109 protein-coding genes and 1 riboswitch (1 of these 110 only partly in view) are annotated in these 115,343 nt (G+C 68.5%); of the genes, 43 read left to right on the top strand and 66 right to left on the bottom strand.

Translation table 11 applies throughout. The annotated features are described in order from the left end of the window. The 8 genes from dprA to OG300_RS02415 all read right to left on the bottom strand — a co-directional run. A protein-coding gene (dprA, locus tag OG300_RS02450) for a DNA-processing protein DprA (protein WP_405491668.1) crosses the window boundary here: on the bottom strand, positions 1-202 show its start. It extends 956 nt beyond the left edge of the window; 202 of the gene's 1,158 nt are visible here — the first part of the coding sequence; it begins with the start codon at positions 200-202; the stop codon falls past the left edge of the window. A gap of 115 nt (positions 203-317) precedes the next feature. Next, positions 318-1,826 carry a YifB family Mg chelatase-like AAA ATPase gene (locus tag OG300_RS02445; RefSeq protein ID WP_405491666.1) on the bottom strand — a complete coding sequence of 503 codons (1,509 nt, stop codon included), beginning with the start codon at positions 1,824-1,826 and terminating at the stop codon, positions 318-320. Position 1,827: 1 nt separating this feature from the next. After that, positions 1,828-2,184: a YraN family protein gene (locus tag OG300_RS02440; protein WP_405491664.1), complete on the bottom strand. Its 357-nt coding sequence runs from the start codon at positions 2,182-2,184 to the stop codon at positions 1,828-1,830. Positions 2,185-2,270: 86 nt separating this feature from the next. Beyond that, the gene (locus tag OG300_RS02435; RefSeq protein WP_019929973.1) at positions 2,271-2,576 is read right to left on the bottom strand and encodes a DUF2469 domain-containing protein; all 306 of its coding nucleotides are present in this window, start codon (positions 2,574-2,576) and stop codon (positions 2,271-2,273) included. Positions 2,577-2,619: 43 nt separating this feature from the next. After that, positions 2,620-3,378, bottom strand: a complete 759-nt coding sequence (locus OG300_RS02430; RefSeq protein WP_405491661.1) for a ribonuclease HII — start codon at positions 3,376-3,378, stop codon at positions 2,620-2,622. A 20-nt stretch (positions 3,379-3,398) separates the two neighbouring features. Continuing rightward, positions 3,399-4,214, bottom strand: coding sequence for a signal peptidase I (gene lepB, locus OG300_RS02425; protein ID WP_405491659.1), 816 nt, complete (start codon positions 4,212-4,214; stop codon positions 3,399-3,401). 95 nt (positions 4,215-4,309) lie between these two features. Next, positions 4,310-4,651 (bottom strand): 50S ribosomal protein L19, encoded by a 342-nt coding sequence (gene rplS, locus OG300_RS02420; protein WP_405491657.1) that lies wholly within the window; start codon positions 4,649-4,651, stop codon positions 4,310-4,312. Between the two features lie 192 nt (positions 4,652-4,843). Continuing rightward, positions 4,844-5,716, bottom strand: a complete 873-nt coding sequence (locus OG300_RS02415; RefSeq protein WP_405498444.1) for a hypothetical protein — start codon at positions 5,714-5,716, stop codon at positions 4,844-4,846. Between the two features lie 286 nt (positions 5,717-6,002). On the opposite strand from OG300_RS02415, the gene OG300_RS02410 reads away from it, so the two are divergent. Together OG300_RS02410 and OG300_RS02405 are read left to right on the top strand one after the other, a co-directional pair. Then, entirely contained in the window at positions 6,003-6,374 is a 372-nt protein-coding gene (locus OG300_RS02410; RefSeq protein ID WP_405491655.1) for a bleomycin resistance protein, read from the top strand. A gap of 248 nt (positions 6,375-6,622) precedes the next feature. Then, positions 6,623-7,843, top strand: coding sequence for a methyltransferase (locus tag OG300_RS02405; protein WP_405491653.1), 1,221 nt, complete (start codon positions 6,623-6,625; stop codon positions 7,841-7,843). A gap of 244 nt (positions 7,844-8,087) precedes the next feature. On the opposite strand, the gene OG300_RS02400 is transcribed toward OG300_RS02405, so the two are convergent. After that, positions 8,088-10,553 (bottom strand): Tex family protein, encoded by a 2,466-nt coding sequence (locus OG300_RS02400; protein WP_405491651.1) that lies wholly within the window; start codon positions 10,551-10,553, stop codon positions 8,088-8,090. Between the two features lie 121 nt (positions 10,554-10,674). Between OG300_RS02400 and OG300_RS02395 the strand changes: the two genes are divergently transcribed. After that, positions 10,675-11,904 (top strand): PQQ-binding-like beta-propeller repeat protein, encoded by a 1,230-nt coding sequence (locus OG300_RS02395; RefSeq protein ID WP_405491649.1) that lies wholly within the window; start codon positions 10,675-10,677, stop codon positions 11,902-11,904. A 25-nt stretch (positions 11,905-11,929) separates the two neighbouring features. Here OG300_RS02395 and OG300_RS02390 read toward each other — a convergent pair whose 3' ends face one another. The 14 genes from OG300_RS02390 to ftsY all read right to left on the bottom strand — a co-directional run bounded on the left by OG300_RS02390 (position 11,930) and on the right by ftsY (position 26,183). Then, the gene (locus OG300_RS02390; RefSeq protein ID WP_405491647.1) at positions 11,930-12,256 is read right to left on the bottom strand and encodes a DUF732 domain-containing protein; all 327 of its coding nucleotides are present in this window, start codon (positions 12,254-12,256) and stop codon (positions 11,930-11,932) included. Then, complete coding sequence (gene trmD / locus OG300_RS02385; RefSeq protein WP_405491645.1) at positions 12,240-12,941, bottom strand: tRNA (guanosine(37)-N1)-methyltransferase TrmD; 702 nt, start codon at positions 12,939-12,941, stop codon at positions 12,240-12,242. The genes OG300_RS02390 and trmD overlap by 17 nt, the downstream gene beginning before the upstream one ends. 3 nt (positions 12,942-12,944) lie before the next feature. Further along, entirely contained in the window at positions 12,945-13,481 is a 537-nt protein-coding gene (gene rimM / locus OG300_RS02380) for a ribosome maturation factor RimM (protein WP_405491643.1), read from the bottom strand. After that, positions 13,482-13,724 carry an RNA-binding protein gene (locus tag OG300_RS02375; RefSeq protein ID WP_405491641.1) on the bottom strand — a complete coding sequence of 81 codons (243 nt, stop codon included), beginning with the start codon at positions 13,722-13,724 and terminating at the stop codon, positions 13,482-13,484. It abuts the gene before it with no gap. Continuing rightward, entirely contained in the window at positions 13,724-14,161 is a 438-nt protein-coding gene (gene rpsP, locus OG300_RS02370) for a 30S ribosomal protein S16 (RefSeq protein ID WP_405491639.1), read from the bottom strand. Before rpsP ends, OG300_RS02375 begins: the two co-directional genes overlap by 1 nt. Positions 14,162-14,603: 442 nt before the next feature. Further along, positions 14,604-16,001 (bottom strand): hypothetical protein, encoded by a 1,398-nt coding sequence (locus OG300_RS02365; protein WP_405491637.1) that lies wholly within the window; start codon positions 15,999-16,001, stop codon positions 14,604-14,606. Between the two features lie 96 nt (positions 16,002-16,097). Further along, positions 16,098-17,198: an amidohydrolase family protein gene (locus OG300_RS02360; protein WP_405491635.1), complete on the bottom strand. Its 1,101-nt coding sequence runs from the start codon at positions 17,196-17,198 to the stop codon at positions 16,098-16,100. Positions 17,199-17,255: 57 nt separating this feature from the next. After that, positions 17,256-17,696, bottom strand: coding sequence for a hypothetical protein (locus OG300_RS02355; protein WP_405491633.1), 441 nt, complete (start codon positions 17,694-17,696; stop codon positions 17,256-17,258). A 295-nt stretch (positions 17,697-17,991) separates the two neighbouring features. Continuing rightward, positions 17,992-19,554, bottom strand: coding sequence for a signal recognition particle protein (ffh, locus tag OG300_RS02350; protein WP_405491631.1), 1,563 nt, complete (start codon positions 19,552-19,554; stop codon positions 17,992-17,994). 50 nt (positions 19,555-19,604) lie between these two features. Beyond that, positions 19,605-19,913 (bottom strand): hypothetical protein, encoded by a 309-nt coding sequence (locus OG300_RS02345; RefSeq protein WP_405491629.1) that lies wholly within the window; start codon positions 19,911-19,913, stop codon positions 19,605-19,607. 170 nt (positions 19,914-20,083) lie between these two features. Beyond that, on the bottom strand, positions 20,084-22,567 hold the full coding sequence (locus OG300_RS02340; protein ID WP_405491627.1) for a [protein-PII] uridylyltransferase: 2,484 nt from the start codon (positions 22,565-22,567) through the stop codon (positions 20,084-20,086). 94 nt (positions 22,568-22,661) lie between these two features. Then, positions 22,662-23,000 carry a P-II family nitrogen regulator gene (locus tag OG300_RS02335; RefSeq protein WP_405491625.1) on the bottom strand — a complete coding sequence of 113 codons (339 nt, stop codon included), beginning with the start codon at positions 22,998-23,000 and terminating at the stop codon, positions 22,662-22,664. Positions 23,001-23,005: 5 nt separating this feature from the next. After that, positions 23,006-24,352, bottom strand: coding sequence for an ammonium transporter (locus OG300_RS02330; protein ID WP_405498443.1), 1,347 nt, complete (start codon positions 24,350-24,352; stop codon positions 23,006-23,008). 262 nt (positions 24,353-24,614) lie between these two features. Next, positions 24,615-26,183 carry a signal recognition particle-docking protein FtsY gene (gene ftsY / locus OG300_RS02325; protein ID WP_405491623.1) on the bottom strand — a complete coding sequence of 523 codons (1,569 nt, stop codon included), beginning with the start codon at positions 26,181-26,183 and terminating at the stop codon, positions 24,615-24,617. A 234-nt stretch (positions 26,184-26,417) separates the two neighbouring features. Here ftsY and OG300_RS02320 point away from each other — a divergent pair, with 234 nt between their 5' ends. Then, complete coding sequence (locus OG300_RS02320; protein WP_405491621.1) at positions 26,418-26,807, top strand: DUF2237 family protein; 390 nt, start codon at positions 26,418-26,420, stop codon at positions 26,805-26,807. A 12-nt stretch (positions 26,808-26,819) separates the two neighbouring features. Here OG300_RS02320 and OG300_RS02315 read toward each other — a convergent pair whose 3' ends face one another. After that, entirely contained in the window at positions 26,820-27,926 is a 1,107-nt protein-coding gene (locus OG300_RS02315; RefSeq protein ID WP_405491619.1) for an FAD-dependent monooxygenase, read from the bottom strand. Between the two features lie 88 nt (positions 27,927-28,014). Between OG300_RS02315 and OG300_RS02310 the strand changes: the two genes are divergently transcribed. Next, positions 28,015-28,602 (top strand): TetR/AcrR family transcriptional regulator, encoded by a 588-nt coding sequence (locus tag OG300_RS02310; protein WP_405491617.1) that lies wholly within the window; start codon positions 28,015-28,017, stop codon positions 28,600-28,602. Between the two features lie 13 nt (positions 28,603-28,615). On the opposite strand, the gene OG300_RS02305 is transcribed toward OG300_RS02310, so the two are convergent. Then, positions 28,616-30,043, bottom strand: coding sequence for a hypothetical protein (locus OG300_RS02305; RefSeq protein WP_405491615.1), 1,428 nt, complete (start codon positions 30,041-30,043; stop codon positions 28,616-28,618). 182 nt (positions 30,044-30,225) lie between these two features. After that, positions 30,226-30,987, bottom strand: a complete 762-nt coding sequence (locus tag OG300_RS02300; RefSeq protein ID WP_405491613.1) for a TetR/AcrR family transcriptional regulator — start codon at positions 30,985-30,987, stop codon at positions 30,226-30,228. 285 nt (positions 30,988-31,272) lie between these two features. Between OG300_RS02300 and OG300_RS02295 the strand changes: the two genes are divergently transcribed. Next, on the top strand, positions 31,273-32,172 hold the full coding sequence (locus OG300_RS02295) for an NmrA family NAD(P)-binding protein (RefSeq protein WP_405491611.1): 900 nt from the start codon (positions 31,273-31,275) through the stop codon (positions 32,170-32,172). On the opposite strand, the gene OG300_RS02290 is transcribed toward OG300_RS02295, so the two are convergent. Further along, positions 32,169-33,347 (bottom strand): PucR family transcriptional regulator, encoded by a 1,179-nt coding sequence (locus OG300_RS02290; protein WP_405491609.1) that lies wholly within the window; start codon positions 33,345-33,347, stop codon positions 32,169-32,171. The two genes, OG300_RS02295 and OG300_RS02290, sit on opposite strands and share 4 nt — an antisense overlap. A 107-nt stretch (positions 33,348-33,454) precedes the next feature. Between OG300_RS02290 and OG300_RS02285 the strand changes: the two genes are divergently transcribed. Continuing rightward, positions 33,455-34,315: an alpha/beta hydrolase gene (locus OG300_RS02285; RefSeq protein ID WP_405491607.1), complete on the top strand. Its 861-nt coding sequence runs from the start codon at positions 33,455-33,457 to the stop codon at positions 34,313-34,315. On the opposite strand, the gene OG300_RS02280 is transcribed toward OG300_RS02285, so the two are convergent. From OG300_RS02280 to OG300_RS02270, 3 genes are all read right to left on the bottom strand, one after another. Continuing rightward, positions 34,294-34,938 (bottom strand): HAD family acid phosphatase, encoded by a 645-nt coding sequence (locus OG300_RS02280; RefSeq protein WP_405491605.1) that lies wholly within the window; start codon positions 34,936-34,938, stop codon positions 34,294-34,296. The two genes, OG300_RS02285 and OG300_RS02280, sit on opposite strands and share 22 nt — an antisense overlap. A gap of 159 nt (positions 34,939-35,097) precedes the next feature. Further along, entirely contained in the window at positions 35,098-38,745 is a 3,648-nt protein-coding gene (gene smc / locus OG300_RS02275; protein ID WP_405491603.1) for a chromosome segregation protein SMC, read from the bottom strand. Positions 38,746-38,819: 74 nt separating this feature from the next. After that, complete coding sequence (locus OG300_RS02270) at positions 38,820-39,272, bottom strand: DUF1707 domain-containing protein (protein WP_405491601.1); 453 nt, start codon at positions 39,270-39,272, stop codon at positions 38,820-38,822. Between the two features lie 173 nt (positions 39,273-39,445). Between OG300_RS02270 and OG300_RS02265 the strand changes: the two genes are divergently transcribed. Both OG300_RS02265 and OG300_RS02260 read left to right on the top strand, forming a co-directional pair. Then, positions 39,446-40,678, top strand: a complete 1,233-nt coding sequence (locus tag OG300_RS02265; RefSeq protein WP_405491599.1) for an acyl-CoA dehydrogenase family protein — start codon at positions 39,446-39,448, stop codon at positions 40,676-40,678. A 2-nt stretch (positions 40,679-40,680) separates the two neighbouring features. Continuing rightward, the gene (locus OG300_RS02260) at positions 40,681-41,805 is read left to right on the top strand and encodes an acyl-CoA dehydrogenase family protein (RefSeq protein ID WP_405498442.1); all 1,125 of its coding nucleotides are present in this window, start codon (positions 40,681-40,683) and stop codon (positions 41,803-41,805) included. Between the two features lie 119 nt (positions 41,806-41,924). On the opposite strand, the gene OG300_RS02255 is transcribed toward OG300_RS02260, so the two are convergent. Then, on the bottom strand, positions 41,925-42,104 hold the full coding sequence (locus OG300_RS02255; RefSeq protein ID WP_405491597.1) for a hypothetical protein: 180 nt from the start codon (positions 42,102-42,104) through the stop codon (positions 41,925-41,927). A 116-nt stretch (positions 42,105-42,220) separates the two neighbouring features. On the opposite strand from OG300_RS02255, the gene OG300_RS02250 reads away from it, so the two are divergent. After that, a complete protein-coding gene (locus OG300_RS02250) occupies positions 42,221-42,391 on the top strand; it encodes a hypothetical protein (RefSeq protein WP_405491595.1) in 171 nt (56 codons plus the stop codon). Here OG300_RS02250 and OG300_RS02245 read toward each other — a convergent pair. Next, positions 42,377-42,832, bottom strand: a complete 456-nt coding sequence (locus OG300_RS02245; RefSeq protein WP_405491593.1) for a nitroreductase family deazaflavin-dependent oxidoreductase — start codon at positions 42,830-42,832, stop codon at positions 42,377-42,379. The two genes, OG300_RS02250 and OG300_RS02245, sit on opposite strands and share 15 nt — an antisense overlap. Positions 42,833-42,899: 67 nt before the next feature. Between OG300_RS02245 and OG300_RS02240 the strand changes: the two genes are divergently transcribed. The 5 genes from OG300_RS02240 (at position 42,900) to OG300_RS02220 (ending at position 49,591) form a co-directional block, all read left to right on the top strand. Continuing rightward, entirely contained in the window at positions 42,900-43,685 is a 786-nt protein-coding gene (locus OG300_RS02240; protein ID WP_405491591.1) for a metallophosphoesterase, read from the top strand. A 196-nt stretch (positions 43,686-43,881) separates the two neighbouring features. After that, positions 43,882-44,325 (top strand): CBS domain-containing protein, encoded by a 444-nt coding sequence (locus OG300_RS02235; protein ID WP_405491589.1) that lies wholly within the window; start codon positions 43,882-43,884, stop codon positions 44,323-44,325. Positions 44,326-44,344: 19 nt separating this feature from the next. Further along, positions 44,345-45,634, top strand: coding sequence for an SLC13 family permease (locus OG300_RS02230; RefSeq protein WP_405491588.1), 1,290 nt, complete (start codon positions 44,345-44,347; stop codon positions 45,632-45,634). Between the two features lie 83 nt (positions 45,635-45,717). After that, on the top strand, positions 45,718-47,883 hold the full coding sequence (locus OG300_RS02225; RefSeq protein WP_405491586.1) for an acyltransferase family protein: 2,166 nt from the start codon (positions 45,718-45,720) through the stop codon (positions 47,881-47,883). A 169-nt stretch (positions 47,884-48,052) separates the two neighbouring features. Next, positions 48,053-49,591, top strand: a complete 1,539-nt coding sequence (locus OG300_RS02220) for a substrate-binding domain-containing protein (RefSeq protein ID WP_405491584.1) — start codon at positions 48,053-48,055, stop codon at positions 49,589-49,591. Positions 49,592-49,675: 84 nt separating this feature from the next. On the opposite strand, the gene OG300_RS02215 is transcribed toward OG300_RS02220, so the two are convergent. The 6 genes from OG300_RS02215 to OG300_RS02190 all read right to left on the bottom strand — a co-directional run bounded on the left by OG300_RS02215 (position 49,676) and on the right by OG300_RS02190 (position 57,968). Next, positions 49,676-50,599 (bottom strand): potassium-transporting ATPase subunit C, encoded by a 924-nt coding sequence (locus tag OG300_RS02215; RefSeq protein WP_405491582.1) that lies wholly within the window; start codon positions 50,597-50,599, stop codon positions 49,676-49,678. Then, a complete protein-coding gene (gene kdpB / locus OG300_RS02210) occupies positions 50,599-52,752 on the bottom strand; it encodes a potassium-transporting ATPase subunit KdpB (protein ID WP_405491580.1) in 2,154 nt (717 codons plus the stop codon). The genes OG300_RS02215 and kdpB overlap by 1 nt, the downstream gene beginning before the upstream one ends. Continuing rightward, a complete protein-coding gene (kdpA, locus tag OG300_RS02205) occupies positions 52,749-54,425 on the bottom strand; it encodes a potassium-transporting ATPase subunit KdpA (RefSeq protein ID WP_405491578.1) in 1,677 nt (558 codons plus the stop codon). Before kdpA ends, kdpB begins: the two co-directional genes overlap by 4 nt. Continuing rightward, positions 54,426-54,512, bottom strand: coding sequence for a K(+)-transporting ATPase subunit F (gene kdpF / locus OG300_RS02200; RefSeq protein ID WP_397003699.1), 87 nt, complete (start codon positions 54,510-54,512; stop codon positions 54,426-54,428). 379 nt (positions 54,513-54,891) lie between these two features. Then, complete coding sequence (locus OG300_RS02195; RefSeq protein WP_405491576.1) at positions 54,892-56,733, bottom strand: serine/threonine-protein kinase; 1,842 nt, start codon at positions 56,731-56,733, stop codon at positions 54,892-54,894. 71 nt (positions 56,734-56,804) lie between these two features. Continuing rightward, positions 56,805-57,968 carry an alpha/beta hydrolase family protein gene (locus tag OG300_RS02190; protein ID WP_405491574.1) on the bottom strand — a complete coding sequence of 388 codons (1,164 nt, stop codon included), beginning with the start codon at positions 57,966-57,968 and terminating at the stop codon, positions 56,805-56,807. 213 nt (positions 57,969-58,181) lie between these two features. Between OG300_RS02190 and OG300_RS02185 the strand changes: the two genes are divergently transcribed. Beyond that, positions 58,182-59,639: a DUF222 domain-containing protein gene (locus tag OG300_RS02185; protein WP_405491572.1), complete on the top strand. Its 1,458-nt coding sequence runs from the start codon at positions 58,182-58,184 to the stop codon at positions 59,637-59,639. Between the two features lie 252 nt (positions 59,640-59,891). Here OG300_RS02185 and OG300_RS02180 read toward each other — a convergent pair whose 3' ends face one another. Then, positions 59,892-60,950, bottom strand: coding sequence for a hypothetical protein (locus OG300_RS02180; protein ID WP_405491571.1), 1,059 nt, complete (start codon positions 60,948-60,950; stop codon positions 59,892-59,894). Positions 60,951-61,024: 74 nt separating this feature from the next. Beyond that, positions 61,025-61,441 carry a hypothetical protein gene (locus tag OG300_RS02175; protein WP_405491569.1) on the bottom strand — a complete coding sequence of 139 codons (417 nt, stop codon included), beginning with the start codon at positions 61,439-61,441 and terminating at the stop codon, positions 61,025-61,027. 202 nt (positions 61,442-61,643) lie between these two features. On the opposite strand from OG300_RS02175, the gene OG300_RS02170 reads away from it, so the two are divergent. The 3 genes from OG300_RS02170 to OG300_RS02160 are packed head-to-tail and all read left to right on the top strand — an operon-like array spanning position 61,644 to position 65,010. Further along, positions 61,644-61,796 (top strand): hypothetical protein, encoded by a 153-nt coding sequence (locus tag OG300_RS02170; protein WP_405491567.1) that lies wholly within the window; start codon positions 61,644-61,646, stop codon positions 61,794-61,796. Beyond that, positions 61,793-64,312, top strand: a complete 2,520-nt coding sequence (locus tag OG300_RS02165) for an ATP-binding protein (protein WP_405491565.1) — start codon at positions 61,793-61,795, stop codon at positions 64,310-64,312. The genes OG300_RS02170 and OG300_RS02165 overlap by 4 nt, the downstream gene beginning before the upstream one ends. Beyond that, positions 64,309-65,010, top strand: coding sequence for a response regulator (locus OG300_RS02160; RefSeq protein ID WP_405491563.1), 702 nt, complete (start codon positions 64,309-64,311; stop codon positions 65,008-65,010). The genes OG300_RS02165 and OG300_RS02160 overlap by 4 nt, the downstream gene beginning before the upstream one ends. Positions 65,011-65,088: 78 nt before the next feature. On the opposite strand, the gene OG300_RS02155 is transcribed toward OG300_RS02160, so the two are convergent. Both OG300_RS02155 and OG300_RS02150 read right to left on the bottom strand, forming a co-directional pair. Beyond that, positions 65,089-66,720, bottom strand: a complete 1,632-nt coding sequence (locus OG300_RS02155; RefSeq protein ID WP_405491561.1) for an alkaline phosphatase family protein — start codon at positions 66,718-66,720, stop codon at positions 65,089-65,091. 106 nt (positions 66,721-66,826) lie between these two features. Then, a complete protein-coding gene (locus tag OG300_RS02150; RefSeq protein ID WP_405491559.1) occupies positions 66,827-68,020 on the bottom strand; it encodes a cytochrome P450 in 1,194 nt (397 codons plus the stop codon). Between the two features lie 153 nt (positions 68,021-68,173). Here OG300_RS02150 and OG300_RS02145 point away from each other — a divergent pair, with 153 nt between their 5' ends. The 6 genes from OG300_RS02145 (at position 68,174) to OG300_RS02120 (ending at position 72,443) form a co-directional block, all read left to right on the top strand. Beyond that, complete coding sequence (locus tag OG300_RS02145; protein ID WP_405491557.1) at positions 68,174-68,833, top strand: HAD family hydrolase; 660 nt, start codon at positions 68,174-68,176, stop codon at positions 68,831-68,833. 70 nt (positions 68,834-68,903) lie between these two features. Further along, a complete protein-coding gene (locus OG300_RS02140; protein ID WP_405491555.1) occupies positions 68,904-69,368 on the top strand; it encodes an OsmC family protein in 465 nt (154 codons plus the stop codon). After that, positions 69,368-69,646, top strand: a complete 279-nt coding sequence (locus OG300_RS02135) for an acylphosphatase (RefSeq protein WP_405491553.1) — start codon at positions 69,368-69,370, stop codon at positions 69,644-69,646. Before OG300_RS02140 ends, OG300_RS02135 begins: the two co-directional genes overlap by 1 nt. A gap of 27 nt (positions 69,647-69,673) precedes the next feature. Continuing rightward, on the top strand, positions 69,674-70,792 hold the full coding sequence (locus tag OG300_RS02130; RefSeq protein ID WP_405491551.1) for a hypothetical protein: 1,119 nt from the start codon (positions 69,674-69,676) through the stop codon (positions 70,790-70,792). Next, positions 70,792-71,955, top strand: coding sequence for a glutathionylspermidine synthase family protein (locus OG300_RS02125; protein ID WP_405491549.1), 1,164 nt, complete (start codon positions 70,792-70,794; stop codon positions 71,953-71,955). Before OG300_RS02130 ends, OG300_RS02125 begins: the two co-directional genes overlap by 1 nt. Before the next feature lie 35 nt (positions 71,956-71,990). After that, on the top strand, positions 71,991-72,443 hold the full coding sequence (locus OG300_RS02120) for a DUF350 domain-containing protein (protein ID WP_405491547.1): 453 nt from the start codon (positions 71,991-71,993) through the stop codon (positions 72,441-72,443). Between the two features lie 16 nt (positions 72,444-72,459). Here OG300_RS02120 and OG300_RS02115 read toward each other — a convergent pair whose 3' ends face one another. The 6 genes from OG300_RS02115 to OG300_RS02090 form a co-directional block, all read right to left on the bottom strand. Further along, a complete protein-coding gene (locus OG300_RS02115; protein ID WP_405491545.1) occupies positions 72,460-73,041 on the bottom strand; it encodes a dihydrofolate reductase family protein in 582 nt (193 codons plus the stop codon). A gap of 96 nt (positions 73,042-73,137) precedes the next feature. Beyond that, positions 73,138-73,995, bottom strand: coding sequence for a bifunctional DNA-formamidopyrimidine glycosylase/DNA-(apurinic or apyrimidinic site) lyase (gene mutM / locus OG300_RS02110; protein WP_405491543.1), 858 nt, complete (start codon positions 73,993-73,995; stop codon positions 73,138-73,140). A gap of 6 nt (positions 73,996-74,001) precedes the next feature. Then, the gene (rnc, locus tag OG300_RS02105; RefSeq protein WP_405491541.1) at positions 74,002-74,775 is read right to left on the bottom strand and encodes a ribonuclease III; all 774 of its coding nucleotides are present in this window, start codon (positions 74,773-74,775) and stop codon (positions 74,002-74,004) included. A gap of 20 nt (positions 74,776-74,795) precedes the next feature. After that, positions 74,796-74,978, bottom strand: a complete 183-nt coding sequence (gene rpmF, locus OG300_RS02100) for a 50S ribosomal protein L32 (protein WP_033088742.1) — start codon at positions 74,976-74,978, stop codon at positions 74,796-74,798. A gap of 2 nt (positions 74,979-74,980) precedes the next feature. Continuing rightward, a complete protein-coding gene (locus OG300_RS02095; RefSeq protein ID WP_405491539.1) occupies positions 74,981-75,646 on the bottom strand; it encodes a YceD family protein in 666 nt (221 codons plus the stop codon). A 99-nt stretch (positions 75,647-75,745) separates the two neighbouring features. After that, positions 75,746-76,492: a DivIVA domain-containing protein gene (locus OG300_RS02090; RefSeq protein WP_405491537.1), complete on the bottom strand. Its 747-nt coding sequence runs from the start codon at positions 76,490-76,492 to the stop codon at positions 75,746-75,748. Between the two features lie 235 nt (positions 76,493-76,727). On the opposite strand from OG300_RS02090, the gene OG300_RS02085 reads away from it, so the two are divergent. Both OG300_RS02085 and OG300_RS02080 read left to right on the top strand, forming a co-directional pair. Then, positions 76,728-77,255, top strand: a complete 528-nt coding sequence (locus OG300_RS02085; protein ID WP_405491535.1) for a GtrA family protein — start codon at positions 76,728-76,730, stop codon at positions 77,253-77,255. Positions 77,256-77,548: 293 nt separating this feature from the next. After that, entirely contained in the window at positions 77,549-78,562 is a 1,014-nt protein-coding gene (locus tag OG300_RS02080) for a hypothetical protein (RefSeq protein ID WP_405491533.1), read from the top strand. 127 nt (positions 78,563-78,689) lie between these two features. Here the strand turns inward: OG300_RS02080 and coaD are convergent, their stop codons facing one another. The 6 genes from coaD to OG300_RS02050 form a co-directional block, all read right to left on the bottom strand. Then, the gene (coaD, locus tag OG300_RS02075) at positions 78,690-79,175 is read right to left on the bottom strand and encodes a pantetheine-phosphate adenylyltransferase (RefSeq protein ID WP_405491531.1); all 486 of its coding nucleotides are present in this window, start codon (positions 79,173-79,175) and stop codon (positions 78,690-78,692) included. 145 nt (positions 79,176-79,320) lie between these two features. Then, positions 79,321-80,331, bottom strand: coding sequence for an RNA polymerase subunit sigma-70 (locus OG300_RS02070; RefSeq protein ID WP_405491529.1), 1,011 nt, complete (start codon positions 80,329-80,331; stop codon positions 79,321-79,323). A 14-nt stretch (positions 80,332-80,345) separates the two neighbouring features. Then, positions 80,346-81,086, bottom strand: a complete 741-nt coding sequence (locus OG300_RS02065; RefSeq protein ID WP_405491527.1) for an SDR family oxidoreductase — start codon at positions 81,084-81,086, stop codon at positions 80,346-80,348. A gap of 98 nt (positions 81,087-81,184) precedes the next feature. After that, positions 81,185-81,748: a 16S rRNA (guanine(966)-N(2))-methyltransferase RsmD gene (rsmD, locus tag OG300_RS02060; protein ID WP_405491525.1), complete on the bottom strand. Its 564-nt coding sequence runs from the start codon at positions 81,746-81,748 to the stop codon at positions 81,185-81,187. Between the two features lie 31 nt (positions 81,749-81,779). Beyond that, positions 81,780-85,184 (bottom strand): pyruvate carboxylase, encoded by a 3,405-nt coding sequence (locus OG300_RS02055; RefSeq protein ID WP_405491523.1) that lies wholly within the window; start codon positions 85,182-85,184, stop codon positions 81,780-81,782. 376 nt (positions 85,185-85,560) lie between these two features. Beyond that, on the bottom strand, positions 85,561-86,664 hold the full coding sequence (locus OG300_RS02050; RefSeq protein WP_405491521.1) for an AraC family transcriptional regulator: 1,104 nt from the start codon (positions 86,662-86,664) through the stop codon (positions 85,561-85,563). Positions 86,665-86,699: 35 nt separating this feature from the next. Here OG300_RS02050 and OG300_RS02045 point away from each other — a divergent pair, with 35 nt between their 5' ends. Together OG300_RS02045 and metE are read left to right on the top strand one after the other, a co-directional pair. Next, positions 86,700-86,951, top strand: a complete 252-nt coding sequence (locus OG300_RS02045) for a nickel-binding protein (protein WP_405491519.1) — start codon at positions 86,700-86,702, stop codon at positions 86,949-86,951. A gap of 92 nt (positions 86,952-87,043) precedes the next feature. Next, positions 87,044-87,235, top strand: a riboswitch (cobalamin riboswitch). Positions 87,236-87,354: 119 nt separating this feature from the next. Further along, positions 87,355-89,616, top strand: a complete 2,262-nt coding sequence (gene metE / locus OG300_RS02040; RefSeq protein ID WP_405491517.1) for a 5-methyltetrahydropteroyltriglutamate--homocysteine S-methyltransferase — start codon at positions 87,355-87,357, stop codon at positions 89,614-89,616. Positions 89,617-89,660: 44 nt separating this feature from the next. Here the strand turns inward: metE and OG300_RS02035 are convergent, their stop codons facing one another. After that, the gene (locus tag OG300_RS02035; RefSeq protein WP_405491515.1) at positions 89,661-90,563 is read right to left on the bottom strand and encodes an IclR family transcriptional regulator; all 903 of its coding nucleotides are present in this window, start codon (positions 90,561-90,563) and stop codon (positions 89,661-89,663) included. A 128-nt stretch (positions 90,564-90,691) separates the two neighbouring features. On the opposite strand from OG300_RS02035, the gene OG300_RS02030 reads away from it, so the two are divergent. The 7 genes from OG300_RS02030 (at position 90,692) to OG300_RS02000 (ending at position 96,571) form a co-directional block, all read left to right on the top strand. Further along, positions 90,692-91,906, top strand: coding sequence for a DUF445 family protein (locus OG300_RS02030; RefSeq protein ID WP_405491513.1), 1,215 nt, complete (start codon positions 90,692-90,694; stop codon positions 91,904-91,906). A gap of 217 nt (positions 91,907-92,123) precedes the next feature. Beyond that, a complete protein-coding gene (locus OG300_RS02025) occupies positions 92,124-93,545 on the top strand; it encodes a short-chain fatty acyl-CoA regulator family protein (RefSeq protein WP_405491511.1) in 1,422 nt (473 codons plus the stop codon). 350 nt (positions 93,546-93,895) lie between these two features. Further along, entirely contained in the window at positions 93,896-94,255 is a 360-nt protein-coding gene (locus OG300_RS02020; protein ID WP_405491509.1) for a hypothetical protein, read from the top strand. Next, positions 94,245-95,102: a hypothetical protein gene (locus OG300_RS02015; protein ID WP_405491507.1), complete on the top strand. Its 858-nt coding sequence runs from the start codon at positions 94,245-94,247 to the stop codon at positions 95,100-95,102. The genes OG300_RS02020 and OG300_RS02015 overlap by 11 nt, the downstream gene beginning before the upstream one ends. A gap of 132 nt (positions 95,103-95,234) precedes the next feature. After that, complete coding sequence (locus tag OG300_RS02010) at positions 95,235-95,657, top strand: roadblock/LC7 domain-containing protein (RefSeq protein WP_405498878.1); 423 nt, start codon at positions 95,235-95,237, stop codon at positions 95,655-95,657. A gap of 23 nt (positions 95,658-95,680) precedes the next feature. Further along, positions 95,681-96,052 (top strand): hypothetical protein, encoded by a 372-nt coding sequence (locus tag OG300_RS02005; RefSeq protein ID WP_405491505.1) that lies wholly within the window; start codon positions 95,681-95,683, stop codon positions 96,050-96,052. Positions 96,053-96,334: 282 nt separating this feature from the next. Further along, positions 96,335-96,571 carry a hypothetical protein gene (locus tag OG300_RS02000; RefSeq protein WP_405491503.1) on the top strand — a complete coding sequence of 79 codons (237 nt, stop codon included), beginning with the start codon at positions 96,335-96,337 and terminating at the stop codon, positions 96,569-96,571. A 6-nt stretch (positions 96,572-96,577) separates the two neighbouring features. On the opposite strand, the gene recG is transcribed toward OG300_RS02000, so the two are convergent. Together recG and OG300_RS01990 are read right to left on the bottom strand one after the other, a co-directional pair. Further along, positions 96,578-98,848, bottom strand: coding sequence for an ATP-dependent DNA helicase RecG (recG, locus tag OG300_RS01995; RefSeq protein ID WP_405491501.1), 2,271 nt, complete (start codon positions 98,846-98,848; stop codon positions 96,578-96,580). Beyond that, the gene (locus OG300_RS01990; protein WP_405491499.1) at positions 98,849-100,693 is read right to left on the bottom strand and encodes a DAK2 domain-containing protein; all 1,845 of its coding nucleotides are present in this window, start codon (positions 100,691-100,693) and stop codon (positions 98,849-98,851) included. 241 nt (positions 100,694-100,934) lie between these two features. Here OG300_RS01990 and rpmB point away from each other — a divergent pair, with 241 nt between their 5' ends. Together rpmB and OG300_RS01980 are read left to right on the top strand one after the other, a co-directional pair. Next, positions 100,935-101,126 carry a 50S ribosomal protein L28 gene (gene rpmB / locus OG300_RS01985; RefSeq protein ID WP_405491497.1) on the top strand — a complete coding sequence of 64 codons (192 nt, stop codon included), beginning with the start codon at positions 100,935-100,937 and terminating at the stop codon, positions 101,124-101,126. 80 nt (positions 101,127-101,206) lie between these two features. After that, complete coding sequence (locus tag OG300_RS01980; protein ID WP_405491495.1) at positions 101,207-101,695, top strand: GNAT family N-acetyltransferase; 489 nt, start codon at positions 101,207-101,209, stop codon at positions 101,693-101,695. On the opposite strand, the gene OG300_RS01975 is transcribed toward OG300_RS01980, so the two are convergent. From OG300_RS01975 to OG300_RS01965, 3 genes are read right to left on the bottom strand one after another with little or no spacing between them, the layout of a single operon-like run. Continuing rightward, entirely contained in the window at positions 101,692-101,952 is a 261-nt protein-coding gene (locus OG300_RS01975; protein WP_405491493.1) for a hypothetical protein, read from the bottom strand. The genes OG300_RS01980 and OG300_RS01975 overlap by 4 nt on opposite strands. A 35-nt stretch (positions 101,953-101,987) precedes the next feature. Then, positions 101,988-102,665 (bottom strand): uracil-DNA glycosylase, encoded by a 678-nt coding sequence (locus OG300_RS01970; RefSeq protein WP_405491491.1) that lies wholly within the window; start codon positions 102,663-102,665, stop codon positions 101,988-101,990. 47 nt (positions 102,666-102,712) lie between these two features. Continuing rightward, positions 102,713-103,675: a thiamine-phosphate kinase gene (locus OG300_RS01965; RefSeq protein ID WP_405498877.1), complete on the bottom strand. Its 963-nt coding sequence runs from the start codon at positions 103,673-103,675 to the stop codon at positions 102,713-102,715. A 127-nt stretch (positions 103,676-103,802) separates the two neighbouring features. Between OG300_RS01965 and OG300_RS01960 the strand changes: the two genes are divergently transcribed. Then, positions 103,803-104,489, top strand: coding sequence for a DUF3515 domain-containing protein (locus tag OG300_RS01960; protein ID WP_405491489.1), 687 nt, complete (start codon positions 103,803-103,805; stop codon positions 104,487-104,489). A 21-nt stretch (positions 104,490-104,510) separates the two neighbouring features. Here OG300_RS01960 and OG300_RS01955 read toward each other — a convergent pair whose 3' ends face one another. The 3 genes from OG300_RS01955 to OG300_RS01945 form a co-directional block, all read right to left on the bottom strand. Further along, on the bottom strand, positions 104,511-104,810 hold the full coding sequence (locus tag OG300_RS01955; protein ID WP_405498876.1) for a DUF6191 domain-containing protein: 300 nt from the start codon (positions 104,808-104,810) through the stop codon (positions 104,511-104,513). Positions 104,811-104,939: 129 nt separating this feature from the next. Next, positions 104,940-106,037 carry a D-alanine--D-alanine ligase family protein gene (locus OG300_RS01950; protein WP_405491487.1) on the bottom strand — a complete coding sequence of 366 codons (1,098 nt, stop codon included), beginning with the start codon at positions 106,035-106,037 and terminating at the stop codon, positions 104,940-104,942. Positions 106,038-106,101: 64 nt separating this feature from the next. After that, positions 106,102-107,097, bottom strand: a complete 996-nt coding sequence (locus OG300_RS01945) for an NAD(P)H-dependent glycerol-3-phosphate dehydrogenase (protein WP_405491485.1) — start codon at positions 107,095-107,097, stop codon at positions 106,102-106,104. Between the two features lie 204 nt (positions 107,098-107,301). On the opposite strand from OG300_RS01945, the gene cofC reads away from it, so the two are divergent. From cofC to OG300_RS01930, 3 genes are all read left to right on the top strand, one after another. Next, positions 107,302-107,994 carry a 2-phospho-L-lactate guanylyltransferase gene (gene cofC / locus OG300_RS01940; protein ID WP_405491483.1) on the top strand — a complete coding sequence of 231 codons (693 nt, stop codon included), beginning with the start codon at positions 107,302-107,304 and terminating at the stop codon, positions 107,992-107,994. A 62-nt stretch (positions 107,995-108,056) separates the two neighbouring features. Continuing rightward, positions 108,057-110,261, top strand: a complete 2,205-nt coding sequence (locus OG300_RS01935; RefSeq protein ID WP_405491481.1) for an RNA degradosome polyphosphate kinase — start codon at positions 108,057-108,059, stop codon at positions 110,259-110,261. Beyond that, positions 110,258-111,232, top strand: coding sequence for an NUDIX domain-containing protein (locus OG300_RS01930; RefSeq protein ID WP_405491479.1), 975 nt, complete (start codon positions 110,258-110,260; stop codon positions 111,230-111,232). The genes OG300_RS01935 and OG300_RS01930 overlap by 4 nt, the downstream gene beginning before the upstream one ends. 312 nt (positions 111,233-111,544) lie before the next feature. Here the strand turns inward: OG300_RS01930 and OG300_RS01925 are convergent, their stop codons facing one another. The 3 genes from OG300_RS01925 to leuC form a co-directional block, all read right to left on the bottom strand. Further along, on the bottom strand, positions 111,545-112,189 hold the full coding sequence (locus tag OG300_RS01925; protein ID WP_405491477.1) for an HU family DNA-binding protein: 645 nt from the start codon (positions 112,187-112,189) through the stop codon (positions 111,545-111,547). Between the two features lie 156 nt (positions 112,190-112,345). Beyond that, the gene (leuD, locus tag OG300_RS01920; protein ID WP_405491475.1) at positions 112,346-112,954 is read right to left on the bottom strand and encodes a 3-isopropylmalate dehydratase small subunit; all 609 of its coding nucleotides are present in this window, start codon (positions 112,952-112,954) and stop codon (positions 112,346-112,348) included. Positions 112,955-113,012: 58 nt separating this feature from the next. Next, positions 113,013-114,437 carry a 3-isopropylmalate dehydratase large subunit gene (leuC, locus tag OG300_RS01915; RefSeq protein ID WP_405491473.1) on the bottom strand — a complete coding sequence of 475 codons (1,425 nt, stop codon included), beginning with the start codon at positions 114,435-114,437 and terminating at the stop codon, positions 113,013-113,015. Between the two features lie 114 nt (positions 114,438-114,551). On the opposite strand from leuC, the gene OG300_RS01910 reads away from it, so the two are divergent. After that, on the top strand, positions 114,552-115,253 hold the full coding sequence (locus tag OG300_RS01910) for an IclR family transcriptional regulator (protein WP_405491471.1): 702 nt from the start codon (positions 114,552-114,554) through the stop codon (positions 115,251-115,253). The last annotated feature ends 90 nt before the right edge of the window (positions 115,254-115,343 follow it).

Raw genomic sequence — 115,343 nt, 5'->3', positions numbered from 1 at the left:
GCCCACCCGCGCTCTCGATCCAAGCCAAATCCGCTTCGGCCCTGTCGATTCCCCGCCGAGCCTCCGTCGGCCCCTGCAACACCTCCGGCAGAGCGCACTCCCGCACCGCGCGGGCCGCCTCGATCACCCCCACCGTCTCGATCAACGCGGACAACGCCGCGCACGGCCCCGCTACCACCCGCGACAAATACACCCACGCCAACCGCCGCTCGTCCGCCTGCGCCGGTATCGCACCCCCAGCTACTGATCCACTCGCAGACACGCATTCGCTGACCATCGCTGTTCCCTCCCTTCGATCGACACGCACATCACCCCCACTACGCGCTGCCGCGCTGCCGGAAGCTCAAGGCCTGCAGGACATCCTGGGCCGAGGGGATTTCGCCGCCTCGTAGGTCGCAGACAGTCCAGGCCACCCTGATCGCGCGGTCCGCGCCTCTGGCCGACATGCGGCCGTGGGAGAGGGCGTTCTCGACCGGGGCGAGGGCCTCGCGCGGGAGGCGGAAGCGTTGACGAAGGACGTGGCCGGGGACTTCGACATTGGTCGACATACCAAGGCCTGCCCAGCGTTTCGCGGCGGCCGCGCGGGCGGCGGTGACTCGGGCGCGGACTGTTTCGCTGCTCTCGACCTCGTCGCCGCTGAAGGCTCCGGCGGCCTGGGCGTGCATCTGGACCGAGAGGTCGATGCGGTCGAGCAGGGGGCCGGAGAGTTTGCCGAGGTAGCGGCGGCGGGCCAAAGGCGCACAGATGCAGTCGATATCGCGGGCCGGGGCGCAGGGGCAGGGGTTGGCTGCCAGGACCAGTTGGAAGCGGGCCGGGTAGCGGGCTACGCCGTCGCGGCGGGCGATGCGAACCTCGCCCTCCTCCAACGGTGTTCGCAGACTCTCCAGGACTTTGCTTCCTATCTCGGCACATTCGTCGAGGAACAGCACGCCGCGGTGGGCGCAGCTGACCGCGCCCGGGCGGGCCGAACCGGAGCCGCCGCCGATCATCGAGGTGACCGAGGACGAGTGGTGCGGGGCGACGAAGGGCGGCGCGGTGATCAGCGGGGAGTCGTCGGACAGGGTGCCCGCGACCGAGTGGATGGCCGTGACCTCCAGGGACTCCTGTTCGCGCAGCGGGGGCAGCAGGCTCGGAAGGCGTTGCGCCAACATGGTTTTGCCGATGCCGGGTGGACCGGTGAGCAGCAGGTGGTGGCCGCCCGCCGCGGCCACCTCGAGCGCCCAGCGGGCCTCGTCCTGGCCGACCACCTCGCACAGGTCACCGATCGAGGGTGCCGCGGTGGGCTCGACGGGTTCCGGGACGGCCAGTTCGCCGCCGCCACGCAACCAGTCGACCAATTCGAGCAGGGACCCCGCACCGAGTACCCGGACCCCGTCCACCAGCCCGGCCTCGGCCAGCGCCGACGTGGGCACGATGACCGTGCGACGCCCCGCGGTGCGGGCGGCCAGTACCGCGGGCAGAATGCCGCGCACCCGGCGAATTCTCCCGTCCAGAGCCAGTTCCCCGAGCAGCACCGACTCCGAGAGCCGATTCGACGGGATCGCGCCCGCGGCGTCCAGTACGGCGCCGGCCAGGGCCAGGTCGTAAACGCTGCCGACCTTGGGCAGTGTCGCCGGGGACAGAGCCAGGACCACGCGCCCGTCCGGCCACTTCTCCCCGGTGTTCGTGACCGCGGCCCGAACACGGTCCCGAGACTCCTGCAGCGTGGTGTCCGGCCGACCCACCAGGTGCACCGACGGCAGACCCTGACCGATATCCGCCTCGATCTCGACCAGTTGCCCCTCCACGCCGCTCACGGCCACCGAATACGCGCGTCCCAGCGGCATGTCAGAACACCGCCTTGAGATGCCGGATATCCGGTTCCCGCCCGGGCAGCATCAGCACCGCGACCACGTCGAACCGGACCCGTTGCCAGCGACCGTGCTGCTCGCGCAGCCACAGTGTGGCCAGCAGGCGGATGCGCTGCTGTTTGGACCAGGTGACCGCCTCGGCGGGCGTGCCGAAGATCAGGCTGCGGCGGGTTTTGACCTCGACGAAGGCGGTGACGTCCCCGTCCCGGCCGATGACGTCGAGCTCGCCGTGGCGGCACCGCCAATTGCGGGCCACGATCTCCATACCGGCCGTCCGCAGGAATTGCGTGGCCAGTTCCTCCCCGAGCGCTCCGAGCGCCAGATGATCTGCCATCCAGCCAGCATGGCCGGGCCCGCGACGGACCCGGCCATGCCGAACTGGGAAAACTGCGAGCCTGTGGATAACGACCCGGCTGTGGATTACTCCGGAAGCCGCAGGTCGGTCTTCTCCAACTCCTCGATATTCACGTCTTTGAAGGTGATGACGCGAACGTGCTTCACGAAGCGGGCGGGCCGGTACATGTCCCAAACCCATGCATCCGACATCCGCACCTCGAAGTACACCTCACCGTCGGCGTTCTGCGGACGCAGCTCGACGGAATTGGCGAGGTAGAAGCGGCGCTCGGTCTCCACCACGTACGAGAATTGCCCGACGATGTCCTTGTACTCGCGGTACAGGGATAGTTCCATCTCGGTTTCGTACTTCTCGAGATCCTCGGCGCTCATCGGGTGGAACGTCCTCCTTGTCGCCCAACTGGGTGTAGAGACATCATCCCGCATACGCGGTGTCGGTAGCCACTCGGCCGGTCTCCCGGACGTTTCGCCAGGACCTACGGTGTTCACTGGTGATCCCGAGGCGGTTGAGCGCCTCGAGGTGTTCAGGAGTGTTGTACCCCTTGTGCGCGGCGAACCCATAGCCGGGGAATTGCTGATCCAGCTCGACCAGCATGCGATCGCGGGTCACCTTGGCCAGCACGCTGGCGGCCGCGATACAGGCCGCGGAGGCGTCCCCGCCGATGACCGGCAGCGACGGCACCGGAATGCCCGGCACCCGGAAACCGTCGGTGAGCACGTAGCCGGGCACCGGGTCCAGCCCGGCGATCGCGCGGCGCATGCCTTCGATATTGGCGACGTGGATGCCGATGGCGTCGATCTCCCAGGCCGGAATCACCACCACCTGCCAGGCCAGCGCCACCCGCTTGATGATCGGGAACAGCTCCTCGCGGACGTTCTCGGTGAGCTTCTTGGAGTCGTCGAGACCGGCCAGCGAGGTGTAGGCCTTGGGCGGCAGCAGGCAAGAGGCGACGACCAGCGGACCCGCGCAACAGCCGCGGCCCGCCTCGTCGACACCGGCGACCGGACCCAGTCCGCTGCGGATCAGCGCGGCTTCCAGCGTGCGTAGTCCACCGGCCGACCGCATCACCACGCGCGGCGGCCAGTCACCGCGGTCGATCCGCTGAATCTTCTTGCCGCCGCTCGTCTTCCGGCTCACTCCGGATGCGGCGGCGCCGCTCGCCATCTTCCCCACCGGTCGATTATCCGCGACTCTCAGTTGGTCTGGGGGTCCTGTGCCCGGACCGGACCGATCCGGCTCGGTGGCCAGATCTTGAACACGGCTTTGCCGCGCACGTCCTTCACTGGAACCGTGCCCTGGTACTCGTCTTTCATGTGATAGCGGGAGTCCGCGGATTCGGCGCGGTTGTCGCCCATCACCCACAGGTTGCCGTCCGGCACCTTGACCTCGGGGAAGGCCCGGCCCGCACCGAAGGGGATGTCGGGGTGCGCGGGATCGAACGGATTGTTGAACTTCACGTACGGCTCGTTGAGCGACTTCCAGTCGGAGCCGGGAGTGTTGTCCTTGACCATCACATTGCCCTGCGCGTCACAGCATTTCACCGACTGCCCGCCGGTGGCGACCACCCGCTTCACCAGATCGTTCTCGTCCGGCGGCACCAGTCCGAAGAAGGACAGGAAGTTCTGCACGCCGCGAACCACGGTGTTGGAGGAGCGAATCGACTTGTAGTGGCTGTTCCAGCTGGAGCTCGGGCCGACGAAGACCACCACGTCACCCGGCTTGGGATCACCGAAGTAGTAGCTCAGCTTCTCCACGTAGATGCGGTCCCCGGTGCAGCCGGTGCACCCGTGCAGGGTGGGTTCCATGGACTGCGAAGGGATTACGTACGGACGCCCGATGAAGGTCACCAGCAGCGCCACGATGAGCGCGGCGAAACCGACCAGGATCGGCAGCTCCTGCCAGAACGGGCGCTGCTTCTTCTTCGGCTTGGCCTCGGGGGTCTCCGGGGCTTCCGCCCGGTTGTCTTCGCCCGGTTCCGGCACAGTCACCGACTCGCTCTCGTCTGCCACCGCAACAGAGTAGCCCGGCACCGCGAAGAAGCATGCGGTGCCGGGCTACTCGGCGCTGTCGAGCCGGAAAGCGGCTCGGGGGCGGAGGTTCTACCTCAGCGCTTTTCCTTGATCTTGGCGGCCTTGCCGCGCAGATCGCGCAGGTAGTACAGCTTGGCGCGACGCACGTCACCGCGGGTCACGATCTCGATCTTGTCGAGGTTGGGGCTGTGCACCGGGAAGGTGCGCTCCACGCCGACACCGAAGGAGACCTTACGCACGGTGAAGGTCTCGCGGATGCCACCGTTCTGGCGGCGGATGACGACGCCCTTGAAGACCTGGACGCGCTCCTTGTTGCCTTCGATGACCTTCACGTGCACGTTGACCGTGTCACCCGGGCGGAAGTCCGGGACGTCACTGCGCAGCGACTTGGCATCGACGAAGTCGAGGGTGTTCATTTCCGTCCTTATTGTGTTTCGCGCGAACAGAGGAACCTGGCGGCTGGCCGTGAGGCGCTCGACCGGTTCGTGCTCCGGATAATTGGGCGGTGCCCGGACACGATGCTCACCGCAGCGAGCGTCCAAGGCAACCTGAGCATTGTGCCAGACGACGGGAACCGCTGGTTAATCGGGTCCCGGTAGTGGCCTCTCTCAGTCAGCGATCTTACGGCTACTCAACAGGGGATGCGAACCGGGCGGGGCGGGCGGGGCCGGGACCACGGTGCGGGCGAGCTCTTCCTCGGCGGCGCGGCGCACGTGGGCGACATCGGGCTTACCGGCGACCAGATCCTGCACGAAGATCTTGGCGCGGATCACCGGGCGGCGGTAGCGACGTTCCCGGCGCACCGCGCGGCGCATCAGGCCGGGGCGCGCGGAGTAGCGCCAGCGGGCCCAGGGTGCGCCCGGACGACTCAGCCGCAGGGCGCCGATGAGCAGCAGCGGCAGGAAGAACATGCCGAACAGACCGGTCCAAATCTTGCCCTTGGCAATGACAATCGCGGCCAGCACCAGATTCACGGCCACGAACATCAGGGTGAACAGGCGTTCCGGCACATTCGGGTCCGCCTTGAAATCCCGGAAGTCCTGAATGTCCAACAGCCACAAGGGATGAAAACCCAACAGCAGCAGACCCGACACCGCGACCGCGACGAACACCGCGTCCACCGAGGTGCGACCCTGCTCCTCCCAGTACACGTCGCGCAGGTAGTAGATGAGCGCGAACTCGTCGAGCACCAGCGCCGCGCCGACACCGAAAACCGCTGCGCAGGCACTGATCACGCCGACGGTGCTCTGATACAGCGTCACCAGGCCGACTCCGGAACCCAGTACCAGCACGACCCCGAACACCATGTGGTGAATGTGGACATCACCGGCCCGGACGTTGCCCGGCCACCAGCGCACCTGTTTGCGGATGAGCCGCACGCTGATCCGGATCAGGATGAAGCCGACGATGAAGCCGAGTAGCAGACAGGCCAGCGGCAACCGGCCGTGCGCCACCACGACATCCTCCCACCACCGCCGCACATGCATACCCGTGTCGTCTCCTGCCGCTGCCTCGCCTGATGCCAACCGCCACGCTACCCGCGCCGCCGACGGGTACGTCCGAATCACCGTGTCGACCGCGGTAGTGGAGCAAACGTCCAGAAAACTCGAATCCGGCTCGACGGAGAGCACGTCGGGGTCGGCAGTGGCCGAACTCACCGGCACGGGAGGTTCTCGGCCGCTTCACGTTTCGAGAACGGCGGGCTGTCGGTGGGTCGCGCTATGGTCCGATACGCCAGGCCATACCCGCCCACGAACGGGAGTTCGCATGTCGGAAGCCATCGTGTTCGAGACCGTCTCGCCGGTCATTCCGGTGCTCGACCTGGACGCGGCACTGGACCGCTATCGGCTGCTGGGATTTCAGGCGCACGCCTACGGCGGTGCCGACCGGTACGGGTTCGCCGATCGCGGTGGGATCTCCCTGCATCTCACCGAGTGGGCCGAACACGATCCGAAGCGCACGGCGGCCGCCATCTATCTGTACGTCTCCGATGCCGACGCGCTGCACGCCGAGTGGTCGGCGGTCGGCCTACCCGGTCGCCTCACGCCGCCGGTCGACACCGATTACGGGCTGCGCGAATTCGCCTATGTGGATCCGGAGGGGACCCTGCATCGGGTCGGATCCCCGATCCCCGAGTAGGGCACTGTCCGATTCGCCCGGCCGGTCGGATAGGTTGGAGTGGTGACGACACCCATGCACGCAGCGGTCGTTCGCTGACCGCAGGTCTGCCGTAAGTTCGGCCGCCTTCCTCGCGGTTGTCACGCTTTTCCAGCAGTCCTGTCGTGCCTCACCGCGGCCGGTGTACGAATCTTCACGCGCTGCCGATCCCCGAGCGCTGCTCGTCGCCGGTTGCTCGCACGTTCCTGGGCAGATCAAGGAACGCCCTCATGACCAATGCATTGTCGCCGGAGAATTCCGGTGCGTCAGTTGAACCATCCGCTACCGCAACGGAACTCGTCACCAACCGGCCGACGGCGGCGGTACCGGCCGCGCCCGTGGTCCGGTGGACCGAGGACGGGCAGGCGCAGAGCGCGGCATGGCGTTCGGAGAACGGGTCGCCGGCGCCTGCCGAGGTCACGCTGGTGGACGACCGGCTCACCGCGGATGCGGCGTATCGACTCGCCGCCGCCGGTACCGCGATGCTGTGGCGTGGCGACTTCCACAACTCCCGCCAGCTGCTGCAGGCGCTCGGCCGCCGGGTGGACGGCGAACGACGAGCCCGATGCGCGCCCACGCCCGCCGCGGAATTCCTGGCCGACCGGCGTCGCCAGGCCCACCGCGCGGCCATGCTCGGACGGCTACTGGTGCGGCTGGAACCGGGGTGGACGCTGTCGTCGCTGCGCGCACCGGACGTGCGTCGAGCCTGCGATCAGGCCTACGGTGCGCCTGCCAGCACGGCGACGCTGGTGTCACTGCGCGAATTGCTCGGTGTGCTGGGCGCATCCGAGTGGCGGCGCAAGGGGGTGGACATTCCCGCGCTCGGCGCGCGCATCCACCCGCACTACGGCGTGTTCTCCCCGGTACGCGGCGAATACGTCGATCTGGTTGCCGCCGCGCCACTTCCGTCGCACCGGCTGGCCTTCGATATCGGCACCGGCACCGGCGTGCTGGCCGCGGTGCTGGCGCAGCGCGGCGTGCAGTCGATTGTCGCGACCGACCAGGACCCGCGCGCATTGGCCTGCGCCCGAGCCAATCTCGATCGACTCGGCCACGGCGACCGAGTCGAATTGATCCGCACCGACCTCTACCCGCCCGGCCGCGCCCCGCTGGTCGTCTGCAACCCGCCCTGGCTGCCCGCCAAGCCGCAATCCCCCCTCGACCACGCCGTCTACGATCCCGGCAGCCGCATGCTGCGCGCCTTCCTGGACCGCCTCGGCAAGCATCTCACCGCCGAAGGCGAAGCCTGGCTGATCATTTCGGACCTGGCCGAACGCCTGGGCCTGCGCCCCGACGGCTATCTACCGACCGCGTTCGAAGCCTCGGGCCTGCGCGTCATCGACCGCCTCGACACCCGCCCACGCCATCCCCGCGCGGCCGATCAGGACGACCCGCTGCACGCGGCCAGGGCAGGCGAGATCACCTCGCTCTGGCGGCTGACCCGCAACTGACGAAAACCACACGGCACCGCGCCGATCCGTGGCAGGCTCCCGTCCTTCGCCGTGAACGGCCGTGCGGTGCACGCGAATTCCTCTCGAACCGGACAGAACTCGCAGCGCGGCAACCGGACAGGTGGAGAAGCTGCTTTGGAGGACTGATGGCGGTGCCGTCGGCCGATTTCGCGGACAGGCATCGGCGCAGACGAAACGGCCGGGCTTCGGGAGGTTGTCCCGGAGCCCGGCCGTTGCTCAGGTGCTACTTGCCGAAGCCCGCGCGGCGGAGGGCATCGGCCATGCTGCCGCTGGGGGTGGACTGGGGGCGGTTGCCGCCACCCTGACCGCCCTGACGCTGGCCGCCACCCTGACCACCCTGGCCGCCTTGGCGATTGCCGCCGCCTTGGCCGCCCTGACGCTGGCCGCCGCCCTGTCCACCCTGACGGTTGCCGCCGCCCTGGGCGCCTTGACGCTGGCCGCCGCCCTGGTTGTTACGGGGGCCGCGGTCGCCGCGTTCGGGTTTGGCGGTGCCGGGCTCGTCGTCGAGGCGGAGGGTGAGGCCGATGCGCTGGCGCGGGATGTCGACCTCGAGGACCTTGACCTTGACGACGTCGCCGGACTTCACGACCTCGCGCGGATCCTTGACGAAGTTGTGCGACAGGGCCGAGACGTGGACCAGGCCGTCCTGGTGGACACCGACATCGACGAAGGCGCCGAAGGCGGCGACATTGGTGACGACGCCCTCGAGGACCATGCCGGGCTTCAGGTCGGCGACCTTCTCGATGCCGGCGGCGAATTCGGCGGTCTTGAATTCGGGGCGCGGGTCGAGGCCGGGCTTCTCCAGTTCGGAGATGATGTCGGACACGGTCGGCACACCGAACTTCTCGTCGGTGAAGTCGGCGGGACGCAACGAACGCAGCACCGTGGTGTTGCCGATGAGTTCGTGCACGCCACGACCACTGGCGTCGAGGATGCGGCGGACCACCGGGTAGGCCTCCGGGTGCACCGACGAGGTGTCGAGGGGGTCTTCGCCGCCGCGGATGCGCAGGAAGCCCGCGCACTGTTCGAAAGCCTTGGGGCCCAGGCGCGGAACATCCTTGAGTCCGGTGCGGCTGCGGAACGGGCCGTTGGCGTCGCGGTGCGCCACAATGCTTTCCGCCACCGAACCGGTAATACCGGACACGCGGGACAGCAGCGGCACCGAGGCGGTGTTGACGTCGACACCGACCGCGTTCACCGCGTCCTCGACCACCGCGCCCAGCGAACGGGCGAGCAGGGTTTCGGAGATGTCGTGCTGGTACTGGCCGACACCGATCGACTTCGGGTCGATCTTCACCAGCTCGGCCAGCGGGTCCTGCAGGCGGCGGGCGATGGAGACCGCGCCGCGCAGCGACACGTCCATATCGGGCAGTTCGGCCGAGGCGTACGCCGAGGCCGAGTACACCGAAGCGCCCGCCTCGGAGACCACGATCTTGGTGGGCTTGTTCTCCGGGATGCGCGAGATCAGTTCGGCGGCAAGGGCATCGGTCTCACGTGAGGCGGTGCCGTTGCCGATGGCGATGAGCTCCACATTGAACCGCGCGACCAGTGCGCCCAGCACGGCCACCGACTTCTCGGTCTGGCCCTGCGGCTTGTGCGGGTAGATCACCTCGGTGGCCACGCACTTGCCGGTCGAATCCACCACGGCCACCTTGACGCCGGTGCGGTAGCCCGGGTCCAGGCCCATGGTGGTGCGGGTGCCGGCGGGCGCGGCCAGCAGCAGGTCGCGCAGGTTGGCGGCGAACACGTCGACGGCGTCGCGTTCGGCGGACTGCCGCAACCGCATTCGGGTATCGATGCCCATGCTGACCTGCAGCTTGGTCCGCCACGCCCACCGCACGGTGTCCAGCAGCCAGGTGTCGGCGGCCCGGCCCTGCGCGGCGATGTCGAACTTGCGGGCGATGCGGCCCTCGTAGATCGAGCGCTCGCCGTCGGCGAGTTCCTCGGTGTCGGATTCGAGGTGCAGGGTCAGCACCTCTTCCTTCTCACCGCGCAGCAGCGCCAGGATCCGGTGCGAGGGCAGCTTGCTGAACGGCTCGGAGAATTCGAAGTAGTCGGCGAACTTCGCGCCCGCCTCCTCCTTGCCCGCGCGCACGGTCGAGGTGACCTGGCCACGCTCCCACATCAGTTCGCGCAGTTCACCGACCAGGTCGGCGTCCTCGGCGAAACGTTCGACCAGGATCGAGCGGGCGCCGTCGAGCTGTTCGGCGTCGTACTGGGCGGGATCGGTGGTGGGGTCGGCCATCAGCGCGTCGGCCACCGGCTCGTGCCCGGCCTCCCGCGCGATCTGCGCCTTGGTGCGCCGCTTGGGCTTGTAGGGCAGGTAGATGTCCTCGAGGCGGGCCTTGGTGTCGGCGAGCATCAGCTGCGCGTGCAGCGGCTCGTCCAATTTGCCCTGACCACGGATGGATTCGATGATCGAGCCCCGGCGCTCGTCGAGTTCGCGCAGGTAGTGCAGGCGCTCGTCGAGCGTGCGTAGCTGGGCGTCGTCGAGCCCGCCGGTCACCTCCTTGCGGTAGCGCGCGACGAACGGCACGGTGGATCCGGCGTCCAGCAGATCGACGGCGGCGCGCACCTGCTCCTCGCGCACCCCCAGTTCGTCGGCGATGCGTCGGCCGACGCTGGCGAGGCGGATGGCGCTCACGGCGCCCTGGGAGTCGGTGTTGACGGTTTCGGAGGCTGTCGTCACGCCCGCTGACACTACAGTCGCCGCCCGGCGGGCGACGCAAGGCCCAGACACGTTTCGGTCACCGGAGGGTCACCGGCGAGCCGGGATCCCCGGTAGCAGAGCGTGGTGGGAGGATCGCCCGGTGCCGAACCAGACTCTGCGCGAACGCCTTCCACGAGCCGCGTTCACGATCGCCACCCGGACCGCGCTGGCCGCGACGATGCTGGTGGGAGCGGTGGGGTGCGGTTCGCACGGCTCGGATTCGGACAGCGGCGGTCGCAGCGTGGCCGATCTGGATCTGGGCGCGGTGCGGACTTTGCGGCTGGATGCGAACGACACTGTCGGCGTTACCTCCACCGGCGTGTACACCGTGGCCGACGGGAAGATCTACGGCATCGATTACCGATCCGGGTTGAAAAGCTGGCAGATCCAGCCGCCAACGGCACCGGTCGACAAGGACCGGATCCAGGTGCTGGACTCCGGCAAGGTGCTACTGGCCGGGTGGCAGGGCACTGCGGGACTGACGGCCTACGACGCCGAGACCGGGGTGCAGCTGTTCTGGTCCACACCGAACGACGAGTGGGCCGTAGCCGACGACGCCACCGGACAATTCGTGCATACGGATCCGCGCACCGGGCAGCAGAGCTGGACCGTGGATCCGGCCACCGTCGGTTGCGCGACACCGCTGTCGAAAGACTCTCCGGCCCTGTTCGATTCGGATGTCGCGACCCTCGCGGCGGGACCGGGCGTCGACATATTCCGTTGTCCCGCACCGGGTGGCCGGTATCGCATCGGCGGACTCGATCGCGCCTCCGGTAAGGCCGTCTGGCAGCGGGAGGTTCCGGACGAGCGCAGCTTCCTGCGTGCCACGGGGCGGATCGGCCTGGTGGTGTCGGACGGCTCCGTCGAGACCGTCGACACGTCGAACGGGAAGTCGCTCGGCAGCCGTGAACCGGCCTCGGACAAGGAGTTCCACATTCCGCAGCCGGACGGTTCGGCGCTCACCCTCGACAGTTACGTGTTCTCCGAGGACAAGGAGATGCGGCTCACCGAACCCGGTGGCGCGACGCGCTGGACGGTGCCGCTCGACGCCACGAAGGAACAGATCCAGCCGCTCACGGTCAGCGGCGGCAATGCCATTTTCGCCCTGATGCAGGAGCGCTCGGACGCGAAGAAGACCTGGCTGCTCGCCTACGATCCGAAGAACGGCAAGCGCACGGTGGTGATCGGACCCGGGCCGACCGCGGCGGGTGAAAAGCCCACTCTCACCATGGGTTTGGAGGTCGCGGGGACTCGCGTGTACGACGGCCCCTGGGGTGTCCTGGTCGCCGGACCGGGCAATACCTACGCCACCATTCCTGCCACACGGTAAGTGCCACAGGCCGATCGGGCGCGGATCAGCCGAAATCCCTTTGCGAGGCCTTGAATTCGGGGCAGTAGACCTCGACGGCCGCACGCAGCAATGTCTCCTGGTAGCCCCACTGATCGGTCGGCACCACCGGGATTCCGGCCCGCAGGCGGGCGCAGATGTCCTTGCCCTCGGCGATCAAATGCCGTCCGTCATCGGTGTTCTCGTAGCCGGGCGTCGCGACCGTCCGATCGCCGAGTTGGCTGAGGAAGTCGCCGTCGAGGTTGTTGGCCAGGGCCACACCGCCACCGAACACGGCGGCGAACAGGCCCAGTCCGATGCCGACCGCACCGGCGAAGCTACCGAATCGTCTCATCGTGTTCCTTCGGCAGCAGGTCGGGGCGGCGGGCACGGGTGCGTTCCAGGGACTGCTCGTGCCGCCAGGCCGCGATCTTGGCGTGGTTGCCCGACAGCAGGATGTCGGGGACCTCGAGGTCACGCCAGCTCACCGGGCGGGTGTAGGACGGGCCTTCCAGGAGGCCGTCGGAGAACGAATCCTGTTCGTGCGACTGCTGATTGCCGAGCACGCCGGGAATCAGGCGCACGAACGCCTCGGTCATCACGAGGACCGCGGCCTCACCGCCGATCAGCACGTAGTCGCCGATGCTGACCTCTTCCACCCGCACCCGGCGGGCAGCGTCGTCGAAGACCCGCTGATCGATGCCCTCGTAGCGGCCACACGCGAACACCACATGCTTTTCGCGCGACCAGCGTTCGGCCGTGGCCTGCGTGAACGGGATACCGGCCGGGGTGGGCACCACCAGCAGGGCGTCGTCCGGGCACACCGCGTCGAGGGCGTCGCCCCACACGGTGGGTTTCATGACCATGCCGGGACCGCCGCCATAAGGGGTGTCGTCGACCGCCTTGTGGACGTCGTGGGTCCAGCCGCGCAGGTCGTGCACGTCCACCGCGAGCAGCCCCTTGTCGATGGCCTTGCCCAGCAGGGCGGCACGCATCGGCTCGAGGTACTCGGGGAAGATCGTGATCACGTCGATGCGCATGGGCTACTCCGGGTCCAGCAGACCCTCGGGCGGATCGATGACGATCAGCCGGTCGGCGACGGACACGGTCGGGACCATGCTGAGCACGAACGGGACCAGGATTTCGCGACCCGCGGGCGGGAACGCCTCCCCGGCCTTGATCGAAAGCAGTTCTCCCGCAGCCGAATGCAGTACTTCCTTGACCGTGCCGACAGCGGTGCCGTCGGCGAGCTGGACCGAAAGTCCTTCCAGCTCATGGTCGTAATACGAATCGGGATCCTCCGAGGGCGGCAGATCCGCGGTGTCGACCAGAAACAGCATGCCGCGCAACGCATCCGCGGCGTCACGATCGAGGATGCCGTCCAGACGCAGCAGCAGTCGGCCCGAGTGCTCCCGGGCCGACTCCACTACGTACTGCTGCGTCTGCTTCGCCTTCGGGAGGCGGCCGGTGACGGCCTCCCCCGGCGCGAAACGCAGTTCCGGCTCGTCGGTACGGACATCTACGACGAGTTCGCCGCGCACACCGTGCGACTTGGCGACCCGACCGACGACCAGTTCCATCTATGCGTCCGTGTCGACCACGTCGACGCGAATACCCTTACCGCCGATACCCGCGACGAGGGTGCGCAGTGCGGTGGCCGTACGGCCACCACGACCGATCACCTTGCCCAGATCGTCGGGGTGCACGTGCACCTCGACGGTCCGGCCACGTCGGCTGGTGATCAGCTCGACGTGGACGTCATCGGGATTGGCGACGATGCCGCGCACGAGGTGCTCGACGGCATCGGCGACAACGGCGGTCATTACTCGGCAGCCTCGGTGGTGGCCTCGGCCTCGGCGGCCTCTTCCTTCTTGGCGGCCTTCTTCTTCGGGGTGACAGCCTCGGCGGTGGGCTCGCTGTCGGCCGCGGCCAGGGCGGCGTTGAACAGGTCCAGCTTGGAGGTCTTGGGGGCCTTGACCTTCAGGGTGCCCTCGGCGCCCGGCAGACCCTTGAACTTCTGCCAGTCGCCGGTGATCTCCAGCAGACGCTGCACCGACTCGGTCGGCTGCGCGCCGACGCTCAGCCAGTACTGGGCGCGCTCGGAATCGATCTGGATGAGCGAGGGCTCTTCCTTCGGCTGGTAGATGCCGATGGACTCGATGGCGCGGCCGTCGCGGCGGGTACGGGCGTCGGCGATGACGACGCGGTACTGCGCGTTGCGGATCTTGCCCAGACGGGTCAGCTTGATACGAACAGCCATGAGCTGATGGTGCCTTTCATGTGGTCACGGTCGCAATTCAGCGACCCACGCGGGGTGGGCCCGGTTTTGCGTAAAGTGCGGTGACCGCCGCGCGGTACGTAACCGGAGACGGGCTGACACTGTCCTCGACGAGGACGATCGTCCATTCTGCCAGACCGGTTCGCGCAGCTGAAATCGCCCCGGGCCGGACATGAGAACGGCCCACCGGCGGACCGGTGGGCCGTGGACGCGCTCGCGGACTACTGCGGCGGGGCCGGGGTGGTGCTCCCGGAGGTCAGCAGCTTCACGATCAGTCCGGCGATCACTCCGATAGCCAGGGTCTCGATGGAACCCACGGGCATCTCCTCATCAGGTTGGGTGGAACAAACGTGTGAAGTGTGACCGATTCACTTACGGTGTGTGACCGGAATCGCAAGACTCGATGTCCAGTGAGTGCGGGCGGTCAACGCCGACGCAGGCAGACGGTCAGGCCGAGTCCCGTGACGCCCGGGGTGTAGGTGAGACTCGCGCGGGTGTCCGACGGGCACACGTTGTCGTTCGAATCATGGCGATCCGACACCTGATACGTGGCCGCGGGACTACCGCAGTCGACGCGGCTGATATCCAGCGCCGAACCGGTGTGCTTGTTGTTGTCCATCGCGCAGTCACCGACCATCGCGTAGCGGGCGTCACCGTTGTCGGCGGGACCCATGCACAGCAGCAGAACCAGATCGGTCTTGTCGCCACCCGAGGTGAAGGTGGCGTTGGCGCCCACCAGGTTCGGGCATTCCGGATGCGCGGGCTTGCCGTAGACGGTGCGCACCGACAGCACCCGCCCATCGGCCGTCGGGTCGGTGCAGGCGACCCGCTTCATCACCTGCTTCCCACCGCAGTCACCGACCTGCGCGGTCGACATGGACTTCGAGTCGGTCGAATTGGCGCACACCACGATCGCCCGCCCACCGAGCGACGACTGCGCGAACGCCATCCGGGCATCGGGCAGGTTCTTGCAGGCCTGATCGGTGACCGGGATCGTGCCGTGCAACTCGGTGCCGATCACCTTCACCGGCGCGGGCGTGAAGTCGCAGTCCACCCGGGTGATGCTGTCACCCGCACCCTTCACGTCGGCGCAGTCGCCCGGCAGCAGCTGACCCGGGTCGGTGAGGTTGAAACGCGTCGGCTGCAGGCACAGCACCAGATCCGGGTGGCTGTCGGGAATCACCGCGCGGGTGGCGCGATCGTACTTCGCGCAGGCCGACTCCACCGGCGCGACGACCTTCTCCCGGGCTGCTACCTGGTACTGGCCCAAGCCCTCGGTGCACGCGAATTCGACCGGCTTGGTGGTGATTTCGATGCTCACGCATTGGCCGACGGGGAAGGCGATCGGATCCGGGCGGGTGATCGCGTACCCGAACAACGTTGCGCCAGCGGCGATCACCGTCACCATCGCCACGATGAGCCAGGTCAGCCAGTGCCGATACCAGGGCAGCTGGGCGGGCGGCGGGCCGAACGGGCCACCGGGGAACGGTTGGCCGAGGGCAGGCCCCGGCGGGAATCCCGGTGCGCCGGTGGCGAATCCCGGATCGGCGGGCGGGGCTCCCCAGCCACCGGGTGCGACGGGGAATCCGGCCGGTGCGACCGGCCGCGGATCCAGGGCCATCGCGTCCGGCACGGCCGCCACCGGTGCGGCCCATGCGGAGGTCGGCTCCGGCGCGACGGCCGTCGGGTCCAGCCCGGCGGCGACCGTTTCCGGCACCTCCGATTCGGTGGGAACAGTTGCTTTTTCCTGTTCCGGCGGGTCGGCGGGAGCCGCAGCCGGTGGGACCGGCGCGAAGGTCGGGTCGGATGGCTGGTCGTGCATGGTGTCCCCCACCGGTTTACGCGGCTGGCTTCTCCGCGGGCGCGGAGGGGACGAGCATAGAACCCGGCAATTCAGGCGTGGCGGTGACGGATTCGGCTACCGATTCACGGTCGCCGTGCCGCGGCCGCCGTACGGGTGGCCGCGCAGAACTACCCAGGCCGGGGTGCTCAGCAGGTTCAGGTCGGCGCGGGGGTCGCCGGGGTAGACGACGAAGTCGGCGGGTGCGCCCGCGCAGATGCCCGGGTGGCCGAGCCAGGTGCGGGCGCGCCAGGACGCCGCGCCGAGGGCTTCGTGCGGGGTGAGGCGGGCCTGGGTGAGGGCGATGATCTCGTCGGCGATGCGGCCGTGGCGGATGGAGCCGCCCGCGTCGGTGCCGGTGTAGACGGGGACACCGGCCTCGTGCGCCTTGGCGACGGTGTCGCGGGAGCGGCGGTGCAGGTCGCGCATGTGGGCGGCGTAGGTCGGGAATCTGCCTGCGCCGTCGGCGATTTCGGGGAAGGTGTCGATATTGATGAGGGTGGGGACCAGCGCGGTGCCGTTGGCGGCCATGACTGCGATGGTGTCGTCGGTGAGGCCGGTGCCGTGTTCGATGCAGTCGATGCCCGCGCCGAGCAGGCCGGGCAGCGCGTCCTCGCCGAAGACGTGCGCGGTGACGCGGGCGCCCTCGCGGTGGGCGCCGTCGATGGCTTCCTTCAGGACGGTGTCGGACCACAGTGGTCGCAGGTCGCCGACCTCGCGGTCGATCCAGTCGCCGACCAGCTTCACCCAGCCGTCGCCGCGACGCGCCTGCTCGACGACCATGGCGGGCAGTTCCGACTCGTCCTCGAGGTCGATGCCGAGGTCGCGGATATAGCGTTTGGGTCGCGCGATGTGCCGCCCCGCGCGGATGATGCGCGGCAGATCGTCGCGGTCGTCGGCGAAGCGGGTGTCGATGGGTGATCCGGCGTCGCGGACGAGCAGCACCCCCGCGTCCCGCTCGGTCTCGGCCTGCGCCAGCGCCCCGGCCCGATCCTCGTGCCCGCCACCGAATTTGATCCCCACATGACAGTGGGCGTCAACGAGCCCGGGCACGATCCACCCGCCCTCGTGCACGGTCCGCGCCTCCGCGATCGGCTCATCGGTGATGACCCCGTCCCGCACCCACAGGTCGCGAACCTCGCCCTCGGGCAACACCACTCCACGGAAATGCAGACGCACACCGACTCCTCACCTCGCGGGCCCCACGCCCATCGCGCACCACTATCGCACCCACCGCTACAGCACCCAGAAGTACCACTCGATGAACGGCCCCTGCAGCGGCCAGGTATTCACGATGATCTTCCCCAACCCCATCCCCACCCACAGATCCGTGGTCACCGTCTCCCCCGGCCCTTCACCGGCATGCACGTAGACGACCCGCCCGTTCCCACCCGCCGACCCCACCCACTGCATCTGCACGTTGTTCCCACAAGGCCCCCGCTGATACCCCAGCGGCGTCACATGCGCCAGCACATGCCCGGGCGCCCCCGCCGCCCCCTCCACACTCACCGCGATCGCCCCCGTACAGAAATTCGCATCCCCGAACGTGAACAGAGTGGTCCCGAACGGCGCGAACTGCGGCAATGAATCCGCCCGCGCTCCACCAACTCCCCCCACCGTGAGCCCGAGGACCCCCACCAGCACCGCCAACCCCGCCGAAATCCGCCGCACAAACATCGTGGATGTCCTTCCCGCGCGCAGAAATACGCGGCCGCACACCCGCTTCCGGCCGCAGCGGCCCGGGCAACCCCCGACGACATCGCACCGGTGCGCAGCGGGAGTCGTTCCACCATCCAGGATATCGAACGGGGCCACCCAACGGTGAGCGTCCGACCACACCATAAACAATGCCGACCGCTCGGATCCCCTTGCGGGACTCAGCATTCCGCGTCACCAGAACGGACACCGCCTGCCCGCCACCACAAAGCGCGAGGGCCGGAAGCGGATTCGCTTCCGGCCCTCGCGGAGTGGATCAGTTCTTCGGGAAGTTCAGTTTCGAGAGGTCGAAACCTTCCAGGCCCGGGGGGAGTTCGTTGAGGCCCGCGGGGAGGTTGGAGATGTCGGGCATGCCAGCGGGGAGGCCGGGCATGCCGGGGAAGCCGCCGCGGAGCTTGGGCGGGGTGGGGCCGCGGCCGCCCTTCTTGCCTTTCTTGCCACCCTTTTTGGTGTTCTTGCCGCCGCGGCCGCTGCCGGGCATGCCGAACTGGCGGCTCATGGCGCCCATCATCTTCTTGGCTTCGAAGAAGCGGTCGACGAGCTGGTTGACGTCGGAGACGCCGACGCCGGAGCCGTTGGCGATGCGCAGGCGGCGGGAGGCGTTGATGATCTTGGGGTTGGCGCGCTCGGCGGGGGTCATGCCGCGGATGATGGCCTGGACGCGGTCGAGTTGTTTGTCGTCGACCTGCGCGAGAACGTCTTTCATCTGACCGGCGCCGGGGAGCATGCCGAGCAGGTTGCCGATCGGGCCCATCTTGCGGATGGCGAGCATCTGCTCGAGGAAGTCCTCGAGGGTGAGTTCGCCAGAGCCGATCTTGCGGGCGGCTTCCTCGGCCTGCTTGGCGTCGTAGACCTGTTCGGCCTGCTCGATCAGGGTGAGCAGGTCGCCCATGCCGAGGATGCGGGAGGCCATCCGGTCGGGGTGGAAGACGTCGAAGTCTTCGAGCTTCTCACCGGTGGAGGCGAAAAGGATGGGCTGGCCGGTGATCTCACGCACCGACAGCGCCGCGCCACCGCGGGCGTCACCGTCGAGCTTGGTGAGCACGACACCGGTGAAGCCGACGCCGTCGCGGAACGCCTCGGCGGTGGTGACCGCGTCCTGACCGATCATGGCGTCGAGGACGAAGAGGATCTCGTCGGGGTTGACCGCGTCGCGGATGCCCGCGGCCTGCGACATCAGTTCGGCGTCGATGCCCAGGCGGCCCGCGGTGTCGACGATGACGACGTCGTACTGCTTCTGCTTGGCCTCTTCGATACCGGCGCGCGCGACATCGACCGGATCGGACGCGGAGACGCCGAGCGGGTTGTCGCCACCGCCGATGGAGGTGCCGGGATGCGGGGCGAAGGTGGGCACGCCCGCGCGCTCACCGACCACCTGCAGCTGGGTGACGGCGCCGGGCCGCTGCAGGTCACAGGCGACGAGCAGGGGCGTATGCCCTTGGCTCTTCAGCCATTTGGCGAGCTTGCCGGCCAGGGTGGTCTTACCGGCGCCCTGCAGACCGGCCAGCATGATGACCGTCGGCGGGTTCTTGGCGTACACCAGCCGCCGGGTCTCGCCGCCGAGGATATTGATCAGTTCCTCGTTGACGATCTTGACGATCTGCTGGGCCGGGTTCAGCGCGGCGGAGACCTCGGAGCCCTTGGCGCGCTCCTTGATCTTGGCGATGAAGCCGCGCACCACCGGCAGTGCGACGTCGGCCTCGAGCAGTGCGAGACGGATCTCGCGGGCCGTGGAATCGATATCGGCGGGCGAGAGTCGTCCCTTGCCGCGCAGATCCTTGAGGGCACCGGCCAACCGGTCGGAAAGGGATTCGAACACCGATGCTCCTGTATCTCGAGGGACGTCACTCGAGATACCAGGGTAGTGCCCTATTCGAGGGAGCGCGGGCGCGGGCCGGGCCGCCGCAGATCGTGCTTCTCGGTGGCGACCATGCCGACAGCCTCGCGGGCGGTCAGGCCGAGGGCCAGCGCGAGCCCGTCGAGCATCACCCATTCGGCCTCGCTGGGATCGCGGCCGGTGACGCTGGAGGCGATGGTCATGGCGGTCACCGCCTGCTGACCGGAGAGGGTGCGGCCCGGAAGCCAGGAGACGACCCAGCGGTCGCCGCCGACGCAGCGGGCGATGTGCGCGGTCGAATCGCTGGTCATCATCGACGCGGAAACGACTTCGATTGCCACCGACCTGCCTCCCTCATGCTCGCGAGCGCCGGTGTCGTAGCTCGACACCTGAACGCGAATACTAGGGTGTGATGCCGGTCACGGATCAGAATTGCAGCAAATTGCCTGCAACATTCTGATTAACTGGCAAACATGCGGTTTGCCAGTTAATTCCAGTTCCTGGCGACCGATCAGAAAACGGTGGTAGATCCTATTTCATTGTCCGATTCAGGCGATTTCTTGGGTTGTTGCTGCGGCACCACGGCCAGCACCGCCGCCTCGATTTCCGCACGCCGCTGCGGCGTGTCGGAGGCCCCCAAATCCAGGAAGAACGAATCGATGACGGCCGAACCCAGCGTCACCACCTTCGCCCAGCTGACATTCGCGCCCGATTCCGCCAGCGCCGCCGCCAAACGACTCAACAGTCCGATCCGGTCCTCGGCCCGCAATTCCAGCAGCACCCGTCCCGGCTCCGCGGTCTCGAACCAGAACACCCGCGGCTGCGCCTGCGCGAACGGACTGGGCTGGGTGCCGCCCGCGTCGCGCTCCTTGCGCGCCAGCACCGACACCAGATCCAGATCACCGTTGATGGCGCGGATCAGTTCCTGACGCAGCAGACCCGGATCCGGCGGATCACCGAAGCGCGGCGCGACCACGAAGGTGTCGATGGCCGAGGAGCCCACACTGGTCAGTTCCGCCGACAGCACCCGCAGCGAGTGCACGGCCAGCACCCCCGCCGCGTCCGAGAGCAGACCCGGGGTGTCGGGCGCGACCACGGTCACGATGTGGTGGTAGCGGCCCTCGCCGGGACGCAGATCCACGTGCACGCCACCGGATTCCGCGCGGCGACGCAGTTCGTCGGGGATGGGTACCGGCTCGGGCAGCGGCTCCCCCGCCATCGCGGTGCGACAGTTGCGGACCAGCTCGCCGATCAGCGAGGCCTTCCATTCGTTCCACACACCGGGCCCGGTGGCCAGCGAATCGGCCTCGGCCAGCGCGTGCAGCAGTTCGAGCAGATGCGGGTCGCCGTCGAGGGCCTCGATCACCATCTTCACGGTGTCGGGGTCGGTGATGTCGCGGCGGGTTGCGGTATCGGGCAGCAGCAGATGCTGACGCACCATCGCCGAGAGCGTCGCGACATCGGAGGGCCACAACCCGAGTCGCCGTCCGATGGATCCGGCCAGTTCCGCGCCGACCACGCTGTGGTCCTCGGCGCGCCCCTTGCCGATGTCGTGCAGCAGCGCGCCCAGCAGCAGCAGGTCCGGGCGGTTGACCCGGGTGGCCAGTGCGCTGGCCTGGGCGACCGTCTCCATCAGGTGGCGGTCCACGGTCCAGGTGTGCATGGCGTCGCGCGGCGGCAGATCGCGCACCACGCCCCATTCGGGAAAGAGCCTGCCCCACAAGCCCGTTCGATCGAGAGCCTCGACCGCGTCGACGGCGCCGCGACCTGAACCCAGCAACGACAGCAGATCGTTGACGGCTTCCTTGGGCCACGGCTCGCGTAGCTCGGGCGCGTCCTCACCGAGCCGGTTGAGCGTGGTCGCGGACATCGGCAGTCCGGTCTGTGCGGAGGCCGCCGCGACGCGCAGGATCAAACCTGGATCGCGTTGCGGGCGGGCATCGCGCGCCAGCACCACCTCACCGGAGTGCTCGACCACCCCCTCATCGAGAGGTCGGCGCACCGGTACGCGGCGCAGGCGTGCGAGCCCGCGCCGCGGCAACGCGTTGGCGGCGGTTCGCAGCCCCACATCGGTGGAGTAGCTGACGGTCCGGGCCGCATCACTGAGGGTGCGGGCCAGATCGAAGCGGTCTCCGATGCGCAGGGCGGCCCCGATCTCGTCGGCATCCTGCGCGCGCAGCTGGTCGCGGGCGCGACCGGCGACGCCGTGCAGTTCGGTGCGCACATCCAGCAGACGGCGATGCGCCTGCTGCAACCCGCCGCCGGGCACATCCGGACCGAGCCCCGGCATGGCGTCGGTCAGTTGTGCGATGGCGAGCGCGTCGAGCAGCTGGATGTCGCGCAGTCCGCCGCGGCCGTTCTTGAGATCGGGTTCGGCACGGTGGGCGATTTCCCCACTGCGGCGCCAGCGGGTCTGGGTCTGCTCGATCAAAAGGTCGAAGCGGGAACGGATTCCGGCACGCCAGTCCCGTCGGACACCGCTGATCAGCAGATTGCTCAGGCCTTCGTCGCCGACGATGTGCCGGGCCTCGAGCATGCCGAGGGCCGCGGTGAGATCGTCGGCGGCGACGCGCAACGCCTGCGGGACGGTGCGCACGCTGTGGTCGAGTTTGATGTGGGCGTCCCAGATCGGGTACCAGAGCTGATCGGCGACTTCGGCGACCCGCGCGGGGTCGATGCCGTCGTAGAGCAGCACCAGGTCCAGATCCGAGTAGGGCAGCATCTCGCGGCGGCCGAGACCGCCGACGGCGACGATGGCCAGTCCGCTGTCGGCGGTGATGCCGACCTCGTGGCCCTTGGTGGTCAACCACAGTTCGTAGAGGTCCACCAGTGCTTCACGCAGTGCCTCGCAGTCGAGCCGGCCGTTGCCGGTGTGCTCGGCGAGCAGTTGGTCGCGGGCCCGGACCAGATCCGAAGCACCGTTGGAAACCTTGTCGGCTCCGGCCTTCTCGTCGCGTCCCTGCTGGATCCCCACAAACCCACCGCCTGTCTGCATTCAGTTCGTCATGTCATTGCGAAACGGGGAGGCCCCGGCTCTCGCCGGTTGGACACCGACGGGAGGCCGGGGCCGCCGCTCGTGCTGTATTCGATTACAGAGCGTCGGAGCCGCGTTCGCCGGTACGCACCCGGATGATCGCGTCGACCGGGGTCACCCAGACCTTGCCGTCACCGATCTTGCCGGTGCGGGCCGCCTCGACGATGACCTCGACGACCTTGTCGACGGAGGCGTCGTCCACGACCACCTCGACCCGAACCTTCGGGACGAAGTCGACGGAGTACTCGGCGCCGCGGTAGACCTCGGTGTGGCCCTTCTGGCGGCCGTAACCCTGGACTTCGCTGACGGTCATGCCGAGCACGCCCGCCTGCTCCAGTCCGGTCTTGACGTCCTCCAGCGTGAACGGTTTGACGATCGCAGTTACCAGTTTCATGTGCGTCATGCCTCCTTGACGGCGGTGGTACGTGCCGTGCCACCCACAGCAGCGAAATCGTATGCCGATTCGGCGTGGTCCGACTCGTCCATGCCCTGGAACTCTTCATCCTCGGTCGCGCGCAGGCCGATGGTGTACTTGATGGCGAGCGCGATGATCAGGGTCATGATGAACGAGAAGGCAAGCACCACACCGGCTCCCACGGCCTGACGCCACAGCTGGTTGAAGCCGCCGCCGTAGAGCAGACCCTGGACACCGGCCGGGGCCTCCTTGGTGGCCACGAGGCCGACCATCAGGGTGCCGATGATACCGCCGACGAGGTGGACGCCGACCACGTCGAGCGAGTCGTCGAAGCCGAACTTGAACTTCAGGCCGACCGCCAGGGCGCAGGCCACACCGGCGACCACACCGATGGCCAGCGCGCCGAGCACGTTCACCGAGGAGCAGGACGGGGTGATGGCGACCAGACCGGCGACCAGACCCGAGGCGGCACCCAGCGAGGTGGCGTGGCCGTCACGGAGCTTCTCGACGAGCAGCCAGCCGAGCATCGCGGAGCAGGTGGCGAAGGTGGTGGTCAGGAAGGTGGAACCCGCGGTGCCGTTGGAGGACAGCGCCGAACCGGCGTTGAAGCCGAACCAGCCGAACCACAGCAGACCGGCGCCCAGCATGACGAAGGGCAGGTTGTGCGGACGCATGGGGGTCTTGGGCCAGCCCTTGCGCTTGCCGAGGACGAGGCACAGCGCCAGACCGGCCGCACCGGCGTTGATGTGGACCGCGGTACCACCGGCGAAGTCGATCACGTGCAGCTTGTTCGCGATCCAGCCACCCTGGTGGATGATGTTGCCGCTGGAGTCGGTGGCGTTGAAGTCGAACACCCAGTGCGCGACGGGGAAGTAGACGAGGGTCGCCCAAACCGCGGCGAACAGTGCCCAGGCGCCGAACTTGAGGCGGTCGGCGACCGCGCCCGAGATCAGGGCGACGGTGATGATCGCGAACATCAGCTGGAAGGCGACGAACACGGTCATCGGAATGGCCGTATTGCCGGCCAGCGGAATTCCGATCGCGTCGGCGGCCTGAATGCCCTTGGACGCGTCCGCGGCCACCGCGGCCTTGGCGTCCGCGCCGATCAGGCCCTTGAGCCCGAAGAACTGGGTCGGATCTCCGATCACGCCGAATTTGTTGTTGCCGAACGCCGTCGAGAATCCGAAGATCGCCCATAGGACGCCAACGATTCCCATTGCGCTGACGCTCATCATGATCATGTTCAGTACGTTCTTGCTACGGACCATGCCGCCGTAGAAGAACGCGAGCCCAGGGGTCATCAACAGCACTAATGCCGAGCTCGCGAGCATCCATGCCGTGTCGCCGGTGTTCGGCAGATCAACGATCGGGTACGCCACCTTTTTGTCCTCCTCATCTACGGCCCCGCAGCAACCTGCGAATAAGCCTGCAATGAGATTGGTGAGTTGGTGTTTCCTCCGTGATCCTGCGGCGTTTCGCGTAGGTGAACGGATGAGATTGCACTGTTGCGGTCAGGTTTCCTGACCCGCGCAGTTGTTACCGACATGTTGTGAGGATGATGTTGAAACGGGTATCGGCGCAGTTCAGGTGGGGTCAGCCGAGGAGGGCGTCGACGAAGGCTCCGGGCTCGAAGGGGGCGAGATCATCCGCACCCTCTCCCAAACCGACCAGTTTGACCGGTACGCCGAGCTCGTGCTGAACCTGGAATACGATGCCGCCCTTGGCAGTTCCGTCCAATTTGGTCAGCGCCACGCCCGTGATGGCGACCACCTCGGCGAAGACCCGGGCCTGCACCAGCCCGTTCTGACCCACCGTCGAATCCAGCACCAGGATGACCTCGTCGACCTTCGCCTGCTTCTCGACGACCCGCTTGACCTTGCCCAGCTCGTCCATCAGACCGGTCTTGGTGTGCAGGCGGCCCGCGGTGTCGATGAGCACCACGTCCACGCCGCGCTCGATACCGGCCGAGACCGCGTCGAACGCGACGGCGGCGGGGTCCGCCCCCTCCTTGCCGCGCACGGTGTCCGCACCGACCCGCTCACCCCAGGTCTGCAACTGATCGGCGGCCGCGGCACGGAAGGTGTCGGCGGCGCCGAGCAGCACCCGGCGGCCGTCGGCGACCAGAACACGCGCCAATTTGCCGGTGGTGGTGGTCTTTCCGGTGCCGTTGACGCCCACCACCAGCAGGATCGAGGGGTGATCGGCGTGCGGCAGGGCGCGGATCGAGCGATCCAGTTCCGGGCGCAGCGCCTCGACGAGCACCTCGCGCAGCACGGCGCGCGCGTCGGCGGCGGTGCGCACGCTGCGGGTGGCCATCTCCTGGCGCAGCCGCTCCACGATGGTCGCGGTGACGGCGGTGCCGAGGTCGGCCATCACGAGGGTGTCCTCGATCTCCTCCCAGGAGTCCTCGTCCAGGTCGCCGCCGCCGAGCAGGCCGAGCAGCGATTTGCCGACCGCGTTCTGCGAGCGGGACAGGCGGCCGCGCAGGCGCTCGAGACGGCCCGAGGTGGGCTCGATCTCGGCGATGGCGGCCTCGGAAACCCCGGCGGGCGCGGCGGTTTCGGGCGCGGTGGTCTCCGGCGCGGCGGTGCGCGCGGCGACGGCGGCCTCCGCGGCGGCGGCGATCTCGGCCGCGGCGACCGCGGCTTCGGCGGCCTCCTCCTCGGCGGCGTCGGACGCCTGCACCTCGGTGGCGGACTCCTCCACCACGGAAGTCTCGGCGGCCGTGCCGGATTCGTCCGGCTCGACCGCCGCCTCGGTGGCTTCGGCTGCGGCGGGCTCGTTTTCGGGTGTGACGACCTCGCTGTCCACCTCGGGTGCGAGTTCGGGCCCCTGGACGGGGTCGGGTAGCCGGACATCGTGGATGGCGCGCTTGGGGGCGTCGCGCGGGATGGCGGCGTCGTCGCCGACGTGGGGCTGGCCCTCGTCGTCGGTGCGTTCGACGCGGACGGGTTCGGGCGCCGGTTTGGCGCCGCCCTGGCTGAAGCTGAATCCGCTCGACGCCTGGTATCCGCCGGACCGGTCGGTCACCTCCTTGGTCTCGGTGACCGGTGCGGTCAGCGAGACGCGGCGGCGCTTGTTCAGGGCGTATCCGGCAACCAGGGCCACGAGCAGCACGGCCGCGATCGCGGCGATCAGGATCCATACTTCTGAGGTCGTCACGCCCCCATCCTTTCAGAGGCATCGGTATTGCCCGATTCACACACCGGCCCCGACGTCGGGCACGGTGTCGTCGGTCACCTGGCTGCGTCATTTATCACAGCGTTCGGCGGCGTTCCCGCAGACACGCCGGGGCGCGGGTCGTGAAGTCCGATAACAACCGACCGGTCTCCATGAGAACGTGCCACAGTGCGGAAGGAGCGGCGAATGCGACACCGAGACAATAGGATCGGCGCTGTGACCGATCGTAATGTGCTTGGGGGACCGCTGGAGGAGTGTGGCACCGATCCTCTCACCGGCTTCTACCGGGACGGATGCTGCAGCACCGGTCCCGAGGATCTCGGTAGCCACACCGTCTGCACGGTGGTGACCGCAGAATTTCTGGAGCACCAGAAGTCGATCGGAAACGACCTGCTCACCCCGCGCCCGGAGAACAACTTCCCGGGTCTGCAACCGGGTGACCGCTGGTGTGTGGTGGCGGTGCGCTGGCTGCACGCCCACGAGGACGGGGTGGCCGCGCCGGTGATACTGGCCGCGACACACGAGAACGCCCTCGAGGTCGTTCCGATGGAGACGCTCCGCAAATACGCCGTCGACGTCCCGAACGACGTCAGCGACCTGCTCTGATCCGGAATCCACTCAGATCCGCGGGGCCAGTGACACCGCGAGATCCCGCAGCCGGATACCGGGCCGGGAGGCCGGAACCAGCAGCGCCCCGGCGACGCGAAATCCGCGTTGCTTGGGCGCGACCAGCCGACGGTGCCGCTGCTCGTAGCGGGTGAGCGCACCGCGCGGATCCCCCGGCGCACCGGCCAGTTCCTCGGCCAGGGTGCGCGCGCCCGCGATGGCCAGGCTGGAGCCGTCGCCGAACAGCGACAGGCTGGATCCGGCGTCGCCGAGCAGGGTGACGCGGCCGCGCGACCAGGTCGGCATGCGGACCTGACTGACGGCGTCGAAGTACAGGTCCGGTGCGGTGCGCACCTGGTCGAGTACGTCGGCGAAGGTTCCGGCCCGGCCCGCGTAGGCGGTCAGCACCAACCGCCGGTGCTGTTCCATGTCGCGGTAGTCGTAGTCCGGCACCCGCTTGCCACGGAAGATGAAGGCGGCCAGGGGTTTCCCGCCCGCCGGATGCACCGACAGCGACAATCCGGGCGAGTTGTACATGACCACCTCGTCGGCCGCGCCGTGCGCGCGCTCGACCGGCAGGGTCGCCACGTAGAAGCCCCGGTGTCGCACGAAGTCCCGTTCCGGGCCGAAGGCCAGTCGGCGCACGGCCGAGTGCAGGCCGTCCGCGCCGACCACGTAGTCGAAGTGCGCGGGTGCGCCCTGTTCGAAGGTGACGCCGACGCGATCGCCGTCGGGTTCGAGGCCGGTGATGCTGTCGCCCCAGCGGATTTCGGCGCGTTCGCGGGCCGCGCGCAGCAGGGTGGCGGCCAGTTCGGCGCGGGAGAGTTCGAATTCGCCGCTGTCGCGCCCGCCGCCGGTGCGGACGCCCGCGCGGGTGCGTCCCTGCGCGTCGACGAACGCGAGCCGGTCGACCCGGGTTGCGGCGGTGCGCAATTCGGCGGCGATGCCCATCGCCTCGACCACGTCGAGGGCGGGTCCGCGCACGTCGACCGGGTTGCCGCTGGAGCGCTGCCCGGTGGCGCGCTCGACGACGGTGACCCGGAAGCCGCTGCGGCCGAGCCAGTAGGCGAGGGTCGAGCCGCCGACGCCGGCTCCGGAGATGAGGACCGAGGTGGTCATGGTGTGCCTCCCGAGAAGATAAGCGGATGAAATTCGTCCGCTTACCCGAATGCTACGCTAACCGGAAGAAATTCGTCCACTCAGTGAGGTGAGGGAGACGGCCGAGAACTTGCGCGCGGACGCCCGCAGCAACCGGGAGGAGATCCTGCGCGCCGCCCTGGAGGTGTTCTGCGAACGCGGCACCGGCGTGGCCATGAAGGACATCGCCGACCGGGCGGGCGTTGGCGTCGGCACGCTCTATCGCCGCTTCCCGGATCGCGACGCCCTGCTCGTCGCGACGGCGCAGAACCACATGCAGCGCATCACCGATCTGGTGGCGACCGCCGCGCGAGAAGAACCGACCGCCTGGCTCGGGCTGTCCCGGGTGCTCTACGAATGCGCCGAAATGCGGCTGGGGGCACAGGCTTCGGCCATCGAGCCCGCCGCGCACGAGCTGGTGCGCGCCGATGCCTGGGTCACCGAGACCCGCGACGCGCTGATCGGGCACCTGCGCCGCCTGACCGAGCGCGCGCACGCGGACGGCGAACTGCGTGCCGAGGTGGGCCTGGCGGATATCGAGGTGCTGATGACGGTGCAGATCTATCCGCGCGACAGCGAGACCTACACCGAGGCGGTGCGCCGCGTGATGGGTTTCGTACTGGACGGCCTACGCACGCACGGTGATTCGACGACCTAGGCCGTCACGCGATTCAGGAGGCGATGCGGTCGAGGTCCGAGCGCAGGTCGTCGGCGATGAGTCTGGCGGCGGCGTGCTGCCAGTCGCGCATGGTGCGCCGCGGCACCTGGTCGGTGAACCAGGTGAGGGCCCGCCGGGATTGCGGGTCCAGGCGGGCGCGCCGGGTGCGGCCACTGTAGGGGCGCAGGCCGACGACGTAGCTGTAGTAGGCGGCGTTGTAGAGCTGCCATTCCTCGCCGGTGTCGAATCCCGTTTCGGCGCGGGGTTTCAGCCGGGTGATGCTCTCCGCGAGCAGGGCTTTGAGTGCGGTGGCCCGGTCGAGCGGGGTGAGGGTGCCACCGCGGGCCGCGAGCCGGGCGTCGACGACGGGCAGGTCGAGCAGTGGGCTGGAGACCAGCCGACCCAGATCGGCGTAGTTGCCGAGGGCGCGGCGAGTGAGCCGGGCCAGATCGTCCTCGTCGAGGTCGGTGATCCGGGTCGCGCAATCGCGGCGGTAGGCGGTGTCGTCCTCGGGCACACCCGTTTCGGTGTCGGGTGCGGATTCGGTGGTTTCGCGCGGCTGGGATTCGATGGCATTGCGCGGCAGTGATTCGGTGGCGCTGCGCAATTCGGCGCGGCGGCGGCGCAGCGGGGTGGCGAGGGTGAGGCGGTCGACTCCGGCCTGAAACGGCACATTGAGCGCCTGCAACGCGATCGCGGTGGCGATCGCCGCGTACAGCAGGGCGACCGAGGCGGTCCGCTCCCCCGTCAGCAGGATCGCGACGGCGGCCTGCCCGCCGAATACGACGGTGGTGAGCACCGCGGCGATGAGGGCGCGAAACATGTCCGGCCGCAGCGCTTCTCCCTCGTCGAAGGCGTCGAGGATGGCGATGCCCGCACCGAGCAGCCCGCCCGGGATCGCCAGGCCCGACAGCATGGCGGTGCTCGGCAGCACGTTGAGTCCGAGCAGGATCAGCGCCACGGCGAGCCCGAGCAGCAGGGAGCCGACGGTGATCAGGGTCGCCGCGGACTGCCGGGCGTCCTCACACCAGTCGGCGTGCCGTCCGAGTACGCCGAGCATGGCGCCGAGCAGGGCGAGCAGGGTCACCGCGCCGAGAACGTAACCGGCGGGCAGGAATCCACCGGCGGCGGGCATGGCGAGCAGCGCGCACAGCGGTAGCAGGGCGACGCGCCACCAGTGGTCGATGCGCGCCACGTAGGGGCCGGGCAGCAGCCGCACGAAGACGCCGCTCCAGGCCAGCACCGGCAGGCACACCAGCACGATGCGCACGCCGTCGAACCAGGGGGCGGTGCCCGCGAGCCGGTCGGCGACCACGGCCCCCGCGTACGCCAGCAGTGCGACTCCGGCTCTGCGTAACACCGCCTTCCGTGGATCGCGCGCCAGCAGATACAAACCGAGCCACCAGGCGACACCGAACGCCACGGCCGAAACCCATACCACGCAGGGAGCGTACTTCCCCGGCACTGGGCTGCGGGTCGCTACAAAGACACTGTATATATGTCTTTACCAGGACTTTTCGCCCTCCGGGCGGGCTCGTCACACCTTCGCATCCGTTCGGCCACATCAAGGTCACGATGTGAGGCAACGGATTTCGCCAGAAGATAGCCGAACTACCCTGCGGCTCAGCCGACTTGCGCGGCGCGACGGCGGCGATGCGCCTTCTGACGACAGGCCGCCGAACAGTAGCGGGCCGGACGACCGGTACCGGTGGCGTGAATCGGGGCAGCGCACATCGGGCAATACGCGGCGGCGGTTTCGTTACGGAAGCCTGTTTCGTCACCGCGCCGGTCGGCGTTCGGAGTTTTCGTCACGCCGGGTCGCGGGGGCCGGACCCGCAGGGTCTCCAGGATCAGCGCTGTGGGACGGGACAATTCGGCGCCTTCGGCGAGTCGCTGTACCGCGATGCACCCGGTGTAGAGCGCCATCAGGTCCGACAGCGCGAGGTCATCGCGGACCGCGCCCTGCCGCTGCGCCGCCATGAGCAGTCCGGACAGCGCCACCCGTAGCCGCTCCCCCGCGTCCCGGATCAATTCCCGAGGCCAGCCGTCGCTGGTGAGCATGTCGCACAGCGCCTGATTGCGGCACGAGGACAGGATCAGTTCGGTGCAGAACGCGAAGAACGCGCTGCCCGGATCCGTGGTGTCGCGCAGCCGCAGGGCGACGGCCGTGAGCCGGTCCATCCGCTGCTGCATGACCGCTTCCAGCAGTGCGGTTTTGGTGGGAAAGTGCCGGTAGACGGTCCCCGCGCCGACACCCGCACGCCGCGCCACCTCCGCGAGGGAGACCGATGCGCCACGTTCGGACAATGCGCGATCGGCAGCGGCGAGAACCAGCGCCCGATTGCGCCGCGCGTCCGCACGCAGCACCGACGCGGGCGCCGGCAACACCTCAGCCTCGGTCGATACCGATACCGGCGCGCGCGACGCCGACGCGCGCCCGCGTAGCTCCGACGTACGCTCGGCCACCACCGACCCGGGGGCCGCTGACCCCGCGGCGGATCGGGGCGGGGCGACGGGGCGCGCCGGAGGGGGCGGGGTGCGGGTTCCGGTGAACGCGGGCATTTCGTTACGCACGTCCTTTCCGACTGTGGCGCAGTGCGATCCGCGCGGCCTACCGTCCCGGATACGGGTCGATCCACCCGAATACTACCGAGGAAAGCCGAGGGGAACATGTCTGTTCAGCACGATCTCGTCCTGGTCACCGGGGCGACCGGTAAGCAGGGCGGCGCCACGGCACGCCGATTGCTGGCCGCCGGACGGCCGGTGCGAATCCTGGTGCGCGACGCCGATTCTCCCGCCGCGCGTGAACTCGCCGCAGCGGGAGCGCAATTGGCGGTCGGGGATTTCGACGAGCCCGACACCCTGCCCGCCGCGCTGGCGGGAGCCGGTGCGGCACTGCTGGTTCCGCCCGCGGCGATGGGCCCGCAGGGTTGGGACGACGAGCTCGAGGTGCGTCGCGGTTCCGACTTCATCGCGGCGGCCCGCGCGGCCGGGGTCGGGCACGTGGTGTTCACCGGTGTCGGGGCGTTCGACGACGACGAGGAGTCGCTCGCGCGTGGGAAGCGCCTGATCGAGGAGGTGTTGCGCACCAGCGGACTGCGCTGGACCGTGCTGCGCCCGGCGCGCTTCATGGAGAACTACTTCATGCAGAACTATCCCGTGGATGGGATCACCGGTGACACCAACCGCCACATGTTCCCGCCGGATCGCCCGTTGCAGGTGATCGCGGTCGACGATGTCGCGGCCTTCGCGGTCCGGGCCTTCGCGGATCCGGATCGCTACCACGGTCGAATCCTGGAGTTGGCGGGCGACGATCTCACGCCGACTGCCGCCGCGGCGTTGATCAGCGCGCATCTCGGTCGGCCGATCCACTACGAGGAGATCTCCGAGGAGGAGGTCACCAGAACCCTCGGTCCGAAGATCGGTCTGCTCCGGCGGCGCGCCCGCACCGCCCGTGGCTGGCATGCCGACATCGAGGCACTGCGCGTGATCCACCCGGAGCTGCGCACTCTCGACACCTGGCTGACGGAATCCGGTGCGGCCCGGCTGAAGTCGCTGCTGGACGGTTAGCCCGGGGGCAGTGCGCGCAGTGCCGCACCGAGTTCGAGGATGCTCGCCGGGTCGTTCAGGGAGCGGCCGGTGAGTTCTTCGATGCGGCGCAGGCGGTAGCGGACGGAGTTGGGGTGCAGGAACAGGCGGCGGCCGGTGTCGGCGGCGGAACCGCCTGCGGCGTACCAGGTTCGGAGGGTGTCGAGCAGGCGGTGGCGTTCCTCGTGGGGCAGGGCGAGAAGCGCACCGAGGTGGACTCGGACCAGACGGTCGGCTTCGACTGGGGCGGCGGCGATGACCATGGCGAGGGGGTCGTCGTCGAAGCGGGCGACGCCGGAGCGACGCGGGCCGAGGCCGGTCAGGGCGAGGCGGGCGAAGCGCAGCGCCTGCGGGGTTTCGGGCAGGGCGTCGTAGGGCGGGCTGATGCCGACGCGGGCGCGGTGTCCGCGCAGTGCGGTGAGGGCGCTGGCCTCACCGGTTTCGGGGAGGGCCAGCACGCCGATCTGCTGGTCGGGCAGCAGTCGCCAGGCCGAGGTGATGTGGCGGGCGCGCAGCGCGGTTTCGATGCCGGGCAGGGCTTCCCGGCCGGGGGCGGGGACGTCGGCGGCGACCACGACGTAGGGGCCGGTGGGTGGCAGGCCGAGGATGCGGGTGGCCTCGCCGAGGGTGGCGGGGTCGGCGATGACGCCGGTGAACAGCGCCTCGACCAGTACGGAGCGTTCGTGTTCGCGTTGCAGCAGCAGTTCGGCGCTCTGCTCGCGGTAGGCGCCCGCGACCGCGACGGAGTAGTCACCGGCCAGCGCCCACACCTCGGCGGCGAGTGCGACCAGGGCGGCGTCGGTGACGGCGGGGTGCCGCCGGGCCTCGGCGACGAGTTCCGACCACAGGAATTCGAAGCCGATCCGGAAGGCGTGCAACGTTTCCGCGAGTGGCACGCCCTGTCGTGCGCGCAACCGCCCGGTCTCCTTGGGCGGTTCCGGGTCGATGGGAGCGGAGGTGGTGAAGTGCCGCACCATCAGCGTGAGGTTGCGGGTGCAGGAGGTGCGGATGGACTCGAAGGGCACCTGGGCTTCGTTGCGGTAGCTCTCGAGTTCGACCTGAAACCGCTGGGCCAGCCGCACTCCGAGATCGTCGATGCGGGCGAGCAGGGTGTCGGCCACCTCGACGATCTCCGCGGACGGTGTCGGACGCTGCATCACCGGAGCTTAATCGTGGTCTGTTTGTCGCCGAGGACAATCGGCCCGGTTCACCTGCTGTCCGTCCGGCCATGGCCGCCGGGCCGCGCCGCCTCGACAATGGGTCGATGTTCTCCTTCACCAGCGCCGACGGCGTCGTGATCCAGGTGCGCGGCTGGCTGCCCGAGCAGGGCGCCCCGCGCGGCATCGTGCAGATCGCGCACGGCATGGGCGAGTACGCAGCCCGCTACGACCATGTGGCACAACGGCTTACCGCCCAGGGCTTCGCCGTGTACGCGGACGATCATCGCGGCCACGGGCACAGCATGACCGGCACGCCGGGCGATCTCGGCGCCGACGGCTGGAATCTGCTCGTGGCCGATCTGGTGACGCTGACCGGCCTACTGCGGCAACGGCATCCGGAGCTGCCACTGGTGTTGTTCGGGCACAGTCTCGGTTCGTTCGCCGTGCAGCACTACATTCTCGACCATTCGGCGCTGGTCGACGATGTGGTGTTGTGCGGGACGACAGCGGTGGACGGGCTGTTCGCGAATATCGCGGCGGCGGACGGTGATCTGCTCGCCCTGTTCAATGCCCGCTTCCAGCCGACCCGCACCGATTCGGACTGGCTGAGCCGCGACGAGGCGCAGGTGGATGCCTATGTCGCGCATCCGTGGTGCGGCTTCGAGATCGACGCGACGAGTATGGCGCAGCTGGCCGAGGTGGCGAGTACGCGGCTGGCGCACCCGGTGACGGTGCCGACGGAGCTGCCGATCTATGTGATGGTCGGTGATCAGGATCCGCTCAATGACGGTCTGCGCCTGAGTGATCTGCTGGTGGACCGCTATCGCGAGGCCGGGCTCACGGATGTCACCTATCGGGTGTATCCGGGAGCCCGGCACGAGATTCTCAACGAGATCGATCGCACGCGGGTCGAGGACGACCTACTGGCCTGGATTACCAGGGATCAGTTCAGCGCGCCGTTGTAGTCGGGGAGCTTGAAGGTCTGCAGGGCGTAGCCGCCGGACAGATCCGAATCGCTGTTACCGATATTGGCGACGATGGTGTAGCCCTGGCCCTGGATCGAGGCGCGGGTCGCGGTCTTGTAGGACGCGAGCGCCGCGGCACCGCTGGATCCGGTGGTGGGTCCGGCGCCGTAGACGCCGTCGACCGGGTAGCCGACCGCGAGCAGGTTGGCCTGGCTGTAGACATTGAGCAGCGAGGGGCGGCCGGTCACGTAGAACACGGACGCGCCCTGGCTCTTCGCGTACTGCGCGACCGCCAGGATGGCGGGGATGGCCGGGATGATCGGCTGCGGGTTGTAGCTGGTCTCGAGCACCGTGTTGTCGATGTCGAAGACGATGGCCGGCTTGGTGGCGCCGGGGATGGCGGTGGTCAGGTAGGTCTGGGCCGCCGCCGCGATGGGCGCGATATCGGCGAGCCACTGGGCCTGGCTGGGCTTGCTGCCGCCCGAGCCGGAACCGCCTGAGCCAGAGGCAGATCCGGTGCCTCCGGACAGTGAGGAGGAGCCGGAGTCGGCGAGGGCGGCCGGCACGGGCAGGGCGAGGCCGACGGCGACTCCGGCGGCCAGGACAACGAGGGAACGTCTCATGACCCCGGGACCGTAGTGGCACCACAGTGCGACGCGCACGCGTTTCACTCTGCTGGACTCGAGAATTCCCGCTCACCGGGACAGTCCCCGGCCCGAGTGGATCCGCCCCGGTCACCCGGGCAGAATATCCGGATCGGTCCCGGTCGGGCGGGGCCGTGGCTACTGCGTCGCTCCCACCAGATTCTCCCCGCGCATGCGTTGCGAGATCACTTGGGTGATGCCGTCTCCGCGCATGCTGACGCCGTAGAGGGCGTCCGCGATCTCCATGGTCGGCTTCTGGTGGGTGATGACGATCAGCTGGCTCTTCTCGCGCAGTTGCTCGAACAGTCCGATGAGGCGGCGCAGGTTGGTGTCGTCGAGGGCGGCCTCGACCTCGTCCATCACGTAGAACGGCGAGGGGCGGGCGCGGAAGATCGAGACCAGGAAAGCGACTGCGGCCAGGGACTTCTCGCCACCGGACAGCAGTGAGAGCCGCTTGACCTTCTTGCCCGGCGGGCGGGCTTCGACTTCGACGCCGGTGCTGAGCATGTCGCCGGGGTTGGTGAGCAGCAGGCGGCCTTCGCCGCCGGGGAACAGTCGCCCGAACACGCCGGTGAATTCGCGTTCCACGTCCTCGTAGGCCTCGGTGAACACCTGCAGGATGCGGGCGTCGACCTCGGCGACCACGTCCATCAGGTCCTGGCGCGCCTTCTTGACGTCCTCGTGCTGGGTGTTGAGGAAGGTGTAGCGCTCCTCGAGGGCCGCGAACTCTTCCAGCGCAAGGGGATTCACCTTGCCGAGGGTGGTGAGGTCCTTCTCGGCGCGTTTGGCGCGGCGCTCCTGGGTGGCGCGGTCGTAGGGCATGGGCTGCGGTTCGGTGACGGCTTCGCCGCGTTCGCGCGCCTGCTCGTACTCCATCAGCTCCAGCGCGGAGGGCGGCATCGGGACGTCGGGGCCGTATTCGGCGATGAGGTCCTCGAGGCTGACGCCGAACTGTTCGGAGATGGTGGTCTCGACCTGTTCGATGCGCAGCGCGGCCTGGGCGCGGGCCACCTCGTCGCGGTGCACGGTGTCGGTGAGCTGCGAGAGGGTGGTGGTGAGGGCGCGGGCGCGCTCCTTGGTCTGTTCCACCTGTGCCGCGAATTCGCCACGGCGGCGCACGAGTTCGTCGCGGCGGGCGGCGGCCTGGATCACGACCTGCTCGAGTTCCACGGCGATCTTGTCCGCGGAGTCGGCGACGACGGCGGCCACGGCGGCGGCCTGACGGCGGGCGGCGTGCGCGCGTTCGGCGCGGGCCCGGTTCTCGCGTTCGGCGCGGGCGGCGCGGCGCAGCGAATCCGCCTTGCCGCGTACCGATTCCGCGCGTTCCTCGGCGGTGCGCACGGCCAGCCGGGCCTCGACCTCCATGGAGCGGGATTCGGCAAGCGCGGCGGCGGCCTCCTCGCGGGCGTAACCGGCGGTCTCGGTGCCCGCGGCCTCCGGATCCATGTCGGCCTGTTCGTTTTCGGCGTTGCGCAGCCGATCCTCGAGTTCGGCGAGCTTGGCGAGGGTGTCCTCGCGGCCGGTCTCGGCATCGGCGCGCTGGGCCAGCACCCGGTCGCTCTCGCGCTGTGCGGTGCGCGCGGACTGGCCGAGCCGCCCGAGCCGGTCGTAGATGGCGACCAGGGCCTGGTCGGATTCGTGCAGGGCGAGCAGCGAGTGGTCGACGGAGTCCTTGCGGTCGGTCTGTTCGGCGAGCGCGCCGGACAGTGCCGCCTCGAGTTGCTCGGCCTGCCGCTGCCAGGAGGCGAGTTCGGTGATGGCGGCGTCGATTTCGGCCTGCACCTCGAGCTGGCTGGGCACCCGATCGGAGCCGCCGAGCACCCAGCCGGTGCCGGTGAGATCGCCGTCGCGGGTCACCACGCGCAGTTCCGGTCGGGCGGCGATGACCTGCGCCGCGGCGGCCAGATCGTCCACGACCGCGATACCGGTGCTCAGCGCGCCGATGGCGGCACGCAGGTGCGCCGGGCAGTCGAGCACCTCGGCCAGCCAGCGCGCACCGGCCGGTAGTCGCGAATCACCCTGCCCGGCAGCGGAATTAGCCGAGCCCGTCATATCACCGACGACGCCGTCGGCGCCCGGGGTGGTGAAAACCAGTGCGGCACGGCCACCGTCGGCGACTTTCAGCGCGTGCACGGCGGCGTGCGCGCTGGGCCCGGTGTCGGCGGCGACGGCGTCGGCGAGCGGTCCGAGGGCCGCCGCGACCGCCGCCTGGTAGCCGCCGTGCACCCGCAGCAGTCCCGAGAGCGGTCCGAGCAGTCCGTCGGCGCGGTTCTCCAGCAGCCAGGCCGCACCGTCCTTGCGGCGCAGGCCCATGTTCAGCGCTTCGATGCGCGCACCGAGCGAGGCCACCCGTTTACCGGCCTCGCGGTCCTTCTCGCGCAGTTCGGTGACCCGCTGATCGGCCAGCGCCAAGGCTTGCGCGGCGTGCTCGTACTGGGTGTCGAGGCCTTCCTCGCCCGCGTTGAGTTCGTCCAATTCGCTTTGGACGGACTCGAATTCGGCGTTGGCCTCCTCGCCGCGGCGACGGGCCTCGGTGATGGCGGTGGACATGCGGGCGATCTCGCCGTCCACCGATTGCGCGCGGGAGCGCAGGGTGTCGACCTGGCCGGAGAGCCGGGCCAGTCCTTCGCGCCGGTCGGCGATGGCGCGCACGGCGGCCAGGTGGGCCTGTTCGGCGGCCTTGGCGGCCTGTTCGCGTTCGTAGAGCTGGTCGCGGGCGGCTTCGAGGGTTTCGGTGGCCATCTCGACGGCGGCGAGCAGTTCGGCCTCTTCGAGTTCGACTCGCCCGGCTTCGCGCTCGAGCTGTTCGGGATCGCGGCCCTCGCCGGTCGGTTGCTCGATGGTGAGATTGCGGGCCCGATCGCGCGCGATCCGGATAGTGGCATTGACACGTTCGGTCAAAGCGGACAGCTGGAACCAGGTCTGGGCGGCGGCCTCGGCGCTCGGGGTCAGCCGCGAGAGCTCGAATTCCTGCTGCGCCAGTGCGGCATTGGCGGCATCCATCTCGGCCTGCACGGTGACCTGCTGCTCGCGCGCGTAGGCCTCCTTGCTCTGCTGGCTCTCGAGTTCGCGGCGGCGGCTCACCAGATCGTCGGCGGCCAGCCGCAATCGGGAATCTCGCAGTTCGGACTGCACGGTGGCGGCGCGGCGGGCCACCTCGGCCTGGCGACCCAGCGGTTTGAGCTGACGGCGCAGTTCGGTGGTGAGGTCGGCGAGCCGCGCCAGGTTGGCCTGCATGGCGTCGAGCTTGCGGACCGCCTTCTCCTTGCGGCGACGGTGCTTGAGCACGCCCGCCGCCTCTTCGATGAAGGCGCGGCGGTCCTCGGGCCGGGATTCCAGGATCGCCGAGAGCCGACCCTGACCGACGATGACGTGCATTTCGCGGCCGATACCGGAGTCGCTCAACAACTCCTGCACATCCATCAGGCGGCAGGTGTTGCCGTTGATCTCGTATTCGCCCGCGCCGTCGCGGAACATGCGCCGGGTGATGGACACCTCGGAGTAGTCGATGGGCAGCACGCCGTCGGTGTTGTCGATGGTCAGCGTGACCTCGGCCCGGCCCAGCGGCGCGCGGCCCGTGGTGCCGGCGAAGATGACGTCCTCCATCTTGCCGCCCCGCAGCGCCTTCGCGCCCTGCTCACCCATGACCCAGGTGAGGGCGTCGACCACGTTCGACTTGCCGGACCCGTTGGGGCCGACCACGCAGGTGATCCCCGGCTCGAATCGCAATGTCGTCGCGGACGCGAAGGACTTGAAGCCCTTCAGCGTCAGACTCTTCAGGTGCACAGCGGCTCAGCGTACCCGGAACCTGCTGATTGCTCCGAGTATGCCGGACATCGCGTCTCACCCGGCCGGGTTTGCTACCGCGGGCGGGCGTGCCGCCAGGCGGTGGATTCCCAGCCCATGACGATCCGGAAGACCAGCACCGCACCCCAGGGTCCGATCACCCAGATCGGCCAGGGATAGACGAATTCGCCCGCGGCCAGCGAGATCACGGCCCAGATGGCGAGGTTGAGCAGGCTCACGGCAAGCCAGGCGCCGCCCTCGATGCGCTGCCAGATCGGCAGTCGCGCCGCCGGGTTGCGCTGCGCGGCACTGGCCTTCGTCAGTTTCGCGGCACTGGTCTTGGACAGTTTCGGCAGGTCTCCGAGCACCAGCGGGAGGTCTTCGCGGATCGGCGTCGTGTAGACGCGGGTGAGTCGCTCGTTGTATTCGGTGAGGTCGAGGCGGCCGTCGGTGAGGTGGCGGCCGAGCAGGTCGGCGATCTCGGCGCGCTCGGCGTCGGAGGCGCGGGTGCCGGTGGTGATGTCCATGTCGAGCCCTTTCGGCCGATCATTTCCAGTACGTTCCACAATGGAACATGAACACAGGATATTCCTCCACAATGGAATGTCAAGAGCTGGAAGTGAGGGCAGGTGCCAGCACATTTGCCAGCAGGCCGGACGCGATGAGATGGTTAGGGCCAGTTCTCGGACAAGGAGTCATCGTGGACCTCGACTGGTCGCCTGCCGATCTGGCATTTCGTGATGAAGTGCGCGGCTTCCTCGACGAAAAGTTAACCGACGATCTGCGGCGGGCGGGACGGCTGGCGACCAGCGTCTACCCCGATCACGAGGCCAGCATGCAGTGGCAGCACATCCTGCACGCGCGCGGCTGGGCCGCCCCCGCGTGGCCGGTGAAGTTCGGTGGCTGCGACTGGAGCCTCACCCAGCACTACATCTTCGGCCGCGAATGCACCCTCGCCGGCGCACCGAACCTGTCCCCCATGGGAATTCGGATGGTCTCGCACGCCATCATGGCGTTCGGCACCCCGCAGCAGCACGAGTTCTTCCTGCCGCGCATCCTCACCGGCGAGGTGTTCTTCTGCCAGGGCTACTCCGAGCCGGAAGCGGGCTCCGACCTGGCGTCGCTGTCCATGGCCGCGGTCGCCGACGGCGAGGACCTGGTGGTGACCGGTTCCAAGATCTGGACCACGCACGCCACCGAGGCCAACTGGATCTTCGCGCTGGTGCGCACCTCGAAGCTGGAGCGCAAACAGCAGGGCATCACCTTCGTGCTGATCGATATGCGCACGCCCGGCATCGAGATCCGCCCGCTGGTGATGACCTCGGGCGAACAGGTGCAGAACCAGGTGTTCTTCGATCAGGTGCGGGTGCCGAAGGCGAATGTGCTGGGCCGCATCGACGACGGCTGGACGGTCGCCAAGTTCCTGCTCAACTTCGAGCGCGGCGGCGGCGCGGCGGCCCCGGCCCTGCAGGTGATGGCCGAGGAGCTGGCGCAGGCCGCCGCGACCCAGGTGGCCCCGAACGGCGGTGCGCTGATCGATGATCCGGCCTTCGCCGCCAAACTGGCCGATGCCCGGCTGCGCGCGGATGTGCTCGAGATCCTCGAATACCGCACCCTGGCACTGGTTTCCAGCGGCAAGGACCCGGGTCCGGCCGCCTCCACCATCAAGATCCTCGGCACCGAGCTGAGCCAGGTGCTCACCGAGCTCGCCCTGGAGGCCGCCGGTCCGCGCGGTCGCGCCTATCAGCCGCACGCCGCCATGCCCGGTGGCCCGATCGCCGATTTCACCGCGCCCGCGGACGGTTTCGTCGCGGGCGAGGAGTGGCAGGCGGTCGCGCCGCTGCGGTATTTCAACGACCGCGCCGGTTCGATCTACGCCGGCTCCAACGAGATTCAGCGCAACATCATCGCCAAAGCCACGCTGGGACTGTGACCATGGACTTCTCTTTCACCGCCGAACAAGAACTGCTCCGCGACACGGTCACGGACTTCCTGGCCGCGCGCCACGATCTCGACGGCAGCCGGGCGGCCGCCCGGTTCGGCGCGGGTCGTCAGCCCGAGCTGTGGCGGGCGCTGGCCGACGAGGTCGGGATTCTGGGTGCGAGCCTGCCGGAGTCGGTGGGCGGCATCGGCGGCGGGCCCGTCGAGACGATGATCATCGCGGAGGCGCTGGGCGCGGCCCTGGTGCTGGAACCGTATGTCGACACCGTGGTGGTCGGCGGCGGCCTGCTGCGCCGCGCCGCCGGCAAGCGCGCCGAGGACCTGCTGTCCGGGATCGCCGCCGGGGAGGTGATCATCGGATTCGCAGCGCTGGAACCGCGTTCCGGCTACGACTACACCGCGATCGCCACCACCGCCGTCCGCGACGGCGACGACTGGGTGCTGTCCGGCGACAAGACCGTGGTGACCGCCGCGCCGGTGGCCACCCACCTGCTGGTGACCGCGGTCGTCGACGGTGAAACCGCCGTCTTCGCGGTCGACTTCGAGGCGGCGAACCCGCCCGCCGGACTCACCGTGCGCCCGTACCGCACCATCGACGAACGCCAGGCCGCCGACCTGGCCTTCGACCAGGTCCGGCTGCCCGCCGACGCCCTGCTGCTCACCGACGCCGACGCGGCGGTCGCCGCCACCCTCGACGAGGCCATCGCCGCGGTCTGCGCGGAAGCGGTCGGGGCCATGCGCAAGGTGGTCGCCGACACCGTGGCCTACAGCAAGCAGCGCCAGCAGTTCGGTGTCCCCATCGCCAGCTTCCAGGCCCTGCAGCACCGCATGGTCGACATGCTGCTGGAGCTCGAACAGGCCGTGGCCGCAACCTATCTGGTCACCCTGAAACTCGATGCCGCGCCCGCCGACCGGGCGCGCGCCGCCTCTGCCGCCAAGGCCACCATCGGTCGCGCGGCCCGCCGCATCGGCCAGGAGTCGGTGCAGTTGCACGGTGCGATGGGCATGACCGAGGAACTGCCGATCGGTCATTTCTTCAAGCGGCTCACCGCGGTCCAGTACGAGTACGGCACCACCGACCAGCACATCGCCCGCTACGCCGCGCTCACCCGCCCGTAGCGGTTCCCGCACCTCGGCTCAGGGGTGATCCGGTGCGGTGAACGGGTTCCGGCGGATCCGCGTGTCGGCTCCGCCGGAACTCGGCGCGCCGCAATCGCTTCCCGGCGCGCCGCAATCCCTCAGCGTCGATGTCGTCCACTCGCGACCGCGGGTGTTCGATCGCCGTACCGCACCAGACCGGGGTTGGACGCGGCCACGTCACGCGCCGATTTCCGCACGGCCAGCACGATTACCAGCGTCAATGCGGGCCCTGTGACAAAACACAGCACACCGAGCGCGATCAGTACGACAGTTCCCACGACCGGATTATTGTCCCCCGCGCAGCAATTCGCACAATTTCAGCAACCTGTTCCAGAACTCGGATTCCCGCCACCGACGCCGCCGCGGCCGGCACCCCACCGGGTTAGCCTCGGACGTGCGAACTCTCGAACGCGCGGGCCTGCACCGCCCACCCGTCCTCACCCTCACGGTCTTCATCGCCACCACGATCATGACCGTGGTCCAGTCGCTGCGACCGGGCACACCTCAGCAACTCGAACGCACCCTCGCCGGACTGCCGCAACAGAGCGCCTCACGGGCGCAGTGAAAGCTCCACCAGCGGAACGTCATCGATGCTGCCGCCGATCGCGGCCTCGATGATGCCGCTGAGTTCGCGGTAGGCGGCCGGGTGGGCGATCTGGTATCCGGCCAGCACCATGTGGGCCTGTTCCGGCGGGAGGACGCGGGCGCGGGCCGGGACCCGGTAGTGGAAGCCGAGGGTGATGCGGCAGTTCGGGTCGGCGCGCAGGTTGCGGTACCACTGTGCGCCCGTGCCGAATCCGGAGGCGACGATCACCGTGGCCGGGTCGGGGCGGTCGACCGTTTCCAGGGCGACGAAACGACGCTGGCCGGTTTTGCGGCCGTGGTGTTCGAGGAGTAGCAGGCGGCTGCCGAACAGGAAGCCCAGGCGCGCGCGGAACAGGGCGATGGGGGCTCGGACGAACCATCTGGTGCGCAGTAGTCGGGCGGCGATCTGCGCGGTGCTCATGTATCCAGCGTAGGCGCGGGTGCGGGCGGACCGAAGGGGCCGGAGCGTAAAGATGGGGGCGTAAAAGATGATTGACACGGCCGGGGCGCTGTGGCTGGCTTGCGGTATGCCCAGCGGTGAACGAACCGGCGTGCTCCGGATCGCGGCGGTCGCCGACCTGCACATGCGGGAGTCGATGCGCGGTGAATTCCGGCCTGCCTTCCGGAAACTCGACGAGCACGCCGACATCCTGCTGCTGGCAGGCGATCTCACCAACGGCGGCACCCTGCGCGAGACCGAACTGCTGTGCGCGGAGATCGCCGACCTCCCGGTGCCGGTCGTGGCGGTGCTCGGCAATCACGACCACGACCGCCGCCTGGGTTACCGAATCTCGGTGCGGCTCAGGGAACTCGGCGTGCACATGCTGGACGGGGAGGCGATCACGCTGCCGCTCAATGGAATCCGGCTCGGCATCGCCGGGGTGATGGGCGGCAGTGGCGGATTCCCCGGCCACCCCGGCAATCCCGAGGAGGGCAGCGTCGAGCACCGCGCCCGTTTCCGGCGCGGCCCCGTGGATGCCGCCCGGTTGCGCGCGAGCCTGGACTCCCTCGACGCCGACATCGGTGTCGCCCTCACACATTTCGCACCCGTGGTCGACACCCTGGTGGGCGAGCCCCCGAAGATCTACCCCGGTCTCGGCTGTCACGAACTCGCCGAGGCGATCGACGACGGCGGCGCGGTCCTGGCCGTGCACGGGCATGCCCACGGCGGCACCGAATGCGGCCGCACCCCACGCGGTGTCGAGGTCCGCAATGTCTCCTTCTCGGTGATCAAGGCGCCCTACCGGGTGTACCGGGTCACGGCTCCGCAGTAGCTCCTTTACCTCGCCGCCACGCAATCCGGACCGCCCCTTACGGTTTTCGGACGCCCGGCGCCGGACAGTCGCGGCAGGGCTCGGCGTTTCGTCCACCAAACCCGCTGTTACCTGCAGGTTTCACTCCCCCGACGCGATTCGATATTGACGTAGTCTGCACACGTGAATCGTCGGCCGACCGTCGTATCCTGCACGTATGCATGCCGCTCAGATGGCCGAGGAATACCCGGTGATCGACTTGGACTCCGACGCGATCGACGCGGCGAGGCTGCTGGCCGAACATCGGCTGCCGGGGATCCTGGTGACCGACGCGAACGGCGCGCCGCATTCGGTGCTGCCCGCCTCGCAGGTGGTGCTGTTCATCGTGCCCAAGTACGTGCAGGACGATCCGTCGCTGGCGGGGGTGCTCAACGAGTCCATGTGCGGTCAGGTGGTGAAGCGGTTGCGCGGCAAGAAGGTCCGCGACGTGATCCCGGAGCGGCTCACCAGGATTCCGGCGGCGAAGGCCGACGACAATATCGTCGAGGTGGCGGCGTTGATGGCGCGGTACAAGTCGCCGCTGGTGGCCGTGCAGGACGGGAAGCGGCTGCTCGGTGTGATCACCGCGTCGCGGCTGCTGGAAGTGGCGCTGGCCTGTTGAATCCGCCGGGGCGGCGGACATGACGGCCGTCGCCATCGGGGTCTTCGTGATCGCCTACGCGCTGATCGCGTCGGAGAAGGTCAACAAGACCGCCGCCGCGCTCGGCGGAGCGGGAGTGGTGGCCGCCCTCGGCATCGTCGACTCCGACGACGTCTTCTACTCGCACGCGACCGGCATCGACTGGAACGTCGTGTTCCTGCTGCTGGGCATGATGATCATCGTCGGCGTGCTGCGCCAGACCGGCGTCTTCGAATACCTGGCCATCTGGGCGGCCAAGCGCGCCAAGGGTTCCGCGCTGCGGGTGATGATCCTGCTGGTGCTGATCACCGCCACCGGTTCGGGCTTCCTCGACAATGTCACCACGGTGCTGCTGATCGCCCCGGTGACGCTGCTGGTGTGCGAGCGCCTGGAGGTGGGGCCGGAGCCGTTCCTGATCGCGGAGGTGCTGGCCTCCAATATCGGCGGCGCGGGCACCCTGATCGGTGATCCGCCCAACATCATCATCGGCAGCCGGGCGGGCCTGTCGTTCAACGATTTCGTGCTCAACACCACCCCGATCGTGCTGATCGCCCTACTGGTCTTCACGCTGCTGCTGCCCCGGCTGTTCCGCGGCAGCTTCGATGTCGATCCGGAGCGGGCCGCCGACATCTTGGCCCTCGACGAGCGCGAGGCGATCCGCGATCCGCGCCTGCTGGTGAAATGCGCGATCGTGCTGGCCGCGGTATTCGCGGGATTCCTCGGCCACGGCGTCTTCCACCTGGAACCGTCGGTGGTGGCATTGCTGGGCGCGGGTGCGCTGGTGCTGATTTCCGGTCTGCCGCAACGCGATTACCTGTCGTCGGTGGAATGGGAGACGCTGCTTTTCTTCGTCGGACTGTTCGTGATGATCGGCGCGCTGGTGAAAACCGGGGTGATCGCGCACCTGGCGAAATCCGCGACCGAACTCACCGGCGGAAACGCCCTGACAGCAACCATGCTGATACTGGTGGTGTCGGCCGTGCTGTCGGGTGTCATCGACAACATCCCGTACGTGGCGACCATGAGCCCACTGGTGGCCGAACTGGTGGAGCACGTCGACCATCCGGCGCAGGCGGACGCGCTGTGGTGGGCGCTGGCACTGGGCGCGGATTTCGGTGGCAATCTCACAGCAGTCGGGGCCAGCGCGAATGTGGTGATGCTCGGGATCGCCCGGCGCTCGGATCATCCGATCTCGTTCTGGGATTTCACCAGCAAGGGCATCGTGGTGACGGCGGTGACCGTGGCGGTGGCCGCACCCTATCTGTGGCTGCGATATTTCGCATTCGCCTGACCTGCAACAAAGGCCACATTACGGACAACTTCTGTGTGGCGATTGGGAATTTCACCGACTGCTGTTCAACAATGGCAGCCGCCATGTCCATATCCAGTACCGATCAGCCGACCGCACCGGGCAGCGACCGCGAGGACGCCCCCGGCGCTCCCGCCAGCCCCGGTTCCTACCGGCTGGATCTGGACGGACTACGCGGGGTGGCTATCGCGCTGGTGGTCGCCTTCCACATCTGGGCGGGCCGGGTCTCCGGCGGCGTCGACGTCTTCCTGGTGCTGTCCGGGTTCTTCTTCGCCGGAATGCTGCTGCGCCGCGCCGACTCCGGTGCGGTGGGCGTGCTGACCACCGTGCGCCGCACGCTGCGGCGACTGCTGCCCGCCATGATCGTGGTGCTGGCCGCGGTGGTGGTGGCCGCGGTCGTGCTGCTGCCGCACACCCGCTGGTCGGATATCGCGGGCCAGACGCTGGCTTCGCTGTTCTACTACCAGAACTGGTATCTGGCGCTGTCGTGGTCGGACTATCTGGCCGCCGACCCGTCGGTGAGCCCCTTGCAGCACCTGTGGTCGATGTCGGTGCAGGGTCAGCTGTATCTGGCGCTGCTGCTGAGCATCGCGGGCGCGGCCTGGCTGCTGCGCCGGGCGATGGACGCGGGCGCGTGGAAGCTGGCGCTCACCCGGCCGTGGCTGCGGCGCGCGGGCCAGGACGGCGTGCTGCGCATGGTGGTCGCGGTGCTGTTCGCGGGCGTCGCGATCGCCTCGTTCTGGTATGCGGCCGTGGGTGTTTCGACGCAGCAGGGCTGGAACTACTACGACACCTTCGCCCGCGCGTGGGAGCCGCTGGCGGGTGCGCTGCTGGCCATCGCGGCCCCGCTGGTGCGGTTGCCGCGCCTGCTGCGGGAGCTGCTGGCCTGGGCCGGGATCGCGGCCATCGTATGCTGCGGCTGGCTGGTGGTCGGTTCGCTGGTGTTCCCGGGTCCGTACGCACTGATTCCGGTGCTGGCCACCGCCGCCCTGATTCTGGCGGGCGCGGGCCGCGACACCGCCGATCAGCCGCTGGTCAACCGGCTGCTGGCGAGCGCGCCCATGGTCGGCCTGGGCGGTTTCGCCTACGCGCTCTACCTGTGGCACTGGCCGATGCTCATCTTCTACCTGGGTGAACTGCATCAGCGCCGGGCCGGTCTGATCGGTGGCGGGGTGATCATCGCGCTGTCGATGGTGCTGGCCTACGCCACCCATCACCTGGTCGAGGAGCCGCTGCGCATCCGGTCCAAACCCGCCGTTCCGGCTCGCACGACCTCGAATTCACGCCTGCCGATGATCGCGGGCGTGGTGGTCTCCACCGTCGGCGTGCTGGTGGTGGCCTCGACGCTGACCTGGCAGTGGAGCAACAGCGCCAAGGCGCACGCGGTCGGCGAACTGGATCCGACCAAGTACCCCGGCGCCGCGGCCCTCACCGATCACGCGCTGGTGCCGCGCGCGCCCATGCGGCCCACCACCGAGGAAGCGCCCGCGGATATCGCCTATCCGACCCGCGACGGCTGCATCTCCGACTTCGACACCCGCGCCGTGATCACCTGCACCTACGGCGACCACAACGCCCATCACACGGTGGCCGTGGTCGGCAATTCCCATGCCGAACACTGGATTCCGGCGCTGCAGATCCTCGGTGAGCAGTACCGCTTCCGGGTGGTGGTGTACCTGAAGATGGGCTGCCCGCTCACCGTCGCCGACGACCCGGTCTACAAGGGCCAGCAGAACCCGGACTGCCGCGACTGGTCCTCGGAGGTGATCGACCGGCTCGGCAACGAGCACCCGGATTTCGTGTTCACCACCGCCACCCGCCCCGCCGACAACGGCGGCGACGAGACCCCGCAGGACTACGTGGACGTCTGGTCGGCGCTGTCCAAGCGCGGCCTGGACGTGATCGGCATCCGCGACACTCCGTGGCTGCGCCGCAACGGCATTCGCTATCGCGCGATCGATTGCCTGGCCAGCGGCGGCAATCGGGAATCCTGCGGCATCAAGCGCACCGACGCCCTGTCGCCGGTGGATCCGGCCGCCGCCCCCGCCGCCACCTTCCCGGACCTGCACCTGATCGATCTCAACGACGCGGTCTGCGAACCCGCCGTCTGCCCGGTGGTGGTCGGCAATATCCTCGTCTACCACGACGAACATCATTTGACCGCAAGCTATTCGCGCTCGCTGGCCCCGGAGCTGGGCAGGCAGTTGCGGCCCATCCTGGGCTGGTGGTGATCCGACCATTTCCGCACTGGCAGCCGTTCCCCTGCGCGACAACTGATTTCGCTGCGGTTGGGGTAACTTACCGGGGACGCCCATAGCCCGGCCACCTCCAGTTCCGCCGGCCCGGCGACGGGGGTGCGGGGCTCGCCACTACCGGCATGAGGCGCGGAGAGGCGGATCAGTGAAGGGCTTTCCCCTCGACATCGTGCTTGCCGTGATCGGCATCGCGGTGCCGATCGTGGCGTTCGTCTGGGAATTCGTGCTCGTCGGGCGCAAACGCCTCGGCTACCGGGTACAGATGGACACCCCCGTCACGGGTGAGATCGAGTCGGTGTTTCCCGGGGTGTTGCCCCAATTGCGGCCGGAGGGTGAGGGTTCCGCGACGGACCTGCAGGACCTGTCGGTGGTGCTGATCCGCATCGAGAACAACGGCGTCACCGATATCGACACCCGCGACTACGCCTCGCCGGAATCCGACCCGGTCGGGATGCACATCCACTTCCCGCACCGCCGCATCATCGGCATGGCGGTCACCGAACTGTCCGACGACGCCCTGGGCGACAGCCTGAAACCGGGCACCGGCATCGCGCGGCGCGAGGACGAGCAGCATCGGGTCGGGATCATCGATCTGCCCAAGGTGCCGATGGATCAGGGCGACCACTACAAGATCCTCGCCATCCTGCAGCGCACCGCCGGGGCGGGCGAATATCCGACGCCGGTGGTGCGGGCCAAGCTCAAGGGCGGGCGGGTGGCGGAGTCCCGCAGCCGCAACCGCCCGTCGCCGAAACTGTTGGCGCTCATCGGTTTTCTGGTCGCGGTGATCGCGGTGCAGTTCGCGGTGAACCTCGACAGCGGCAAGTCGAGCACCGACGCCGCCGACTGTCTCGCCGGAAAGCTCACCCTGGTCGGCTCCACCGCGTTCGAGCCGGCCATCCGCGATGCCGCGGCCGCCTATGCCGCGCACTGCTCGACCGCGCAGTTCACCTTCGAATTCGATGGCACCGACCGGGGTTCGAGCCGCGTCGACGAGGACGGCAAGAACAATCCGGGCCTGCTCACCATCAGCGACGGCCCCAAGAACGTCGGCTACCCCAGCCTGGTCCCCCGCACCCTGGCGCTGTCGCTGTTCACCCTGGTCGTCAATCCCGGTGTGGGCCTGCACGATCTGAGCATCCAGCAGATCCGCGACCTGTTCGCGGGCCACGTCGACAACTGGCAGTTGCTCGGCGGCCCGGATCTGCCGGTGCGGGTGGTCGACCGCCCCTTGGGTTCCGGGACCCGCGAGACGTTCCGGGCCCGGGTGCTCGGTGACGACCAGCCCCCTGCGCCCGCCGCCACCGGCTGCCGCACCATCGCGGCCACCAACCCGCCCGGCCCGGCCTTCTGCGAGGCTCCGGTCACCGCGGACATGCTGAGAACCGTTGCGGACCTGCCGGGTTCGATCGGCTACAGCGAGAACTCGGACGCCACAAAGGCTTCCGGCGTCAAGACCGTGACCATCGACGGTCACAGCGCCACCCGTGATCAGGTGCTCGATCACAGTTATCCGTTCTGGAACGTCGAATACGCCTACAGCAACGGCGAATTGCCCGCCGATTCGCTGGCGGCGGCATTCCTGCGGTTCCTGACCTCCGGGACCGGGCGTGATGTACTGCGGTCGCACGGCAACACACCCTGCGGTGAGCTGCCGAATCCGACCACCTGCACACCGGAGAAGTAGGCCCGGAAAAGGCCGAGGGCCCGGCCGCTCTCGTGAGCGCCGTGTAGCTCTCAGAGAGAGGGCCGGACCCAGGTATCGAACCGACTAGCCCTTGAACGGGTACTCACTGTCCAAGTCGTAGTTCAGTTCGACGACATTGACCGTCTTCTCGCCCATGAAGCCGAGAGCGCGGCCGCTGGTGTGCGCGTCCACCAGGCTCTTCAGCTGATCCTGGCTGATGTTGCGGGCCTTGGCGACCCGCGCCACCTGGATGGCCGCGTAGTCCGGCGAGATCTGCGGATCCAGCCCCGAGGCCGAGGCGGTCACCGCGTCCGACGGCACCGGGGTGTCGACGGCGGCGTCGCCGCGGATCGGCACGATCTGGCCCGCCGAGTAGTCCTCGCCGCGCTTGGCGCACTCCACCGTCACGCCCTTGTAGGCCTGCTGGAACGGCTTGGTGGTGCCGTCGGTGGCGCACGCCTCGTTGACCGAGACCACCTTGGTCGGGTTCGGCACCTGTCCGTGCGAGTCACGCGGGCCGAAGACCGCGAGCACCGAGCCGACACCGCCGGAAGTGCAGAACGGGCGACTGCCGTCCACGCCTTCCAGGGTTCCGACCGCCTGGCTGCGCGAGCACACCGTGCTGAGCAGGCTCAGCTTGTCCTTCTTCGGGTCGCTGGCATCCAGGCTGTCCACCACCGATTCCGGGCCCATATTGCCGAACGCGGTGTTGGTCGGGTCGTAGCCGTCGGGGATGCTGCCGTCGGTCGGGGCCGAGTTCGACGGCCGCGTCTGGAAGTACTGCACCAGCGCGTCGCCCTTGCCGTCGGTGAACGCCTGACCGATCAGGCTGGAGCCGACCAGCTTGCCGTCCTTCTCGATCAGCGACCCGTTCGCCTTGTCCTTGAGTCCGGGCAGCTGCGAGATACCGAGAACCACTGCCGGATAGATGATTCCGGTGATCACCGTGAGCACCAGCAGCGCGCGCAGCGCCGCCACGTGCTGGCGGATCCAGCTAGACATACGCATCAGGACATCCCGGGGAAGAATTGAATGATCAGGTCGATGAGCTTGATCCCGATGAACGGCGCGATGATGCCACCCAGGCCGTAGATGTAGAGATTGCGGCTCAACAGTTTCGACGCGCTCGACGGCCGGTAGTTCACGCCGCGCAACGCCAGCGGGATCAGGCCGACGATGACGAGTGCGTTGAAGATGACCGCCGACAGGATCGCCGACTGCGGCGAATGCAGCCGCATGATGTTGAGGACGTCCAGGCCCGGGAACAGCACCACGAACATCGCGGGAATGATCGCGAAGTACTTGGCGATGTCGTTGGCGATCGAGAACGTGGTGAGCGCGCCACGGGTGATCAGCAACTGCTTGCCGATCTCGACGATCTCGATCAGCTTGGTCGGGTCGGAGTCCAGGTCGACCATGTTGCCCGCCTCTTTGGCGGCGGACGTTCCGGTGTTCATGGCGACGCCCACGTCGGCCTGCGCGAGCGCGGGCGCGTCGTTGGTGCCGTCACCGGTCATGGCGACCATGCGGCCACCGGCCTGTTCCTTCTTGATCAGCGCCAGCTTGTCCTCGGGAGTCGCCTCGGCGAGGAAGTCGTCGACACCGGCCTCGTCGGCGATCGCCTTGGCGGTCAACGGATTGTCGCCGGTGATCATGACGGTGCGGATGCCCATCTTGCGCATCTCGTCGAAGCGTTCCCGCATGCCGGACTTGACGACGTCCTTGAGATGGATGACGCCGACCAGCGTGGCCTTGCCGTCCTTGACCTCCGCGACCACCAGCGGGGTGCCGCCGGAGGCCGAGATGCCGTCGACGGTCGCGCCGACCTCGGCCGGCACCGCACCACCTTGGGCGCGAACCCATTCGGTGACGGCGCTGGCCGCGCCCTTGCGCAACTGGTGCCCACCGGCCAGGTCGACGCCCGACATGCGGGTCTGGGCGGTGAACTCCACCCAGGTCGCGCCGGTGAGCTCGCCGGGGGTGCGCTCGCGCTTGTTGTACGCGGTCTTGGCGTACACCACGATGGAGCGGCCCTCGGGGGTCTCGTCCGCGAGGCTGGAAAGCTGTGCGGCGTCGGCCATTTCGTCGGCGGTGACACCGGGCATCGGCACGAAGTCCGAGGCCTGACGGTTGCCCAGGGTGATGGTGCCGGTCTTGTCGAGCAGCAGCGTGTTCACGTCACCGGCGGCCTCCACGGCACGACCGGACATGGCCAGCACATTGCGCTGCACCAGGCGGTCCATGCCCGCGATGCCGATGGCCGACAGCAGCGCGCCGATGGTGGTCGGGATCAGACACACCAGCAGCGACACCATGACGATGCCGGTGACACCGTTCATGTCGAGGGCCAGATTGTCCGGCACGCCAGGGTTGTTCACCTTCGAGAAGATGGCCAGCGGCTGCAAGGTCGCCACCGCGAACACGAAGATGATGGTGAGCGCGGCCAGCAGGATATTGAGCGCGATCTCGTTGGGCGTCTTCTGCCGCGACGCGCCCTCGACGAGCGCGATCATCTTGTCGATGAACGAGCCGCCGGGCTCCTGGGTGATCTTGACGACCACCCGGTCCGACAGCACCGTGGTGCCGCCGGTGACCGCGGAACGGTCACCGCCGGACTCGCGGATCACCGGGGCGGATTCGCCGGTGATGGCCGACTCGTCCACCGAGGCAATGCCTTCCACGACGTCGCCGTCGCCCGGGATGACCTGACCGGCTTCGACGACCACGAAGTCGCCGCGCTGCAGCTCGGGAGCCGCCACGCTCTCCTCGACCGCCTGCGCGCCGGGTGACCAGTTGACCAGTCGGCGAGCGACGGTGTCGGTCTTGGCTTTTCGCAGCGCGTCCGCCTGCGCCTTGCCGCGCCCCTCGGCGACGGCCTCGGCGAGGTTGGCGAAAACGACTGTCAGCCACAGCCATACGACGATGGCCCAGGCGAAGAAGGACGGATCGACGATCGCGAGGATGGTGGACCAGACCGCGCCGATCTCGACGATCAGCATCACCGGATTGCGCCACATGACTCGCGGATCCAGCTTGCGCACCGCGTCCGGCAGGGCCTTCAGCAGCATCTTCGGGTCGAACAGTCCGGCGGCGGGTCCGCCGCGTCCGGTCTTGGCCGCCGCGTCGGTCACCGGCGCGGAATCGAGGGTGGGAGTGCTCATGAGTGGATTCCTTCAGCGAGCGGGCCGAGCGCCAGCATGGGCAGGAAGGTGAGCGCGACCAGGATGATCGTCACCCCCGCCACCATGCCGACGAACTGCGGCCGATGCGTCGGCAGCGTGCCTTCGGAGGCGGGCGTGAAGCCTTGCGACGCCAGCGATCCGGCCAGTGCCAGCACGAAGATCAAGGGCAGGAAGCGGCCGAACACCATGGCGAGGCCGAGCGCGGTGTTCCACCACGGCGTATTGCCCGACAGACCGGCGAACGCCGAACCGTTGTTGTTGGCCGCGGAAGTGAAGGCGTACAACACTTCCGAGAGTCCGTGTGCTCCCGAGTTGGCCATGCCCGCTCGTTCGCCGGGCAGTGCCATGGCGATGGCGGTGCCGGTCAGCACGATCAGCGGCGTCACCAGGAAGTACGCGGCGGCGAGCTTGATCTCCTTCGGAGTGATCTTCTTGCCCAGGTATTCCGGGGTGCGACCGACCATCAGACCGGCGATGAACACCGTGATCACGGCCAGGATCAACATGCCGTAGAGGCCCGATCCGGTGCCACCGGGCGCGACCTCGCCGAGCTGCATGTTGAACATGCTCATCATGCCGCCGAGGCTGGTGTACGAATCGTGCGCCGAGTCCACCGCACCCGTCGAGGTGAGCGTGGTGGCGGTGGCGAAGGTCGCCGAATTCGATACGCCGAAGCGGGTTTCCACGCCCTCCATGGACGCGCCGATGGCGCTGGGCACGGTGCCGTGGTGCTGCAACTGGAAGAGGTTCATCAGCGTGACGCTCAGCAGCGCCAGGGTCGCCATGACCGCGGCGATGGCCGCGCCCTGCTTCTTGGAGCCGACCATGCGCCCGAAGGTGCGCGGCAGCGAGAAGCTGATCACCAGCAGCAGGAAGATCTCCAACCAGTTGGTCCAGGCGGTCGGGTTCTCGAACGGGTGCGCGGAGTTCACGTTGTAGAAGCCGCCGCCGTTGGTGCCGAGCAGCTTGATGACTTCCTGGCTGGCCACGGGTCCACCCGGCAGGGTTTGTGAACCGGTGTTGCCGACGGTCGCCGCGACCTGGTCGTAGACGTGCAGGTTCTGGATGACGCCGCCCGCGATGAGCACGATGGCGAAAACGACGGACAGCGGCAACAGGATTCGGATGGTTCCCCTCACCAGATCCACCCAGAAGTTGCCGAGTTCGCCGGTATGGCGACGGGCGAACCCGCGCACCAGGGCGATCGCCACCGAGATACCCACGGCCGCCGAGACGAAGTTCTGCACGCTCAGGCCGACGGCCTGCACCACATGACCCATCGTCGATTCACCGGCATAGTTCTGCCAGTTGGTGTTGGTGACGAAGCTGATGGCGGTGTTCCACGCCAGATCCGCGGTCATCTTGGTGCCCGGATCGTGCAGATGCCACGGCAGTTTGCCCTGGATCAGCTGCAGGAAGAACAGGAAGAAGACGCTGACGGCCGAGAAGGCCAGCACGCTGCGCGCGTACACGGCCCAGGTCATCTCGACCCCGGGCTGGACACCGATCAGGCGGTAGATGCCCTTCTCGGCCCGAGAATGCTTCTCGCTGCTGTAAACCCGGTACATGTAATCCCCGAGCGGGATGTGCACCGCGGCCAGCGCGATCACCAGGGATACGACGAAAAGGATCCCCGCGACAGTCGTGCTCACTTAGAACCTCTCCGGATACAGCAGCGCGGCCACCAGATAGACGGCGATGCCGATGGCCAGGACCAGACCGACAATGTTCTGAGTCACAGCCGTTCCACCCCGCGTTGGATCAAGCCGAGCAGGGCGAAGATCGCCACTGTCAGCACCGTGAACACCACGACGGACATCTCTCGAAACCTCTCTCTAACGTGCCGCGTCCCGAGACGCGCCGGAGTGAGTCAAGCGCCCGACCAGGAGCCGAGCGAGGTCCTTTACGCCTTCTTAGCGTTCCAGAGGGGTGCGTTGACGCTCCGCTTACAGGGTCGCGTGGCGTGGCGCACAGATGTCGTCAGGATTTTCGGCATGAAGCGTCAAGGATCCGTCAGGACCTGGGGGTTCGAGGGTCCGACGAGAGCGCGGCGGGGCCGGGAACGCCGCCGGGGCGCTCCGTGAATACGGAACGCCCCGGAATCGGTATGCGAGTTGGCTAGCGCGGGTGGGCTTCCAGCACGGTGCCGTCCGCGCTCGCCGCGAGATAGCCGCCGCCGTAGTCATCGGTCTCGTAGACCAGCAGGGTCGGCTTGTTGTCGTTGAAGGTCCACGCGGGCTGCACGATGATGTAGCGCAGCGTGGGATTGGGGACGCCGAGCTGCGCGTGCGCCGCCGTCAGCAGCGCGGGAATGGCATCCCAGTTGAAGGTGTCCAGGTCGATGGTCGGGTCGGTGAGCTTGCCGCCCGCCCCCTCCCGGCTGGCCGAACCGTTCTGGTAGGCGAAGTTGTCGTACAGGGTGGGTTGATTCGCCACCGCCGCACTGGTTTTCACGGACGTCGGGTAGATCGTGGTCTCCAGGAACTGCTTGCCACCGGTGAACTTCTGCAATGCCGCGATGGCCTTGCGTACACCCGCCGGGGTCAGCAGGTCTTCCACCGGACCCTGCGGCGTCGTGGCCGCGCCCGTACGGATGGTCACTCCGGGACCGATGGTGACGCCCGGCCCGAAGTTCACCGTGGGCTGCACCTGGCCCGACGGCTGCGCCGAAGTCCCTTGGCTTCCAGAAGAATTCGGCCACAACGCGACCGCCGCGACCACGGCCGCGACTGCCGCCACGGCAACACCGGCCAGGATCCACGGCCGGGCGCCACTACCCTCCGGCTTGCCGACGGGCATCGAGTACGGCGGTGGAATCTGTTGGTGCGCACCGGAACCCCGACCGTCCTGCGGGAATCCCAGCGGCTGCGAGAGGGTGTTGTGCGAGCCCGTGGACGTCGGATATCGCAGCGGACCGGACTGCCCGCCGGAATTCGAGTGCGGACCGGACTGCCCGCCGCCCGGGTGAAACGCGGCAGGCGAACCGGGGTAGGAGTTCCCGTCGTTCCCGCCGTAGGGCCCCGACTGTCCGCCGGTCCCCGACCAGAACGCCTGCTGCCCGGTGGGTGGCGGCGTAAACGGTTGTGGCGTAGTCGCATTCGAGTTCCGGTATACCGGCCCGTCGGCCATCGGATAGTCGCCGGTCGCCTCCGCCTGCGCCAGCATCCGATCCAGCTGATCCGGCGGCGGCCGATGTCCCGGATTCGGCACCAGCAGCGCCTGGATCACCGGTGTCAGCGCCCCCGCCCGCTCCGGCGCGGGCACCGCCCCCATCAGCACGGCGGCCAGCGTGGCGACATCGGTATCCCGCCGCATCGGCTGATACCCCTCGACGGCGGCGAACAGCACCAGCCCGAGCGACCACAGATCCGACGCCGGATTCCCCTCGTGCCCCTGCAACCGTTCCGGTGCGACGTAGGGCAGCGACCCGACCACGCTCCCCGTCGACGTGAGCCCCGTGAGGTCGTTGACCGCCGCGATCCCGAAGTCGGTGAGCACCGGCGAACCATCCTGCCGCAGCAGCACATTGGCCGGTTTCACATCCCGATGCAGCACCCCCACCGCATGCGCCGCCCGCAAAGCGGCAAGTATCCCCCGCCCCACCCGAGCCGCCTGATCCGGCGGCATCGCCCCTTCCCCCAGCCGATCCGCCAGCGACCCGCCCGCCACCAACTCCATCACGATCCACGGATGCTTCTCGGCAGGCGTATCCACAATGTGGTGAATGGCCACCACATTCGGATGCCCGATCCGAGCCAGCGCCCGAGCCTCCCGCAGCACCCGCTCCCGATGCACCTCCGGCGCCACCCGAGCATCCTCGGAGTCGGCCCGCACCTCTTTCAGCGCCACCTCCCGATGCAACGCCACGTCATACGCCCGCCACACCGTGCCCATGCCGCCACTACCGAGAGGTTCGATCAACTCGAAACGCCCGTCGACCATCGCCCGCCCGGAATTCACGCCGTCAGCTTAGGGTCCCCACACCCCGAGCGCGACACGCCTCCCGGGAATCGCGTTCCGAGAGCGCGGAGTCACGGGTGCGGGAGCATTTCCGGCTGGGCGAGATGCGCCAGGGTTTCGGCGGGGTTCGAATCGCCGCGGCCGAAGACGGCATCGAAATAGGCCAGTAGGCAGGCGCGTTGGAGGTCGATCGAGCGGGTGGGGTCCATCGAGCCGATCGCGGCGTTCTGGACGGCTGTGTTCACCAGGCCCGCGGTAGCCAGTTGGGGCACGATCACTTGTTCGTCGGTGAAGGACATGTGGCGGGTGCCTGCGATGCGGAAGGGCAGTTTCAATCCGGAGTTGTGTGGCCAGGACGATTCCCAGCCTGGGTTTCCGAACCACGGGGAGGTGTCGGCGGCGAGCATGAGGAGGGGGCGGTCGAGGCCGTCGGTGGCTACCGAGCCGAGAATCGGGCCGTCCAGGTCGACTGCGGCCGCGATCCTCGGGTCGTCGTGCATGGTTTGGGCGGCGGTGGTGCCGCCCAGGGAATGGCCGAACATGCCGACCTTCGTCAGGTCCAGGTCGTCGGCCAGTTGGGGTGGGAGGGCCGCGGTCGCGTCGGTGGAATGTCGGGCGGCGGCGGTGAGCTGATCGAGGACGAATCGTGCATCGGCCACTCGGATCGGCAACAGCTGGTCGCCCAGGACGTTCAGTGGCGAATCCAATGGCACCACGGTGTTTTCGGTGCGCCCATCCGGGAATTGCACCGAGAACGCCTCGTGCGTGTGGTTGATGGCGACCACGATGTAGCCGTGGCTGGCGAGATCCTCGGCCTGGGCGGTGTTCAAGCCGGTGGTGTCGTCCAAGCCCGGCGAATTCAGCAGGATCGGAAACCGGTCGCCGCCACTTCGCGCCCTCGCGTCGGTGCGGCCATGACTGGGCGCGAGAGCCCAACTGCCGGCGGGTACACCGCTCTGCGCGAGGCCGTAGGCCTGTTCCGCCAGGCCACCCGGTGGCATCCACGGTGCCATCGGCGAGGTGTCGGCCTCGTCGGCCGGATACCAGACCTGCACCATCAGTTCGCGTCGTCGGCTCGGATCCCATGGATCGGCTCGATTGCCGTCGGTGAGATGCAATTCGGTGACGCCGACCGGAGCGGGTCCGGTCGGAGCGGGCAAGGTGATCGTGACAACCGCATCGGTGGGGGCGTCGGGACTTGCCGCCGCCACACCCACGACAGCTGTGGCCGTCATCGACACCGCGGCGACAGTCAGGACATGCCGCCGAAAACCCTTGTGTTCCAAAATAATTCCCCCGAGTCGAGATGAGCCTCAGCTGGCCACCATACAAGATCTGAAACAGGGACGGTCCACTGATCGCGTGGTTTGGGGCCGGATATTCTGAAATAGGTTGCATCACAATATAATTCGGTCGAATTGATGGATTGATCGGCGTAGAATTGAGGGATGACTCGGGGAGGGGAAATATGCGAAGCGGCTGCCGCAATCCATGCGGCAGCCCTCTCCGATGAAGTGGACTTCCTGGCCGAAGACAACCTCGACCCGATGTCGGATTCCGAGATCGTGAAGCTGTTGCAAGAGATGGAATCCTGCACGCGCCGGATGGCCGCGGTGCAGCATCGGGTGCTCCATCAGATCGAAATACGCGGCATCCCGGCGCAATCCGGGTTGAAGTCGATGCCACGGTTCCTGGAACACACGCTGCACCTCGGTGCCGCCGACGCACGCGCACGCTGCCGGGCCGCGACCCTGCTCGGCATGCGCGAAGTGTCCGGACAGATGCTGCCACCGTGGCTGCCGTGGACCGCGGCCGCCCAATCGGTCGGACTGGTTTCCGCGGAGCACGCGCGAGTGATCGGACGGATCATGGACCGCCTGCCGGTGAAACTCGATGTCGAACAACGCGAAACCGTCGAATTCCAACTCGCCGAATTCGCCACCAACACCACTCCGGATGATCTGCCGAAAATCGGTGACCGAATCTTGGCTTACCTCGACCCCGACGGCAGCCTCACCGACGACGAAGACCGCCAACGCGGGCGCGGCGTCACGCTGGGCAAGCGGCGCGTCGATGGGCTGTCGCCGCTCAGCGGTGAAATCACTACGACACTGCGCGAACTGCTCGAACCCGTTCTGGCCAAACTCGCCCGCCCCGGCATGTGCAACCCCGCCGACCCCGAAAGCCCCTGGGCTCCCGAGCACGTCGACCGCGATGTCCTCGACGCCGCCGCAAACCGTGACCGCCGCTCGACGGCGCAACGCAATCACGATGCGCTGGTGGCATTCCTGCGCCCGGAACGCGGCCCCGCCAACCTCGGCGACCATCGCGGATTGCCGGTCTCCACGATCCTCACGATGAGCCTGGCCGAGGTCGAGGCCCGTGCCGGTGTCGCGACCACTGCATCCGGTGGGAGTGTGCCCCTCTCGGAAGCGTTGCGGTTGGCGGAGAAGTCGACGCCGTTTCTGGCGATCTTCGACCACAACGGCATGCCCCTGCACCTGGGCAAGGTGCACCGCCTGGCCAACCCGGCACAACGCCTGGCGTTGATCGCCGCCGAACGTGGCTGCACCCGTCCCGGTTGCAACGCACCTGCGACTTTGGCTGCGGTGCATCACATCACCGACTGGTCCAAGGGCGGCCCGACCGACATCGAGAATCTGACTTTGGCATGCGATGCCTGCCACGCCCTGGTCAACGACACCCCCAACGGCTGGAAAACCGTTGTCATGCCCCCGGATTCACCCCATGCCGGGCGAACCGGTTGGATCGCGCCACCACCGTTGGATCCGACCGGTATCCCGCAGGTCAACACCCGACATCACGTGGGTGAGTTGGCCGTGGCCACCCTCGCCGACCTGCGCACCCACCACGCTCGCCGACGTACGAGACCGCCCCGCGAATAGCGTTCGGGGACCTGCGGAACAAGCCTGCTCGCGACCTGTCAATGATGGGCTTGCGCACGCGCAGCGCTCGCTCACCTGCGTCGGAAGGTCGGCCTAGGCCCCTATTGCGTTCAGGGTGAGAGACGGTGGCGGGAACGTACCGGCTCGAGCTCGCGCGGCACTCATCGCACTGATGTCGGTGCGCGGGGACTTCCCTCCAATCACGTTCGGAGGTGTGGAAGAGGCTGCGGCGCTGGCGGAGAGGGCGGTTGGTTACTGCTGGTCCGGGTGTGGGGCCGGTAGTCCGAGGGCGGTCAGTAGTCGAGCGCAATCGGGTGTGCCGATGGTCAGGTACGGACCCGTGAAAGTGGGCGTCGCCGACCAGTGCATGCGGTCCGGTAGCTCGATCAGCAATGGATTCAGCGGTGGCACAGTGAGTTCGATCGCGGGGACGTGCACCGTGCTCGATGCGGACTGTGCACCGACGCGGGCGGCGCGGCTACCGCGGCGGTAGCGGGGTCGGCCTCGGGCGAGGCAGCGGCGGGAGGGGGCGTAGACGAGGGCTTCGCCTGCGCTGAACTCCAGCAGGTACTTCGGTCCGGGGTGTCTCGCGCTCAATACTGTTGTCTCGATGGCCAATACGATCAGGATGGCGATGGCACCGGCGATAGCGATCGGCAGGCCGGCCGTCGGATGCCTTGCCAGCATGGCCAGTTCAGCTGTGCAGGCGACGAGGAAGCCGCCCACGAAGAGGGTCGGGATCAGTACCAGCCCTTGCGAGATCGAGGTACCGCCGGAGGCGTACAGCTCGATCGGGCGGGGCGGGGTCGGCACTCCCCGGTGCAGGACGGCCACGAGGCGATCGAAATCCGCGGCGGACAGGGTGATGTGCACGCTGGTTGCCGCGGGGCCGCCGACGCCCGGCGGTGCCGCGTCACGGCCCCGGGCGCCGATTCGCACACTGCGATAGCGGGTTCGGATGTGCAGCACGCCGCCGATGGTCGTGCCGACACCCCGCTGCCACCACCGGCCCGGCGGCGGTCCACCGACCCGCGAAGCGGTACCGAAACGTCCGAGCTCGACCCCGGACCCATTGAGCCGCACCGTAATCGGACGACTGTCGAGGTATTTCGACAGCGGAACAGTGGCCACCGCGACCGCCAGCCCGAACACCATGATCGAGAGAACGCGGGTGTCGTGGCGGCCGCTGGGGTGCAGCACCCGCACCAGCCCCATCTCACCGCCGTAGAACACCGCGATCACAGCGACCCAGCACATCCACGCCCACCACGGCCGCGCCGTGCCACGGAACTCGACACCTGCGTCCTGCATGTCACGACACCTCACCTGCCGACCCGGCCCTCGTGGATCAGCGACTTTCACGCTCAGGGTAGCCGGGGCCGCACTCACGCACCCGGGTGAGCGATGGCGGCTCGGAGGAAAGCCAGCAGTGGCCTCAGATCCGATATCGCGTCGTTCGCGAATTCCGGATCAGCGATGCCGATATCGCGGGCCACATCCTTGCCGCTGACTCCCGCACGAGCGACCAGCTCCTCGGAGACCCGCTTCGGCAGCAGCAGGAAATTCCGATCGGGCTGATCGATGGTCCACGCGACCGTTCCCTCGTAGCCCTCGACCGTGTCACGAAGCCACTCGAGGAACCCCTCGGGCTCGATCTCGAAGCGCCAGACAATTTGCGGAGGCGTTCGCCGCGTACCGCCATCGTCGTACCCGACGTCGATCCCGAACCATTCGATGTCTCCGATCAGTGCGAATATCCGCAATGCTTCCGACGAGACTGCAACGGGCTCGGGCACGGTCATTGATACCACCGGATTCGCGGCCCCCGCCATGCACGGACCTGCCACCCCTGCACGGATGCCGTCAACATCGCGCCCCCACCCCGTAAAGAAAGTGTTAGGGCCGGTCGGCTGACCAGCGAGGGAGGTAAAAAGTGGAATGTTCGGCCGAGCCCGCAGACTGCTCGGCCGGGCTCGTGTTTCGCGGACTTGTTAGGAGAAGAGCGTGCCGCAGATCGCGGTCACCCTGATGGTGATCTTCGGGTTCGTCGCCTGTGCGCTGCTGTTGCGGGTGCTGTCCCATGCCGAGGCTGATCGGGAGCGTGTCCGCACGTCGAACCAGGGCTTGCGCGCGCCGCGCGCAATGATGGACGAGTGAAACGCGGCCAACTACGGATCTATCTGGGTGCTGCCCCCGGCGTGGGGAAGACCTTTTCGATGCTCTCCGAAGCGCATCGGCGGATCGAGCGTGGGCGCGATGTGGTGGCCGCGGTGGTGGAGACGCACGGGCGGTCCAAGACGGCGGAGATGCTGGGCGGGATCGAGCGGATTCCGCCCCGGATGATCGAGTATCGGGGCACCAGCATGCCTGAACTCGATGTGGAGGCGGTGCTGCGGCGGCGGCCGTCCGTCGTCCTCGTGGATGAGTTGGCGCACACCAATATTCCGGGCAGCAAGCACGAGAAGCGCTGGCAGGATGTGCAGGAACTGCTGGACGCGGGGATCGACGTGGTCTCCACCGTCAACGTGCAGCACCTGGAGAGCCTCAACGACGTGGTCGAGCAGATCACCGGGATCGTGCAGCGGGAAACGGTGCCGGACTGGGTGGTTCGCTCCGCCGATCAGGTCGAGCTCGTCGACATCACGCCGGAAGCGTTGCGGCGCAGGCTCTCTCACGGCAACGTGTACGCGGCCGAGAAGGTGGATGCCGCGCTGCGCAACTACTTCCGACCCGGAAACCTCACGGCGCTGCGGGAATTGGCCCTGCTGTGGCTGGCCGACCAGGTCGACGCCGCGCTCGCCAAATACCGCGAGGACCACAAGATCACCGCGACCTGGGAGGCCAGGGAACGCGTGGTCGTGGCCGTCACCGGCGGCCCCGAATCCGAGACCATCGTGCGCCGCGCCAGCCGCATCGCCGCCAAGTCCAGCGCCGAGCTGATCGTGCTGCACGTGGTGCGCGGCGACGGCCTGGCGGGAGTTTCGGCGCAGCGACTCGCCCGGCTGCGAGATCTGGCCACGGGGCTGGATGCCAGCCTGCACACCGTCACCGGCGAGGACGTGCCGACGGCGCTGCTGGACTTCGCACGGCAGGTCAACGCCACCCAGCTGGTGCTCGGCACCTCGCGCCGCTCACGCTGGGCGCGCATGGTCGATGAGGGCATCGGCGCCACCGTCGTGCAGGATTCGGGCAAAATCGACGTCCATATGGTGACCCACGAGGAATCCAACAGCGGCGGCGGACTGCGCTGGTCCTCGCTGACCCGCCGGGAACGCAAACTCGGATCGTGGTCGGCGGCGATCGCGGTGCCGTCGGCGATCTGCGCGATCATCTACTTCTGGCTCGACCGCCTGCTCGACCTCAGCGGCGAGAGTTCGCTGTTCTTCATCGGCGTGATCGCGGTGGCACTGCTCGGCGGTCCGGCACCGGCGGCGGCCTCGGCGCTGCTGTCGGGGATCCTGCTGAACTGGTTCTTCACCCAGCCCCGCTACAGCCTCACCATCGCGCAGCTCGACAACTTCCTCACCATCGTGGTGCTGCTGGTGGTGGCGGTCGCGGTGGCGGCACTGGTCGACGTGGCGGCCAAGCGAACCCGCGAGGCGCGCAAGGCTTCTCGCCAGGCCGAGCTGCTGACCCTGTTCGCGGGCGCGGTACTGCACGGCGCGGATCTGCCGGATCTGCTGGAGAAGGCCCGGGAAACCTACAACCAGGACTCGGTCAGCCTGGTCACCGACGACGAGGTCATCGCGTCGGTGGGTGACAAGCCGCCGACCAAGGTCAGCGACGCCGAAACCGCTTTGGAGGCAGGCGATGACATGCACTGGCTGCTGCTGCGAGGGCGTCCCGTGACCGCGGCGGACCGACTCGTACTCGGCGCGGTCGCCAATCAGGCCGCGGGACTGGTGCATCAGACCCAGCTGCAGGCCGAAGCCAGTGCGGCACAGGCGGTCATGGAGGCCGACAAACTGCGCCGGGCACTGCTCTCGGCCGTCAGCCACGACCTGCGCACCCCGCTGGCCGCGGCCAAGGCGGCGGTGTCGAGCCTGCGCAGCGACGACGTGGAGTTCTCCCCCGAGGACACCGCCGAATTGCTGGAAACCATCGAGGAATCCGTCGATCAGCTGACCGCACTGGTCGGCAACCTGCTCGACTCCTCGCGCCTGGCCGTCGGCGTCATCAAACCGCAGATGCGCAAGGTCTACCTCGACGAGGTGGTGCACCACGCGCTGATGGGCATGGGCACCCGCGGCCTGCGCCGCGCCGCCATGGACCGGGTCAAGGTCGAGGTCGGAACCGTCGCGGTGCGCGCCGACTCCGGTCTGCTGGAGCGCGTGCTGGCCAACCTCATCGACAACGCGGTGCGCTACTCCCCCGACGACTCGAGTGTCCGGGTGGCGGCCGAGAATACGGGTGAGCGGGTCGCCATCACGGTGGTCGACTCGGGACCGGGCGTTCCGACCGGCCTGGAAGATCAACTGTTCGAGCCGTTCCAGCGGCTCGGAGACCGCGACAACTCCACCGGCGTCGGCCTCGGCCTGTCGGTGGTGCGCGGATTCGTCGACGCCATGGGCGGCACCGTCCACGCGGAGCCCACCCCCGGCGGCGGCCTGACCATGGTGATCGATCTGCCCTCCGGTGCGACTCCGGTGGTCACGACAGAGGAGAACAGGTGACGAACGCGGCGCCGGCGCCGACCAAAGTCCTGGTGGTCGATGACGAACCACAGATCCTGCGCGCCCTGCGCATCAATCTGTCGGTGCGCGGCTACGAGGTGACGACGGCGGCCAACGGTGCGGCCGCCCTGCGCGCGGCCGCCGAGAAACACCCCGACGTGGTCGTCCTCGACCTCGGCCTGCCCGATATGGACGGCATCGAAGTCCTTGCGGGCCTGCGCGGCTGGTCGACCGCACCGGTCATCGTGCTCTCGGCGCGCACCGACTCCTCCGACAAGGTGGAGGCCCTCGACGCGGGCGCGGACGACTACGTCACCAAGCCCTTCGGCATGGACGAACTCCTCGCCCGCCTGCGCGCCGCGGTGCGCCGCTCCGCCAACACCGCCGACACCGCCGAACCGGTGATCGAAACCTCGTCCTTCACAGTCGATCTCGCCGCCAAGAAGGTCACCCGGCACGGCCGCGACATCCACCTCACCCCCACCGAATGGGGTGTGCTGGAGATGCTGGTCCGCAATCGCGGCAAGCTGGTCGGTCGCCGCGAACTGCTGCGCGAGGTGTGGGGCCCGTCCTACGCGACCGAAACCCATTACCTGCGTGTGTATCTCGCCCAGTTGCGCCGCAAACTCGAGGACGATCCGTCGCAGCCCAAACACTTGCTCACCGAAGCCGGGATGGGCTACCGCTTCCAGGCCTAGAAAAGTGATCAGGGAGCTCTCACCACGGGAAATCGGACAGTATTTCCCAGGGAGAGCTCCCTGATCTTCGAAGGACCCCTACAGGCTCGGCAGGGCCGCGGTGTGTTCGAAGGTCACCGCGTCGAGCTTGCCGGGATCCAGGCCCAGGCGGGTCAGGATGGTGGGAGCGACCTCGGTCAGCGAGACCTGGTCGGCGACATCGTGTTTGGCGATCCCCGAACCCACGACCAGCAACGGCACGTGGCGATCATCGGGGCTGGTGCCGCCGTGCTCGGCGATCTTGGACTTGCCCGCCGTGTACACGGTGCCGTTGGTGCCCGCGAACAGGTCCGGCACCCGGGCGTCATCGGCGGTGGTGTCGAAGTACTTCACCGCGTCCGCGCCCGCGTACACCTGGTTCACATCGACACCGGAGGCAGTGAACGGCTTCGGGTTGCCGGCGATATCGGTGCCGGTTCCCTTGGCCTCCAGCAGTTTCCGCTTGGCGAAGGCGATCGCGTCCGGGGAGCGGTCGGCCAGCCACCACAGGATGGCGGCATCGTCGATGGAGTGCGCGATCAGCTTCGGCGTCTCGGGATGGGCACTCGCCCACTCCTTGTCGATGGCGTCGATGATCGGGGCGTCGTCGACCCGGGTCAGCGCGTCCGCCTTGATCGGCGACTGCCCGTGCTTGGCGGTCAACACGATGGTGGTCTTGCCGGTCAACCCGGCCTTGTCCAACGCGGTCACGAACCGGCCCAGCTGCTGATCCACGAAATCCAGCGAACCGGCAAGCAGCGCACCGGGTTTGCCGTCCGCCGCGTACCCCTTGGAGGCAGCGATCTTCTGGGTGACCGACACCGCCTGGAAGTTCATCCCGAACAGCGCGGGCACCCCGGGCTGCTGGGTTCCGGAGTGATCCTTGCCCGCGATCTCGTTGACGATCGCGTCGGCCTTGTAGGTGTCGTAGCGACGGCCCAGCTCGGCGGACTTGGTCCACACGTCACCACTGGGCGACTTGCCGTCGATCTCCGGGGTGAACAGGTCGTCGATCGAACGCCCGCCGCGGCCGTTCATGATCTGATACGCCGGATGCTTGTCCGCCCACGCGGTGCGCTGCCCGGCGGCGTGCACGACGGAGAAGACCGAATTCACCTTCAGGTAGTCCGACGGCGAAATCGGCTGGCAGGTAACGGGATCCACCGGCAGCTTGGCCGGATCCAGCACGGTCGACGGGTCACCGGTCATGGCGGCGATGCCGTCGGGCAACCCACTGAGGCCCTGCCCGGCGTCGAGGCTGTCGGTGTTCTTGTCGATCTCCTCGGTCAGCGAGACCTGCGCGCCCTTCTTCGCGGTGGCACAGTCCTTGGTGCCCGCCGGGAGCAGATCGCGAGCCCAGGTGTCGTCGTAGTAGATGCCGGTGGTCTTCGGGCTGCCGCCGGTGACCAGGGCGATGGTGCCCGGGAACGAGTCGGCGGGCGCGGGGGCCTGCGCGCCGGTGTACTGCGCGCCGCGCGCGGCCAGCTTGGCCAGCGCCGAATCCGGGTGCGCCGCAACATAGTCCGTGAGATCGGACTGGTGCATGCCGTCGATCGACAGCAGCAGCACATGCTCGTCGTGCGCCGCCTTGTCACCGCCGCTGCCGCAACCCGCCGCCGTCAACCCCACCACCGCACACACACCGGCCACCACCAGCCGCTGACCTCTACCGCGCACCTGACTCAACTCCATTCCTCGCCTTCCGGCTCCCCACCCGGGGCATGCCGAGAATCCCGGAAAGAGTGGCCGCCCCGGATTACAGCAGGGCGACCGGACGGTGAGGCCCGCGCGAACAGTGTCAGCGCGAAAGGTGCAGCGGCAACGACTTCAGCCCGTTGTTGAGGTTGGACCGAATGCGCTGGGACGCACCGGTCTGCTCGATGCGGGGGAACCGCGCCAGCAACTCCTCGAAGAACACCCGGCCCTCCAGCCTGGCCAGATGCACACCCAGGCAGAAGTGCTGGGCCAGGCCGAAGGACAGGTGCGGGTTGGGATTGCGGCGGATGTCGAAGCGCTGCGCGTCGGCGAACACGTCCTCGTCACGGTTGGCGGAGGTGTACCACATGGCGACCTTGTCGCCCGCCTTGATCTCGACATCGCGCAGCACGGTGTCGGCGGTGGCGGTGCGCCGGAAGTAGTGCAGCGGGTTGGCGAAACGCAGGATCTCCTCCACCGCACCGGGAATCAGCGCCGGATCCGCCCGCAGCGCGGCCAGCTGCTCGGGATGCTCGAGCAGCAGTTGCAGGCCCGAGGACAGCATGGTCTTGGTGGTGTCGTTGCCCGCCGTCACCAGCTGCGTGAAGAAGCTGCCGAACTCCAAGTCGTCCATGGCTTTTCCGCCGAAGTTCCCGGCCAGGATCAGCGAGGTGAGATCGGCCCGGGGCGGCTGCTCGCGGCGCGCCATGCTGAACTGGATCGCGTAGATCGCCATCTTCGTCATCTCGGCGGTGGCGTCGAAATCACCGACCAGATCCGGATCCTGCTGGCTGGTGGACTGTTCGGCCCACTGCCGAATGTCGGGCCAGTCCGCCTCGGGAATCCCGAACAGCCCGCCCACCACCTGGCTGGGCAGCACCCCGGCCACGTCGTGCACGAATTCGGTGTCACCGTCGACGGTGTCGAGCAGCGCGCGGGTCAGCTCCCGGATGCGCTGCTCCATCTCCCCGATCACGCGGGCCTTGAAATGCTCGGCGAGCGGCCGCCGGTACTCGGTGTGCCGCGGCGGATCCATCATCAGCAGCATGTTGCGGGTCTGCTCGAGCCGCTCGGGCGGCATGTTCTCCAGGATCACGCCCTCACGCTCGGCGGAGAACAGTCGCGGATTGCGCGCCACCAGCGACACATCCGCGTGTTTGAGGACCGCCCAGTACCCCGGCTCGCCCGGCATGTCCTGCCAGTACACCGGCTGCGTGCGACGCAGATCCGCGAAGATCTGGTGGATCGGCCCGGACAGGTAGAGCTCCGGGTCGTAGATGTCCATCACCGTGCCCATGGCACACCTCGGTATTCGCTTGTCACCACTGGTCTTTCGTCTCGGACGCTAACCCCGCCGCGGCGGGCACGACGCGGTTCCAGGCCACGATCCCAGTCAGTGGACGGCACCCGGTGCGCCGTGCGGCGACCGGCATGAACCACCATGGGTGATATGTCTGTCGCGGCGATCGTTTTCGACATGGATGGCGTACTGATCGATACCGAGCCGATCTGGGAGGAGGTGCGGCGCGGGTACATCGACGAGATGGACGGCCGCTGGCTGTCCGACACCCAGGACCGGCTGATGGGGATGAGCACCGCCGAATGGTCGGCCTACCTGAGCAAGGACCTGCTCGACAGCCGCCGCACCCCGGGCGAGGTGGCCGACGACGTCATCTCCCGCATGGCCGCCCGCTACGCCGAGCACCTGCCGCTCATGCCCGGCGCCGCCGACACCGTGCGCAACCTCGCCCAGCACTACCGGCTCGGGCTGGCCAGCTCCTCACCACGACGGCTGATCGACGTCGCCCTCGACCACATGGGCCTCACCGCCATGTTCGGGGTGACCGTCTCCACCGAGGAGGTGGAACGCGGCAAGCCCGCACCCGACGGCTATCTCGCGGCCGCCGCCCGGCTGCACGCCCGGCCGCAGGACTGCGTCGCCATCGAGGACTCCAGCAACGGGTTGCGCTCGGCGCACGCGGCGGGCATGACCGTCATCGCCGTCCCGCACCCGCGCTACCCACCCGCCGCCGACGCCCTCGCCAAGGCCGACCGGGTGGTCGACTCCCTCGACGCCGTCACACCGAAGCTGGTGGCGGAATTCCGCTGACCGCGGGCGCGTTCCGTACGAGCGGCAACCGAATGGTTGTCCCGATGGACGCAATGGGAGGATCGTTGCCATGGCTGAACAGACCGCCGCACCGCAGACCACCGCCACCGAACCGGCCGCCGAGCCGGTGAAACTGTGGGCCGAGCGCACCGGCACCCGCGCCTACACCGGTCACAACAACCGCGGCGGCGAGGTGCTCATCGCATCCGCGGGCGTGCCCGGCGCGTTCACCCCGGGCGAGCTGCTCAAGATCGCCCTCGCCGGCTGCACCGGCCTCAGCGCCGACTTCACGCTGGCCCGCCGCCTCGGCGACAGCTTCGACGCCACCGTGCACGTCGCCGGTGACGCCGACCGCGAGAACGAGACCTACCCGGAGCTCACCGAGGACTTCGAACTCGATCTCAGCGAACTCGACGAGGAATCCCGCCAGCGCCTCCTGGTCGCCGCTCAGCGCGCCATCGACAAGGTCTGCACCGTCGGACGCACCCTGAAGGCGGGCACCACCATCAACCTGACCTTCCGCGTCGACGCCTGATGGCCGAACCGGTCCGGCTCAGCGGGTGGGTGCACGGCACGGTCCAGGGCGTCGGCTTCCGCTGGTGGACCCGCTCGCGCGCCCTGGAGCTGGGCCTGACCGGTTACGCCCGCAATCATCGCGACGGCCGGGTGCACGTCGTCGCCGAAGGTCCCCGCGATCGCTGCGAAACACTGCTCGACCTGCTACGTTCCGGTAATACGCCGGGGCGGGTAACCCTGGTGGTGGAAGACTGGAGTACCGCCCAGGGCGGCATGACAGGATTCGAAGAACGCTAGCGCGCGGCGAGCTCATGGAGTCGACCAATGGCCACTGATCGTCCCACCGGCGGTCCGGACAACCCGGACCGTCCCCTGCCCGACCCCACGCCCCCGGCCGAATCCCATACCGGCCCAGCGGATCCCGCGCACCCGGGGCACCACGCGTACCCGGTACCCGGCGAGCCCGCGGCAAGCGATGCGACGCCCACGGAGGGCATCCCTCAGCACGAGGCGGGTTCGACCGCAGTCGGTCCGCAGCCGACGCTGGAGTTCCCGGCCCCGGGCCCCGCACCGGCCTACCCGGACTATCCGCCCGTCGGGTACTCGATCCTGGGTGAATCCCCGTCCAGCGCGGACCCTTCCGGTACGGCTCCCAGGCCCGGCGAGCACCACCCCACCCTCCCGCTGCCCGGTGGCGCGGAAGGCACGCCCCGCCTCTCCGGCGGATTCCACGGCGGGCCAGGCGCTTTCGGCAGCTCCTCCGCCGCCGGAGCGCTGCCGGCCGAGCCACTCGAACCCGGTTCCGGGACAACGGAATTCGCCATGCCGGTGCCAGGCCTCGAATCCGGCGAGCCGCGCCGGCGCGGAAGCATCAACGTGCAGGAGGAAGGGGTCACCCAGCCGCGCCCGCCCACGGTGGCCGAGGCGCGCGCCCGCGAGAAGGCGCGCAAGCGGGCCGAAGAGCAGGAGCAGGCCGACGCGGACGCCGCGGATGCCAAGCGCCGCAAGAAGAAAAAGACACTCATCGGCGGCGGCGCGATCGTCGGCGTGGCCGCGCTGGTCGGGGCCGGATACCTGGCCTACGACGCCTGGACCGGGCCGGAGGTGACCGCCATGTGCACGGTGGTGGCCAAGCAGGGCGAGGTGGTGCCCACCGGACCCAACAACCAGTCCGTCACCGCGACCAAGGACGGTCAGGAGATCGTCGTCCCGGACAACTACTGTTCGGACGCGCAGAGCCACGGCAACAGCGGCATCAGCCCGGGCTTCTTCTTGTTGGCCGGACACTCCTACCGCTACTACTACGGCGGCAGCGGGACCATCGGGCACGCGCCCAGCGGCGGCAGCATCAGCGCACCCAGCGGCGCGACAGTGAAAACCAAGAGCGGCAGCACCATTCAACGTGGCGGGCTGGGCGCGAAAGTCAAGGGTGGAGGGTCCTAGTGCGGCGGGTACGCAGCACTCCGCGGCCGGGCTGGCAGCGGATCATCGAAGCCCAGGGTCTCGTCTACGGTTCGCCGGGGCAGTACGCCGACGGCCAGCCGCGCCCCTACTGGGACGAATCGGTGCACTACGAATTCGACATGTCCGAGATCCTGGCGATGGAGGCGCAGGTCGAGGTCTTGCACACCATGTGCCTGCACGCCGTCGAACAGGTGGTCACCACCGAGCGCTTCGCCGATTTCGGTCTGCCGCAGTGGAGTTGGGAACCCATCACCAACTCCTGGAAGCGCTCCGACCCGCACGTCTACGGCCGCTTCGACCTGCGCTACGACGGCCGCGGACCCGCGAAACTACTGGAGTACAACGCCGATACCCCCACCTCCCTGCTGGAGGCGGCAATCGTGCAGTGGCACTGGCTCACCGACACCCATCCCGACGACGATCAGTGGAACTCGTTGCACGAGAAGCTGGTCGAACGCTGGGGCGAGCTGCGCGACGTGCTGCCCGGCAGCCAGCTGCACTTCAGCTGGTCGGGTTCGGACGCCTCCGGCGAGGACAACGTCACCACCGCCTACATGCAGGAGACCGCTGCCGAGGCCGGATTCGATACCGTGGCGCTGCCCATCGAGGACGTCGGATTCGATACGGAGCTGGACCGTTTCGTCGATCTCGCCGAAGCCCCCATCGAAGGCATCTTCAAGCTCTACCCGTGGGAGTGGGCCCTCGACGACGACTTCGGCAAGCGGGTGGTCGGCTCGCTGCCCGCCACCGCGTGGATCGAACCGCTGTGGAAGACCCTGCTGTCCAACAAGGCGATCCTGGCGGTGCTGTGGGAGATGTACCCCGGCCACCCCAACCTGCTGCCCTGTTATCTCGACGACCCGCACGAGCTCACCGAGTACATCCGCAAACCCAAACTGGGCCGCGAGGGCGCGAACATGACCATCGTCGGCGCGGGCCTGGAAACCGCCACCGGCGGCGTCTACGGCGAAGAGGGCTTCGTCTACCAATTGCTGGATCCGCTACCGGAATTCGACGGCATGCATCCGGTACTGGGCGCGTGGATCGTCGGCGATACGTCCGCCGGACTCGGCATCCGTGAGACCCTGGGACTCATCACGGACGACACCTCGACATTCGTCCCGCACCGCATCCCGCAGTAATCCCACCAACCAGTGCGCACCCGCCCGGAGGATCGATGACGACCACTCTCGCGCTCGAAGCAGGCTATTGGCATTCACTCGGCCGCGGTGTCGGCGCGATCGTGCTCTACGCCCTGGTCGGTCTGGTCCTGATGCTCATCGGCTTCGCGGCCCTGGACGCGACCACCCCGGGCAGCCTGCGCGGCATGGTCGCCGACAGTCTGCCGAACTCGATCATCGTCAGCGCCTCCGGCATGGTCTCGATGGCGCTGATCGTGGTGCTGGCCATCTTCTCCTCCGGTGGCAAGCTCTCCGAGGGGCTGATCTCCACGATCATCTTCGGTCTGGTCGGCATCATCGCCCAGGTGATCTCGGTGCGGGTGCTGGAATTCGTGCTCAGCATCGATATCGGCGCGGTCCTGAAGGATCCCGAGTTCAGCATGGAGTCCCTGGTCGTGGCGGCCGCGCACTTCGCCCTCGGCCTGGTGGTCGCGGTCTCAATTCTCTGACCGCGACCGGTCCGGCTCAGCGCAGGCGGCTGTACTTCAGGAACGCGACGCCGTCCTCGAAGACGCGGCTGGTCTGCACCCGGAACCGCGACGGCTCCGGCAGCTGGCCGGGCGTACCGAACAGCGGCCGCCCGTGCCCGAGCACGATCGGATACAGCTTCAGGAACACCTGATCGATCTCCGGCAGCAGGGTCTGCGCGAGTTCGCCGCCGCCGCACAGCCAAATGCCAAGACCCTTCTCGCGCTTGAGTTCGCGCACCCGGGCGAGCGGATCCTCGGCGATCAGCTCCACGTCCGGGGCCGGGTTCTCCGGCAGGGTGGTGGAGACCACGTACTGGCGTAGATGCTCGTACGGGCTGGAAGTGCCGGTCCGGACACCGAAATCGTGGGTCTTGCGACCCATGATCACGGTGTCGAAGTTCTGGCAGGGTTTGTCGAGACCGAGTACCTGACGCACCTTCGTGGGCAGGGTCTCCGGGTACTGGGCGATGATCGCCGGCCCGTGATCACCCCCGACCGGGAAGAAGTCGACGGAGCCCGCATCGGTGGCGATGAATCCGTCGATGGTCGCCGCGACGTAGTAGGTCAGTTTGCGCATCTGTTTCCTCCAGCCGGCACAACGCGTGCCGCTACTGAAAACGTTAGCGCCTCAATCGCTTCCATAGGGCCGCTCGTAGCGGACCGGGAACCCGAATCAGCCCCTGGGGCGGGGCTGACAGCGCGGGCAGGAGAAAGACGAACGGTTCATGAACTTCTCCCGGCGCATCACCGCGCCACAGCGGCGGCAGGGTTCGTCCTCGCGGCCGTAGGCGTTGAGGGAGCGCTCGAAGTAGCCGGATTGGCCGTTCACGTTGACGTAGAGGGCGTCGAAGGAGGTGCCGCCGGCCTGCAAGGCTTCACCCATCACGGCCTGCGTCTCGGTGAGCAGACCGTGCAGTGCGGGCCGGGTGAGCTTGGCGGCCGGGCGTTCCCCGTGCAGCTTGGCCCGCCACAGCGCCTCGTCGGCATAGATGTTGCCGACCCCGGACACCACGGTCTGATCCAGCAGCAGTCGCTTGATCTCGGACTGCTTGCCGCGCAGCGTGGTGACGACCTTGTCGGCGTCGAAGCGTGGATCGAGGGGATCGCGCGCGATGTGCGCGGCGGATTCCGGCACCAGGGTGCCGTCCACCTCGACCAGATCCGACAGCATCCAGCCGCCGAAGGTGCGCTGATCCACGAAGCGCAGTTCGTTGCCGTCATCGAGGGTCGCGACGATGTGCGCGTGCTTCTCGAGCGGCGAATCCGCGGCCTGCACCAGCATCTGCCCGCTCATGCCCAGATGCACGACCAGCGAGGTATCCGGCTCGTCGAAGGTGAGCCACAGGAATTTGCCCCGCCGATGCGCGGCTTCCACGCGCAATCCGGCCAGGCGCGCGGCGAGATCGTCGCCGCCCATCTCGTGCCGTCGCACCGAACGCTGGTGCTTGACGTTCACCGAGACGACGACGCGGCCCACCACATGATCGGTGAGGCCGCGTCGTACGACTTCTACTTCGGGAAGTTCGGGCATCGTTCCCTAGCTCTTGGCTGACGAATCTCCGTCTGCGGCAGCGGAATTCTCGGCCTCCAGCGACCGATAGGCCGCGCCCGCCGCCTTCTGCTCCGCTTCCTTCTTGGAGCGGCCCACCCCCTGGCCGTAGCCCTGACCACCGATCACCGCGGTGGCGGTGAACTCCTTGTCGTGGTCGGGTCCGGTGGAGGTGATCTCGTAGCTGGGCACGCCGATGCCGCGTTCGGCGGTCAGCTCCTGCAGACTGGTCTTCCAATCGAGTCCGGCGCCCATGCGGGGACCACGCTCGAGCAGATCGGCGAACAGCCGCAGCACCACACCGCGAGCCACCTCGATGCCGTGCTCGAGATGCACGGCGCCGAGCAACGACTCCATGCCGTCGGCGAGAATGCTCGGCTTGTCCCGGCCCCCGGTGAGCTCTTCGCCCTTACCCAGGAGCAGGTGACGGCCGAGGCCACCCCCGCCGAGTTTGCGTGCGACCTCGGCGAGCGCGTGCATGTTCACGACGCTCGCGCGCAACTTCGCCAGCTCACCCTCGGACTTGTCCGGGTGCTCCAGATAGAGGCGTTCGGTAATGCTCAGGCCGAGCACCGAATCGCCCAGGAATTCCAGGCGTTCGTTGGTCGGCAGGCCACCGTTCTCGTAGGCGTACGACCGGTGCGTCAGCGCCAAGCGCAGAAGCTCCGGTTGTAGGCCCACGCCGAGCGCCTCGAGCAGGCTGGCGTGGTCGGCTGCGTCACCTACGGCGGGAATGTCCGCCGCGTCTTTGCTGGCGGTCACGGTCGGTGCTGGCTGGGGAATCAGATGGCCGAGGTGACCTGGCGGCCCTTGTACGTGCCGCAGCTGGGGCACGCGATGTGCGGCAGGGTCTGCTGGCCACAAGCCCGGTTCGGGCAGGTGATCAGGGTCGGCGCGGTGGCCTTCCACTGGCTGCGACGCGCGTGGGTGTTGGCACGGGACATCCGGCGCTTCGGAACGGCCACGACTACTTCTCCTCTGTCTGCTTACTCGCGGCACCGTTGTGTGCCGCAAGGGTGGAATCTGTTGGGTCCGACGCGGTAGCCGCATCGGGGGTCTCTGCCGTGAAAGAGGCGAGCCCTGCCCAGCGAGGGTCAAGTATCTCATGACCGTGGCCGGAACCCGCAATCGCCATCCTGACCCCGCATTCCGGGCACAGGCCCGGGCAATCCGGCGCGCACAGCGGCTGCAACGGCAGCTCCAGGCCGACCGCGTCGATGACCACCGGTTCCAGGTCGATCATGTCGTCGACCAGACGGTGGATCTCGTCTTCCTCGGTGGTCTGCTCGGTCGTGCTGTCCGGGTAGGCGAACAGCTCGGTGATGTGCAATTCGAGCTCGTCGGTGAACGATTCGAGGCAGCGCGAGCACTCGCCCTCGAGGGGCGCGTCGACCGTTCCGGTCACCAGCACGCCCTCGGAGACCGACTGCAGGGTGAGATCCATCTCGACCTCGGCGCCGACGGGGACGCCGACCATTTCCAGGCCGATCCGCTCGCCGATGGTGAAGACGCGATGCAGCTGTTTCATCGAGCCGGGTTTGCGTCCGAGGCTGCGCACGTCCAGCACGAAACCCGCGTCCACCGGCGTCTGCTGACGACGAGGACGCGGAGTGGAACCGGAATCGGCGGACAAAGACTCACCTCACGCTCGGTGTGGAATGGGCAACACACAACAATACCGAACGTCGTGATTCAGCCCAAAACGAGCGGTCCGATGCTCGCCGCGATATCCCTAGCGGCGGAACTCCGCAGCGTAGTCGGGGACGCTGGTGCCGGAGCGGACCTGATGGCGGCCGCGGCCGACGATGCGCAGGGTGCTGCTCAGGGTCTCCTCGAAGTCGGCGAGCTTGCCGTCGACGTACTCGTCGCACTCCTGGCGCAGGCGGTCGGAGTCGGCCTGCGCACCGTCGATGAGGCGGGCGGATTCGGTGTGCGCGGCACGGACCACCTCGGTCTGCGAGACCAGGCGCTCCTGTTCGGCCTTGCCGTCGGAGACCGAGCGGTCGTAGGAGGCCTGACCGGCGGCGGCGAGGCGGTCGGCCTCGGAACGGGCTCGGCCGGTGACGGTTTCGTACTCCCGGTTGCCATCGGCGACGACCTGCTCGGCCTCGGATTCGGCGGCGGAGACCAGGTTCTCGGCGTGCGCGCGGGCCTCGGCGACCATGCGGTCGGCGTGCGCCTTGGCGTCGGCCAGGATGCGGTCGGCCTCGTCGCGGGCCGAGGTCACCGTGTGGTGGGCCTGCTCGTTGGCGGTGCGGACGGTGGTGTCGGCGCCGGTGCGGGCGTCGGTGACGATCTTGTCGCGATGATCGAGCACGTCCTGGGCGTCGTCGAGTTCGCCGGGCAGGGCCTCGCGAACATCGTCGAGCAGCTCCAGGACCTCGCCGCGCGGCACGATGCAGTTGCGGGTCGGTGGGATGCCGCGGGCCTCTTCGATGATGGCCACAAGTTCGTCGAGCGCTTCGAATACCCGGTACATGCTCTACCCCACTCTCCTGCCAGGACTCACGGCGAGACACTCCGCTGCAGCCAGTCTGCCTGGATCCGCGCTGTCAACAAGGTCCGACACGGCGTGTCGCAGGTTTTCCGAACGGTCCCACTGTTCCTTACGCCACAAAAACAAGTGGAGGAAAGCGCTCCACTTGGTGTTACCTTAGTAGATGAAAGAGGGTGTCCGCCGGTGTCTCGACCTGGTCGGGCACCGAGGTTGTCGGATGGGGAAGACAATGGCTGTCCACGAGATCCCGCAGCGGGCCACGATGCCCGTACCCGGTCTGGTGAACACCTATGCCCATGGCGCGGAGGAACTCTCCGCGACGTGGACTCGGTGGCTGGGCCAGCTCGGCACCTGGTTGCGCGGCGAGGCCGCGTTCGCACAGCTCATCCGGTTCGCCCTGGTGGGCGGCCTCAGCAATGTCGGCTACATCCTGTTGTTCCTCGCGCTCTACGGCGGCGGCCCGCAGATGGCCAACCTGGCAGGCTCGATCGTGAGCACGGCGGTGGCCAACGAACTGCACCGGCGACTCACCTTCCACGCCGCCGATCGGGTGCGCTGGTACACCGCGCAGGTCGAGGGCGGCGCGCTCGCACTGGTCGGGCTCGCCATCACCTCGGGGGCGCTGGCCGTGCTCGAGGTCACCGCGCCCGGACTCGGCGATGTCGCCGAAGCCATTGCGGTGCTGGGTATCACAGCGGCCGTCGGCACCATGCGCTTCCTGACCCTGCGGCTCTGGGTCTTCTGAGTCCCGCTCCCCCACCGGGCTTTCCGTAGCCTTCTCACCGACTTTCCGTGCCCCCGCACGGACTTTCCGTGCCCTCGCGCGTCCGTGGGAACCCCGCTCCGCGTGTCCGCGTCAAAGACTGCATCCAGCAACGCTGCAGCCTTGAACGAGAGGGGTTCCGAGATGGACCGACGGCGCGGATGCCTTGGGGGACGCCGAGATACGACCGGCCCGACACCGCCCCGGCCACCCGGCAGAGCCTGCGGATCGTGTGTGCGCAGCCGGCGGCAGGGTCGTCCGCACCGGGAGGAGCAGTGAACTCCGACCGCCTCGCCGCGGCCGCGGCCCACCGGCACTGTGCGACAACCAAACCCGGGCGGACGCTGCGGGAGAGCCTGCGCGGACACCGGTCCCCGGGTCCGGCCTCGACCTTCGATCGGCGCGAACAGCATCGGCTGCGGATCGAGGCACTGCTGCCGGAAATGGCCGAGGACACGGTGGTGAGCCATCAGTCCGCGGCCGTGCTGTACGGCACCACACTGTGGCGGGCACCGCTGGAGCGGGTGTGCGTGACCCGCAATCGCCGGGGCGGCGGGCGCACCCGGCCCTCCACCAGAGTCCATGGGTCACCGGTGGATTCGGTGGTGGACATCGGCGGACTGCCGGTCACCACCCCTGCCCGCACCATCGTGGATCTGGCGCTGTCGCTGCCGTTCGACGCCGCGGTGGTGGCGGGCGACGCGCTGGCGGGCGCGTTCGGGCTCGGCGACGCGGAGTTGAGCGCGGAGATCGCGCGGGCCAAGTGGCGCACCGGAATCGATCAGGCCCGCGAGGTGATCGCGGTGCTCGATGGACGCAGCCGCGGCATCGGGGAATCGCTGTGCCGCATCATGATCCATCGCGCCGGACTGCCGCTGCCCGAATCGCAGGGCACGGTGCTCGCGGCCGACGGGCGTGCGGTGGCCCGGGTCGGCTTCTACTACGAATCCGCCGGTGTCATCTGTGAATTCGACGGGCCCACCCGCTACGGCCGCCTGCTGAGCCCCGGCCGGGACATGGCGACCACGCTGCACCGGGAGCGGGCGCGCGAAAGCCTGCTGCGCGCACTGGGTTTCGAGGTGGTGCGCTGGACCTGGGACGACCTGGTCCGCGACGGTGCGAGCGGCGCGCTGCGGGCGGCACTGGCGCGGCAGGCCCGGCTGCCGGACGGGCGCATCGAGCCCGCTCCGACGCCGCCGGTGCAGCAGGTTCACGTGCGAACGCTGCATTCCGACCGGACCGGCGAGGTCGCGGGAGCCGGACTGGCTGGCGCGGGAAGCGACGGCTGAGCGGGGGTGGAGTCACCGAGCCCGGTCGGCGACTCGGCCGCGGTTCGGGGTCGCGGGCCGAGTCACGTTCGGGCGGACAGTGATTCGGTCCGCGACAGCAATCAGCAGTGGCGCTCGGCGGTTCGGATCAGCCGCGGCGCTCGGCGATGCGGGCGAGGAGGCGCTTGTGGACGACCGGGGGCAGCAGGTCGGCGATGTCGCCGCCGTAGGTGGCCACCTCTTTGACCAGGGAGCTGGAGACGAAGCTGTAGGCGGGATTGGTGGCGATGAAGTAGGTGTCGACGCCGGTGAGCTTGCGGTTCATCTGGGCCATCTGCAGCTCGTAGCCGAAGTCGCCGGCATCACGCAGACCCTTGACGATGGCGGTGACGCCCTCCTGCTTGGCGAAGTCCACCAGCAGGCCGCGCCAGGATTCCACCCGCACGTTCGGGAGGTGGGCGGTGACCTCGCGGATCAGGTCGATGCGCTCCTCGACGGTGAACATGCCCTGCTTGTTCGGGTTCACCACCACGGTGACGATGACCTCGTCGAACTGTTCGGCGGCCCGCGCGAACACGTCCAGATGTCCGAGGGTCACCGGGTCGAAGGACCCCGGGCACAATGCTCCAGCCATGGCCGCACGCTACCGCATGCCGCGGCGGCCGCGATGGCCCGGTCCGACCGCTTCCGCCCGACCGGGCAGGGTCGCCACCGCCCGGGCGGGCCACCGTCGCGCCACTGAAAGGTCCAGGTGAGCAACCTGATTCACGCCGGGGCGGTCAGGAACCCGGGGCCTGGTCCGCACTTCCGGTCCGGGATCCGATCACCTCCGGGAGGCCGAAGGCGGCGACCAGCGACGGGTCGTTGAAGGCGGTGATGCGGGCGATCCGGGCGCCGATCAGGGTCAGCACCTGGACGCCGTACGCCTCGAAACGGTCCGCGCCGCAATGCTTGTGGGCGATGACCGCGGGCTGGCCGTTGGCCGTGACCGGGGTCAGCTGCCACAGGCCGCGGCGCAGGACGCGGGTGCCCAGGAAGCCGAGCACCGCGTCGCGGCCGGTGAACCAGGTCGGGGTGGGCGGCATTTCCATTTCGACGTCGGCGCGCAACAGCTCCAGCAGGGCGGCCGGGTCGGCGCGGGTGAAGGCGTCGACGTAATCGTCGAGCAGGCGGCGCTGTGCGCGTTCATCGGGTTCGGCCAGATCCTCCTGCACCGGCCCGGCCTCGGCCAGCCGCGCGCGGGCCCGGCGCAGCGCACTGTCCACCGCCGCCGGGGTGGTTTCGAGCATGGCCGCGACCTCGGCGGTCCGGAAGGACAGCACATCGCGCAGCGTGAGCACGGCACGCTGCCGGGCGGGCAGGAGTTGCAGTGCCGCAATGAAAGCCAGCCGCACCCCGGCCCGAGAGCCGACGATCGCCGCCGGGTCGTCGAACCCGAACAGGCTGTCGGGCGCGGGTTGCAGCCAGGCCACGGTGGGTTCGCGCGCGGCGATGGCCACCCGGTGGTCGTCCTGCGGCGCGCCGAGTCCCGACGGCAGCGGCCGCCGGGCCCCGGATTCCAGCGCGGTCAGACACACCCTGGTCGCGATCCGATACATCCAATTGCGCAGCGAAGCACGGCCTTCGAACCCGTCATAGCCCCGCCAGGCCCGCAGATAGGTCTCCTGCACGAGATCCTCCGCATCGTGCACCGAACCCACCATCCGATAGCAGTGCGCGAGCAGCTCGGGACGGAATCGTCCTGTCAGCCGGGCGAATTCCCCCTCGGAGGGGGACGAACTGGTCTTCATCGGTTCACGTCCTCTCAGGCGAGGGGTTTGATTCCGGCGGCGCTCACCAAGTATTCGCCGCTACTGGCCGGGTCGGTGGTGAGTTCGAGGACGGCCTTGGCCACCTGGTCGGCGGTGAGGACGGGTTGCTGGGTGGCGAGGAAGGTCTCGACGTCGACGCCGGAGCGTGCCGCGTAGCCTGCGACGGCTTCGCTGCCCAGGCCGGTGACGGGAGTGAGGCGGGGCAGCAGCGCGAGGAAGCGCAGACCGAGTGCGGTGCGGTCGGATTCGTCGGCGGCGTAGGTGCGCAGGAAGCGGATGGCGGCCTTCGCGCCCGCGTAGCCGCCGCTCAGTGGGGAACCGTTGAGGGCCGCGCCGCTGGAGACCGCCAGCACCGTGCTGCCGGGGGCCAGGGGTGCGAGCAGGGCGGTGCGCATCCAGGTGAAGGCGTGGTGGGTGTCGGTGTGCCAGTTGGTGCTGAAGGTTTCCCAGGTCTGCTCGGGCAGGGCGGCCAGATGTGGCCGGGCTCCGGCATTCAGGACGAGCAGGCCGGGGCGGTGGTCGCGGATCACCTGCGCGGCGAGGGCTTCGTCGGTGGCGTCACCGGTGACGGGGATGAACCGGTCGCCGAGTTCGGCCCGCACCTCGTCGAGGTCGCTGCCGGTGCGGGCGATGCCGACGACGCGGTAACCGGCGGCGACCAGGGTGGCGGCGATGGCGCGGCCGAAGCCGCGGCTGGCTCCGGTGACGACGGCGGTCTGGATGTGTTCGGACATTGATGGCTCCTGAGGCTGGCTGGTCGAATCGGGTCGATATTCAGACCAGCGGGGCATCGGAAATCCGTCGCCGTCACCGCAAGCGGTACGGAACTACTTCACAGCGGCTGATATTCGGCGAGGTCGATGCGGGTCTCGCCGTAGGTGCGGGACTTGAGCGGGGCGAACCCGTCCGGCCACGACACCTCCGGGGAGCGGATCGAGCGTTCGACCACGATCAGCGCGTCCTCGTGCAGCCAGCCGTGTTCGGCCAGGGCCCGCAGATCGGCCTGGACGTCGGCGACCTCGACCGCGTAGGGCGGATCGGAGAACACCAGGTCGTAGGGTCCGCTCGCGGGCGCGCCCGCGAGCACACCGGAAACCGTGCCCTGACGCAGGTCCGCGCCCGGCAATCCGAGATCGTCGATATTGCCGCGAATGACCGTGGCCGCCTTGCGATCCGACTCCACCAGCAGCGCGTGCGCCGCACCCCGCGAGAGTGCTTCGAGTCCGAGCGCGCCGGACCCCGCGTACAGGTCCAGCACCCGGATGTCGTCGAAGTCCATGCGCGCCTGTACGAGACTGAACAGCGCCTCGCGCACCCGGTCCGAGGTGGGCCGGGTGCCCGCGGGCGGCACCCGCAGGCGGCGGCCACCGGCGGCCCCGGCGACGATGCGGGTCACCGGGTCACCTCCGACAGCGTTGCGCCGCAGCTCATTCGGCGGGTGCCTCGGTGAGGCTGACGTCGACGAGCAGGTCGCCGCCCTCCACCTGCTGCACCTTGGCGATGGCGACGCGACGCACGGTGCCCGCGCGCGGCGCGGTGATGGCGGCCTCCATCTTCATGGCCTCGATGGTGCCGATGGTGTCGCCCGCCGTGACCGAATCACCCTCGGAGACAGCCAGTGTCACCACGCCCGCGAACGGGGCGGCGATGTGTCCGGCATTGGTTTTGTCGGCCTTCTCCGCCGCCGGGATCTCGCTGGCGATGGAGCGGTCGCGCACGGTGATCGGGCGCAGCTGGCCGTTGAGGATGCACATGACGGTGCGCATGCCGCGCTCGTCGGGCTCGGAGATGGCCTCCAGGCCGATGAGCAGGGTGACGCCCTTGTCGAGCTGGACGCGGTGTTCCTCGTCGTGGCGCAGGCCGTAGAAGAACTGGTTGGCCGACAGGCCGGTGGTGTCGCCGAACTTCTCACGGTGGGAGAGGAATTCGGCGGTGGGTCCGGGGAACAGCAGCCGGTTGAGGGTGGCGCGGCGCTCCTCGGAGGTGCCCGCGAGCCCCTTCTCGTCCTCGATGGCCAGCTGGGTTTCGGGCTTGGCCGGGCCGCGGCCCTCCAGGGCGCGGGTGCGGAAGGGTTCCGGCCAGCCACCGGCGGGGGTGCCGAGTTCGCCACGCAGGAAACCGATCACCGAGTCCGGGATGTCGTAGCGGGCCGGGTCGGTGGCGAAGTCCTCGACGTCGACACCGGAGCCGACCAGGGCGAGGGCGAGGTCACCGACCACCTTGGAGGACGGGGTGACCTTGACCAGACGGCCCAGGAGTCGGTCCGCCGCAGCGTATTTCGCCTCGACCTCCTCGAATTGGTCACCCAGTCCGAGGGCGATGGCCTGCTGGCGCAGGTTCGAGAGCTGACCACCCGGGATCTCGTGGCGGTAGACGCGACCGGTCGGGCCGGGCAGCCCGGATTCGAAGGGCCCGTACACCTTTCGCAGCGATTCCCAGTACGGCTCGAGGTCGCACACGTGCTGCAGGTCCAGGCCGGTGTCGAACGGCGAATTCGCCGCTGCCGCAACGATCGCCGACAGCGCGGGCTGAGAGGTGGTGCCCGCCATGGGAGCCGACGCACCGTCGACGGCGTCCGCACCGGCCTGCCAGGCGGCCAGGTAGGTCGCCAGCTGTCCGCCGGGGGTGTCGTGGGTGTGCACGTGGACGGGCAGGTCGAACTCGCGGCGCAGCGCGGTCACCAGGGTGGCGGCGGCGGGCGCGCGCAGCAGGCCCGCCATGTCCTTGATGGCGATGATGTGCGCCCCGGCCTCGACGATCTGCTCGGCCAGCTTCAGGTAGTAGTCGAGGGTGTAGAGGTTCTCGTTCGGGTTCGACAGGTCGCCGGTGTAGCTCAGCGCGACTTCGGCCAGGGCAGTGCCGGTTTCGCGGACGGCGTCGATGGCCGGACGCATCTGATCGACGTTGTTGAGCGCGTCGAAGATGCGGAAGATGTCGATACCGGTCGCGGTCGCCTCGGAAACGAAAGCGCGCGTAACCTTTTCGGGGTACGGCGTGTAGCCGACGGTGTTGCGGCCGCGCAGCAGCATCTGCAGGTTGATGTTCGGCACGGCTTCACGCAGAGCGGCCAGCCGCTCCCACGGGTCCTCGTAGAGGAACCGCAGTGCCACGTCATACGTTGCGCCACCCCAGCATTCGATCGACAGCAGCTCCGGCGTCAGGCGCGCCACGTGCCCGGCCACGTCGAGCAGGCCGTTGGTGCGTACCCGGGTCGCCAGCAGCGACTGGTGCGCGTCACGGAAGGTGGTATCGGTGACGGCGACGCCCTCGCGGTTGCGCAGCCACTGCGCGAACCCCTCGGGGCCGAGTTCCAGCAGGCGCTGGCGGGTGCCAGGCGGCGGCGGCACGCTCAGGTCGAGGGCGGGCAGCTTGTCGTGCGGGTACAGCTTGGTGGGCCGGGTGCCGTGCGGCTTGTTGACGGTGACGTCGGCCAGGTACTGCAGGATCTTGGTGCCGCGGTCCGCGGAGCTCTTGAGCGTGAGCAGCTGCGGACGCTCGTCGATGAACGAGGTGGTCACCCGGCCCGCGCGGAAGTCCGGATCATCGAGCACCGCGAGCAGGAACGGGATATTGGTCGTCACGCCACGGATGCGGAATTCGGCGACGCCGCGCCGGGCGCGGGCGATCGCGGTGTCGAAATCGCGACCGCGGCAGGTGAGTTTGACCAGCATGGAGTCGAAGTACGCACCGACCTCCGCACCGACGTTCGCGCCACCGTCGAGGCGCACACCCGCGCCGCCCGGGGAGCGGTAGCCGGTGATGCGGCCGGTGTCGGGCCGGAAGCCGTTAGCCGGGTCCTCGGTGGTGATGCGGCACTGCAGGGCAGCGCCCCGGACATGGATCGAATCCTGGCTCAGCCCAAGGTCTTCGAGGGATTCTCCGGCCGCGATGCGCAGCTGCGACTGCACCAGGTCGACATCGGTGATCTCCTCGGTCACCGTGTGCTCCACCTGGATACGCGGATTCATCTCGATGAAGACATGGTTGCCGCGCTCGTCGAGCAGGAATTCCACGGTGCCCGCGCACGAGTAACCGATCTGCCGGGCGAAGGCGACCGCGTCCGCGCAGATCCGATCACGCAGTGCCGGATCGAGATTCGGGGCGGGCGCGAGCTCGATCACCTTCTGATGCCGCCGCTGCAACGAGCAGTCCCGCTCGTAGAGGTGGATCACATTGCCGTGCTGGTCGGCGAGGATCTGCACCTCGATGTGGCGCGGGTTGATCACCGCCTGCTCGAGGAACACCGTCGCGTCACCGAACGCGGATTCGGCCTCGCGCGCGGCGGCTTCGATCGATTCGCGCAGCTGTGCGGGATCGGCGACCCGGCGCATGCCGCGACCGCCGCCACCGGCGACGGCCTTGACGAAGACCGGGAATTCCATCTGCTCGGCGGCGGCCACGAGCGCGTCCACATCCGCGGAGGGTTCGCTCGAGCGCAGCACCGGCAGTCCGGCGGCCTTGGCGGCCGCGATGGCCCGCGCCTTGTTTCCGGTGAGCTCCAGTACGTGCGAGGACGGCCCGATGAAGGTGATGCCCTCGGCCGCGCAGGCGGCCGCCAGGTCCGGGTTCTCCGACAGGAACCCGTAGCCCGGGTAGATGGCGTCGGCCCCGGCGGTCTTGGCGGCGTTGATGATCTCCTCGATCGTCAGGTACGCCCGCACCGGGTGCCCGGGTGTCCCGATCTGGTAGGCCTCGTCCGCCTTCAACCGGTGCACGGAGTTGCGGTCCTCATAGGGAAAAACCGCGACCGTGCCGATCCCGAGTTCGTAGGCCGCGCGGAATGCGCGAATGGCGATCTCGCCGCGGTTGGCGACCAGGACTTTGGAGAACATTCGCCTAAGGTACCTGCCCCCGGCCACGGATCGGGCATCGAAGTCCCGTTCGCAGCAATCTTCACACCGTTCCGGTCGCGGCTGCGAATTTGTGTTAATCACACGGATACATCCCTGCCGGTGAGGCCTGTGCCGCCCGGACCACCGGATTCGCCATCGTGCTAAGGATCCGTGCCGCACCGGGGCGACGCGCGCACCGCACCCGCCGAGACACTCCCGCGTCCGGATAGCGCCGAAATCGTGTCACCCCCGTGCTCAGCACAATGCGCGATACACAGGCGTGCGACGTAATCGCCTGCGGGGCATACGGTTTCAAACAGCCGGAGCCAATGCCCCGCTGGCCGAATATCGCCGACCCGTTGTGCGCCTGCGCTTTTCAGCTCAGGCGGCGACCCGAACGCCAGACCGACGGCGAGTCACCGTACTCCCGTTTGAACGCGCGACTGAACGCCTCCTCGGCGTCGTAGCCGACCCGCCGGGCGATCGCCACGATCGAGAGATCGGTGTCGGCCAGCAGATCGGTGGCCAGGCGCATGCGCCATTCGGTCAGATACCGGATCGGCGGGCGATGCAGGACCGTGCGGAACCGCAGATCCAGCAGCGACCGTGAGACCGCCACGGCATCGGCGAGCTCCCCCACCGTCCACTTGCGGGCCGGATCGCGGTGCAGGTGGCCGAGCGCGGGCGCGAGCACCGGATCGCGCAGCGCCGCGATCCAGCCGCAGTCCACGGCCGGCCGCGAGGCCAGGTACAGCCGCAGCACCTCCACCAGCAGCAACTCGGGCAGGCGGCCGCCGACCGCGCCGCCGTGAATCCCGGATACCTGGGTGAGCGCGTAATCGATGGTGGCGCGCACCCATTCGGCGGCCGCGCCGGTCGGGCGCACCACGAAGGCGCGCGGCAGCGCCCGCAGCGCCGGATCGAAGAGCGGGTCGGCGCTGTCGAGGTAGCCGCACACCACCTCGGTGCGCGCGCCCGCGCCGCCGTGCCGCAGCACCGGCATGGTCCGCCACGGCGGGACGAGCATGAAGTCCGACAGCGGCACCACCTCCGCGTCGTCGACGCCGCCCATCCGGTGCACGTCCGCGTACGGCAGCACGATCACGTCCCCGGCGTGCGCCCAGAGTCGGTCGCCGCCTTCGGGATGCACCCAGCAGCTGCCCGTCGCGACCACATGGAAGAGGGTGACCCGATCGCTGCCGGGCCGCAGTGCCAGCGCGGTGTCGTGGCAGGTCATCGACTCGTAGGCCCACGGTTCGGTGTACTCGGCGCGCAGGAAGATCGCACCCGTCAGCCGCAGCCTGGCGAGCACGGCGTCCGCCGGGGCGGCCGCGTTCAGGTCCGGGTTCATCTCGACGGTCACGTTCATATCCAGAGATACGTTCGCGTCGCCCGCCGCGTTCACCGCCACGACGGTGGTCGTGGCGTCCTGATCAGGTATCCCGGGGAGCGGGTCATGGCCTCGCGGCGCACTGCTCACGAAACTGATGGTGTCACAACGAAAGGGAGCTCCCAATGCCGCTGTTCATGGATATTCACAACCTGCCCGAGCCGGTCGACGCCGAGCAGGCCGCCGCCGCGCACGCCGCCGATCTCGCGGCCCAGTCCGCCTACGGCGTCGACTACTGCAACTACTGGTTGGCTGCGGACGGCAAGCAGATCTTCTGCCTGGTCTCCGCGCCGGACGCCGAGACCGCCGCGCTGGTGCATCGCGAGGCGCACGGTCTGGTCGCCGACGAGATCCACGAGGTGACCGAGGGTAAGTGACCGCCGGCGGGCCGATATGCTCGGACCCGCAGTCGGTTCGCCAGGCGCGGATCAGGATCGGTGCACCCATCGTCCGCGCGCCCGGCGTCGAAACCGTACGACCCGGCGACGGGTCGGCCGGCGAGAGGGAACCCGGTGGGAATCCGGGACTGTCCCGCAGCGGTATGCAGGAACGACCGCCGTCATACGCACTGGGTGAGAATCTGGGAAGCGACGGCCACTAGGTCGGCCATCGAGGCCGGTGCCTGCGAGTCCGAAGACCTGCCGACCGTGCCGGATACGCCGTATCCGGCGGTCGGCGCCTCGTGGACCGGGCGGACGGACTCCAGGCCGCTTCGCGCTGCCCGGGTCCGCTTCGCGCGTGTGGCGGCGGCCAGTGCTTCGGACACTGGAGATCGATCCCGTGACTACCACTTCACCGTTCACCGCAACGGTTCTCGGCATTCCGCGCATCGGGCCGCGCCGGGAACTCAAGAAGGCCATCGAGTCGTACTGGGCGGGCCGCATCGACGCCGAGGCCCTGCACACCGTGGGCCGCGAACTGCGCGTCGCCCATCTGACCACGCTGGCGGCCAGCGGCCTGGATTCGGTGCCGGTCGGCACCTTCTCCTATTACGACCAGATCCTCGATGCCGCGGCCATGTTCGGTGCGCTGCCCGCGCGGGTGGCGGACATCGCCGATCCGCTCGACCGGTACTTCGCCGCCGCGCGCGGCACCGACACCGTCGAACCGCTGGAGATGACCAAGTGGTTCGACACCAATTACCACTATCTGGTGCCGGAATTGGGTCCGGACACCGCGTTCGCGCTGGACGCGCGCAAGCTGCTCGGCGAGCTGCGCGAGGCGATCGACCTCGGGGTGCCCGCGCGGCCGGTGCTGATCGGTCCCCTCACCTTCCTGAAGCTGGCCAAGGATTCCGAGGGCAATGCGCTGCGGCGCCTCGCCGAGCTGCTGCCGCTGTATCAGGAGTTGCTGCGGCTGCTGGCCGAGGCGGGCGCGCAGTGGGTGCAGATCGACGAACCGGTGCTCGTCACCGATCTCGACGAGGTCGAACTGGCGCTGGTCGAGCACGTCTACTCCGAGCTCTCCGCAGTGACCGAGCGGCCCGCGATCCTGGTCGCCACCTACTTCGGCCGTCCCGGACCGGCGCTGCCGGTGCTGGCGGCGACCGGAATCGAAGGCGTGGCACTGGATTTCGTGTACGGCACCACCGTCGAGGACGTGGTGGGCACGCCCGCCCTGTCGGGCAAGCTGGTGGTGGCGGGCGTCGTCGACGGCCGCAATGTGTGGCGCACCGACCTCGATCACGCGCTGGCCACCCTCGCGACGCTGCTGGCCGGAACCGCCACGCTGGTGGTCTCGACCTCCAGTTCGCTGCTGCACGTGCCGTATTCGCTCGACGCCGAGGCCGCTCCGGATCCGACGCTGCGCTCCTGGCTGGCGTTCGGTGCGGAGAAGGTGGCCGAGGTGGCGCTGCTGGCCACCGCGCTGCACGACGGGACCGCGGCGGTGTCGGACGAATTGGCCACCGCCCGTGCGGCTCTCGCGACCCGCGCCATCGACTCGCGGCTGCGCAACGACACCGTGCGGGCGCGGCTGTCCGCGCTCGGACCCGACGCGATCCGGCGCGCGCCGGCCGCGGATCGCCGGGTGCTGCAGCAGCAGCGGCTGCACCTGCCGCTGCTGCCGACCACCACCATCGGCTCGTACCCGCAGACGCCCGCCATCCGCAAGGACCGCGCCGCGTTCGTCAAGGGTGAGCTGACCGCCGAGCAGTACCGCGATCGGATGCGCGCCGAGGTCGCGGATGTCATTGCGCTGCAGGAGAAGCTGGGCCTCGACGTGCTGGTGCACGGCGAGCCCGAACGCAACGACATGGTGCAGTACTTCGCCGAACAGCTCGACGGCTTCTTCGCCACCGCCAACGGCTGGGTGCAGTCCTACGGCACCCGCTGCGTGCGCCCGCCGATCCTGTACGGCGATGTGGCACGGCGGCAGCCGATGACGGTGGAGTGGATCGGCTACGCGCAGTCGCTGACCGACAAGCCGGTCAAGGGCATGCTCACCGGCCCGGTCACCATTCTGGCCTGGTCGTTCGTGCGCGACGACCAGCCGATCGCCGACACCGCCCGGCAGGTGGCCCTGGCCATCCGCGAGGAGACGGTGGACCTGCAGGCCGCGGGCATCCGCATCATCCAGGTCGACGAACCGGCCCTGCGCGAACTGCTGCCGCTGCGCGCGGAAGCCGAAGCCGCATACCTGGATTGGGCGATCGAATCCTTCCGCCTGTCCACCTCGGGCGTCTCCGATGCGACCCAGATCCACACCCACCTCTGCTATTCGGAGTTCGGTGCGGTGATCGACGCCATCGCCGCCCTCGACGCCGACGTCACCTCCATCGAGGCGGCCCGCTCGCACATGGAGGTCCTCGACGACCTCAATGCCGCGGGCTTCAGCCTCGGGGTCGGCCCCGGCGTCTACGACATCCACTCTCCCCGGGTGCCGAGCACCGGCGAGATCACCGCCTCACTGCGTGAGGCGCTGCAAGCCGTTGCGGCGGAACGACTCTGGGTGAACCCGGACTGTGGTTTGAAGACCCGCGGCCCGGCCGAGGTGGAGGAATCGCTGCGCAATATGGTCGAGGCCGCCCGCGCGGTGCGCTGAGTCCGTCACCGGTCCGGCGACAGCGATCGCCGGACCGGTCGCGGCTACACCCGGGGGCGCGAGGCGATGCCGTCGCCGATAGCGCGTGCGGCGGTGGACAATTCGGTGAGGTAGCGGCGGCGTTCGGCGCGGGTGACGGCGTCGCGCAGGGGGCCGATCTGCAATTCCATCACCGCGTGCGGGCCGCCGCCGAAGACCGGGGCGCTGATGTAGCTGACGGCGAGGACGCCGTCGTGGTCGAGTTCGGCGTCGGTGTAGGCGCTGCCCGCGATGGCGGCCAGCTGGGCCAGCACCCGGCCGCGCAGTTCGGTGCTGGCGGGCTGGTCGGCGAGGTGGTTGGCGACCTCGGACAGGACCCGCACATTGGGGAGGCTGTCGGGGTCCAGCCGCCAGGCGCAGTGTCCGGTGGTGCGCAGCGTGGACAGCACGGAGCGATATTCGTCACGTCGCTCCGGGCCGCGGGTGTCGAGCCAATCCTGTTGGCGCGCGGGGCTGGCGTGCGCGATGATCGCCGCCCCGGCGGGGGCGAGCAGCGGGATGCGGGCCCCGGGCTCGATGCCGATGGTGTAGCGGTCGCGGGTGACGGCCAGGAATTCCAGGTGCTCGCCGGACACGGCGGACAGTGCCGCGCCGCAGTCGACGCGGTCGGCGAGGCGCTCCAATTCCTGGTTCAGCCAGGCGCGATCGTCCTGGGATTCGATGGCGCGGCGGCCGATGACGGCCAGCCCGGGACCGAGTTCGTAGCTCAGGTCGGGCAGCCGGTGCACCCAGCCGCGTTCGGCCAGCGCGCTGAGGATGGCCCCGGCGGTGGAGCGGTTGAGGTCGAGGGCGTCGGCGATTTCGGCGGCGGTCAGCGAACCCTGGTGGGCGGCCAGCAGTTCCACGATCGAGATGACGCGCTGGGTCGGCGGGGAGCTCTCGGGGGTCCTGGTCTTGCCAGCGGGCACGCGGGTCTCCTAGCCTGTGCGGCGATACAAATAACCGTACCGTTCAATGCGAATAGCCGCACCGGAACGAATAGTCGCATCGAGGAGCGGGCCATGGCAACCAGCGGGGCACAGGAGCCGACGGCGTCGTGATCGCGGATTTCGCCGACCACTGGCTGCTCTACTGTTCCATTCCCGTCGTCGCGGCACTGATCGGCTGGATCACCAAGATCGTGGCCGTGCAGATGCTGATGTATCCGCTCGAATTCAAGGGCATCCCACCGTGGTTGGGCTGGCAGGGCGTGATCCCGCGCTCGGCGGCGCGAATGGCGACCATCGCGGTGGACCTGATGTTCGGCAAGCTGATCGACCCGCAGGACATCATCGGCCGCATCGATGTCGCCGAACTCACCACCCGGCTGCGCGAACCCCTGGACGCGGGCGTCGACTACATGGTGCGGTCGATGATGATGCGCCATCAGCCGCGACTGTGGGTCAACATGCCCGAGTCCGCGCAGCGCGCCATCATCGAACGCGCGCAACGGGATCTGCCGCAGCTCATCGAGGACATCGTCATCGATCTGCGCACCAATATCGATCAGGTGATGGATCTGCGCGGCATGGCGATCAGCGCGCTGGTGGACGACAAGCGGCTGCTGGTGAAGCTGGTGCGCCGGGTGGGGCACCACGAACTGCGCTTCATCGTGCGCTCGGGGTTGATCTTCGGCACGGTGCTGGGCTTCGTGCAGATGATCACCTGGTCGCTCACCCACTCTTCCTGGCTCATGCCCGCTTTCGGCGGTTTCACCGGGTTGGTGACCGACTGGCTGGCGTTGCAGATGATCTTCCGGCCGATCCGCCCGATCGGTATCGGACCGTTCAAATGGCAGGGCCTGTTCCACCAGCGCCGCGAACAGGTCTGCACCGACTATGGCGATCTGATCGCCACCGAGATCCTCACGCCCGCACGGATTCTCGAGGCCGTGCTGAACGGCGAACGCGCCGACCGGCTGACGTCGCTGCTGAACCATCACGTCAGCGAGTTCCTGCAATTGCAGACCGGCCCGGCCCGGCCGCTGGTCCTGCTGGTCGCCCGCGACAGCTACACCGGCATCGAACGCGAGGCGGTCACCTTCGTGCTCGATCACATCAGGGCCGCCGCGCATTCCGGCTTCGACAGCCACGCGATCGAGGCCCTGGACGTGCGCAGCCTGGTGATCGAGAAGACCCGGCAGCTCTCCGACGACGAGTACGAGGGTTTGCTGCGCCCGGCGTTCAAACAGGACGAGTGGAAGCTCGTCGCCATCGGCGCGGTGCTCGGATTCTTGGTCGGCGAACTCCAGGTTCACCTGATTCTGGGATGAGGCCGCCGATTTCAGCAAATTTTCCGGCTACGTTTCCGGCTCGGCGTTGCGGGCCTGGTCGTACGATGGGAACTCGCGCGCCAAACCGCCCATAGCTCCGAATTCGCATGCTACGCAGCCGTGCCGGACCGGCGAAGTACCAAGCAGGGTAGAAGAAATCGCAGCGATCCTTCCGATATTGCGATGTTTGCGAAGGCAAGTCGGTACCATCCAGCACGTGCGCAAGATGTATGCGGGGGCTCGACTACGGCGGTTGCGCGAGGAACGGCGGATGACCCAGGCGGCCTTGGCCAAATCCCTGGACCTTTCGCCCAGCTACCTCAACCAGCTCGAACGCGACCAGCGTCCGCTCACCATTCCGGTGCTGCTGAAACTGAACTCGACGTTCGATCTGGATGTGCAGTTCTTCGCCGCCGACTCCGACGCGAGGCTGGTGTCGGATCTACACGAGATCCTGGTCGAGGCCGCCGGCGGCAATGCCGCCCCGGTCGCCGAGGTGGAGGACCTGGCCACCCGGATGCCGGAGGTCGCGAAAATCGTTGTGGCCATGCATCGCCGACTACGGGCGGCGACCGATCAACTGGATCTGCTGTCCTCCAAGGTGGCGACCCCCACCGGCGCGCCCGGCGTGCCCATGCCCTACGAGGACGTGCGCGACTTCTTCTACGATCACCACAATCACATCGCCCAGCTCGACCTCGCCGCCGAGCGGCTCTTCGAGGACAGTGGGCTCTCCGTCGGATCCCTGGACCGCCAGCTGGCGCGGGTCGCCGAGGAACGCGCCGGAGTCACCGTGCTGGTGCGCGGCGACGGGGCCGATCCGAACATTCCCAAGCGCCACTACGAACCCGAGACCCGCACGCTGACCCTGGCGCGGCGGCTGCGGCCCGGGCAGCGCGCCTTCCAGATCGCCACCACCCTCGCCTTCCTGTTGCACGGCAGTCTGCTCGACGAGGTGCTCGACGAAACCCCCTCGCTCACCGGCGAATCCCGCACGCTGGCCCGGATCGGGCTGGCCAACTATTTCGCGGGCGCGCTGGTGCTGCCCTACAGCAAGTTCCTGCGCTCGGCCGAGGAGCTGCACTACGACATCGATCTGCTGAGCCTGCGCTTCGAGGTCGGGTTCGAGACGGTGTGCCATCGCCTGAGCACGCTGCAGCGGCAGGGACAGCGCGGGGTGCCGTTCTTCCTGATCCGGACCGACCGCGCGGGAAACATCTCGAAACGCCAGTCCGCCACCGCCTTCCATTTCTCCCGGGTCGGCGGCAGCTGCCCGCTGTGGGTGGTGCACGAGGCGTTCAACCATCCCGGGCGGATGCTCACCCAGGTGGCCGCCATGCCCGACGGCCGCCGGTATCTGTGGGTGGCCCGCACCACCACGCCCACCCCGACCGGATTCGGTTCCGCCGGTAAGGATTTCGCGATCGGACTGGGCTGCGACATCGAATACGCCGACCGGCTGGTCTATTCGCGGGGCCTGGAACTCGAGGAGGCCGCCGCCGCGGTGCCGATCGGTGCGGGCTGCAAGGTGTGTGAGCGCCCCAACTGCGCCCAGCGCGCCTTCCCGCAGATCGGCAGGCCGCTGGCCATCAGCGAGAACACCAGCGGCGATCTGCCCTATCCGCGCATGCCCCACTGACCCTTTTCCGCTTCCCCCCGTCTGCCGCGCGCCGTGTTCCACGGCCGCGGCAGACGGCTTTTCGCCTGCCCCGCACAGCTCGCGCGGGGCAGCGGATCTCGGCGCGCGCCTTGCCATTCGAACCAACCATTTCGAATACCCCAGCAAACTCAGCAAACAAATACCGAATGGTATTTTAGACCACTTAGTATTATTCCTGGCTAACCTCGAAAAACCTTGCGGCAACCGAGTTAATCCGGCGTTTGCCGGACATCACAGGCGCGAGATGTGTAGCGTCTGGAATTGCTCGGACACTCTCCAGAACAGGCGTTGGCGCGGTGATCGGAATAGACGGATGTCTCAAACTCATCATGGACATTCCGGGCGCACGCAGCGTAACCCTGGTAGACGGGGCGAGCGGCCTGGCGATCGCCGCGGCGGGGCGGCACGATCTGGTGGACCAGCATGAAGACGCCGCTGCCGCAACGGATGTGGTCAGGGCGGTGCTGACCTGCCCGGCGCTGGCCACCGGCCACGCCGACGACGACGTCACCGAGATCATCGTCTGCGGCACCCGGGGATATCACCTGCTGAATTTGATCGACGGTGATTTCGAGGGACGCCTTTTCGTGCACGTGCTCTTCGATGACGACACCGGTAATCTCGCCATGGCCAGATACCAGTTGCGATCAATTCTCGCCGAATTTGCCGAGGACGATCATGGACAGTGAACTAGTGATCGAACTGCGGCGTCTGGAACAGCAGCGAAGCACCGGCGTACTGTCGGCAGGCGACGGCGCGTTCCACCTCGTCGAGGGTGCGATCACCGCAGCAGAATGCGAGCGAACCACCGGACTCGACCGGCTGGTGGTGGCATCCGGCACCGCGACCGCCGAACAATGGCGACGCGCGCGCACCGGCGGCCTGGACGGACTGCTGGAAAGGCCGCGGCTGGAAACCCTTTCGCTGCTGTCGGTCTTCGACGCCGCCTACTTCCTGCTCTCCGCACCCGCGGCCCGGCCCGAATTCCGTTCCGGCCCACCGCATTGGCTCGCGCGCGCCTGCCGCATCACCCCCGGCGCGCTGCTGCACGAATGCGCCCGCCGCGAATCACCCGACAGTGAATCCTGGCCGGTCGATCTCGTCGACACCGCGACCGTGGTCCCGGTGCGTCGGGTGCGCCGCCGCCGGGTGGTGCTCACCGGCGGCCAGGCCGAGGTGCTCGCCGCGATCGACTCCCGGCGCACCATCACCGAACTCGCCACCGAACTGGGCCGCACCACCTACGGCTGCCTGCTGGCCGTGCGTGAACTCACCGCGGCCGGACTCGTCGAACCTCCGTCCATGGTCGTGCAGGCCGCGCCGCCGCCGGGTGGTCCGCCGCCCGCCCGGCACCGCGCCGAGCCGAGCGACCGGTCCGAGGAATCGACCGTGATCTCCACCGCCACAGACGAATCCATGCCACCACTGCGACGCCGGGTGCGCCGGGCCGCGGCGGTCGCCGTCCCCGACCGCTGGGAGCCCCCCGACCGTGACGTGCTGGTCCGCCTACGCGCGGCGCTGGAGGAGCTGACATGACGGCACCGGACCGGACGGCACGGAACACACCGCACGGCGAACTGATCAGGAGGCGGCCTTGGAGAAGCTCGCGTGACCGCGCGCAAGAGGCGGCTCGGTGAATTGATAGGAAGAAGGTTGACCAAAGTGGCGATGTCCGGGCCCGAACCCAACGGGAAGGTACTGACGGAGCTCAGGGGGCTGCGCGACCGAATCCCGCAGCTCACAGGAACTCTCGTGGCGTCCACCGACGGACTGCTCATCGCACACGATCTTCCCGCGCACATCGAGCCCGCGGGCATGGCGGCACTGACCGCCGCACAGCTCTCGCTCTCCCACCGGCTCGCGGCCACCGCTCACGGCGGCGGCTTCCACGAGGTGGTGGTGCACGGCGAGGGAGGCGACGTGGTGATCTACGCGGTCGGCTGGACCGCATCGCTCACCGTGCTCGCCGGACCCGGCACCAATGTCGGGCGGGTGCATCTGGAATCGCGGCCCGCGGCCCGCGCCATCGCCGATCACCTCGCGGCGATGACCGGTGAGGCGGACCCGGCCCAGAGTTCCCACTCGAAGTGATAACACCGATTGAAAGGAAACCCATGTCCAACATGGATATCGCGCTGAAGGACATGATGGTGATCGACGGCGCCATCGGCGCCGCCGTCGTCGACTACAACAGCGGCATGGCCCTCGGCATGCTCGGCAGCTCCAAGGCGCTCGACCTGCAGGTCGCCGCCGCCGGAAACACCGAGGTGGTGCGCGCCAAGATGCGCACCATGGAACAGCTGGGCCTCAATGACCAGATCGAGGACATCCTCATCACGCTCAACGGGCAGTACCACATCATCCGTCCCATGACCGGGAGGAAGTCCAAAGGGCTGTTCCTCTATCTCGCGCTGGACCGCAATCGCGCCAACCTGGCGATGGCCCGGCACCGGCTCAAGGGCATCGAAGAAGACCTCGAGGTCTAGCCGTCGCGGTGTCTCGCCCGTACTACCGTGCGGGCGTGGACATCCCACGCCTCCTCTCACCCCGCCGGAGACTGCGAGGTTCGGTTCTGAATCCTCATTCCGAGTCACCAGTTTGCGATGCATAGCCGGGACGCCCCGTGCGCCGACGGAGTATCGTGAGTGCACTTCCCTGATCGCACACCAGCCGATACCCGACATCGCCGTCCGGCATCGCGGGCCACCCGGCTGATCCTGTCGTGTTCAGCGTGCGGCCCGACTCCGAGAGGATGAAAGGACCCGAGAATGATCACGAAGGCGGATCTGCCGGAGGGGGTACGGCTTCGGATGCGAATGTCCGAGCGCCCCCACGGCGGCAGCGTCGAGATCGGGTACTGGCCGGGCCGCGGCGTCGTTGTCGCGCACAGCAAAGAGGGCAGCAACGGGGCGGTCCTGCTGTTCACCGTCCGGGAGTGGGAGGAGTTCATCAAGAATCTCCCCACCGGCGAATTCCCCAGCGGCGAGTTCCCCGCGGCCGGGTAGCCGCGGTCAGGACTTCGCCAGATACTCCAATCGCTCACCGTCCACGGCGGCTCGCATCATGCCCGCGAGCCCCGGATGGTTGGTGAGCCCCGGATCCGACTCCACCACTTCGCGCGCCAATTGCTGTGCGGCGGTGATGACTTCGAGATCGTCGAGCAGCGACAGCAGCCGCAGACTGCGGGCGGTGCCGGACTGGGCCGAACCCAGCACATCGCCCTCGCGGCGCTGCCGCAGATCCAGCACGGCGAGCTCGAAACCGTCATTGGTGGCCGCGACCGCTTCCAGCCGGGCCATCGCCGTCCCGACCGGATTGGTCTCGGTGATGAGCAGGCACAGCCCGGCGTGCTTACCGCGGCCCACCCGGCCGCGCAGCTGATGCAGCTGGCTGACGCCGAACCGATCCGCGTCCACGATGGCCATCACCGTCGCGTTCGGCACGTCGACGCCGACCTCGACCACGGTGGTGCACACCAGCACATCGATCTCGGCGTCGTTGAAGGCCCGCATGACGCGGTCCTTCTCATCGGCGGGTAGGCGGCCGTGCAGCAGCCCCACCCGCAGATCCTTCAGCGCGCCCGCGCTCAGCGATTCGAACATGTCCATGGCCGAGTGCGTGGTCGGCCCTTCCTTGTCGACGTCGGCTTTCGCTTTACGCCCCTTGCCTTTTCCGTTCTCTTCCTCGTCGCCGATGCGCGAGCACACCACGTATGCCTGCCGCCCCTGCGAGACCTCCTCGTGGATGCGCTCCCAGGCGCGATCCACCCAGGCCGGTTTCACCTTGGCGGGCACCACCTTCGAGGTGATCGGCGAGCGGCCGCGCGGTAGCTGGGTCAGCACCGAGGTCTCCAGATCGCCGAGCGTGGTCATGGCGATGGTGCGCGGAATCGGGGTCGCCGTCATCACCAGCAAATGCGGGCTGAAACCCTCTTTGGCCTTGGCCCGCAGCGCATCTCGCTGCTCCACACCGAAACGGTGCTGCTCGTCGACCACCACCATGCCGAGATCGAAGAACTCGACGTTGTCCTGGATCAACGCGTGGGTGCCGATCACCAGACCGGCCTCACCGGTGACGGCGTCCAGCAGCGCGGCCCGCTTCTGGCCGACCGACATGGACCCGGTCACCAGCACCACCTTGGTGGCCTGCTCCGCCGCACCCAGCTCCCCGGCCTCGCCGAGATCGCCGAGCATCTTGCGCAGCGACCGATAGTGCTGTGCGGCAAGGACTTCCGTGGGCGCGAGCAGGGCGCACTGCTGACCGTGGTCGATCACCTGCAGCATGGCGTGCAGGGCCACGATGGTCTTGCCCGAACCCACCTCGCCCTGCAGCAGCCGGTGCATGGGGTGGGTGCGCGACAGGTCCGCGGAGATCTCGTCGATCACCGCGAGCTGACCCTCGGTCAGTTCGAAGGGCAGGCGCTTCTCGAACGCGGCGGCGATGCCGCCGGGACGCGGCGGGCAGGCGGCGGCCTTGCGGCCCTCGGTCTGATGACGGCGCTCGGCCAGCACCAGCTGCAGCGCCATCGCCTCGTCGAAACGCAAACGGCCCCTTGCGGCTTCGATATCGGCCTTGCTGTCCGGCAGGTGGATCAGTCGCAGCGCGTCCGACACCGGCAGCAGGTCATGCTCGGTGCGCAGCTGCTCGGGCAGCGGGTCGTCGATGGGGTCGAGCTGATCGAGCACCTGGCGGATACAGCGCAGCAGATCCCAGCTCTGCACCTTCGCCGTCGACGGATAGACCGGGATGAACTCGCGCTCGAAGAACGAGACATCCACGCCGCCGGCGCCTTTCGCGCTCTGCGCCAGACCGCGCAGCGCACCGCCGCCGCGCACGCTGGTGAGGTTCTCGATGGTGCCCTCTTCCTTGTCGGGCAGGATCAGATAATCGGGGTGCGAGAGGTTCCAGCGGTCGGGCCGCCACCAGTGCACGGTGCCCGACATCATCGCGCGCGCACCCTCTTTCACCAGGTAGCGCACCTTGTCGCCATTGAAGAAGGTGATCTCCACCGGGCGGGCGTCACCGGTGTCGAGGTTCACCTTGAGCAGGCTGCCACGCCGATTCTTCATGGGCCGCAAGTCGGTCTTGGTGACCCGGCCGATCACCGTGATGTGCTGCCCCTCCTCGGGAGCCTCCTCGGTGAGCGCCTGGCCCTGGGTGGCGTAGCGCGACGGATAGTGCCGCAGCAGATCCTCGACACTGTGCATGTCGAAGTGCTCCTGCAACTGTTCGGCCGCCTTCACGCCGAGCACATGGTCGAGCCGATCAGCCAGCGTCGCCATCTATTCCACCCCGATCTGCACCAGATCACCGGCCTGCCCGCCGGGATACACCGCCACTTCCACACCGGGGAACCCGGCCGCCACGTGCGCGGCCAGTTCCGCCGCGAGCCGCTCGGGCGCATCGGCCCCGACCAGCATGGTCACCAATTCGCCACCGAGGCCGAGCATGCGGTCCAGCAGGATGCGCCCGGTCGTCCGGATATCGGGGTCGATCACCACCACGTCGTGCCCGACCAGGCCCAGCCCGTCCCCGGACTCGCACATCCCGACCATGGTCAGCGCCCGCTCCGGCGCGATACGTAAAGCGCCCCAACGGGTTCCGGCCGCCGCCTCCGACATGGCGAAGGCGTCGTCCACCGCGATCCGGCCGCCGTCGTGCATGGCCAGCGCCGCCAGCCCCTGCACCATGGACCCACACGGCAGCATCAGCACTTCGCGCTGCCCGTCGCGCGCGGCCACGCTCACCGCGACCAGCTCGTGCGCGGGCAGCGCACCGTTCGGCAGCACCATCACCTCCCGGTGCGGCAGTGCGCGAATCGCGTCCAGCAAAACTTCGGAGGTCACTTCGCCCTGTATTACGGAAGCCCCCGCGTCCTCGAACAGCCGCACCGCACCGGCACCCGAGGCCACCGCGAGAATCGCGCGCCTGCTCACCGCGCCCGCCGCGTGCCCGGACACCGCGAGGGTCTCGACCCGGATGCCGCGCAACCTGCCCGCCTCGATCCCGGCCTCTACCGCGGCTCCCGCATCGGCACAGTGCACATGAGCCGACCACATCCCGGCCCCGTCGCCGACCACGACGACCGAATCCCCCAGCGCCCCCAGCTGATCCCGGAGCAGCCGGACCCGGTCCTCGTCGCTCTCGTGCACCAGGAACATCACCTCGTACTGCGGCAACGCGATCCCCGACCCACCGTCGACGACCGCGGCGGCACCCGAGACATCCAGCGAATTGCCTTGCCCCCCAGTAATATCCGACAATCCACCCGGATGCGCAGTCCCGACGGGCGCACCCGCCCACGCGCCACGGTGACTGACCGAACCCTCCGGCAGCCGCCGGCCCGCCCCCGGCGTGAAACCGGCGTCCGTGCTCGAACCGGGTCGCGGAGTGACGCGCTGATCCTGCACGCCACGGCGGTACACCGGCCGGGCCGCGACGCGACCACCGGAGACCGCGACCAATTCGTCCAGCAGCACCAGTAATCCGCGCGCCCCGGCATCCACCACACCGGCCTCGCGTAAAACCCCCAGCTGCGCGGGAGTCTCCCCCAGTGCCTTGGCCGCCCCGTCCGCGGCGGCCGAGGCCACCGCCGCGAGTTCGTGGTCCGAGCATTCGGCGGCGCGCTCGGCCGAGCGATCCAGCACGGTGAGCATGGTCCCCTCGACCGGCGAACTCAGTGCCTCGCGCACCAACCGCGCCGCCTGTCGGAGTGCGACCCGCAACGCCTGCTCGGTCAACGGGCCGTCGGTCACCGCGTCGGCCATCCCCCGCAGTACCTGCGACAGGATGATCCCGGAATTCCCGCGCGCCCCGGCGGTCGCCGCCCGGGCCATGGCAGCCATCACCCCGTGCGCCTCGTCCCCGGCCGCCGCGTCCGCACCGCGCACCGCGGCGCGCATGGTCGCCAGCAGGTTGGTCCCGGTGTCGGAGTCCGCGACCGGGAAGACATTGAGGGCGTTGATCTCGTCGCGGTGGCGTTGCAGCGCGTCCAGGGCCCGATGACCCCAGCGCAGCAGGCCAGTACCGTCGAGCGCGTCCGCTACCCCGGGCACCGTCACCGTCCTTCCGCACACTTCGTGTTCGTCCGAAACCCCTCGCGCCAGCCTAGTCGCGAACCCCGACATCCCGCCGTCACCTGCTGTTCGTACCCGCTGGCCGGTAGCTGGGAGGGGGGCAATTGGACACGTCGGGGCGGGATTGGCTAGTCTGGTCCGGTTGCCTCACGCGGGCACGGTCCTGCTCGTTCAGGTATCGGAACGCGTACATCGGCCCTCCGGGCCGGTAGGTAAGTCCACAGACACTGGTTTTCGGACACGCTGTGCGCTGCGCAGTGGGTCCCATCATGACATGAAGGAGTACGCGACTATGGCTGCCGTCTGCGACGTTTGCGCCAAGGGCCCCGGCTTCGGTAAGTCGGTTTCGCACTCGCACCGGCGCACCAACCGTCGCTGGAACCCGAACATCCAGACCGTGCGCGCACAGGTCTCCCCGGGTAACACCCGCCGGATGAACGTGTGCACCTCCTGCCTGAAGGCCGGCAAGGTCGCCCGCGGTTAATTCACTTTTCGGCTCGAGCCCCGGCACCCATCATGGGTCAGCCGGGGCTTTTGCTTTCCCCGGAGATATCGGAGTTCAGCATGGGTGAGTGGCGTGTGGTTCCGCTGACTGCCGAATACGTGCGCGGTATGTCCAAATGCCATATCAACTGCTGGCGCGAGTCGTATCGGGGATTGGTGCCGCAGCATGTGCTCGACGCCTTCGACGTGGACCGTCGAGTGCGGAGTTGGGAACGCATTCGCGTCGACTATCCGGGGCAGATCGTGGTCGCCGTCATGGACGACACGGTCATCGGATTCGCGAGCAGTGGTCCCGATCGGGACGAATCACCGGCCGCGGCATATGAACTCAGCGCGATGTACGTGCGCGCGGCCCACCACGGAACCGGCGTCGCCGCCGACCTGATGGACGCCGTGCTCCCCGCGGACGGCGCCACCGCGCTGTGGGTCTTCGAGGAAAACCCGCGCGCCCAGGCCTTCTATCGGAAGTACGGCTTCGAGCTCGACGGGGAACGCCGAGTCGAAGCCTTCACTCCCGCATGGCAAGTGCGGATGTTGCGGCGGGCCTAGTTGGCCCCGTTGAGGCAATCCACCTGCTGGCTGATCGACTGCACCACGCACGCCAGGCGCGAGGTGACATTCGACGACAGGCCGCTGACGCTGTTGGTGTCGAACAGGCTGCCGACGGGCGCGGCCTCGGGGGTCGTGGACACGGGGGCAGCCGGCTCGAGAGTCAGCGGCTCGGCGTTGGCAACGGCCGGGGCGGTGGCGAGGGCCGCACCGGCGGCCAGCGCTACGAAAACACCACGGGCAGTCTTCTTCTGCATGTACAGGCTCCTGAATCAGGTCAACGGATTACGCGCTACGGCAGACGCCAGTCCACCGGCGCGGCCCCCAGGGTACCCAGCAATTCGTTGGTTCGGGAGAAAGGCCGCGATCCGAAGAACCCGCGCGAAGCCGACAACGGTGAGGGATGGGCGGATTCGATGCTCGGCGTCGCGCCCAGCATCGGCTTGAGCGTCGAGGCGTCCTTGCCCCACAGGATCGCCACCATCGGCTGCTCGCGGGCGACCAGCGCGCGAATCGCCTGCTCGGTCACCGCTTCCCAGCCCTTGCCGCGATGCGAAGCCGGTTGTCCGGGCTGCACGGTGAGCACCCGGTTCAGCATCAGCACACCCTGATCCGACCACGGCGACAGATCGCCGTTGGACGGTGTCGGGAAGCCGAGATCCTTGGTGTACTCGGAGAAGATATTCGACAGACTGCGCGGCACCGGCGAAACATCCGGGGCCACCGAGAAACTCAGGCCCATGGCGTGTCCCGGCGTCGGGTAGGGATCCTGGCCGACAATGAGCACCCGCACCTTGTCGAACGGACGCTGGAAGGCGCGCAGCACATTGTCTCCCTTGGGGAGATAGCCACGCCCTTCATTGTTTTCGGTTCGCAGGAATTCGCCCATCTCGGCGATTCGGTCGGTCACCGGCTCGAGGGCCTCGGCCCAGCCCGTATCGATGACTTCCGACAGTGGTTTCGCACCCATGTCGGGAGAACTTATCGGGTCGTGTTTCATCGCGAAACCGCGCCCACCTATGCGAAGGATTCCCAACCGCGCGGTCCGATTCGGGTGCTGCCGTCGACGGTCACGCCCGACCCGGCGTGCACGCGGCCGATGACCACCCAGCCTTCGGGCAAATCGCCCGAATCGCTGAAGGTTCCGGCGAAGGCGTGGTCCTCGCCACCAGCCAGAATCCAATCCAGGGGGCTGACCCCCAGGGCCGCGCCCACCGGTTCCAGGGCCGGATCGTGCAGCGCCGCGGCGTCGAGATCAATGGCCACGCCGGAGGATTCGGCGATATGCCCGAGATCGTCGAGCAGCCCGTCGGACACATCGGTGAGCGCGGTGACCCGCACCGTCTCCGGCAACTCCAGCACCGCCTCGTACGGCGGCTGCGGAACCCGGTGGGTGGCAACGATATCCGCGAACTTCTCCAGATCGCCGCCGGCCGCGAGCACCGCCAGCCCCGCACCCGACCAGCCCAGCCGACCCGCCACCGCCACCACGTCACCGGGACGCGCACCGGACTTGCGGATCGGCGCGCGGCGCGGATCACCGAAGGCCGTCACCGACACGATCAGCACCGGACTGCGCACCATATCGCCGCCCGCGATGGAGGCCCCGGCGCGACCGGCCTCGGCCCACATGCCGTCGGCCAGCGCGCGCACGAACTCCACCGGGGTGTCCGACGGGCAACCCAGACCCACCACGAACGCGCTCGGCACCGCGCCCATGGCCACCACGTCGGCGGCGTTCTGCGCGATCGCCTTGCGCCCGATGTCCTGCGCGCTCGACCAGTCCAACCGGAAATGCCTGTCCTGCACCAGCATGTCGGTGGTCACCACGAACCGGCCCTCCGGCGCGGCCACCACCGCGGCATCGTCACCCGGGCCCAGCAGCACGCCCGGCGACTGGGTGCGGCCCGCGTTCACCAGCGCGATGAGCCCGAACTCGCCGAGCTCACCCACGGTCTGCGACCCACTGCTGGCGGTGATGGCGGTCTCCTTCGAGGTGAGTGTGATGCGGACGGCTGACCTGACGACGGTACCCTCGTATCCGCAATCGACGACCAGCAGCCGGGACCCGCCGCCCGGCACGGCACGATCGGGGATCGACGACCGGATGAGCAACGACACCCACGGCAGCAACCCGACCACCACGCGGCCGGACGAGACCGACACCGAGGCCACCGCGGCTCCGACCACGGACGACGCGGCGCAGGCCGCGGACACCGCACCCGGGTCGGATACCGCACCGGCCGAGGACTACACGGTCCGCCGCTCACCGGCGCTGATCGCGACCGCGGTCGCGCTGCCGGTCGCGCTGGTCGTCGGAATTCTGGTGATGGGCGTGCTCGCCAACCGGCATCACAGCCGCGACGCCCTCGCGCTGGGCTCGGTGCCCGCGCCCACCGCGACCGGACCGCAGTGCACCGCACTGCAACCCGAACTGCCCGCCACGATCGGCGATTACACGACCTCGGATCTGGTCGCGCCCGCACCGACCGCCACCAAGGCTTGGCAGCTGCCCGACGGCGGCGACCCCATCGTGGTGCGCTGCGGACTGGACCGGCCGCTGGAATTCACCAAGGCCTCACCGCTGCAGGTGGTCAACGGGGTCAACTGGTTCGAGGTCCGCGACCAGACCACCGGCGTCACCTCCGGCACCTGGTACGCGGTGGATCGCGGCACCTACATCGCGATGACCATGCCCGACAACGCGGGACCGACTCCGCTGCAAGAGGTTTCGGACGCGATCAGCAAGGCGATCCCGCAGCAGCCGCTCGACCCGGGCCCGATCCCGAACTGACAGATATATCTTGCGGGGCGGCTAGGACTCGCTGTTGCGGGGCAGCCGCACGGTGCCCTTGGTGAGATCGACATCGACACCGTCGGTGCCGTCGCCCGGATTCTCGCGGTGCATGAGCACCGACTGCCGCTGCTCGAACTCCAGTTTCTTGCCGCTGGAGAAGACCGCGTCGAACTGTTCCATCCCGATGGCGGCCGCACCGCGACCGTCCTCGGCGCGCATCCACGGCAACGCACTGCGCCCGGTCAGTTTCCGGAAGCCCACCTCGGCGAAGGCCACCACGATGATCAGTAGCGCCAGGCCGGGAATCGTCATTGCCATCAGCACGTCATCGAGATTACGCCGGTGACACTGCCGCGCCGTCAGACCCGGGACGGATCGCAACGCCCGGCCCATCATCCGAAATGATGAGCCGGGCCGTCGGCGCGAAGCTGGCCGGTGCGGCGAAGCTCAGCGCAGGCCGGTGCCGCGCGCGATGGCCGTCTCGATCAGCGTGCTCACCAGCGTCCTGTTGTCGATGCCGGTCGCCTCCCACATGCGCGGGTACATCGAGATGGCGGTGAACCCGGGCATGGTGTTGATCTCGTTGATGACCGGGCCGTCGGCGGTGACGAAGAAATCGACGCGGGCCAGGCCCTGGCAGTCCAGTGCCCGGAACGCGCGCACCGCGAGCTCCCGGATCTGTTGCGACACATCGTCGTCCAGCTTGGCGGGGACGTCGAATTCGCAGACGTCGTCGAGGTACTTGGTGTCGAAGTCATAGAAGTCGGGGCCCTCGGTGGCCTCCTCCGGCATCCGGATCTCCGCCACCACACTGGCTTCCACCCGGCCGTCCGGGAATTCCAGTACGCCGCACTCGACTTCGCGGCCCACGATCCCGGCCTCCACGATCACCTTCGGATCATGTTGGCGCGCAACGGCGATGGCGGCGTCCAGCTCATCCCAGCCGTCCACCTTGGTGATGCCGATGGAGGAACCGCCGCGCGCGGGCTTGACGAACACCGGCAGTGCGAGGCGCTCCCGGTCGGCGTCGGCCACGGTGGCCACACCCGGTCGCAGCACCACCTGCATGCCGATCGGAAGTCCTTCGGCCGCAAGGAGTTTCTTGGTGAACTCCTTGTCCATGCCGGCCGCGCTGGCCAGCACGCCGGGACCCACGTAGGGCAGCTCCGCCAGCTCCAGCAGACCCTGCAGGGTGCCGTCCTCACCGAACGCCCCGTGCAGCACCGGGAACACCACATCCACACTGCCGAGCACCGTTTCGGCGCCGTCCAGCCGAACCAGGGCCCCGGCCCGCGACGGGTCCGCGGTCAGCGCCAGCGCGGTGCCCGCCGCGTCGACCGAAGGCAGCGCGCGGTCCTGCGTGCTCAGCGCACGCGGGTCGGCGTCCCCGAGCACCCAGGCGCCCGCGCGGGTGATGCCGATCGGAACCGGCTCGTAGCGTTCGGGATCGAGGCTGCCCAGCACGGTTCGGGCCGATACGCACGACACCCCGTGCTCGTTGCTGCGGCCGCCGAACACCACCGCCACCCTGGTCCTGTTGGTCATGCCCGGAACCGTACCCGGTGGCAGATGGCACCCGTGTTACGCGGTCGGCCCCGCGCGGGGCGGCTCATTCCGACTTCAGACGCCTGCCCTGCAACAGCCCGACCGCCTCGGCGGCGGAGAGTCCCTCGTGGCAAACCTGGTGCACCGCATTGGTCAACGGCATCTCCACCCCGTGCGCCGCGGCCAGCGCCCGCACCGATGTGCAGGACTTCACACCCTCCACCACCTGGCCATGAGTCGCGCCCAGCGCGGACTCCATGGTGCCGCCCGCACCCAGCGCGTGCCCGAAGGACCGGTTGCGCGACAGCGGCGAGGTGCAGGTGGCCACCAGATCCCCCACGCCCGCCAGGCCCGCCAGGGTCACCGGATTGGCGCCCAGCGCCACGCCCAGCCGGATGATCTCGGCCAGCCCGCGGGTGATGAGGGTGGCGATCGAGTTGTCGCCCAAGCCCATTCCCGACGCGATGCCGCAGGCGAGCGCGATGACGTTCTTGCAGGCCCCGCCGATCTCGCAGCCGATCACATCGGAATTGGTGTACGGCCGGAAGTATCCGGTGGCGCTCGCCTGCTGCACCGCCTCGGCACGCGCCATATCGGTGCACGCGATCACGGTCGCGGCGGGCTGACCCGCCGCGATCTCGTGCGAGAGGTTCGGGCCCGAGAGCACCGCGACCCGGCTCGGGTCCGCGCCACTGACTTCCGCGATCACCTGACTCATCCGCAGCAGGGTGCCGGTCTCGATGCCCTTGGCCAGACTCAGCAGCGTGGCATCACCGGGGATGATGTCCTTCCACTCGGCGAGATTGGCGCGCAACGACTGCGACGGCACCGCCAGCACCACGATGTCCGCGTCCCGCAGCGCGATCGCGGGATCGTCGGTGGCGGCGATCGGGGGTAACGCCACCTCCGGCAGATACCAGGGATTGCGGTGCTCGGTCGCCAACACCTTCGCCACCTCGGGCCGCCGAGCCCACATGGTGACCTCGGTTCCCGCCTCCGCCAACACCTTCGCGAACGCGGTCCCCCACGACCCCGCTCCCAACACCGCTGCCCTAGCCATCCGTCAAATATATGCGCGCCCGCGACGGTGGATCGGGGTGCGCGGCGAGAGCGGGAAATTCGACTCCGATCACACGCCCGTCACGAACGAGTGGGAAGATTCGGACATGTGCGCGCCCGGGTGCACCGACCACGCAATATTCGCGGCCCGCCCACGGTTCCGGTCTGACAGGACCGGAACCGACGCGGAGGAGCGGAGGGCAAAGTGAACACAGTGCACGCCGTGATAGCGGTGAAGAATCTCGGGCTGGCCAAGAGTCGCCTGGCAGATCGATTGCATCCCCGGGATCGACCCCGGCTGGTGCTGGCCATGCTGGCCGACACCGTGACCGCCGCGGCCGCCACCCCCGGCATCGGCTCGGTCACCGTGGTCACCCCCGACCCGATCGTCACCGAGGTGATCAGCGGACTCGGCGCCCACGTGCAGCCCGAACCCGAGGGCCCGGCCGCGGGCGGCCTCAATGCCGCGCTCGCCGCCGGGGCCGCCGCGGTCCGCCGTCGGCACGGCCCGGTCGATCTGCTTGCCCTGCAAGCCGATCTGCCCGCACTGCGCCCGGGCGAACTGGCCGAGGTGCTCGCCGCCGCCCGCCACCGCCGCTGTCTGGTCGCCGATCACGAGGGCACCGGCACCGTCGCGCTGCTGGTGCGGGACGGATCCGCCCCGCTGCGGCCGCTTTTCGGCCCGGACTCCGCGCGCCGCCACATCGCGGCGGGCGCGGTGGAACTGCTGGGCGAATGGCCCGGTTTGCGGCAGGACGTGGACACCGCCGCCGACCTCGATCGCGCCGCCGCCCTGGGAGTCGGCATCACCACCGGCAAACTCCTGGATGAAATCGGCGTGTCGCAAGCGTGTCGAGCAACCAAAGAAATCCGCAGGGCCGGGTCCTCGGTGTGCTGACCCGGCGTGATCTGCGCTGCAATGGACGGTGTCAGATCGGCACCCCGCCCACGACATAAGGAATGATCGTGAGAGTGAGCGAAACGGATACCGTCAAGCAATCGTCGCAACTACCGGCGGCGCCGCCCGCGGCAACCCCACCGCCCACCGCGATAGCGCCGCTGCCCGCCGACCGGTACGTCAACCGGGAACTGAGCTGGCTCGACTTCAACGCCCGAGTCCTCGCGCTCGCCGAGGACCATTCCCAGCCGCTGCTGGAACGCGCGAAATTCCTCGCCATCTTCGCCTCGAACCTCGACGAGTTCTACATGGTGCGCGTCGCGGGTCTCAAGCGCCGCGCCGAGACCGGACTGTCGGTGCGTTCGGCCGACGGCCTCTCGCCCAGCGCGCAGCTCGAGATGATCGCCGAACGCACGCAGGAGATCGCGGGCCGCCACGCGCACGTCTTCCTCGATCAGGTACTGCCCGCCCTGACCGCCGAGGGCATCGAGATCATCAGCTGGTCCGAACTCGACGAGCCCGAGAAGCAGCGCCTCTCCGGCTATTTCCAGGACCAGGTCTTCCCGGTGCTGACCCCGCTGGCCGTCGATCCGGCGCACCCGTTCCCCTACATCAGCGGCCTGAGCCTGAATCTCGCGGTGACGGTCAAGGATTCGGTGACCGGCGGCGAACACTTCGCCAGGGTCAAGGTTCCCGACAATGTGGACCGCTTCGTGCGAGTGCGCCGCACCGTGCCCGGCCGCGAGAACGACCGCCGCGATTCCACTGGGGCGCAAGGCTCCACCATCGCCGCGTTCCTTCCGATGGAGGAGCTGATCGCCGCTCATCTCGATCAGTTGTTCCCGGGAATGGAAGTGGTGGAACATCATTCGTTCCGCATCACCCGCAACGCCGACCTCGAGGTCGAGGAGGACCGCGACGAGGACCTGCTGCAGGCTCTCGAACGCGAACTGGCGCGCCGCCGCTTCGGCACCCCGGTGCGCCTGGAAGTCTCCGACGACATGACCGAGCACATGCTCGATCTGCTGCTGCGCGAACTCGACGTCGATCCCGGCGACGTCATCCAGGTACCCGGCCTGCTCGACCTGTCGTGCCTGTGGCAGGTGTACGGCGTGGACCGCCCGCACCTCAAGGACGCCCCCTACGTCCCGGCCACCCCGCCCGCCTTCGGCGAACGCGAAACGCCCCGAAACGTTTTCGCGGCGCTGCGCGAGGGCGACGTGCTGGTGCACCACCCCTACGACTCGTTCTCCACCAGCGTGCAGCGCTTCATCGAACAGGCCGCCGCGGACCCGCAGGTGCTGGCCATCAAGCAGACCCTGTACCGCACCTCCGGTGACTCCCCCATCGTCAACGCGCTCATCGACGCGGCCGAGGCGGGCAAGCAGGTGGTCGCGCTGGTCGAGATCAAGGCCCGCTTCGACGAGCAGGCCAACATCAAATGGGCTCGCGCACTGGAGCAGGCGGGCGTGCACGTGGTCTACGGCCTGGTCGGGCTCAAGACGCACTGCAAGACCTGCCTGGTGGTGCGGCGCGAGGGGGCCACCATCCGTCGCTACTGCCACATCGGCACCGGCAATTACAATCCGAAGACCGCGCGCCTGTACGAGGACGTCGGATTGCTCACTGCCGCACCGGAGATCGGCGCGGACCTCACCGACCTGTTCAACTCGCTGACCGGATATTCGCGAAAAGCCAACTACCGCAACCTGCTCGTCGCCCCGATCGGCGTGCGCGCGGGCATCGTGGAGCGCATCGAACGCGAGATCGAACTGGCCGCGCAGGGCGAAGCGGCGCGAATCCGGGTGAAGGCCAACGCCATCGTCGACGAACAGGTCATCGACGCCCTCTACCGCGCCTCCCAGGCCGGCGTGCCGGTGGAGATCGTCGTGCGCGGCATCTGCGGGCTGCGGCCGGGCGTCCCGGGCCTCAGCGAGAACATCCAGGTGCGCTCGATCCTCGGCCGCTACCTGGAACATTCGCGGGTGCTGCACTTCCAGGCCCAGGACCAGTACTGGATCGGCTCCGCCGACATGATGCACCGCAACCTCGACCGGCGCGTGGAAGTGCTGGCGCAAGTGAAGGATCCGCGTCTGTCCAGCCAGCTCGGGCAGATGCTCGACTCCGCCATGGACCCCGCCACCCGCTGCTGGACGCTGCGTCCCGACGGCAACTGGCAGGCGCAACCCGACCCCGACGTACCCGGCGCGGAGATCCGCGATCACCAGGAGTACATGATGCGACTGCGACGGCCGGACCGCCAGTGAAACATCACCGCAACGCCCCCGCCGCAACGCTCACCGACCCTCGGGTCACCCCCAATATCCTCGCGGCGGGGGCGGTGCTGTGGCGCTCCGTCCCCGATCAGGCGAGCGGGGAGCCCGTCATCGAGATCGCCCTGGTGCATCGCCCCAAATACGACGACTGGTCGCTGCCCAAGGGAAAGCTGGATCCCGGTGAGACACCGGTGATCACGGCCGTCCGCGAGGTCGCCGAGGAAACCGGCCTGAATTCGGCGCTGGGGCGCTATCTCGGCCATGTGACGTATCCGGTCACCGGACACCGCAAACTCAAGCGGGTGGACTACTGGGCGGCCCGCGTCGTCGACGGCGCCTTCGAGGCCAACCTCGAGGTCGACGTGCTGGAGTGGCGTCGCCTCGACACCGTGATGGACGCGCTGTCGTATCCCATGGACCGCACCATCGTGCGGAACTTCCTGCGGCAGCCCGCCGATACCGCCACCCTGCTGCTGGTGCGGCACGGCAAGGCCGGTCGCAGCGACCGCTGGGCCGGTGACGACGATGATCGCCCGCTCGAAAAGGCCGGTCGCACACAGGCTCGCGCGCTGGTGCCCAACCTGCTCGCGTTCGGCGCGACCGAAATCGTTTCCGCCCCACCGGTTCGCTGTGTCCAAACCGTGACCCCGCTGGCCGCGGCGCTCGGCGTCGAACCCGAACTCGAGCCGCTGTTCTCCGAAACCGGTTACGACGCAGCGCCGGACGCCGCCCGCAAGCGCGCCCGCGATCTCGTCGACGAGGGGCGGGTGCGGGTGATCTGCAGTCAGGGCAAGGTGATTCCCGATCTGCTCGACTGGTGGGCCGCCGAGGACGGAATCACGTTGCCACCGGCCCGCAATCGCAAGGGCAGCGTCTGGGTGCTGTCGCTGTACCGCGGGCGACTGGTCGCCGCCGACCATCTGGACCGGGCGCTGGTCCCCACCGACCTGCCGCGCCACTGACATTCGGAAACACTCGCGTACCACGGCTCCGGCCACCGCTGAGCCCACGCGCCCGCTCCCCCGGTGGGCCACAATGGAATTCCGGAACATCGCCCGGTCAGGGCCGGGATCCACCGGGGCAGAGCGGTTTCCGGGGCCGAAATTCGCCCCGCACCGGGTTCCCCTGGCGGCACACGCATTACGCGCCCCGCCCAATCCCCGTTCACCGCAGCGGAAAACTTCCCCGGACATGCGAAACGGCCCGGCATAGCCGGGCCGTCTCACATGTCGTCCTGCTCCAAACCCCGTACGGGACGGGGATTGCGCCTACCGTCAGCGACGGGCGGTGCGCTTGGCAGCGGTCTTCTTGGCCGGAGCCTTCTTCGCAGCCTTCTTGGCCGTGGTGGCCTTGGTGGCGGCGGCCTTGGCCGGAGCCTTCTTGGCCGGAGCCTTCTTGACCGCAGCGGCCTTGGCCGGAGCCTTCTTGGCCGTGGTGGTCTTCTTGGCGACGACCGTCTTCTTGGCGGTGGCCTTCTTGGCGGGAGCCTTCGACGCCGCCTTCTTGGCGGTGGTCTTGGCCGGAGCCTTGGTGGCCGCCTTCTTCGCGGTCTTCTTCGCGGTGGTCTTCTTCGCGGTGGTCTTACCCGACACCGGAGCAGCCACACCACGTTTCACGGCCGGGCCGGAAGCGGTGATCTTCTGCTTGCCGGCGATGATCGCCTTGAACTGAGCACCCGGACGGAAGGCGGGCACCGAAGTCGGCTTCACCTTGACGGTTTCGCCGGTGCGCGGGTTACGAGCGACACGCGCCGCCCGCTTACGCTGTTCGAACACACCGAATCCCGTGATGGTGACGCTCTGACCTTTGTTCACAGCACGCACGATCGTGTCGACCATCTGCTCGACTGCAGCAGTAGCGGTGCGCCTGTCAGTACCCAACTTCTCGGTCAGAACATCGATCAGTTCCGCCTTGTTCATTGAATCCTCCGCAGACTAATGGCCCGTCGTCGGACCGACTAGGTACCACGGTAAACCCTTTGCGGGCAAGAGTCTATGTGCCACGCCTATTTTGATGAGACATGGCACACGCCCAGCTACCTGGTTTGAGGGTGTTCAGCTAACGCCCATCAATGATTACGTCTGCGAAATACGGGCCGGAATGGTAGCGGGTTTCCAAGTCGGCCTTGCGTTTTCGAACTGGCTGATCTCGTCGCTGTGCCGCAGAGTGAGGCCGATGTCGTCCAGCCCTTCCAGCAGCCGCCACCGCGTGTAGTCGTCAATATCGAACGGCAACACGACCGTTCCGGCCGACACGGTTCGTGTCTCGAGGTCCACCGCCAATTCCAAACCCGGCTGTTCCTCGAGCAACTTCCAGAGCAATTCCACATCGCTCTGCGCCATCCGAGCCGTCAGAAGCCCGTCCTTACCGGCGTTTCCACGGAAGATGTCGGCGAAGCGGGAAGAGATCACCACCCGGAACCCGTAGTCCTTCAGCGCCCAAACAGCGTGCTCACGTGAGGATCCGGTGCCGAAATCCGGACCCGCGACCAGCACACTGGCCCGGTTGAAGGGCTCGATGTTCAGAATGAAGTTCGGATCCGTGCGCCACGCGGCGAACAGTCCATCCTCGAAACCCGTTCGGGTAACGCGCTTCAGATACACCGCCGGGATGATCTGGTCGGTGTCGACATTGGATCGGCGGAACGGAACACCGATCCCCTTGTGAACCTTGAAGGCTTCCATCGTCAATCTCCTGAGTCTGGTGTGTGCGACGGCATCTGGGCCGCCGCAAGGGCTGCGGTCAGTTCAGATCCGCAGGTGAGGACAGGGTTCCGCGCACCGCGGTGGCCGCCGCGACCAGCGGCGAAACCAGATGCGTGCGACCGCCCTTGCCCTGTCGCCCTTCGAAGTTCCGGTTCGAGGTGGAGGCGCAACGCTGGCCCGGAGAAAGCTGATCGGGGTTCATTCCCAGGCACATCGAACAGCCCGCCTGCCGCCATTCCGCGCCCGCCGCGGTGAAAATCTCGCCCAGCCCCTCGTTCTCCGCCTGCACCCGCACCCGCATCGAACCCGGCACGATCAGCATGCGAACACTGTCGGCGACCTTGCGCCCCTTCAGGACATCGGCCACCGCGCGCAGATCCTCGATCCGGCCATTGGTGCACGAACCGACGAAAACGGTGTCGACGCTGACCTCACGCAGCGGCGTCCCCGGCGTCAGGTCCATGTACTGCAGCGCCTTTTCGGCCGAGGCCCGCTCGTTCTCGTCGAAGATCTGCTCGGGATCCGGCACCGAGTCGCCCAGCGGCGCACCCTGTCCCGGGTTGGTTCCCCAGGTGACGAAGGGGGTCAGCGCCGAGGCGTCGATATGCACCTCGGCATCGAAAACCGCGCCCTCATCGGTCTTCAGGGCATCCCAGGCCGCCACCGCGGCATCCCAGTCCGCACCCTCGGGAGCGTGCGGGCGGCCCTTCAGGAACTCGTAGGTGATCGCGTCGGGCGCGACCATGCCCGCGCGGGCACCGGCCTCGATCGACATGTTGCACATGGTCATCCGGGCCTCCATGGACATGGCCCGCACCGCCTCGCCGCGGTACTCCAGCACATAGCCCTGGCCGCCGCCGGTGCCGATCTGCGCGATCACGGCCAGGATCACGTCTTTCGAGGTGACGCCGTCCGGCAGCGTGCCGTCGATATTGATGGCCATGGTCTGGAACGGGCGCAGCGACAAAGTCTGCGTCGCCATCACGTGTTCCACCTCGGAGGTGCCGATGCCCATGGCCAGCGCGCCGAACGCGCCGTGCGTCGAGGTGTGCGAATCACCGCACACCACCGTGGTTCCCGGCTGGGTCAGGCCCAATTGCGGGCCGACCACGTGCACGATGCCCTGGTCCAGATCGCCCATCGGGTGCAGGCGCACACCGAATTCCTCGCAGTTCTTACGCAAGGTCTCGACCTGAAGGCGCGAAACAGGATCCGCGATCGGCTGGTCGATGTCGATCGTCGGGACGTTGTGGTCCTCGGTGGCGATGGTGAGATCGGGCCGGCGCACCGGGCGCCCCGCCGCACGCAGGCCGTCGAACGCCTGCGGGCTGGTGACCTCGTGCACCAGGTGCAGATCGATGTAGATGAGGTCGGGTTCCCGATTCGCGCCCTCGCCCGCGCCGCGGACGACGACGTGCTGGTCCCAGACCTTCTCTGCCAGAGTGCGTGGCCGGTCGGCCATAACTGCTCACCTCTCGATTGACATACCCGCGCCCGGGCTGGTGACGCGGGGGGCGCGCCCGACGCTGGGAGGCTGGTTTGCAATTCCCAATATGCGAGACGCTAATATCGTTCTATGAGACAGCATAGCGGTATCGGTGTTCTGGACAAAGCCATGGCGGTCCTGCACGCCGTAGCCGAGCAACCCTGCGGCCTCAACGAGCTGTGCACCCGCACCGGCCTCCCCCGCGCCACCGCACATCGCCTGGCCGTGGGCCTGGAGGTCCATCGCATGCTGGCCCGCGACAGCCAGGGACTGTGGCGTCCGGGCCCGGCCCTGTCGGAACTGGCCACCACCGCGACCGACCCGCTATTGGACGCCGCCGCCACCATCCTGCCGCGCCTGCGCGAGATCACCGGCGAGAGCGTGCAGCTCTACCGCCGCGACGGCAACGCCCGCGTCTGCGTCGCGGCCATGGAACCCGCCGCCGGACTGCGCGACACCGTGCCGATCGGCGCGCGCATGCCGCTGACCGCGGGCTCGGCCGCGAAGGTGCTGCTGGCCTGGTCCGAGCCGGAGCTGCAGCGAACCGTGCTGCCGGAGGCCGTCTTCGGCGAGCGGGCGCTGGCCGAGGTGCGCCGCCGCGGCTGGGCGCAGAGCGCCGCCGAGCGCGCGGCCGGGGTGGCCAGCGTGTCCGCGCCGGTGCGCGACGCGGCGGGTGGCGTGATCGCCGCGGTGTCGGTGTCGGGTCCCATCGACCGCATGGGCCGCCGTCCGGGCGCGCGCTGGGCCGCCGACCTGGTCGCGGCCGCCGACGCACTGCACAAGCGCCTCTAGCCGCCCGGAAGATCATCGCGGGAGCCTCCAGACGGCCCGCTGCCGGACTTTCCGGCAGTCCGGCGACCCCGGGTGACCCCAGCCGTCACG

It is taken from the genome of Nocardia sp. NBC_00511, assembly GCF_045161165.1.
Lineage (GTDB): Bacteria > Actinomycetota > Actinomycetes > Mycobacteriales > Mycobacteriaceae > Nocardia.
The sequence above is the reverse complement of the archived record's forward strand: the minus strand, read 5'-3'. Positions and strand labels throughout refer to the sequence as shown.

Coding starts and splice junctions, on each gene's coding strand:
- OG300_RS02070 (WP_405491529.1), bottom strand. CDS start 80,331: ATGAAGACCAGTTCGTCCCCCTCCGAGGGGGAATTCGCCCGGCTGACA.
- rpsP (WP_405491639.1), bottom strand. CDS start 14,161: ATGGCTGTTCGTATCAAGCTGACCCGTCTGGGCAAGATCCGCAACGCG.
- recG (WP_405491501.1), bottom strand. CDS start 98,848: ATGGCGACGCTGGCTGATCGGCTCGACCATGTGCTCGGCGTGAAGGCG.
- OG300_RS02225 (WP_405491586.1), top strand. CDS start 45,718: ATGTCCATATCCAGTACCGATCAGCCGACCGCACCGGGCAGCGACCGC.
- OG300_RS02010 (WP_405498878.1), top strand. CDS start 95,235: ATGTCCGGGCCCGAACCCAACGGGAAGGTACTGACGGAGCTCAGGGGG.
- OG300_RS02015 (WP_405491507.1), top strand. CDS start 94,245: ATGGACAGTGAACTAGTGATCGAACTGCGGCGTCTGGAACAGCAGCGA.
- OG300_RS02005 (WP_405491505.1), top strand. CDS start 95,681: ATGTCCAACATGGATATCGCGCTGAAGGACATGATGGTGATCGACGGC.
- OG300_RS02180 (WP_405491571.1), bottom strand. CDS start 60,950: ATGCAGGACGCAGGTGTCGAGTTCCGTGGCACGGCGCGGCCGTGGTGG.
- OG300_RS01955 (WP_405498876.1), bottom strand. CDS start 104,810: ATGGCAATGACGATTCCCGGCCTGGCGCTACTGATCATCGTGGTGGCC.
- OG300_RS02085 (WP_405491535.1), top strand. CDS start 76,728: ATGGGGAAGACAATGGCTGTCCACGAGATCCCGCAGCGGGCCACGATG.
- OG300_RS01975 (WP_405491493.1), bottom strand. CDS start 101,952: ATGCAGAAGAAGACTGCCCGTGGTGTTTTCGTAGCGCTGGCCGCCGGT.
- OG300_RS02055 (WP_405491523.1), bottom strand. CDS start 85,184: ATGTTCTCCAAAGTCCTGGTCGCCAACCGCGGCGAGATCGCCATTCGC.
- OG300_RS02135 (WP_405491553.1), top strand. CDS start 69,368: ATGGCCGAACCGGTCCGGCTCAGCGGGTGGGTGCACGGCACGGTCCAG.
- OG300_RS01980 (WP_405491495.1), top strand. CDS start 101,207: ATGGGTGAGTGGCGTGTGGTTCCGCTGACTGCCGAATACGTGCGCGGT.
- trmD (WP_405491645.1), bottom strand. CDS start 12,941: ATGCGCATCGACGTGATCACGATCTTCCCCGAGTACCTCGAGCCGATG.
- OG300_RS02440 (WP_405491664.1), bottom strand. CDS start 2,184: ATGGCAGATCATCTGGCGCTCGGAGCGCTCGGGGAGGAACTGGCCACG.
- OG300_RS02240 (WP_405491591.1), top strand. CDS start 42,900: ATGATTGACACGGCCGGGGCGCTGTGGCTGGCTTGCGGTATGCCCAGC.
- OG300_RS02230 (WP_405491588.1), top strand. CDS start 44,345: ATGACGGCCGTCGCCATCGGGGTCTTCGTGATCGCCTACGCGCTGATC.
- OG300_RS02330 (WP_405498443.1), bottom strand. CDS start 24,352: ATGCTCGCGAGCTCGGCATTAGTGCTGTTGATGACCCCTGGGCTCGCG.
- OG300_RS02405 (WP_405491653.1), top strand. CDS start 6,623: ATGACCAATGCATTGTCGCCGGAGAATTCCGGTGCGTCAGTTGAACCA.
- OG300_RS02235 (WP_405491589.1), top strand. CDS start 43,882: ATGCATGCCGCTCAGATGGCCGAGGAATACCCGGTGATCGACTTGGAC.
- OG300_RS02315 (WP_405491619.1), bottom strand. CDS start 27,926: ATGACCACCTCGGTCCTCATCTCCGGAGCCGGCGTCGGCGGCTCGACC.
- rplS (WP_405491657.1), bottom strand. CDS start 4,651: ATGAACACCCTCGACTTCGTCGATGCCAAGTCGCTGCGCAGTGACGTC.
- OG300_RS02045 (WP_405491519.1), top strand. CDS start 86,700: ATGCCGCTGTTCATGGATATTCACAACCTGCCCGAGCCGGTCGACGCC.
- rimM (WP_405491643.1), bottom strand. CDS start 13,481: ATGGAACTGGTCGTCGGTCGGGTCGCCAAGTCGCACGGTGTGCGCGGC.
- OG300_RS02065 (WP_405491527.1), bottom strand. CDS start 81,086: ATGTCCGAACACATCCAGACCGCCGTCGTCACCGGAGCCAGCCGCGGC.
- OG300_RS02280 (WP_405491605.1), bottom strand. CDS start 34,938: ATGAGACGTTCCCTCGTTGTCCTGGCCGCCGGAGTCGCCGTCGGCCTC.
- OG300_RS02150 (WP_405491559.1), bottom strand. CDS start 68,020: ATGGGCACGGTGATGGACATCTACGACCCGGAGCTCTACCTGTCCGGG.
- OG300_RS02270 (WP_405491601.1), bottom strand. CDS start 39,272: ATGGACATCACCACCGGCACCCGCGCCTCCGACGCCGAGCGCGCCGAG.
- OG300_RS02390 (WP_405491647.1), bottom strand. CDS start 12,256: ATGAGACGATTCGGTAGCTTCGCCGGTGCGGTCGGCATCGGACTGGGC.
- rpmB (WP_405491497.1), top strand. CDS start 100,935: ATGGCTGCCGTCTGCGACGTTTGCGCCAAGGGCCCCGGCTTCGGTAAG.
- OG300_RS02185 (WP_405491572.1), top strand. CDS start 58,182: ATGACTCGGGGAGGGGAAATATGCGAAGCGGCTGCCGCAATCCATGCG.
- OG300_RS02290 (WP_405491609.1), bottom strand. CDS start 33,347: ATGCAGCGTCCGACACCGTCCGCGGAGATCGTCGAGGTGGCCGACACC.
- OG300_RS01990 (WP_405491499.1), bottom strand. CDS start 100,693: ATGTCGGGGTTCGCGACTAGGCTGGCGCGAGGGGTTTCGGACGAACAC.
- OG300_RS02335 (WP_405491625.1), bottom strand. CDS start 23,000: ATGAAACTGGTAACTGCGATCGTCAAACCGTTCACGCTGGAGGACGTC.
- OG300_RS02355 (WP_405491633.1), bottom strand. CDS start 17,696: ATGTTTGTGCGGCGGATTTCGGCGGGGTTGGCGGTGCTGGTGGGGGTC.
- OG300_RS01950 (WP_405491487.1), bottom strand. CDS start 106,037: ATGACCAACAGGACCAGGGTGGCGGTGGTGTTCGGCGGCCGCAGCAAC.
- OG300_RS02445 (WP_405491666.1), bottom strand. CDS start 1,826: ATGCCGCTGGGACGCGCGTATTCGGTGGCCGTGAGCGGCGTGGAGGGG.
- OG300_RS02215 (WP_405491582.1), bottom strand. CDS start 50,599: ATGCGTATGTCTAGCTGGATCCGCCAGCACGTGGCGGCGCTGCGCGCG.
- OG300_RS02285 (WP_405491607.1), top strand. CDS start 33,455: ATGTTCTCCTTCACCAGCGCCGACGGCGTCGTGATCCAGGTGCGCGGC.
- OG300_RS01945 (WP_405491485.1), bottom strand. CDS start 107,097: ATGGCTAGGGCAGCGGTGTTGGGAGCGGGGTCGTGGGGGACCGCGTTC.
- OG300_RS01925 (WP_405491477.1), bottom strand. CDS start 112,189: ATGAACAAGGCGGAACTGATCGATGTTCTGACCGAGAAGTTGGGTACT.
- OG300_RS01970 (WP_405491491.1), bottom strand. CDS start 102,665: ATGGGTGCGAAACCACTGTCGGAAGTCATCGATACGGGCTGGGCCGAG.
- OG300_RS02175 (WP_405491569.1), bottom strand. CDS start 61,441: ATGACCGTGCCCGAGCCCGTTGCAGTCTCGTCGGAAGCATTGCGGATA.
- OG300_RS02375 (WP_405491641.1), bottom strand. CDS start 13,724: ATGACCGCCGTTGTCGCCGATGCCGTCGAGCACCTCGTGCGCGGCATC.
- OG300_RS02090 (WP_405491537.1), bottom strand. CDS start 76,492: ATGTACCGGGTATTCGAAGCGCTCGACGAACTTGTGGCCATCATCGAA.
- OG300_RS02340 (WP_405491627.1), bottom strand. CDS start 22,567: ATGCAGACAGGCGGTGGGTTTGTGGGGATCCAGCAGGGACGCGACGAG.
- OG300_RS01960 (WP_405491489.1), top strand. CDS start 103,803: ATGAGCAACGACACCCACGGCAGCAACCCGACCACCACGCGGCCGGAC.
- OG300_RS02435 (WP_019929973.1), bottom strand. CDS start 2,576: ATGAGCGCCGAGGATCTCGAGAAGTACGAAACCGAGATGGAACTATCC.
- OG300_RS02245 (WP_405491593.1), bottom strand. CDS start 42,832: ATGAGCACCGCGCAGATCGCCGCCCGACTACTGCGCACCAGATGGTTC.
- leuC (WP_405491473.1), bottom strand. CDS start 114,437: ATGGCCGACCGGCCACGCACTCTGGCAGAGAAGGTCTGGGACCAGCAC.
- OG300_RS02365 (WP_405491637.1), bottom strand. CDS start 16,001: ATGCACGACCAGCCATCCGACCCGACCTTCGCGCCGGTCCCACCGGCT.
- OG300_RS02000 (WP_405491503.1), top strand. CDS start 96,335: ATGATCACGAAGGCGGATCTGCCGGAGGGGGTACGGCTTCGGATGCGA.
- mutM (WP_405491543.1), bottom strand. CDS start 73,995: ATGCCCGAACTTCCCGAAGTAGAAGTCGTACGACGCGGCCTCACCGAT.
- OG300_RS02120 (WP_405491547.1), top strand. CDS start 71,991: ATGACGACCACTCTCGCGCTCGAAGCAGGCTATTGGCATTCACTCGGC.
- kdpB (WP_405491580.1), bottom strand. CDS start 52,752: ATGAGCACTCCCACCCTCGATTCCGCGCCGGTGACCGACGCGGCGGCC.
- OG300_RS02115 (WP_405491545.1), bottom strand. CDS start 73,041: ATGCGCAAACTGACCTACTACGTCGCGGCGACCATCGACGGATTCATC.
- leuD (WP_405491475.1), bottom strand. CDS start 112,954: ATGGAAGCCTTCAAGGTTCACAAGGGGATCGGTGTTCCGTTCCGCCGA.
- OG300_RS02145 (WP_405491557.1), top strand. CDS start 68,174: ATGTCTGTCGCGGCGATCGTTTTCGACATGGATGGCGTACTGATCGAT.
- OG300_RS01935 (WP_405491481.1), top strand. CDS start 108,057: ATGATCGTGAGAGTGAGCGAAACGGATACCGTCAAGCAATCGTCGCAA.
- OG300_RS02155 (WP_405491561.1), bottom strand. CDS start 66,720: ATGGAGTTGAGTCAGGTGCGCGGTAGAGGTCAGCGGCTGGTGGTGGCC.
- OG300_RS02410 (WP_405491655.1), top strand. CDS start 6,003: ATGTCGGAAGCCATCGTGTTCGAGACCGTCTCGCCGGTCATTCCGGTG.
- OG300_RS02020 (WP_405491509.1), top strand. CDS start 93,896: ATGGACATTCCGGGCGCACGCAGCGTAACCCTGGTAGACGGGGCGAGC.
- OG300_RS02190 (WP_405491574.1), bottom strand. CDS start 57,968: ATGACGGCCACAGCTGTCGTGGGTGTGGCGGCGGCAAGTCCCGACGCC.
- OG300_RS01910 (WP_405491471.1), top strand. CDS start 114,552: ATGAGACAGCATAGCGGTATCGGTGTTCTGGACAAAGCCATGGCGGTC.
- OG300_RS02295 (WP_405491611.1), top strand. CDS start 31,273: ATGTCTGTTCAGCACGATCTCGTCCTGGTCACCGGGGCGACCGGTAAG.
- coaD (WP_405491531.1), bottom strand. CDS start 79,175: ATGGCTGGAGCATTGTGCCCGGGGTCCTTCGACCCGGTGACCCTCGGA.
- OG300_RS02260 (WP_405498442.1), top strand. CDS start 40,681: ATGGACTTCTCTTTCACCGCCGAACAAGAACTGCTCCGCGACACGGTC.
- OG300_RS02130 (WP_405491551.1), top strand. CDS start 69,674: ATGGCCACTGATCGTCCCACCGGCGGTCCGGACAACCCGGACCGTCCC.
- OG300_RS02140 (WP_405491555.1), top strand. CDS start 68,904: ATGGCTGAACAGACCGCCGCACCGCAGACCACCGCCACCGAACCGGCC.